Below are 115343 nucleotides of genomic sequence, written 5' to 3' on the forward strand. Positions count from 1 at the left end.
GACTTTATGTCCTCTAAAGAGCCGTTGAAGACTACGACGTTGATAGGTTGGATGTGGAAGCATAGTGATATGTGAAGCTGACCAATACTAATTGCTCGTGAGGCTTGACTATACAACACCCAAACAGTTGGTGTTGTGGTTCAAATCACTGCAAACAACTTGATTTAGTTATAAAGCTAAGTACAATGTGCAAATTAAATTAACTCAGATGTTCTGTTAATAACTCATTTGATGAAAGTTAGGCATACACAATGTGTAAATAAGACCCAACGAATAGTCATAAACAGTTGTGCTGGCGACAATAGCAAGAGTGAACCACCTGATCCCTTCCCGAACTCAGAAGTGAAACCTCTTAGCGCTGATGGTAGTGTGGAGTTATCCATGTGAGAGTAAGTCATCGCCAGCTCATTAATTCAAAATCCCCCTCCGCTAATCGCTGAGGGGGATTTTTTTTTATGCTGAAAATATTAAATAATAAAGAAAAAGAGAAATATTAAGTGGGAAAGAAGATTGGCTAAAAATAGCCTCTAAAATTTAATAGGTTTAGTTTCTCACTTGAATTTGATGGTTTCTTCTTCACTAAAAGAAATTTTAACTAAGTATCTGTATATATTGTAAGCAATTGAGCAGCTATTTCATCTATATCCGTTGGAAAAGAAGGGCTATAGTTAACTCGTGATCATGCAAAATATGCTAAAACAGGTTTTGATTTAGATTTTAATGTGCTTAATAAAAAAGAAACCCCGACATCCTGTCGAGGTTTCTTTGTATTTCAGTGCTTAGATACAACTCCTGTCATATCTCACATCCTGATGCTCAAACTGATTATTGTTGTTTTAAGTTTGGGAAACGTCCTGTCTCCTGATGTATTTAATATATGCTATAAGCTGTTTTTAAGGCTAGTGGTCACTTTCCTCAGTTTTTGTAAGCTTTGGCTTACACAGATTCATCTTGTTACCAAAGCGGATAACCTTGTACTTATGATTTCTCTACAATGAATGGTGATCGTGCATTTAATGGGGGAAGGCAATGCTGAGAAAAAAAGCATTTTGTTTGTTGATGACAGTGAGTGCATTTTTGGGCTTAATGGCATGTCATGCTCAAAGTCAGATAGAGTCAGCAGCACAGGAACAACAGGACAGTTCTGCTTCTTTAGGCACATCTATACACCTGAAACGTATTGCTGAATTTAATGAGCCATGGGCATTAGCGGTATTGCCTGATGGGCGATTATTAATTACTGAAAGATCAGGACAGTTGATTTTATTTAATCCTATAGATCAGACAAAGACTCTCATTAGGAATATACCTAAAGTGGCTTATGGTGGCCAAGGCGGATTAGGTGATATTGTTTTACATCCTGAGTTTGCACAAAACCATCAAATTTATCTTAGCTATGCAGAAGCAGGGCAAGGTGGTTATGGTGCGGTTGTGATTCGTGCTGATTTGAATTTAGATCAGGCGCAGCCACAATTAGACAATCTTAAAACGATATGGAAACAAGTACCCAAGGTGCGCGGACAGGGACATTATGCACATCGGATATTATTGGATGGTGCAGGGAAATTATGGATTAGTTCGGGAGAACGGCAAAAGTTTGAGCCTGCACAAGATTTAACATCGAACCTTGGAAAAATGATTCGCTTGAATGATGATGGTTCGGTTGCTTCAGATAATCCATTTCAGATGCAGGGGGATATCGCAAAACAAATATGGAGTTTGGGGCATCGTAATCCTTTGGGAATGGCTTTGGATGGCAAAAAACAACTTTGGGTGGTGGAGATGGGCCCCAAAGGTGGGGATGAGCTTAATTTAATTCAAAAGGCTAAAAACTATGGTTATCCAATCGTTTCGAATGGTGATCATTATAGTGGTGTGAATATCCCTGACCACGCCACGCGGCCTGAGTTTGAAGCGCCAAAATTAGACTGGACACCCGTAATCTCTCCATCGAGTTTGATTTTTTATACGGGACAGATGTTTCCAAAGTGGCAGGATAAAGCCATCATTGGTGGGCTTTCATCTAAAGTATTAATTATTGTAGACACCACAGCACAGCCAGTAAAAGAAATCCAACGGATAGATATGAAAGAACGTATCCGTGGTTTACAACAAGCGAAAGATGGAAGTATTTGGGTGATTGAGGATGGGAAATATGCAGATTTAATTCAGCTGCTTTCACATTAATCACCTAAACAGAGTGTTGCTAGGAAAGACGGTTTTAAAGCGCAGCATGTTGATCGGCATTGAAGACATTGGCTTGAATCTGCATCAGTTTTCGTTGTCCTTGTTTGCCATTCATCCGCCAATGGGCAATTTTAATATTATCGATCAAGGCGACATCCCCTTTTTGCCACTGGAGCAAGAGTGCATCGTGATATAAGGCTTCAAAGAAGTGCTGTTTTTCCTGATCGGTCCATTCAATTTTTTCACCTTCATGGGTGAAAAGTTCCCATGACAGTTGCATGCAATTAGTCGTGGGGTCTGGTTGAAGCTTTCCTCGCTGCGTAAAGCTTTTTTGTGCAGCTTGATGGGCAAAAGCATTGGTATTGTTTGCAAAAGCCCACGGCTGGATCATCGGCTTTTGCGTGTTCGGGTGTATGACAACGAAAGGTGAGCGTTTTAAGGTAAGTTTGCTTTCTTTATTTGATTTTTTCTGGAAACCAACTGAGCTTTTATTGAAGGCCAAGCGATCAAAAAGATTGAGTTTACGTGTTGAAATATAAGAAAAATGGTTCCATGCACCTAAGTATTTTTGTTGTACGCTAACTGGAAAATGGGCCCAAATTCTTTCGAGGTTATTAAACCCTGTTTCGAGTAAGTGGTCCGCGGTTTCTTGGCAAAACAAGGCAATATAACGCGAGCGAGTCGAGTATAGGCCACCTTCGACATGTGGACCTTGAATTGAGTTTTCAACAGAGCCTAATTGCACCGTATTGTGGTTGAGATAAGGTCTATCATCACCTGCACGATTTTCGCTATATTTACGAATCAAAGAGGCAAACCAACCTGATTTTTTAGGCGTAAATGGATGCCAAGGTTCAAGCTGAAAATGATGTTCGATCAACTCATGAAATTCATAGTGACGTTGTAATTTAAAGCCGCGAAATAATAAGATGCCGTACTGATGCAACTCTTGCATAAGTTCTGTACGATGAACTCTAACGTAGGCGGCTAGAGCATCTACATCTGTATATTCGGGGTCAGCAACATAAATTTTGCAATAATCATTTAAAAGTGTGGTGTTTGGGTGCATGTGAATGGTCTCTATTGTTGTTTTTTTTAATTTATTGTATTGGACTGAAGTATTTGGGTGAAGCAGCAGATGTTCAGTCGGCGAGAGTATAAAGTGTAGTTCGAGCGCCAGATGTAATATTTCGTTGTACAGAAGAACATACCGACAAACGGTGAAAGTCTTAATATTTGATGGATCTATTGTATGGATTAGCGCTTAAATATGTACGTTGTACGGAAATGATGATTTGTTAAATTTTTCATGTTTATACATCTGTTTTATGTGATTATTTTTAGAGAATCTAAGTTGAGATAGACATCCCAGTAGACCAATTTGGTTTGTATTCACGAGCATCTTTCAAAGCATTGAAGCATATAAGAGGTTCGTTAATATCTGATTGTGATTTGGGCTTTTGGAGAAACATTGAGTTAAAAATCAATACAATTAAAAAGCCCCCGACATCCTGTCGAGGGCTTTTTAAATTCTTTCAAGCGGTATAACTCCTGTCCTACCGATCAGCATCCTGCTGTGTATGTTATTATTTTTGTTTTTCATCTGAGACATCCTGTCTCTGTATGATTTAACTATAGCGTCGATGCTGTTTATTGAAAAGCCGACAAATACTTAAGTTACTGTAAGCAATAGCGTACAGAAGAATCTCATGCTTATGCGCTGACATATTTAATGAGTTTATCAATTGCTGTTTTTAGATTCTTCTCATCAAAAGGATTTGGTTCAAAATCTGCGGTTTTATTGCGTGAAAAAATATCTCGAATTTCAATCACCGCATTGGTATCCACCAGACCGAGCTGAGTACCGACTTGGCGAATTTGGTCAATGGAGCGTGAGCCATTGGTACCACCATAACTGATATAGGCTGCAGGTTTACCTTGCCATTCTTTGCCTAAGTAATCCAAGGCATTTTTAAGCGCAGGGCTATAACCATGATTGTATTCGGGGCTAATGAAAATAAAGGCATCACCTTGGGCAATGTGGTCGGCCCATGCTTGTTGTTTGGGTTGATCATAAATGCCCGTCATAGGAGGATTGGCACCTGAAAAAATTGGCAAATCCCACTCTTTTAAGTCGACCAATTCGAGTTGGACCGTATTGAGCCCAAGTTGTTCAAAACCTTGTTGCACCCATCGTGCAACTTTAATGGCTGTTCGGCCTTCGCGAACACTGCCTATAATGACCTGAATTTTCATGAAAAATCCTTGGGAAATAAATGTGATTACGCTACGGTAGTATGAAAATTAGGCTTTGCATAGATTGAATATGTATCTGATTGACCAATGTTTGAGGCATTAAAAAAGCCCCCGAAGGGGCTTTGGCTGACACACAGACAATCGATCTGTGGCTTTACATAATTTTGATGCCTTGTTGGCCAGCAGGCGTCACTTTGAAGATTTCAACTTCAAAGGTAATATCTTTACCTGCCAATGGATGGTTAAAGTCGACTTCGGTGATGTCATCACCTACAGTTTTAACCACACCATAAAGACTTTGTTTAGCTTTGTCTTCAAACTCGATCATGTGCCCTTCAATAGGACGCTGTTCAAATTTGACTGTATCAAACTGTTGTACGTTTTCAGGATTCCAAGGGCCAAAAGCATCTTCTGGTGGTAGGCTTACAGTACGACGGTCGCCAGCACGTAAACCAAACAGTGCTTTTTCAAAACCAGGCAGTAAGCTGCCATCACCCATTACAAGGCTCACAGGTTCTTCACGGCTACGTGTGTTATCAATTTCTACGCCATTTTCAATGCACACAGAAAAATGTAACTCTACTTTTGAACCTTCGCTTACGCGAGTTTCTTCATTGGGATTAATAAAATCAGTCATGGTTTACTTCAGCACGTTGGATACGGTTTTTTTCGAGAAAAAAGGTATCGATCAACAAAAGGATCGTTCCTAGCGTAATCGCACTATCTGCAATATTAAACGCAGGGAAGTGGCTGTTTTGATAGTACACATGAATAAAATCAACCACGTAGCCTAAGGTTACACGGTCAATTAAATTCCCTATAGCACCACCTAAAATAAGGGCAATCGCGATGGGCAGCACTTTCACGGTTTTGGGCATACGCATCAGCCAAAACAGAAAAATGACAGACACAATACCTGCAAGAGAGGTAAAGAAATAGCGTTGCCAGCCGCCCGCATCGGACAAGAAACTAAAGGCTGCGCCATAGTTATGCAATAAAGTCCAATTTAAAAAGGGCAGGACTGGTACTGGATCTGCATAATTCAGATGGGTACTGGCAATCCATTTGGTCCATTGATCTAAGACAATCGCTAGAATAGCCAAACCTACCCACACCAAATTGTGCGGATAGAATTGGAATAAGCCCTTTTTATGTTGTGGGTTAGGCATACTTTCTCTCTTCGCCTTGGCCTGTAGGAAGGTTGATAATACAACGACCACATAGACCTGGATGTGTAACATGTGTATTCACATCTGGCAGAACATGCCAGCAGCGTACACATTTTTCACCATCAGCCGCCGAGACTTGAACATTCAGACCTGCCAGATCAGAGGCTTCACCTTGAGTTGCATCGAATGCATTGACCAAGACTTGTGAAGTGATCATAACAAAACGAAGTTCATCATCTAAACGATCCAGTACGTCTTTGAGTTCTGCATCTGCCCACAGTTCAACTTTGGCAGAGAGATTTGAACCCACGATTTTCGCGGTACGCGCAGTTTCGATGAACTTGTTCACCGCAGACTTCACTGCAATCAGCGTTTGCCAATCGGCTTCAGACAACAAGTTTGCTTTTGAAGCCACAGGAATGTCATACCATTCCGCAGTGAACACATATTTCTCAGTTTGTTCTGGAATCAGTGGCCATGCTTCTTGAGCGGTAAAGCTTAAGATTGGTGACATCCAACGTACAAAGGCTTGCACCAAATGATACAGCGCAGTTTGAGCTGAATGGCGCGCTTGTGAATCGGCTTTGGTGGTGTACTGACGGTCTTTGATGATGTCGAGGTAGAAACCACCCAAATCATTGATACAGAAGTTGGTCAGCGCATTTGCCACGATATGGAAGTTCATATCTTCGTAGGCTTGCTGAATAGTTTTCTGTACGTCCGCTGCACGTTGCAAGATGTATTGATCAAGTGCGATCAATTGATCGACAGGAAGTGCATCCGTCGATGGTGTGAAACCATTCAAGTTTGCCAATAAGAAACGCAAAGTATTACGAATACGGCGGTAGCCATCTGATGCACGGTTAAAGATTTCTTTACCTGCAGTCATTTCATAACGGTAATCGGCCGATGCAATCCAGAAACGTAAGCCGTCTGCACCCATATCTTTAATGATGTCTTGTGGGGTGATGATGTTGCCCAAAGATTTTGACATCTTACGGCCTTTTTCATCCACCACGAAGCCATGAGTCAGTAAGCCTTTGTACGGCGCACGTTCATTGATGGCAATTGAGGTGAGCAATGAAGACTGGAACCAACCACGGTGTTGGTCTGAACCTTCAAGGTATAAATCAGCAGGATCGGTGAGTTCTTCGCGTTCACGCAACACGGCATAGTGCGTTGTGCCTGAGTCGAACCACACGTCTAAAGTGTCACGCACACAGTTGTACTGTTCCGCTTCATCACCAATAAAGTCTTTCGCTTCACGGTTATACCAAGCATCAATCCCTTCTTGCTCGATCAATTTCGCGACTTCTTCGATCAACTCTGCTGTGCGCGGATGGAGTTCGTTAGTGTCTTTATGCACGAAGAATGGGATTGGCACACCCCACGTACGTTGACGCGAAATACACCAGTCTGGACGACCTTCGATCATGGCTTGAATACGATTTTTACCCCAATCAGGCACAAAGCTAATCTCGTTTTCAATCGCATTTAAAGCATTTTGACGCAGGCCTTGTGCATCCATGCTGATAAACCACTGTGGGGTCGCACGGAAGATAATCGGTGTTTTATGGCGCCAGCAGTGTGGGTAGCTGTGTTTGATCGGTTGATGTGCCCATAAGCGACCAACTGCACCCAAAGCTTCAATGATTTTTGGATTGGCTTTGTAGATGTGCTCGCCTGCAAAAACTGGTGAAGTTGGTAAATACACACCATTACCGCCCACTGGGTTTTCAACTTTTAAGTTGTACTGTAAGCCAACTTTATAGTCGTCTACACCATGGCCAGGTGCCGTATGTACCGCCCCCGTACCGCTGGTTGCAATCACGTGTTCACCTAAAATCACAGGCACTTGGCGATCGGTCAGTAACGGGTGTTGTAATAATAGGTTTTCAATTGCTGAGCCGTTAAAATCAGCTAGAACCACAGGGTTTTCAAGCTTATAACGCTCAACTGCTGATTCAACCAAGTCTTTAGCTAAAATAAAGTTTTGCACGCCACGGTCGGTGCTAACTTGAACCAGTTGATAGTCAATTTCAGCATGGACGGCAACCGCTTGGTTTGCAGGCAAAGTCCAAGGCGTGGTGGTCCAAATTACGATATCTGTTGCCGCTTCTACGTTGAGATTTAAACGTGCGCTTAAGTCTTTTAAGTCGACAACCGTAAAACCAACGTCAATCGCGTCAGATTTTTTATCTTCATATTCCACTTCGGCTTCAGCCAAAGCTGAACCACAGTCTAAACACCAGTTCACAGGTTTAAGACCTGGTTCGATATGGCCTGCTTTTGCAATCGCGCCAACAGAGCGCACAATGTCCGCTTCCTGCTTAAAGTTCATGGTCAGGTAAGGATTGTCCCAGTCACCAAACACACCCATACGCACAAAGTCTTTCTTTTGCAGTTCAACTTGGGTGTAAGCATATTCACGGCAGGCTTTACGGAAAGTAGAAGCATCCACCTTCACGCCCACTTTACCGACTTTCTCTTCTACTTTCAGTTCAATCGGAAGGCCGTGACAGTCCCAACCTGGTACATAAGGGGCATCGAAGCCATCGAGAATACGACTTTTAATAATGATATCTTTTAAAACTTTATTGACCGCATGACCCAAGTGAATTTGGCCATTTGCATAAGGAGGGCCGTCATGCAGAACATATTTTTTCTTACCAATACGCGACGCACGAATCTGCTGATAAATGTTGTCGGCATACCACTCTTCTAACCATTTTGCTTCACGCACCGCAAGGTTTGCTTTCATGGCAAATTCGGTACCTGGGAGGTTGAGTGTGGTTTTATAATCCACTGCATTTTCAGTAGTTTGCTTATCGCTCATGCAAGATGTCTTCCAATTTAATCAGCGGCTCGGCTGACGCGTTTTACATAAAATTGATTGGTATTTAAAAGGGAAATGTGGGGGTGTTTTGGCGGAACTCAAGCAGTTTCACCACATCATCATCAATTCCCGCTTTTAGTGCTTCCAGCGAAGGGTAGTTCTTTTCACCATGTAAATAGTTTAAGAAAGTGACCCGCATTAACAAGCCATACAGATTAGCAGAAACATCAGGGAAATGTACTTCTAATCGCCATTCTGGCTGTGCTTGTTGAATGGCTGGACGTGTTCCGACATGACCCGCACCAAAAAGCGCTGAATGGTCATATCCTGCAACCCCTAATCGATCAGGGTGGTCTGCTTTCACTTTGTCGCGTAAAGACGTGGTTTCACATATCACATCTACACCATAAATGCCGTTTAAACAGGGTTTATGACGGTTTAAACGTACGTTAATGGTTGGAAAATCAAGGGTTCGGCCAATTTGGTCGCCATATTGTACGCGACCCGTAATGCTATAAGGGCGCCCTAATAACTGAGCAGCCAACGCCAAGTCCCCTGCAGCCAGTGTTTGGCGAATCCGAGTTGAACTGACGCGTTCACCTTCTGAGAGGATGGTTTCTAGATTGTGGACTTGAAAACCATAGTTTTCTAGAAATTCGCTGTTGCCTTGGCGGTTTTTACCAAAGTGAAAGTCATCGCCTAAAACCAGACTTTGGGCATTGAGTTTTTCTTTTAAAATATCGGCAAATTGTTCTGCACTTAAACTTCGGAAGCTGTTGTAAAATTTCGCGACCGCAATATAGTCCACACCCAGCTCAGTTAAATATTCGACTTTCTCACGCAATGATGAAATACGCGGTGGAGCATCATAACCTTTAAAGAATTCAAGTGGTTGAGGCTCAAAAATCATCACCACTGTTTTTAGATTTTGTTGTTTTGCAACGGCTTTGAGCTGATGAATCATGGCTTGATGACCCAAATGCACCCCGTCAAAATTACCGATGGTGACAGCGGTTTTTTCTAATTGGGTATGTGAAGGCAAAGCATTTAGACGGAGCAGCTTCATGGGCAAATCAAGTGCTTGGAATTAAGAACGGCTTATATATTGCCATATTCTTGGGCATTCGTCTTGTGGTTGTTTTTTGACAACGCAAAATTTAGCGCAAAGTATATTTATATCAGTTTTACTTATTTATTTAATATAAATTAATCAATTTTTCTTATTTATAGATTTGATTAGTATAAATGTAGATTTTAAATGAGGCCGAACTCATGCAAAAACCATTTACACAACTTGGACAGCGCCACAATATCATTCGTCAATTCACCCCCAACTGGTTCACTGTCAGTATGGGAACAGGTGTCGTGGCGTTAATTGTATCAGAGTTTCCGATGTTAAAGGCACTCACATGGCAACTCGGCACAGGGCTGTGGTATTTCAATATTTTATTGTTCGTACTTTTTAGTGTGCTATATGGCTTACGTTGGGCATTTTATCCGCACGAAGCCAAACAGATTTTTCAACATCCAAGCATGAGCCTATTTTTAGGGACGATTCCGATGGCGCTGGCCACCATCCTCAATGGCTTTTTAAAGTATGGTCAGCTTATTTATGGCGACACAGCTGTACAGATTGCGCAAACGCTCTGGTATGCAGATGTAGTCTTGGCGCTCTTGGTGGCGTGGGCAGTTCCTTTTGCCATGTATCGACATCAGGAGCATGCTTTACAGCAGATGACTGCGGTGTGGTTATTGCCGATCGTGGCCTGTGAAGTTGCAGCCAGCAGCGGTGGTTTATTGCTGGGGCATTTGGCAACTGATACTCATGCCGTTGCGATTTTATTGGGCAGTTATGTGTTGTGGGGTGTTTCAGTATTACCCGCCTTTGCTATTTTAACGATTTTAATGTTGCGTTTGGTCTTACATAAACTGCCTGAAAAAGAGTTGGCGGTCAGCAGTTGGTTGGCTTTGGGTCCGATAGGCACTGCTGCTTTGGCATTATTGATTTTAGGGCATCAGGCACCGACGCTGATGGCCAGTTTGGGCTTAGCACAACTGGGGCAGTTATTTCAGCAGGCGGGGATTTTGGCCAGTTTAATTCTGCTGGGTTTTGGACTGTGGTGGTTGGGGATTGCGGTACTGACGACTTTGCACCATGCCAAACAGGACTTACCGTTTAATTTGGGTTGGTGGGGACTGACTTTTCCATTGGGCGTATATACGCTCGCAATCTTAAACTTAGCCCAACAACTCAACTTGGCCTTACTGTATGCCGTTGGCTATGCTTTTGCAGCCATACTAATGTTGTTATGGAGTTTGGTCGCAACCAAAACGGCACAGGGGTTTTATCAAGGTCATTTGTTCTTTTCGCCGTGCTTAAAAACCTATTTAGAACAGCAGTATAAATGAGGTTAGAAATTGTTTCAGTTCAAAGAGCCTCTGGTCTTATACACTTTGGTGTAGCAGAGACTAGCGGCGCTTTTCTTTCGGATCGATTTGTTTTCTAATGGCACGAATGAAGTCTGTTATTTGGGTATTTTATGTCGGATGTTGCACTAATCATGGCTTTGCCGAATGAGTCTAAAGGATTATTTGAGCAAGCAGGGATTGAAGTTCATTACAGCGGTATTGGTAAAGTCAACGCGGCCTATAAAGCATTTGAAGTGATTCAAAAAACAGGCTGTAAAACCCTGATTAATTTAGGTACAGCAGGCAGTACGTATTTTGATAAGCACGAATTGGTCGAAGTCTCTCAATTCGTACAACGCGACATGGATGTCTCTCCACTGGGTTTCGCTGTCGGTTTTACCCCATTTGACACCATGCATCCTGCGGAGATTCATTTAGAACCGTTTTTCCAACAACTCCGTACTGGCATCTGTGGAACAGGGGATAGCTTTGAAACGGGTGAACCCAAAGTACCGTGTCATTTGGTTGATATGGAAGGATATGCGCTGGCAAAGGTCTGTAAGAAACAGGGTGTCCGCCTGATTTCGGTCAAATATATTTCAGATGGTGCCAACGACACCGCGCATTTGGACTGGGAAGACAATTTGTTATTGGGAGCTCAGAAATTATTAGCATTATTTGAAAGTATCTGAGACTTTGATTCTGTCTTTTTCAATTCGGCGACCATAGAGTGCTATGGTCGTATGCCAAAATTACTCAGCTTTGAATAATTCAGACGGTGTTCGCGGGATCACGCCATACAGCATCATATGCACGGTATGTTGAATGACTCGTTGTTGCATACTGCGGTTACGTAGGGTTTTACCTGTTACCATTTCCATTTGCGTGGCAAAATCAGCATAGTTTTGTGTTAATGCCCAAATATTGAGGATTAACAGCTCAGGGTCTATTTCAGTTGAAATTTTACCTTGCTCTTGCCAATTGCTAATGACTTTGGCTTTACGTTTGACCAACTTCTTTAAAGGCCCTTTAAGGATTTCCAAAATATGCGGAGCCCCTTGGATCACTTCTAACGCAAACAAGCGAGACGCTTTCGGTTGAGTCCGAGAAACCTCAATCTTTTGCAATAAGTAGTTGGTGATCGCTTCTTCCGGCTCTAAGTCAGCTTCTAACATCTGTAGTGGGGCTAACCATTTTTGTAAAACCGTCGTTAAAACTTCAACGTACAAAGCTTCTTTATTTTCATAGTAATAGAAAATATTCGATTTGTGCATTTCAGCAATCTGTGCGATTTCATCTAAGCTTGCTCCATTAAATCCATAGAGCGAGAAGACGTCTAGTGCAGCATTCAGCAGCTGGTGGCGTTTTTGAGTACTCTTTTTCTGTTCCATTCTCTAATTTAAAAAACAATAAAAAGGGGGAAGGACAAATTGTACGGCAAATCATCAGATTTGTGCACAAAGTGGAAATTTAATTTTTTGAATAATGATCATTTATTCTGTAGATTGGCTCTTAAATTGCGATAAATTCTAAAAGTTGTCCAATAAAATATAATTATATAAAAACTATTTTGTCTAAACTATATGAAATGATTCAATGTGAAGTGGTATGTTTTGATAAAAATAACGTGAAATTTATTACATTATTTAAAATAAAGTATGCTCAATTCATATGATGGTCTTGTGTTTTTTTACTGAAATTCAGCATAAAAAATCCTTAGCACCCCAAGCTAAGGATTTTTTAGTCTACTTATGTGGCTAAAACTGCATTTAACACCTGCTGTTCAAGGGTATTGAACTGCATATCTTTGACGCGAGGGCGGGGTAGGTCGACTTGAAACTCTTTGGCAATATGGCCACGGTCCAGCAAAATGATTCGATCGGCCAGTTGAACGGCCTCACTGACATCATGGGTGACTAAAATGGCGGTAAAGCCTTGTTCCGTCCATAATTTTTCAATCAAATTCTGCATGTCTAAGCGGGTTAAGGCATCGAGTGCACCCAAAGGTTCATCGAGCAATAAAATCCGCGGCTTATGCGATAAAGCGCGTGCCAAAGCGGTCCGTTGACGCTGTCCCCCAGAGAGCTGTGAAGGCCAAAGACCCGCTTTTTCTTTGAGTCCGACTTTTTCTAGCAGACCCGAGGCAGTGGCATGTTGTTGTTTCGGCAACCCCAGTTGCACATTTTGTTCAATCGAGCGCCATGGCAGCAGTCGTGGATCTTGGAACATGACCCGTATATCGTCTGCGGTAATCCCTTCGCGGAGGTGTCGTGCGGACTTAAATTTAATTTCGCCGTAGCTTTGTTGTTCTAAGTTGGCAATCAGGCGCAGCAGGGTACTTTTACCACAACCACTGCGTCCGACAATGGCTAAAAACTCACCCGGCTGAATATGCAGATCTAAGTCTTCGAGGACTTTAACTGAGCCATAAAACTTATGCAGTTGTTCGATAATAATTTCGGCCCCAAGCACCGCTTGAGGGTTAATGTCTTGATTGTGATTTGGCGGCGACGGAATATTGGCATGGCGACCAAGGCTTAAATCAGTCATCTCAAACTCCTTATTTTTGGTATCCTGCGTGCCAACGCAGCAGGTATTTTTCTAATGTGACGGCCAGTACATCAGCCAATTTTCCAAGTAGGGCATACAGTAAAATCCCTACCAAGACGATGTCGGTCTGTAAAAATTCACGCGCATTCATGGTCATATAGCCGATGCCTGCCTGTGCTGAAATGGTTTCGGCAACGATCAGCAGGACCCACACCAAACCCAGTGAAAAGCGCAGCCCGACCAAAATAGAGGGCATCGCACCCGGTAGAATAATTTCTTTATACAGTTGCCAACGGGTCAAGCCATAGCTTTTCCCCATTTCAATCAGTTGTGGATCGACCGAACGTATGCCGTGATAGGTGTTGATGTAAATGGGGAAAAAGACCCCAACTGCAACCAAGAACAGCTTGGCGGTTTCATCAATCCCGAACCATAAGATCACCAACGGAATAAGTGCCAGTGCGGGAATGTTTCGGATCATCTGTAGGGTGGTGTCGAGCAGGGTTGACGCCGTTTTCGATGAACCATTTAACAAACCCAGAAATAGCCCTAAACCCCCACCCACCAATAGGCCGAGTAAGGCACGGCCTGCACTAACTTGCACATGCTTCCATAGTTCCCCACTCAGTAGCAGGTGCCAAAAAGCAGTAACTACTGCCGTTGGTGCAGGTAAAATCCGACTTTCTAAAAGTCCTGTGCTGGAGGCAATTTGCCAAAGCACAATCAAGCCGATAGGAAAGAGCCAAGGCAGCAATAGCTGCCCCAACTGAGTTCCACGTGAAACCTTTTCCTGCTGGAGGGTTTGCACTGAAACGATTTTGGACATTAGGCAGGCTCCTGAATCACTTTGTTTTTTTTGTTTTCATCGGGTGTGTAGTTGTTTGCCACAATCTCACCAAAGGGGCCTGTTAAATTTGGTTGTGCTAACTTTGCTTGAGTTTCGAGCGGCAGGAGTGGAAACACCAACTCGGCAAAACGAATCGACTCTTCAAGATGTGGATAGCCTGAGAAAATAAAGGTGTTGATGCCCAAGTCGGCATATTCTTGAATACGGGCTGCAACCGTTTCAGGGTCACCGACCAATGCCGTACCTGCACCCCCACGAACCAGACCTACGCCTGCCCAAAGGTTTGGGGACACTTCAAGTTTGCTGCGGTCACCATTGTGTAGTTCAGCCATGCGACGTTGACCGACCGAGTCCATGCTCTTAAATTTGGCTTGTGCTGCAGCAATGGTAGCATCATCGACATATTGAATGAGCTCTTCCGCCGCTTGCCATGCTTGTTCATTGGTTTCACGCACAATCACATGCAGACGAATACCATAGTTGAGCGTACGGCCTTTGGCTTCGGCTTTGGCTCGGACAGTGTCAATTTTGTCTTTAACAGCAGCAGGGGGTTCGCCCCATGTGAGATAAGTATCGACCTGATCAGTGGCTAACTCGATGGCATCATCCGATGAGCCGCCAAACCAAAGTGGAGGGTAGGGTTGTTGCACAGGTGGATATAGTAGTTTGGCATCATCTACCTTTAGACGTTCGCCGTGAAAGGTAAAGCTTTCACCTGTATGGGAGCGGGTTAAAATCTCACGCCAAATTTTGACGTATTCATTGGCAGTTTTATAGCGAGTGGAGTGGTCTTCATAAACGCCATCGCCTTGCAGTTCTTTTTCATCGCCACCTGTCACCAAGTTCAATAAAACCCGACCATTGGAGAGACGGTCAAAGGTGGCTGCCATCCGTGCAGCCAGTGCCGGAGTGGTCACGCCTGGACGCAGTGCAACTAGGAATTTTAATTTTTTTGTGGCATCAATCAGGCTGGCTGCGGTCAACCATGGGTCTTCACATGAACGACCTGTTGGAATCAGCACACCTTCATAGCCCAAATTATCCACGGCAACCGCAATCTGTTTCATATAGGCATGGTCCACTTGACGAGCACCTTTGCTGGTACCTAAGTAGCGACTGTCACCGTGAGTTGGGATAAACCAGAAAATTTTCATTTTAAAAAATCCTTAGATAGAGTCGTTTAAGGTTTGCTCGGTGCAACCCAAACGGTACTTTGAACTTGAATGTGTTTCGGAATGAGCTGGACTTGTTGGAACAAATCCGCAATTTGTTGTTGTGCTTGCACCACTTCAGGCGTCAGGGTTTGAATTGGTGAAGGCTTCAGACGTTTGTCGATGACGCGTTGGGCAATAGAGGGCTGTAAACCCGTACTTTGGGTATAGACCGAAAGTGCCTGCGTTTGGTTTTTTAGCACCCATTGATCGGCCAAATTTAGCCCGTGAATGAACTGAGCGGTGGCCTCAGGATAGGTCTGAATGAACTTGGGGTTACCAATATAAAAAGAATAGGTTTGTGGAAAAGCTGTGCCATCAATTAAGACTTTGGCCTGTGCATCTTGCTCTGCTGCACTGAGGTAGGGTTCCCAAATGGCCCATGCATCGATGGATTGTTTATCAAACGCGGCACGTGCATCCGCAGGCGGCAGCCAAATCGGTTGAATGTCCTGCCAAATGAGCCCTGCTTTTTGTAAGACTTTCGCCAGTAACTCATGTGCGCTTGAGCCGCGTTGTACCGCAATCCGCTTACCTTTTAGGTCTTGAATTGAATCAATGGTACTATTTTTAGCAATCAACAGCGCTTGAGCATTGGCTGGAACTTGCTCATAGCCGACATAACTGAGTTCTTTGTCAGCAGCTTGAGCAAAGATCGGTGGGGTATTGCCCACAGAGCCAAAATCAACTGCACCGACGGCCAAGGCTTCTAGCATTTGTGGGCCAGCAGGGAACTCTTTCCATTCAATTTTGGCTTGAGGAAATTGCTGCTCAAATAATTTTTGCTCACGTGCGACCAACAGGTTCAAAGACGACTTTTGGTAGCCAATCGACAGGGTTTTAACTGGAGCTGCTGTCTGCTTTTCTGGCGTATTTGTTGCTGCCGTGTCTTGCTTTTGGCATGCCCCGAGTCCCAGACTCAAGGTGACGATACCAATACTGGAAACTGTTTTAAGTGTTTTCATAATGATCTCGTTATTTTTGTTTAATAATGGCAGCGTCAATATTCAGCTGGTTTGGAATCAGTTTTTGTTGATAGAAAGCATCCGCAACGTACTGCTGTTTTTTTGCGACTTCGGCTGAAATGGGTTGAACGCCAAAGCCCATACGGCCAATCGAGCTTTGTAAAATGTCTAAAGACAAGCCTGTCGGTTTTTCTAACAATTTGGCTGCTTGTTGTTGATTTTGTTCGACCCATTGTGTGGTGGTATTGAGTTCATTGACGACCGTTTTTAAGATTTCTGGATGCGCTTCGGCAAACTTACGATCGGCCAAATAGAACTGATGATTACTGACTAAGTTTTCTCCCGTAGCAATCACACGTGCTGAGATTTGGTGTTCAGCGGCAGCAAAGAAGGGATCCCAAATGACCCATGCATCGACTGCACCACGTTCAAATGCGGCACGTGCATCCGATGGTGGAAGATACACCGCTTCAATATCAGAAAGTTTCAGGTTATTCGCTTCTAACACTTTGAGTAGCAGGTAATGCACATTTGAACCTTTGTTGAGTGCAATCCGTTTGCCTTTTAAATCTTGAATGCTTCGAATCTTTGAGTCTTTTTGTACGATCAGTGCTTCTGCTTTAGGTGCAGCAGGTTGGTTGGCAATATAAACCAAGTTCGAATTTGCAGCTTGTGCGAAAATCGGAGGGGCTTCACCTGATTCACCAAAGACTACACTGCCGACATTTAAGCCTTCGAGGAGTTGTGGACCTGCAGGAAACTCGACCCATTTCACTTGGACATTTTGTGCTTTAAGCACCGTTTCTAAAGCGCCACGCTCTTTGACGATGGGCAAAATGCCATATTTTTGAAAGCCAATATTGAGTGTGACGGTTTCAGCTTCTTTTTTCCCACATCCAGATAACATCATGGCACCCACGACTGCTGCAGAAAGAACGCTTGTTTTGATCCAGAACTGTGCTCGAGAAGTGCTCATGTGTTTCATAACTCCAAATAAATAAGGTGAGTGAGTTGGTGAACACATACGCTAATGGGCATTTCTTTTCAGAAAAAATAAGAAATCGGGCTTTAGACATGAAAAAAAAAGATAAAAACAAAAGTGCAAAACTTATGTAAAAAACAGCAATATAAAAAACATAAAATATAAAATTTATTGAGATTAACTGATTGATATTTATTATTTAAAGTGTATTTTTATTTTTGGAATAAGCTTAGTGTTTCACGCAATATAGATTTGAGCGATTTTTGCGGTGTTTTCTAGATAAAGATATGAAAAATAAAGATATCCATAATCCTGCAAAAGCCACTTAAAGTGGCTTTTTAAAGACGAGTGAGTTGCGCTGATAGTTGTATAAGGCTTGGCGTGCATTGGGAAGTTCATCGACATTGGCTGTTTCAAAGCCATGTTCTAAGAACCAATGTGCAGTACGTGTGGTCAGTACAAACAACTGTTGAATGCCCATACTGCGGGCTTTACCTTCGAGATAATGCAAAATTTGGCTGCCGCGATTAGATTTGCGATAGCCAGGATCGACTGCGACACAGGCAATTTCGGCACTGCGGATTTCACCCTCTGCCGCTGGCAGTGGGTATAGGGCAGCACAGGCCAAGATCATGCCATCACGTTCAATCACCGCAAATTGCCCAATTTCATTTTCGAGACGTTCACGTGAGCGATAAACCAAAATGCCTTCTTCTTCAAGTGGGCGTAATAGGTTAATCAGCCCGCCGACATCTTGAATGTTGGCCATACGGACTTCTTCATAATGGGCATCGGTAATCATAGTGCCCGAACCATCACGCGTGAAGAGCTCCTCAACCAAGGCACCATCATAAGCATAGGAAATCAGATGGACGCGATGTACGCCGTGCGTCGAGGCTTTTTTGGCACCGCGTAAATGTACCGCAATGTCTGGATTCGAATCTTGGTATTTTTCAATTTGTGCATCGAGCTTGTGGGGAGAAATTTCGCGTTGTAACTGACCATGTTCATTGAGCAGACCATGCTGTTTGCCCAAGAAAATCAGTTTGTCCGCTTTAAGATGAATCGCTGTGCGGGTCGCCACTTCTTCTGCCAGCAGATTGAATACTTCGCCTGTGGTGGAATAGCCAGTTGGCCCGAGCAGCACAATATTGTGATTATCCAAATGGCGTTGAATGGCATCGGTATCGACCGTACGGACTTCGCCAGTTAACTGAAAATCGACCCCACCGCGAATGCCATAGGGCTTGGCTGTGACAAAATTCCCTGAAACCACATCAATGCGTGCGCCATACATCGGCGAGTTGGCCAGTCCCATCGACAGTAAGGCTTCAATTTGCAAACGAATCGAGCCTACCGCATTCATCACACAGCCCAAAGATTCTCGGGTGGTGACGCGACGATACTGATGAAATGGCGTTTGTAGTTGGCTTTGTTTTAAGTTGTAGTTGATTTGCGGACGTGCACCATGCACCAAGATCAGGCGAATCCCGAGTGAATGCAGTAGGGCAATGTCGTGAATAATATGTTGAAAGTTATCATGCTGAACGGCTTCACCATCGAACATAATCACAAAGGTTTTATTACGATGAGCATTGATATAAGGCGCAGAATGTCGAAACCAATGCACATACTGCAAAGTTGTACTGTGATGTGTTTCGATGGAATTCGTTTGCATGCCTATCTCAAAATGAACTGCTTAGCATGATTTTAATCAAAAAATGCAGAAGAGGAAGTCTTAAATAGAAAAACACCTGAAGCAATGTTCAGGTGTTCTATCGGTTTTGCGACACCAGCCAGAATTAACCGATAATACGCAGAATACGGTTATTACGTTCATTGACTAAAACATAGTCACCATTGACCTTATACCACTGTTGGTAGCGCCCAGTGTTGGGTAGGCGACGTGCTTCTCGGTCACTGACATGGTAACGTGATGAGTCATAGCCGCGTGGCAAAGTTTGACCTGAGCGCCAGTCACGGCTTGGGTTAGCACGTTTGTTTTGGTAGCGGTTGTCATTGTCCCAACGGCGGTCATCGCGATGATCCCAACGCGAGTCATGATCATGCGAGCGGTCATAGTACTGCGGTGCTGCCATTGCAGATGTAGCCATGAGCGTGCCTAAAGAGAGTGTGATTGCAGTCAGAATTTTTTTCATTGCTTTCGTCCAGTATTTATCTTGTTTCGATCATTCAAAATTAGCGAATAACTCTAGAGAAAGCGTGAGGGCTATTTAGGTGAATTGTGAAATGTATGAAGAGACTGAGGAGATTGTTGTTTTTCTGCAATGCTTGCAAACAAAAGCTTTGGCACATAAAAAACCTGAAACAATGCCTTCCATACTGTGCCTGACTGGTGGTCTCTTGAGAGGAGTGTGCAGTCGCGCTAAAGCGGGTGAAAGGGTGTTGATTCAGGTTTCAATAATGTCGCTGCTTTGTACAAGATGAAGCGTAGATTAAAGTCCCATAATCCGCAGAATATTGTTGCTGTCTGCGTCGACCAAGATGTAGTCATTATTAATTTTGTACCACTGTTGATTTCGGTTTGGCTTTGGAAGATTATGGTCTTTATATTCGACTTTATAGCCGTTACCACGGTAATGCTGTGGCATGACATAACCTTGTTGCCATTTATGCTGTTGTAAACGTTTGACACCGCGCTCTTCGCGCATACGTCGACGATCTTGCTGATCGTCATCATCTGAATCGCGAAAGTCACGTCCGCGTGGCTCATTGCCATAGCGTGGATGATCGTGGTCAAACTGAGGGGCAGCAGTACTGAGACTGCTTGCCATCAAAGCACTGAAAGAGATTGCCAATACTGTCAAAATCTTTTTCATGTTGAATCCTCATTAAGGTAATTTCATTCTTTCCTATAATGTACGAAAAAAATGCAGAGAAACTGTGAAGATGAATTGGGTATTTATTAACAAATGCAGAGATATTAAGAAGATTATGCCCAATTCTAAGCCTGAATTAAATCATCAATTGCGCCAAAGTCCAAAGCAAACAGTTTGTATCTTCTGATTTTTGACTCATTTTGGCGACACAGATCCCCCTTTGTCAAAGAATGTATAGTGCATTATTTAATTCCATTGCTGCGCCAGATGTTGCAATGAACGGATTGAATGAACCACTGCTTCAGCTTGGCTGGCATCTTCCAAAGCACCAATCAGGCTTTCGGGGAGTTGTAAATGATGGATATCACGAATGGTGTCATGTTTACGTTGTAAATCAGCCATGCTGCATCCTTATTTTCAATTCTTGATCAATCAGAATGATAAATAGGAAATCTTAAGCTGAAAAACCGAATATTTTTATTAAAGTAATTTAAAAATACGATTTAAAATATCGAGCTAGCCAAGCTGAGTTTTCAACTTGGCTGATTCGGCTTAATAGGCGTAGTTGAGGTCGGTATAATCACTCAATGACTTCTGCACATGCGTTTGAATAAATTCACGGACATCGGCTGCGGTCATCGGTTCACCATTTTTACTGATGGCATGCTCAATGTCGGGCTGCCCTTCAATTTTGATGCGATAAACAAAACTTTTCTTGGCTTTGTATTGTTCATCATTCTTGGCAATGACCGTGACGTAGTGATAGCTATGTTCAAAGTTCAAGTCGGTATGGGCAAAAACAAACTGGTCGAAAAGTTTCAGGGTGGCGCCATTTTCCAGCGCTTGAAGTTCCTCTACAATACTGGCTTCAAACTTCATCCCATATTTTTCTGAAATCGGCTGTTGGTCAATCAACAGGCTAACCATACCATCTTCAGTGGGTTGTACAGTGATGTTGCTCAAGTCCGTCATGGCATATGCTTCAAAAATGGAGTTGGACATCAGTATCCGCAAAAATTGAAAAAAGACAACCTTTTCTGAACTTGAGATTATGTTTCAGATGACTAAGCCTCTGTTTGATTGTATAAAAAAAGGAAGCCGAAGCTTCCTTTTGAGTGAATGATTTTAGTCTTGTGCATCAATACTTTGACCATTCATATGTAAACTATCATCGCCCATCAGGTACAGATAGGCAGGCATGATATTTTCAGGTGTTGGTAGTGTTTTTGGATCTTCATCGGGATAGGCTTTGGCACGCATTGCAGTGCGCGTAGCCCCTGGATTGATACAGTTAAAGCGGATATTCGGTGAGGTATTTTCTTTGGCAAATAGTTGGCTGACCGCTTCAATCGCGATCTTAGACACGGAATATGCGCCCCAACGTTCACGCGTTTCACGTCCGACACCTGAGCTGGCAAAAACCACGGAGGCATGCTCAGATTTTTTCAGGAGCGGCATTAACTCTTGAGTCATAACGAATGGCGCACGCAAGTTGACGGCCATGACATCATCCCAGACATCGACAGGATAATTTTCCAGTTCGGTGCGCTCACCCAAAATGCCCGCATTATGCAAAATGCCATCTAGGCGCCCAAATTGGCGTTCTAAGGTGTCGACCAGTAATTCATAATCACGAGGAGAGGCGCTCGACAGCTGCAAGGGTAAAATTGCAGGTTGCGGCGCACCTAAGCCTTCAATTTCATCATAAATGACTTCGAGCTTATTTAAGGTACGCCCATGCAGCACTACAGTTGCGCCGTGTAGGGCATAACTTAATGCAGCAGCACGACCAATACCATCGCCCGCACCTGTAATTAAGATGATGCGATCCTTGAGCAGATCGGGGCGAGGTTGATATTCTGAATATTTCATCATTACCTCCTCGTTATTTTGATTTTTTAATTGTGATCAAGTCAGTGAATTGGACGGTATAGTTTGACTCACAAGAGACTGAATAACATCGTCCAATTCAGCCACAGTCTTCACTATACAATCTGCTTGCCACGCTGTTAAGTCATCTTTGTGCGCGAATGGTAAATAACCATAAGCCGCCAAAATGGTATACATCTGCGCGTTACGACCCGCATCGATATCACGTGGATGATCGCCGACATAGATACAGTCTTTAGGCGCAATCGCGATGTGCTTGGCAGCCAAATACATCGGTTCAGGATCAGGCTTGGTCTGCGAGACATCCTCTGGGCAGACCAAAACCGCACAGCGCTCTGTCAAATTCAGCGCGTCTAATAATGCTTCACTGAGCCAACGCGGTTTATTGGTGACGATGCCCCAAGGAATCTCTTGGCTTTCAAGTTTTTCAATAAGCGGATACATGCCCGAAAACAGGTCAGTATCTACTGCGATATCGGCACCGTAGGTGTCTAAAAAACGCTGACGATGTGCCAGAAAAATCGGGTCTTCGACGGTAAGCTCTGGATAAACCAATTTCACCATCGCCCGTGCACCTTCAGAGACTTGGCTACGGATCAGGTCTGCATCGACCACAGCGACGCCTTTTTCACGGCACATGTCTTGGATAATGCGAACAAAGTCGGCGGCAGTGTCGATCAGTGTGCCATCAAGGTCGAATAAGACGGCTTTCATGCAGCACCTTCTTTGACGGTATAGACCATGTAATTGACATCGACATTCGGCGCTAACCAATAGCGTTTGGTCAAGGGGTTGTAATGTAAACCCGTCATGTCTTTCAGTTTGAGCCCTGCGCCGCGAATATCATGTGCCAGTTCTGATGGCTTAATGAATTTTTGATAATCGTGGGTCCCTTTGGCTAACATGCGCAGTACATATTCAGCACCAATAATGGCAAACAGGTAGGCTTTGGGATTACGGTTAATGGTAGAGAAGAATACATGACCGCCTGGTTTCACCAGTTTATGGCAGGCTTCAATGATTGAGGCTGGATTGGGTACGTGTTCCAACATTTCCATACAAGTCACAATATCGTATTGTCCCGCTTGTTCTTCTGCGAGCTGCTCAACTGGAATTTGGCGATATTCGATATGCTCAACACCTTCTTGTTCTGCATGTAAACGTGCCACATTTAGAGGGGCTTCGCCCATATCAATACCGAGCACATTTGCACCACGACGTGCCATACTTTCAGCTAAAATTCCGCCACCACAGCCGACATCAAGGACTTTTTTCCCACTGAGTCCACCTGCATGTTCATCAATCCAGTTTAAGCGCAGTGGGTTGATCATATGTAAAGGGCGGAACTCCGAGTGCTGATCCCACCATATGGCAGCAAATGCTTCAAATTTGGCAATTTCTTGTGGATCAACATTCAGTTGCGACATCGTCGGCACCTCAATTTAAGTCATGATATTTAAAACGTTCAATAGGGCTTAGTGTAGCGTTTATTCTAGAAAAAGCGATAAAAGCCTGAAAAAAGTTCACAGAATGAAAACGAATTTGGCATATTTGATTTATAGTATTTGCATAAACTTATCATAATGATTTTGAGGACAATAAGTTCAATGAAAAAACTCCTTTTGAGTGGATTAGCAACCGCTGTTTTCGCTATTTCTGGTAGCGCATTGGCTGCAAATTTTGTGGCAGGTCAGGACTATATCGTCGTACCAACACCTGTACAGGTGGAAGTGCCAGGAAAAATTGAAGTCCGCGAATTCTTTTGGTATGGCTGCGGTCACTGTTTTAAACTTGAACCGCATATGCAGACTTGGTTGAAAAAACTACCGAAAGATGTGCGTTTTGTGCGTACGCCAGCAGCCATGAATCCAGTGTGGGAACAAGCGGCGCGAGCTTATTATGTGTCTGAGGCTTTAGGTGTACGTAAAAAGACCCACCTGACGTTATTTCATGCCATTCATGATCAAAATCAACCGATTCTAGAGCAACCTGCTTTAGCCAAGTTCTATACTCAGTTTGGTATTCCAGAAGCGAAATTTAACAGTACTTATAAATCATTTGCGATCACTTCAAAAATTGCACAAGCACAAGACTTAGCTAAGCGTTATCAACTCAGTGGCGTACCTGCGGTGACGGTCAATGGTAAATATATTGTGCAAGGCGAAGATGGCAAAGTTACTCAAGTCGTGGATTACTTGATTGAAAAAGAACGTGCTGCAAAATAAGCTGAATCTGTTTTAAGTCGTTAACCCATAAAAAAGCCTGCTGATGCAGGCTTTTTTATGGGTTAACGATGTTTATTGCGCGGCTGATGCGGGCTGCAATAAATCCTCATAACGTAGCTCAATTTTTCTTAAGGTTTTTAAGCGCCAAAGTTGGTGACGAGCTTCGGCTTCATAGCCATTAAAGGCCAAGAGTTTGGCAAATTTGGTCAAATCATAGGGAATCGGGTAGTTCAGCACCATTTCCTCATAGTCACGAATTTGCTCAGGGCTGACTTTGCTGTATGGATTTAACTGAATCCATTCAATGCGGCGGTTAAACTCAGATAGCAGTAAAATGTGATCTTGATTGGTGAACTTTTCAGGGGTGTGTTCATAACGAGAAGCTTGATTCAGCTTTGGTACCATCAACTCATAGTCACGAATAATCAGTGCGACCAAGACCACACAGACAGTAAATGTGATCGGCATGGCAAAGCTCGGTAAAGTCCACGTTTTCACTTTTTGCTGAGATTGAATAATGCCTAGAATCAATCCGAGTGGCAGCAAGAAATAAGCGTAGAACAATGGAAATTCGAGCATACCGTGAATCAGTAAAGCGCCGACCATCAGAAGTCCAATCACAGATTCGAGCGATGTCGCATGCTTTTGCAGTTGATAGCCCCAATAGCTGAGATAGGCAAAAAATGGAATCGCAATCACTAATCCATTCCACACAATAAAGTCGAGAATGAAGTTGTGTGCACTTTTCACCCAAACGGGGCCTTGGAACTGATCACTGATTAGGGTGTAAGCCACACTGGTTTGATGCCAGCCATAGCCAAACCAAGGTCGCTCAGCAATGGCATGGAGCATCTGTTGCCAAATGGCAAGACGCGACATATCGCCCGTTGCTCGCGCAACCGCATCACGGGTTTGGGTCACTTCGACATTAGACAGCTGAGCCAACAGGTGATTGAGCTGTGGAATAAACGCAGTAAATGCAATGAACAACGCAAACCATGCGAGGGCACTATACCACTTCAGTTGAACCACACCTTTGTACTGTTGATAGAGCAAATACAGTAGTACACAAATGCTTGCGACCCATGATGTGCGGGACTGGCTCAGTGCCACTGCAAATAACATCAATGCAGCACTGACGCACAGCAGAATCGAGTTGAATTTTTTCTTTTCAAATAGATACAGTGTGCCGAGTAAGGATAGAATCAGAAAGCTCGCCATATTGTTCGGCTGAGCAAAGTTGGCATAAGGACGATTGCTTTGTAAAGTGGTCATGCCGGGAATGTACTGTTCAATATTGAGCCATTGGCAAGTGGCGATGAGCGCTGTTACCAGACCGACAGACCAAAATATAGTACACAGACCACTAAATAATTGCTCACGTTCTAATGGTTTTTGGCTCAGGTTAAAACCTAAAACCATACTCAACCAGAATGCAAAGATATATAAGCAACACATCAGTGCTTTACTGAAAAAGAACAGCTCGCCAAAACCGTACTGAATGAAGGGTACGAGGCTCAACAGCAATAGCGGTAGACTCACTTTCGGGAGCAAGAGTTTTTCTTTTAAAAATAGGGCAGAGAGTGCAAATAAAGATAAAAATGCAAACAATTCACCTGTATAGGTGACCCAAGGTCGATAATGAATGGGCAATAGCCATGCCAAGGCAATACAGACACTCGCCGCTAAAAAAAGAAAAAAACGCATAGGAGCTACAGATGAAAAAACTGGCTCTATGATAGTGAAAAAGCATCCAAATTTGAGCAAAGCACATTAAAAATTTTGTAATACAGCAAGAATTACGTCTGCGAGCGTCTTAATGTAAGGTCGGGTTGGCGTGTTTAGTTTGAGCAGATGGTCGTTGCCAATTGGATATTCCGCGGAACATGAGTTGAATCTGCACGATGGTTTGCAGTTTAAATGCAGCCTGCTGCTGTTGGAGTTTATCGAGAGCTACATCTCGACTCAAACCAATCCAGCGCATGGCCCAGTTAAAGGAGGCATCCATTAAAATATTGGCCAAAACTTTGAGGTCTTCGCTGTCATGAATATGTTGCATGCTTTCAATACGGGTTAATTCATGGGCGAAGTCATCGATTAAAAAGGCAATTTCTCGCTCAACGGCTGCACGGATCAAGGCTGACCCACCCCAGCGTTCTCCAATCAAGAAAATCCACTGTTCAGGATGTTGCTCTACAGCATGAAAAAATAAGTCTAGACTATGCTCAATCGTGGCATGTGGACCATAAACATAGCTTTGTCCCAATTGGGTTAACATACTTTTGATGTGGAGCGCCGCTTGGTCGACCAGTTCAAGTCCGAGCTCATCCAAATCATTAAAGTGGCGATAAAACGCGGTCGGTACTAAACCCACTTGGCGAGTGACTTCACGGAGACTAATGCGAGCAAAGGAACGTCCAGAGGTGCTGAGTTGTAATGCAGCATTCAGCAAAGCTTGGCGGCTTTGTTGTTTACGTTCTTCTCGAATCGACATAGATGATTGCCTCAGCCTCTTTTAAGCTTCAGTTTAACAAAGAATATGGATGGGTAGGGAAACAGGCGATCAATTACAAATGCAATGCAGTCAGACAAATGCTTTAGGTCTGCTTCTGCTATACTATGCGCCAACCTATTTAGTCAGATGAAGGGCGTATTATGCGTATCGACCAACGAACATTAGATCAATTACGTGATGTCACCATTACTCGTAACTACACACGTTATGCGGAAGGTTCGGTATTGGTTGAGTTTGGTCATACCAAAGTTCTTTGTACTGCAAGTATTGATAACTCAGTACCACGCTTTTTAAAAGGCAAGGGTCAGGGCTGGGTAACCGCTGAATATGGCATGTTGCCACGTTCGACGCATACCCGTAGTGACCGTGAGGCTGCGCGTGGTAAGCAAAGTGGTCGTACTCAAGAAATCCAACGTTTGATTGGTCGTAGTCTGCGTGCCATGGTGGATTTAAAAAAACTCGGTGAAAACACCATTACCATCGACTGTGATGTGATTCAGGCAGATGGCGGTACACGTACTGCTGCGATCACTGGTGCTGCGGTGGCTCTCATTGATGCGATGAATACGTTGCTTGAGAAAAAGAAAATTAAGCAAGATCCATTAAAAGGCTTAGTGGCTGCAATTTCAGTCGGTATTTTCCAAGACGAAGTGCTTTTAGACTTGTGCTATGAAGAAGACTCAAACTGCCAAACGGATTTAAACGTGGTGATGACCCAAGCTGGCGAATTTATTGAAATTCAAGGCACGGCAGAAGATAAACCATTTACCCGTGTACAGTGCAATGCCATGTTAGAAATGGCGGAAAAGGGCATTCAAGAATTGGTGAAAAAACAGCAGCAAGCACTGGGCTGGTAAGTTTTAACGCAATAAAAAAACGCACTCTAGAGTGCGTTTTTTTATTGTGTGTCGCTTGAATGCAAACTATTGAAATTAAGTATTAAAACGCATAGAAAGGTCGACTGCTTTGACATCTTTGGTCAATACACCCATCTAAATATAATCCACGCCTGTGGTTGCGACTTCGCGTAAGTTGGCAATGGTGATATTCCCTGACGCTTCCAATTTACACCGTCCTGCAACATGCTTGACCGCATCAATCATTTGTTGCTGGCTAAAGTTATCTAACATCACGATATCGGCTTGGGCTTCCAATGCTTGGTCTAATTCAGCCCAAGTTTCAACTTCGACTTCGACAGGTTTGTCTGGGGCAATTTGATGCGCTTTGGCAATGGCTTGGGCGATGCCACCTGCTGCCATGATATGATTTTCTTTGATTAAAAAAGCATCGAATAGACCTAAACGATGATTTTGACCACCGCCGACTGCGACAGCATATTTCTGGGCAATACGCAGACCCGGTAGGGTTTTACGGGTGTCGAGCAATTTGGTGTTTAAGCCATCTAGCTGTTTGACATATTCCGCAGTTTTGCTGGCCACAGCAGATAGCGTTTGTACAAAGTTGAGTGCAGGGCGTTCAACCGTAAGTAAGCTGCGTGCTGAACCCGCCAGTTTAAAAATGGTTTCATTGGCACGAACCAGATCGCCATCATTTTTTAGCCACGTGATTTGTACACTTGGATCAAAAGCTGCAATTAATGCATTGACCCAAGGTTGACCTGCAAGAATCATGTCTTCACGGCTAATAATGGTCGCAGTCGCTTGTTCATCTTCAGGTGTTAAAAGCGCCGTAATGTCACCATCACCGATGTCTTCTTGTAATGCCTGTTGAATATTCAGTTGAATAGATTGTTCAAGCAGTTGCTGCGATATGCTCATCCGATTGTCCGTATCTTTATAGAAGCCATGAAAATTGCGCAATATATTAGCATTTTTCCTGAAAAAGGCGTGAAAATTTCAAAATCAAACGCTGAGCAATTTGAGAAATGACGGGGAAAGATTTAGCATGAGAGACATTAAAAAAGATTGCCCAAAGGGCGCAATGGGTTTGAGGAATAAAAATATGCAGGTCATTCCGTCGTTTCAAGTGCAAGCAGGGCAACTGCTGGGAGCGAGACAAATTCCATCGCCTAATTTTAACGCACGTCCTGTGGATACTGAGATTCAACTGATTGTCATCCATAATATCAGTTTGCCTCCCTCACAGTTTGGTGGCAGCTATATTGAACAATTTTTTCAAAATCAATTGGATTGGTCAGTACATCCATATTTTCAAACCATTCAAGGCATGCAAGTCTCAGCGCATTTACTGATTTTAAGAAGTGGAGAAATCTTACAATTTGTCAATTTTAACGACCGTGCATGGCATGCGGGACGCTCAAGCTATCTGGCTAAAAAGGAGTGCAATGATTATTCGATTGGCATTGAGCTGGAGGGCAGTGATGACTTGCCTTTTGAAGATGCCCAATACGAAACATTGGTACGTGTGACGGCCTGCTTACAACAGACCTATCCTCAAATTCAACAGCATTTGGCAGGACATTCCGATATTGCGCCAGGACGTAAGACCGATCCAGGTACATTTTTTGATTGGTTAGACTATCGAAATCGTTTGCAGCAGTTAAAAAGTCAATGAATTGAGAGTCGACAACAACATTAAACAATCAAATATTCGCTGAAGTTTCATTACAATAGCGGCAAATGAAAAACTAGGTGGATACGATGGCGCTGTGGCGGTCAACCGTAATTGTAAGTGCAATGACCATGCTTTCTCGGGTCTTGGGTTTGGTACGAGACATTGTCTTACTGAATGTCTTTGGTGCGGGGAAAGATTTCGATACCTTTGTGGTGGCCTTTCGTATACCGAACTTCTTCCGTCGGCTATTTGCTGAGGGAGCATTCTCACAGGCGTTTATTCCAGTACTGACCGAATATAAAACTGGGCGTACCCATGCGGAAGTTCAAATTCTGATTAGCCGAGTCTTTGGTTGTTTGATGACCGTTATGACGGCTTTAACCTTCCTCGCTATGGTCGCCGCTCCAGCGGTGCTTTACATCTATGCACCAGGCTTCCATGCCGATCCAGAGAAGTTCGACCTCGCGGTTTCAATGTTCCGCCTTACCATTCCTTATTTATTGTTTATGTCGTTGACGGCATTTGCCAGCAGTATTTTAAACAGTTATGGTTCCTTTGCTTCGCCCGCCTTTTCACCGGTATTACTGAATGTTGCGATGATTGCGGGGGCATGGTGGCTGACGCCGTATATGGCAGAACCGATTATGGCACTCGGTTGGGCGGTGATTGCTGCGGGTGTATTGCAACTGGCGATCCAAATTCCTGAACTTTGGCATAAAAAGTTACTGATTCCGCCGAAAGTTGATTTTAAACATGAAGGGGTGGATCGCATCATGAAATTGATGCTGCCTGCGCTATTTGGTGTTTCTGTCACGCAAATCAACTTACTCCTGAACACCATTTGGGCTTCGTTTATGCAAGACGGTTCAGTGTCATGGTTGTACAGTGCGGAACGTATGACTGAGTTACCTTTGGGCTTGATTGGGGTAGCGATTGGCACGGTGATCTTACCCGCATTGTCGACCCGTCATGCAGAGCAAGATATGTCGAAGTTTCGTGGCATGATGGATTGGGCTGCGAAGGTGATTGTTTTGGTGGGGGTGCCAGCGAGTATCGCGCTGTTTATGTTATCGACCCCCATTATTCAGGCCCTGTTCCAACGCGGTCAATTCACCCTTGAAGATACGCAAATGACGGCTTTGGCGCTGCAATGTATGAGTGCTGGGGTGATTTCATTTATGTTGATTAAGGTCTTTGCACCTGGGTTTTATGCGCAGCAAGACACCAAAACGCCAGTCCGTGTCGGTTTAATGGCCGTTGCCGCAAATGCGATTTTAAACGTGGTGTTTATTGGCTTCTTTAAATTGATTGACTGGCAGGCAGAGCATATGGCTTTGGCTTTAGCTTCTTCGGGCTCTGCTCTGGTGAATGCGGGGATGTTGTATTTCTATCTACACAAGCGCGATATTTTCCGTTTTGGCGCACACTGGAAAAAACTGTTTATCCAGTTTGGTATTTCTAACGCAGTGATGATTGTGGCTTTGTGGTATGCATTGACTTGGTATAATGGTGACGTGTCACAGTGGATTCGCGTTGCCGAAGTGATCGGGCTGTGCGTGGTCGGCGTTGTGGCTTATGCGGTTGGTTTGCTCTTTACCGGGTTTAGACCACGTCACCTCAAACATGAGGCATAAAACAAAGCAGTACTTTATTTTATATTGCAAGCAAAGCGCGTAGCTTAACAAAGCATGGCTTGATTGAAGAATATATTGAAATTAATAAAAAGCCTGATCACGAAGATCAGGCTTTTTATTTTGTATATAGCATTACCTTTGCATTGCTACCTTATTTTGGCAACACTTCAATCAGTTCCACATCAAAAATCAAGGTGCTATTCGGTTCAATCACATCGCCTGAACCAATTTGGCCATAGCCCAGTTTAGCGGGAATAAAGAAGCGATATTTTGCGCCTTCTTTCATTAGCTGTAAGCCTTCAGTCCAACCTTGAATCACTTGGCTGACTTGAAACTCCGCAGGCTGCTGACGTGCAATCGAGCTGTCAAAAACAGTTTGATCAATCAAACGTCCTTCATAATGGACTTTGACTTTGCTGTTGGCCTTAGGTGACTTGCCTTGGCCTTGTTGTAAAACCATATACTGCAAGCCTGAAGCCGTAGTTTTTACATCTGCTTTTTTCGCATTTTCAGCTAAAAAGGCTGCACCAATTTTGGCATTTTTATCAGCCAGTTGCTTAACTTCTAATAACTGTTTTGCCTCGGCTTGGCGTTTATATTGGGTGAGTACACGCGCCATTTCTTCATCGCTTAATGATGCAGCTTGGCCTTTAGAGGCTTCACGTAACCCTTGCACAAAAGCATCGAGATCTAAATCTTGAATTGACTCGGCATTGCTACGACCCATGAGATAGCCAAAGCTATAACCGACTTGTTGGTTGATGCTGCTTTTATTATTAATCGGTGCAGCAAAAACAGGTGTAGAAAGTAACAAGCCACAGAGTAATGTTGTTTGAATTTTCATATTGTATTCTCAATAAAAATAGGAGAGCAAAAGCTCTCCTTTGATTGACTTGTCTTATTTTACTTTGATCAGTTCAACATCAAAAATAAGCGTGCTGTTGGCTGGGATCATGCCGGGTACACCTTGTGGGCCGTAACCTAAGTTCGAAGGGATGTAAAGTGTCGCTTTCCCACCTTCTTTCATGAGTTGTAGACCTTCGGTCCAACCTGGAATTACTTGGTTTAATGGGAACTCAATTGGCTCGCCACGTTCAAGTGAACTATCGAAGACTTTACCATCGACCAGTTGGCCTTTGTAATGCACGGTCACGACAGAGCTGGCAGTGGGTTGCTTGCCTGTACCTTCTTGTGTAATTTTGTACTGTAAACCCGATGCCGTGGTTTTCACCCCAGGTTTTTTCGCATTTTCGGTTAAGAAGCTGTCGCTGGTTGTTTGTGCTTGCTTCGCATCATTAGCCTGTTTTTGCTGCATTTCTTGTTGGAACTGCTCATAGGCTTGTTTTAATTCTTCTTCGCTATAGGCGGGTTGGCTACGGGCATGACCAGCACGGACACCGGTTACAAAACTGTTAATATCGAGTTCTGGTGGAGTTTGATGAGCAACCTCATAACCCAATGCATAGCTAATTTTTTCTACGGCAGATGCATTTTTTGAAACTTGGGCTTCGGCTGAAGCTGGGTGTTGAGATGCATAATAAACGGGAATAAGTGCAGCACCGCCTAGAATAACAGCTACAGCAATGGGTAAGGCTTTACTCATGTGAAATTTTTCCTAATTCTATTACATTCAAAAAGTTTTTTAGCATCTTAGCAGACTTCATGAATGACGTGTTTTGTACCACCAGTACATTTTCAAATTAATATATGCCGAAGTCCTTAAAAAAACTATAAGGATTTGAATATATAAACGTTTGTCATACAAAATAAAAAGCCAGAAATCAAGTTCTGGCTTTTTATCGGTTAGAGGATGTATTTAGTCTGATTCTTTATTGGTTTTATAGGCATAAGCATAATTATAGCCATAACCAGAACCTGCTGAACGTTGAATATCGTTCAGGATAAAGCCATTGACTTTCACGCCTGCTTGTTCGAAGCGATTGAGGGTCAATTCAAGCTCTTTCATCTGCGTTTTCGCATAACGGGCAATCACTAAGTTAACCCCTGTGTATTGAGCAATAATGATGCCATCCGTCACTGCTAAGACTGGTGGAGTATCGATAATGACATGATCAAATTTCTCTGACATTTGTTCTAATAGATTTTTGAACTGGTTAGAGCTTAATAGTTCAGAAGGATTCGCAGGACTTTTCCCGCGAGAAATTACACTTAAGCCTGGTACTTCAGTATGACGAATGACTGTTTCTAAACTTTGTTGACCATTGAGTAACTCTGTTAAGCCAGGTTGTGTGTCGAGATTAAAATACTTGTGTAAATAACCGCGACGTAAGTCTGCGTCTATGATTAATACGCGCTTGTCACTTTGTGCCAAAATTGTGGCTAAATTCGTTGAAATAAAAGACTTTCCAACTTCAGGTGCTGGACCTGAAATCGTAATCAGATTATTCCGGGCAGAGCTTAGAGCGAAATGGATGGCTGTACGCATGCTTCTTAAGCTTTCAATAGCAATATCATCACTATTTTTAACAGCCAAAATAGGAATATTCTTTTTCTTCTTCAAAATATTAATACGGCTTTCTTGTACAGGTGAACGAGGAACCGTTGCATACACGGGCAGATCCAACTCATTTTCAATTTGAGTGGAGTCTTTGATCCCTGAACGCATCATATTACGTAATAATGCCAAGAGTGTACCTAGGAAACCACCTAAGAAAATAGATAGAATTAAAATCTGTAATTTCTTCGGTGCAATTGGCTCAATCGGTTCCACAGCTGTATCGACAATACGAACATTTCCAATCTCGCCCGCTTTTGCAATTCGTAGCTGTTGATAAGAGTTAAGCAGGGCAGTATATAATTGCTGTTTGACTTCAACTTCACGGTAAAGCTGTAAATAACGACGTTGTAAATCTGGCAGTTCTTTTAATGTCGCATTTAATTCCCCGATTTTTTTATTAATAGCTCCTAGTTGCGCATTCATTTGCTGCATGACTGGATGTTCAGAAGTATATTTGGCACCAGCTTCAGCCACTTGTTGTTCAAGTTGTGCTTTTTGTGTCTCTAAGGTTACGCTTTGGGTTAAAAATAACTCAGATTCTTTGGTGACATCTACGGTGTTGTATTGTTGGCGAAATTTATTGAATTCACGCTCTGCTACATCAAGTTGTTGTTTCAGCTCTGGTAGTTGTTCGTCTAAGAATTTAAGTGTTTGCGCTGTTTCAGCTGAACGACGTTCAATGTTTTGTTGGCTATAAGAAACCAGAATAGCATTGAGTACTTGGGTAATATGAGTTTTGTCTGTACCTTGATAATTGAGCCCAAGAATACCTGTTAACTTTCCTTTTTCTGCGACTGAATAATTTGCCAAGATACTATTGACTGCAGCAGGTAGAGATTGTTTTTGAATGAGATAAACATCATTCAGCTGGTCTTGTGTATAAATAGAAATATTCCACAAGCCATCGGCAGTTCGTAGAGTATTAGCTTGGTTCGTTTTGCCTGTTAAAATGACCTGTTCAGTTTGTGTATTCGTTAAACTAAACTGACCATCTTTAAAGCGAAGTTCAAGGTTTTTATCACGGAAGTTTGATGGAACATTAAACTGACGGATGTCAAAAGCTTTTTCATCATCTTTAAACACCACCGATTTCGGCTGGTATTGCGTTTGATAATGGTGTGGAGACAATAGACGATCAGTAAATGAATTTTCCGTACCTGAAATTTTAAGATCTAAGTTCAGATGTTGAATGACATTGCCTAAAACTAAACGCGATTTTAAAATTTCGATTTCTGCTTGAGCAGGTTGTTTTTGCTCAACCATGCTAGAGAGATCACCTAATAGCGCTGCGGATGCGCCTTTATTTTCTTCTACTTGTACCAAGGCGTCCACCGAATAGGTATCCGGAGTTGCTCTTAAGTATAGTAGGGCGCAAATTAGACTCAAAAGGATACACAGCGCAATTAACTTCCATTGTGCGATCAATGAGAAAAATAATTCTTTTAAATCAATAGTATCTTCTGTATTTGTAGTTTGGCTCATAATCGTACATCAAAGTTAAATATGTTTAGTCCAATCTGCTACACAGGCTTGTATAAGCAGGGAAGTTTCATCAAAAAAAGCTTGATCATGTTGATAGGGGTCAGGAATATTTTTTCCTTGCCAATGACCTAAGCGAAATGTTTTTCCTTTGGCAAATGGCCATGTTTGCTCAATATGCTTCTGTTGATTTTGGCTCATGACTAAAATCAGATCTGCTTGCTTAATCAGTTCAGCATTAAGTTTCCTTGCAATATGCGGGCTCATGTCAACCCCTATACGTTGCATGCAAAGCTTTGCTTTGTCATCAGCCGCATATCCAATCATCCCAGAAATGCCTGCAGAGTGAATTGTGAGCTGTGGATGGTTTTGTTTGAGTAGGTACTCCGCCATAGGGCTACGACAGATATTACCTACGCACACTACCAAAATATTTTTGAACTGCATTATTGCCCCACACGGTCAATATTATAAATCACGTTTGAGAACGGAATGACTTGGTTGATGACACGTTGCCAGCGCGTTAACCCTGAGGCATCGATATACACAATATCATTGCTTTGCATTTGAAATTTATTAGCCAGTCCAAAATCACCAATACTGGTTAAATCTAAGTGATAGACATCAGTGATCCCTACATCACGATGGCTACGAACCACATAAATTTTGCTTCGACTGCCTGAAAGTGGATTCAAACCGAGGCTTTCCCCAATGACATCACTTAAGCTAATACCCTGATCTCGCATCGGGATCGGCTTGTTTTGTCCAGATTCACCCATAACATAAATTTTCTGATTTTCTTTTGAGTTTACATAAAGAGTATCGTTAGGTTGAATCAATAAATTGTGTAGTGAATACCCAGCTTTTTCAAGAGAAATACTATTGAGATTATAAGTTCTACCTTGGCGGACAAGTGTAATAGAGGTGTTATCACCTAATTGGGTATTAACACCGCCAGCTAAACCTAATGCAGTATAAACACTTGTAGGTTGGTCAGTTAAAGTAAACTGTCCACCTTTCATGACACTGCCTTGTACAGAGTAACGTTGTCCTTGGTAAGATAGAACGCGAGCAATGACGTCGGGAGTTTTTAAATAACGTGAAAGTTGGCTACGTAATTCTTGGTTCACTTGTGTTAAAGACTTTCCTGCGGCTTTGTAGCGGCCAATAATAGGAAATTGGATATAACCACTTTGATCAATTTGATAACCGTTAGATTTGATAGCTTCTTCATTGCTGATAGTATTTGTTGGAGGTGTAATCTCAGGATAAGCCCATAAATAAATTGAAAGAATATCTCCAGCACTGAGCTTGTAATTTTTTTGAGGAATACTGAACAAATGAGAAAAATATTCTTGATTGTATTGGGCAGGTTGGACCGCCGGTAATGATGTTTGGGTGAGTTTCACAACATTGACTTGTGTGCCTAATTCTGTTTGATACATACCTTCATCAGGTAAATCATAAGTTTGTAGCCCAGATGTCAGAGCGCATCCAGTAGATGTCATGATAAAGGACAATAGAATTATAGATTTAAAATGTCGCACAAAAATTCCTATTTTAGATTTTTTAAAATCATTTCAATTAAACAGCATTTTACCGAACTTAGCTTTTGGGTATATAGCAAATTGTAATCAATTTTTATAGTAAGAATTTTTTGTTGATCGCTATGGATACAAATGTTGTGAATTTTACTGTATTGAGCAAAATAGCAAGGTCTATCTAGTCTCCAAGTATAATCAAACAGGACAGCACTAAGGATTTGGTAAAAAATCATAACAGAAAGTTCATGTTTTTCTGATAGTATTTCTGCCGATTGATTCATGTTCATAACAGAAATAAATTAAGGCGTTAAAATGCTACAACTCTCTGATCTAAAAATAGCAGTGATTGGTTTAGGCTATGTTGGTTTGCCGTTGGCAGTCGAATTTGGTAAAAAAGTACCAGTTGTTGGGTTTGATATTCATACAACACGGATTGAAGAATTAAAAATTGGTCAAGACCATACTTTGGAAGTTTCACCAGAAGAACTAAGTCAAGCAACAAACTTAACTTATAGCGCAAATTTAGAAGACTTAAAAAGTTGTAACTTTTTTATTGTGACTGTCCCGACCCCTGTTGATGAGGTGAATCGTCCAGATTTGACGCCTTTAAAGAAAGCGAGCGAAACATTAGGCAAGGTCATTAAAAAAGGCGATATTGTTGTCTATGAATCAACCGTTTATCCTGGTGCTACAGAAGAAGTATGTATTCCTGTGCTTGAGAAAATATCAGGCCTAAAATTCAATCAGGATTTCTTTGCTGGTTATAGTCCTGAGCGTATTAATCCGGGTGATAAAGTAAATACCTTAACCAAGATTAAGAAAATTACCAGTGGCAGCACGCCTGAAGTTGCAGATAAAGTAGACGCAGTCTATGCCAGCATTATTACTGCGGGTACCCATAAAGCTTCAAGTATCAAAGTTGCAGAAGCAGCTAAGGTAATTGAGAATACACAGCGTGACTTAAATATTGCTTTGGTGAATGAACTCTCAGTGATTTTTGATCGTATAGGTATTGATACCATTGACGTACTTGAGGCCGCTGGCAGTAAGTGGAATTTCCTACCATTCCGCCCTGGTTTGGTTGGTGGGCATTGTATTGGTGTCGATCCTTACTACCTAACCCATAAAGCAGAAGAGGTGGGTTATCACCCACAAGTGATTTTGGCGGGTCGCCGCATCAATGACAATATGGCCCGCTATGTAGCACGTAACACCATCAAACGTATGCTGCAAAATGGTATTGATGTCCCTCGTGCAAAAGTAGGTGTACTCGGCGTTACCTTTAAAGAAAACTGTCCAGATATCCGTAATAGTAAGGTTGCGGACTTAATTAAAGAGTTTGAGGCTTGGGGGGCGCAAGTGGTCGTTGCAGATCCGTGGGCAGATGCTGAAGAAGTGAAACACGAATATGGTATTGAATTGGGGCAGGTCAATGCTGAGTACCCAGTCGATGCACTGGTGATTGCTGTTGGGCATAATGAATTCCGTAGCTTGTCTGCAGTCGAGTTAAAAAGCTATGTGCGTAGTAATAAGCCAGTTCTTGCAGATGTCAAAGGTTTATTCGACCGTACAACTCTGGCTGAACAAGGTTTTACAGTATTCCGTCTCTAATTTAAAAATTGAAAAGAAGTGAAACGATGAAAAAATTTGCTCTTATTGGTGCGGCTGGATATATCGCACCACGCCATCTTAAAGCGATCAAAGAAACGGGTAATACTTTAGCTGTTGCCATGGATGTAAATGACTCTGTGGGGATTATGGACAGTCATTTTCCTGAAGCGGAATTCTTTACTGAGTTTGAAGAATTTGAGGCCTATGTAGAAGACCAAAAATTAAAAGGAGAAAAGTTGGATTACGTTGCAATCTGCTCACCCAACTATTTACATGCGCCGCACATGAAGTATGCGTTGAAAAATGGCATTGAAGTCATTTGTGAAAAACCATTGGTATTGAATTCAGAAGATTTAAACATGCTTTCTGAATATGAAAAACAATATGGTGCGAAGGTAAACTCAATTTTACAATTACGTTTACACCCATCTATTATTGCATTGCGTGATAAAGTTCAGGCTGCCCCGGCAGATAAAGTATTTGATGTTGATCTCACTTATTTAACCTCTCGTGGTAAATGGTATTTAAAATCATGGAAAGGCGTGGACAAAAAATCCGGTGGTGTAGCAACTAATATTGGTGTGCATTTCTATGACATGTTGCATTTTATTTTTGGCAAAATCGTTAAAAATGAAGTGCATTTCCGCGATGAAAAAACTTCTTCTGGTTATTTAGAATATGAGCGTGCACGTGTACGTTGGTTCTTGTCAATTGACGCGAATAACCTACCAGAAAATGCGGTACAAGGTGAAAAACTGACGTATCGTAGTATTACCATTGAAAATGAAGAGCTTGAGTTTTCAGGTGGCTTTACCGATTTGCATACTCAGAGTTATCAGCGTGTATTAGAGGGTAAAGGTTATGGGGTTGAAGAAAACCGAGCAGCGATTGAAACAGTTGAAGTCATTCGAGTTTCACCAATTGTTGAAAACCCGTCAAATCCACATCCGTTATTGGCAAAGGTGAAAAAAGCATGAGTTTTTATCAACATGAGACAGCCATAGTTGATGATGGCGCACAAATTGGTGATGATTCGCGTGTTTGGCATTTTGTGCATGTCTGTGGTGGAGCCAAAATTGGTAAAGGCGTGTCTTTAGGCCAAAACGTATTTGTGGGTAATCGCGTTGTTATTGGAGACCACTGTAAAGTCCAGAACAATGTATCGGTTTACGATAATGTTATTCTGGAAGATGGCGTATTTTGCGGACCAAGCATGGTCTTTACCAATGTATATAATCCACGTTCTCTCATTGAGCGTAAAGACCAATATCTTGACACACTGGTGAAAAAGGGTGCCACATTAGGTGCAAACTGTACCATTGTCTGTGGTGTGACTATTGGAGCATATGCTTTTGTTGGAGCGGGTGCGGTAGTGAATAAAGATATACCTGCATATGCACTGATGGTAGGTGTTCCTGCAAAACAAATCGGCTGGATGAGTGAGTTTGGTGAACAGCTAGATCTTCCTTTGCACGGGCAGGCACAAGTGACCTGTTCGCATACAGGAGCAGTTTATCAACTTGATGGAACGACACTGACAAAGCAAGGTTGATATGATTGACTTTATTGATTTAAAAGCGCAGCAACATCGAATTAAAGATAAAATTGATGCTGGTATTCAAAATGTATTGACACATGGTCAGTACATTTTAGGCCCAGAAGTAATTGAGTTGGAAGAAAAACTTGCTGCCTATGTAGGTGCTAAACATTGTATTACTTGTGCCAATGGGACAGATGCATTGCAAATTGTACAAATGGCATTTGGTATAGGACCAGGTGATGAAGTGATCACGCCAGGCTTTACTTATATTGCAACGGCTGAAACAGTGGCGTTATTAGGCGCAAAGCCTGTCTATGTCGATGTAAATCCGAAGACTTATAATTTAGATGTTGAAAAATTAGAAGCAGCCATTACCCCTCGCACCAAAGCCATCATTCCAGTGAGTTTATATGGTCAGTGTGCTGACTTTGATGCGATTAACGCGATTGCTGCAAAGTATGGTATTCCGGTAATCGAAGATGCTGCACAAAGCTTTGGTGCAACCTATAAAGGGCGTAAAAGCTGTAACCTAAGTACGGTTGCTTGTACCAGCTTTTTCCCAAGTAAGCCATTGGGCTGCTATGGTGATGGTGGGGCTATTTTTACTAGCAATGATGAGTTGGCAAAAGTGATCCGCCAAATTGCACGTCATGGACAAGATAAGCGTTACCATCATATCCGTGTGGGAGTGAATAGCCGTTTAGATACGATTCAGGCTGCGATTTTATTACCAAAATTAGAAATTTTGGATGATGAAATGCAAGCACGTCAAAAAGTAGCTGAGACTTATAATCAGTTATTTAATCGGGCCGGTATTCATACAACGCCGCATCTTGAGCCAGATAATACTAGTGCATGGGCACAATATACGATTCAGGTCGATAATCGTGCGGAAGTCCAAGAGAAATTAAAAGCTCAGGGTATTCCAACAGCTGTGCATTATCCAATTCCTTTAAATAAGCAACCTGCTGTAGCTGATGAAAGTGTAATACTACCCGTCGGTGATGCAATTGCTGAACGAGTGATGAGTTTGCCAATGCATCCGTACTTGACTATTGAAGCTCAAGAGAAAATTGTTCAAGCTTTAGTAGGTTGATTAAACTGTGAAAAGTCTTCTTGTAAAGATTAATAATAAGCTGAATGCTCAAGGAGGCTTTTTAAAAGCTGTATCTGTCTTAGTAGGAGGTACAGCTGTTGCTCAAGGCACAGCAATACTTGCTTTGCCACTTCTAACACGATTATATAGTCCTGAAGAATTTTCGTTATTTGCTATCTATACATCTTTATTATTCACATTGTCTGTAGCGAGCTGTTTGCGTTTGGAGATAGCTATTCCTATACCTGAAAGTGATGTAGAAGCAATCTATTTAGTTGTAATAGCTTTATTAAGTAATTTCATAATTAGTTTACTACTAGTTTTAATTATTTGGATATTTCATTCAGATATTATTTTTCTTCTGAGACAATCGAGTTTCTCAAGTTTAATTTGGTTAGTGCCAGTAGGTGTATTCTTTTCTGGTTTGTATAATACATTACAGTATTGGTCAACTCGGAAAAAAAATTTTTCTTTAATTGCAAAAAACCGAATAGTTCAATCTATAAGTGGTGTTTCTTTACAGGTATTGATGGGTATAATTGGATATTAAACATTAGGTTTAATTATTGGACAGATAGTTAAAGTTTCAGCAGGAATCTGGCGCTTGATGATTTATTTTTGGAATGAGGCCTCAATAGTTATAAAAAATATAAAGGTTAACAAGCTAAAGGAAATATTTAAAAAAAATGATAGCTTTCCAAAATATTCTACACTAGATGCATTGGCAAACACAGCAAGTATACAATTACCAATTATTATAATTGCTGCGTTGACGATTAATGCAGAAGCTGGGTATCTGATCTTTGCGATGCAGCTTCTAGGTATTCCCATGCAATTTATTGGAGGAGCGATTTCGCAAGTGTATTTAGCGCATGCTCCAGAAGCATTTGAGCATGCTGATATACGGATATTTACACGTGAAGTTTTAGATAAATTATTCAAATTTAGTTTTTCTTTACTTGTTTTTATAGGTATTGTAAGTCCTAGTGTTATTGGATATATATTTGGAGATGAATGGAGTAAAGCGGGTATAATTATTAGTTGGATGATTCCTTGGTTTATTTTTCAATTAATATCTTCGCCTATTTCAATGATTATGCATATAGCTAATCAGCAGAAAAAAATGTTATTTTTGACGGTGTTTGGGTTTATATTTAAAGTTGGTTCAATTTATTTTCAATACTATATAGATTCAAATTATTTGCTACAGGCATACGCTATTTCGAGTGCAATATTTTATTTCATTTGTTATTTTGTTTTTTCACAAGTAGCGTTATTGAAAGTCAGTGATCATTTATATTTAGCAAAAAGAACATTGCCATTTTTTTTGCTAACACTAGCATTCAGTTATGTAATGGTTTTCTTATTAAAGTGGGTTGGTCCATGAAAGAAATTGTAAAAAAAATCATATTAATTGTCTCACCATTGATGCTGATTTTATTAAGTGTTTTTTACGAAAAAAAATATTTAAAAGGCCGTCATTTTGATAAGAATATAAGTGGTTATCTGTATTCAATTAGGTCGATTTGGTTGAAAAACATTTTACGATTGGCTAAACCTATGCCTTTTCCTACTGCGTTAACTTGTATCATATCAAATAAAGATAATATTCACTTCCATCCTGATGATATTAATAATTTTCAATCGCCAGGAACATATTTTCAGAACTTTAATGGTCAAATATATATAGGAAAAGGAACTTATATAGCACCTAATGTCGGGATCATCACAGCAAATCATCAGTTTGATAATTTGGACGTACATATGGAGGGTAAAGATGTTGTAATTGGTGAAAAATGTTGGATTGGAATGAATAGTGTAATTCTTCCTGGGATTAATTTGGGTGGGAATACTATAGTTGCTGCAGGAGCTGTTGTAACCAAAAGTTTTCCTCAGGGAAATGTAGTTTTGGCAGGTGTGCCAGCTAAAATTATTAAGGAACTAGAATGAAAATTTTACATTCAGCATGCTTTTTAAGACCATCTTCAGGAATTATTAAGCAAATGACTGAAGAGAAACAAGCCGCAGATGCCTTGAAGCTTAATTGGAATGTGCAGTTTTTTTTACCAAAAGGGCAGCAAATAGAGTCTACTGTAATTAGAGAGGCAGGGTATACGAATAAAGATAAATTGAATAAATTATATTATAAATTCTTTGCATGGTTTTCTATAAGAATTGAATATTATATTTGGTTGTTGAGACAAAAAAATGTAGATATATTTCTAATACGTTATAGTGTACATGATATTTTTCAACTTGTTTTTCTGTTAATTATAAAAAAACCCGTTTTTTTGGTTCACCATACCCTAGAGGAACCAGAGTTAAATATGGATAATACTTTTTTAGGTAGAGTTAGATATTTTTCGGAAAAAATTATTGGTAAACTTTGTATAAAATACTCTTATGGAATTGTGGCGGTCACAAATGAAATTTTAGAGTATGAAAAAAAAAGAATTAATAATATATACAAAAAATCTTTATTATTTCCCAATGGTATTAGTATGGGGAATATTTTGAATACTGGCTATTTCCCAAAAACAGACGTCAAAAAAATATTATTTGTAGCATCCGAGTTTAGTGAATGGCATGGTTTAGACTTAATTTTAAACGATATTAAGAATAATAAAAATAATAACTTTGAACTACATTTAGTTGGTACGGTACTCGCTAAAGATCTAGATATAGCGAAGAGTGACAAGAGGGTTATCTTACACGGGGTCCGAGATAGAAAATTTATTGAAACTTTAGCAAATCAGTGCCATGTTGCTTTAGGATCTTTTGCTCTAGAGCGAAAAAATATGAAAGAGGCTTGTACTCTAAAAGTTAGAGAATATCTTAGTTTAGGATTACCAGTATATTCTGGACATATTGATGTTTTTCCTAGAGATTTTAGATTTTATAAACTCGGTGAACCAAGTATAGAGCAAATTTTAGCCTTTACTAGCTTTAGTAATGCATATGAAAGAAAAGAAATTATTTTAGAGTCAAAAAGATACATTGATAAATCTTTTATTGTTGAAAGATTATACATTGAGTTGAAAGCATTAACCCAGGTTTAATGGAGTGAAAATTTTGACTTTAAAAAAAGTAACTGAAATTTTATTCATGCTAATATTTATCTTAAGTTTTACTAAAGTTTTTCTATTTTCTTTAGTTAAGTTTAATTTTTTAGGTCTGAGTGTAGGTGGAAATAGTGATGCTAACTACTATAATGATTATGCTTTGGGTTATGTAAGCGAGGCTGTTAATATTTGGCCTATTCTCTTAAATAAACTAAATTTTCTTGGTTTTTATGATAGAGATATCATTTCTTTTTTATTATTTTTTTTGTGTAGTGTTTTAATTCCATTTTTAACTTGTTATTTGGCAAATCTGAACTTTAGAAGTAATCAAAAAGAATATTTATTAATGTTTCTCATTAGCTCAATATATCCAACTTTATTTTTTTATAGTCTCGATATCTATCGAGATGTTTTTATGGTTTTTATATTTTTACTGGCTTGCGTTTTTGTCAAATTGTCTTTATCTAGTGATGATATATTAATTAGTTTTTTTTATTTTTCAATTTGTATTTTATTTGGTTTTTTTCTTTATGAATTAAGGGAGTATCTAGGTTATGCTTTCTTATGTGCTCTTTTGTTATTTCGATTAAAGCTAACTAGAATTAGAGTTATAGTTTTTTCTCTGGCTTATGTTTTAATTCTATTTTTATTAAATTACGCTGGATACTTGAAGAGCTTAACAGACTATCGGTTAGGCTTTGAGGATTACTCAGGTGGTTCTACTCTAGGTCTTGACTTTTCTAATCCAGTTATGTTTATTCCAAATTTTCTATTAAGTATTTTTGGTCAATTATTTGGGTTATATTTTACAAATCCAATATCATATTTTTTGTTTGCAGTTGAAACATTGCCTTTTATATATATGTTTGTATATGTTTTAAGAAATATTTCTTATTCAGATAGTTATATCCGTTTTTTATTAATTTTCTTTGTATTATATGCGAGCGTTTGGCTCATTGGAAATGATAATCTGGGCACCGCTGTTAGGTTGCGAATGTATAATTATTTTTCTATTTATATCTGTTTTTTTTGCATAATGGTAGCTAAAAATAAACATGTTTCTCGACTTAAAGAGGTTGTTGAAAAATGAAGATAATCATTATTGGTACAATCGCATCAAGTTTTTATGGTTTTCGATCTGATTTGATTAGGGAATTATGCAAAAAAGGTCATTTGGTTTATGCATTTACATCGGAATACTCAGAAGTTGATTTGTTAAAAATTAAAAAACTGGGGGCGATTCCTATACCCTATGAGCTAAATAGAGGAGGGCTTAACCCTTTAGCTGATTTAATAGCCATTTTTATGCTAGCCAAAAAAATACGTAAAATTTCTCCTGATATAGTTTTTTCTTATTTTACTAAACCCGTTATATTTGGAACGATAGCTGCAAAGTTTGCAGCAGTTCCCCGTCGGATAGGCATGTTGGAAGGTTTGGGTTATACTTTTACTGATCAACCTGAGGGTTTTTCTTCTAAAACTAAATTGATACGAAATATTCAGATTTTTCTATATAGAATTGCATTTCCATATTTAGACCACTTAATTTTTTTAAATCCTGATGATCCAATAGATTTGTTAAAAAAACACTCTTTATCAGTAAAAGAGGTCAGTGTTCTGGGTGGAATAGGTTTGGATTTGAAGTCATATCAATATCAACCGATTACAAGTATCACTCCAATGAAAACAAAATTCTTGTTTATAGGTAGATTATTGAAAGAAAAGGGTATTCATGAGTTTGTAGCTGCAGCTAAATTAGTCAAAGAGAAATACCCAGATTGTAGATTTACTGTATTAGGTGCAATTGATCAAAGTAATCTTGGGGCATTGTCTGAAAGTGAATTATTAGATCTTACAGAATCAGGAATTATTGAATATCCAGGTCATGTGGATAATATTCAAGAATGGATAGCCAATAGCGATGTGTTTGTTTTACCTTCTTATCGGGAGGGTGTTCCTAGAAGTACGCAGGAAGCTATGGCAATTGGTCGGGCTATTATTACAACAGATGTCCCAGGGTGTCGAGAGACCGTAGTAAATGGTATTAATGGTTTCATTGTTCAGAAATGGAATCCTGAAGCACTGGCTGATAAAATGTTTTATTTCTTGGAGAACCCAGACCAAATTAGAGTTATGGGTGATGCCAGTCATCAAATTGCTATAGATAAATTTGACGCTTATAAAGTAAATCACAAACTGATTAATATTTTAGGTCTATAAATGGTTAAACGCTTACTCGATATTATCATCGCCTCTATAGCCCTGATCCTGCTTTCACCGTTATATGCATTCGTTGCTTATAAAGTGAAAAAAAATCTAGGTTCGCCAGTGTTATTTCGTCAAGTTCGCCCGGGTTTAAATGGCAAGCCATTTGAAATGATAAAATTCCGTACGATGAAAGATGCTGTGGATGCAGAAGGCAATCCATTGCCTGATAGCGAGCGTTTGACGCCATTTGGCAAAATGCTGCGTTCCACCAGTTTGGATGAAATGCCAGAGCTATGGAATGTTATTAAGGGTGATATGAGTGTGGTTGGTCCACGTCCATTACTGATGGAATATTTATCTCTATACAATCAAGAACAGGCCAAACGTCACAATGTGCGCCCCGGTATGACAGGATATGCACAGGTCAATGGGCGTAATGCTATTGGCTGGGAACAAAAATTTAAACTTGATACTTGGTATGTGGAAAACAGGTCATTGTGGTTAGATTTTAAAATTATGTTGCAAACAGTGAAGAAGGTCATTGCTAAGGATGATATCAGTGAAGCTGGAGAGGCGACGATGACAAAATTTACAGGCTCAAAGTCGGAAGATAATACATGAGTCGTTTTGTCTATGCGATTTATGGAGCATCGGGTTGTGGTCGTAGTTTAATGCCTGTGGCACGACAACAATTACAGCGTTTAGGTGTTTCGGCCGAAATCTATTTTATTGATGACAGTCTACAAGAACAGCAGATTGTAAATGGACATACTGCATTAAACTACCAGTCTTTTAAAAATTTAAATGCTGCTCAAAAGTTTGTACTGATTGCCATTGCAAATAGTCAAATTCGTGAAAAGCTTGCTAATCAGCTCGTCATGGATGGTCTTCAATTGTGGACTGTCCAAGCTGATAATGTGGTAATGATGGACAATATTGAAATAGCGGAAGGAGCAGCACTAAGCCCTTTTGTTTCAATTACATCAAATATAAAAATCGGTAAATGTTTCCATGCCAATTTATACAGTTATATCGAGCATGATTGTGTGATTGGTGACTACGTTACCTTTGCTCCAGGGGTGAAATGTAATGGCAATATTCATATAGAAGACCATGCCTATATCGGTACTGGCGCTGTGATCAAGCAAGGCACACCAGACAAACCATTGGTGATTGGTAAAGGTGCAATCGTTGGGATGGGGGCGGTAGTCACCAAAAGTGTTCCCGCAGGTGTTACCGTCATAGGTAATCCAGCCCGAGTTTTAGAGAAAAAATAAAGATTTTTGTAAGAATTTAACTAGGAAATAAATATGTTAAACACTGCATTTGAACCATGGCCAAGCTTTACGCAAGAAGAAGCAGATGCTGTATCTAAAGTACTGTTGTCGAATAAGGTAAATTATTGGACGGGTCAAGAATGCCGTGAATTTGAAAAAGAATTCGCAACATTTGCAGGAACACAATATGCAGTGGCTTTAACCAACGGTACCGTTGCCCTAGATGTCGCTTTAAAAGCTCTGGGAATTGGAGTTGGTGATGACGTGATTGTCACTTCACGGACTTTCCTTGCTTCTGCAAGCTCGATTGTGACGGCTGGCGCTAGTCCTATATTCGCAGATGTTGAATTGGATTCACAAAATATTTCGGCTCGCACTATTGACGCGGTACTAACGCCAAATACTAAAGCGATTATTTGTGTTCATTTAGCAGGTTGGATGTGTGATATGGATCCAATCATGCAACTTGCAGCGGAGCGTGGTTTATATGTGATTGAAGATTGTGCGCAAGCACATGGCGCACAATATAAGGGCAAACCTGCGGGTTCTATTGGGCATATTGGTGCATGGTCTTTTTGTCAGGATAAAATCATGACAACGGGTGGTGAAGGCGGCATGGTCACCACCAATGATGAAGCGTTATGGAAAAAAATGTGGTCTTATAAAGATCATGGGAAAAACTTCGACAGTATTTATAACAAACAACATCCGCCAGGGTTTCGTTGGTTACATGATTCGTTTGGCACCAACTGGCGCATGATGGAAATGCAAGCAGTCATTGGGCGTATTCAATTGAAAAAAATGGCTGAATGGACTGAAATTCGTAATCATAATATGCAGCGCATTTATTCAGCATTTGAAAAGACCCCATATATAACCGTTTTTCAGCCTTCGAATGATTATGTACATGCCGCTTATAAGTGTTATGTTCAAGTAAATGTAGATCAATTACCGGAAGGGTGGTCTCGTGATCGTATTATGAATGAAATTGCTGAATTAGGTGTTCCTTGCTTTAGTGGTTCTTGTTCAGAAGTGTATTTAGAGCATGCTTTTGACAATACGCCTTGGCGTCCTGCTCAACGACTTCAGAACGCACAAAAACTAGGTGAAAGTAGTTTAATGTTTTTAGTTCATCCAACTTTGAGTGAAGATAGTATTAATCAAACTATTTCTGCTATTGAACAAGTACTTACTAGAATTTAAATGTTCTGATGTAAAGTGAATGTTTCGGTTTTGCATTCACTTTACATTTTTACATTTGTTTGTGGGTAGCAAATAACTTAAAAACACATTTAGTTTACTTATATAAATAGCATAGAGAAGACTCACCCTGTGAAATCAGTCATTCTGCCTTTGGTTACATCGCCACGATATGCCAAACAATTATTTTTAATCCTTTTGGATTTTTTAGTTTTTCCTGTCTTGATTTGGTTGAGCTACGCATTACGTGAATTTAACCTAGGGGCAGAAGTTGTTCCTAATATCTCATTCGGATCACTCTGGGTAAGTGTTTTAGCAATCACTATGTTATTGATTTGTGGAACATATCATTTTATTGTTCGTACATTCAATGAGGTGTTCTTTACACGCTTAGCGATTGCAACAGGGTTAACCGTCCTTGGACTTTTTGGGCTGGCATATTGTACAGAGGCTTTTATTCCGACATCAATTCCTTTGATGTTTGGTTTCTTTATGTTTTCTTGGGTTTGGTTTAGTCGTGGTGCTATTCGATTTATTGTGCGGGCATGTTTACAAACGGATATTCCAAAAAGAAAAATCGTGATTTATGGGGCTGGATATGCAGGCCAACAAATTGCGGCAATGTTGAATCGTTCTGATGAGCATTTTCCTTTATTTTTTATTGATGATGAACAGTCGTTATCAGGGCAAATTATTGGTGGTTTAAAAGTTTATAATGCTGAACATGCGCTTAAACGTCTGGAAAGAGAAACAGTTGATGAAATTCTCATTGCTTTACCATCTGTAGGGCGTACGCGCAAAAGTGAAATAGTTCAATTTCTTGAACCTGCGCATATTAAAATTACCGAAATTCCTGGCCTTACCAAGCTTGTAGATGGCGACATTAAAGTCTCAGATATCCGAGAAGTAGACATTATTGATTTACTTGGGCGTGATCCTGTTCCGCCGATTCCTGAATTATTGGCCAAAAATATTCAACATAAAGTAGTGATGGTCACAGGGGCAGGTGGTTCTATTGGTTCAGAACTTTGTCGACAAATTATAAAGAATAACCCGCAGAAATTGGTTATTTATGAGCTTAGTGAATTTGCGCTGTATAGTATTGATAAAGAGTTACGTCTTAAGTCACAAGTAGAAATTATTCCGATTTTAGGAACAGTATTGGATGAAGCTAAACTTGAGCGTGTAATTGAGCAGTATAGTGTACAGACTGTATACCATGCAGCGGCTTATAAGCATGTTCCATTGGTCGAGTGTAATCCAATTGCAGGACTAAAAAATAACTCTATTGGTACAGCCTTTAGTGTGAATGCTGCGATTAAAAAAGGTGTAGAGACTTTTGTACTGATTTCAACAGACAAGGCTGTTCGTCCGACCAATGTAATGGGAGCGTCTAAGCGAATGGCTGAGCTTTACTGTCAAGCGATGGCAGAAGCACAGCAGCAAACTCAAATTAGTATTGTCCGTTTTGGGAATGTATTAGGTTCTTCAGGCTCCGTTGTTCCTCTGTTCAAGCAGCAGATAGCAAAAGGTGGCCCAATTACAGTGACTCACCCTGACGTGACGCGTTACTTTATGACGATTCCTGAAGCCTCACAATTAGTTATCCAGGCTGGTGCTTTGGGTACAGGTGGAGACGTTTTCTTGTTGGATATGGGGGAACCTGTTCGCATTCAAGATTTGGCTCGCCAAATGATTGCACTTAGTGGCTTAAAAATGCGTGAAGAAGGGGAGGATATTGGCGACATTGCGATTGAGTATGCTGGACTCCGCCCAGGCGAAAAGTTGTATGAAGAGTTGCTAATTGATCATGAAGATACACAGTTAACTGAACATAGTCGGATTTTACGCTCTTTTGAAAAGCATTTTTCTTTAGATGAATTATTGCCGATTTTCGAACGCATTTATGGCTTAACTGCAATTGATCAAGACATTGACTGGGCATTATCTCAGTTAGAACATTATGTCGATGGTTATCAACGTAGCAGTGAAGTTAAGGTAAACTAGCTTTAATGATTTAATTAACGCAAATGTTTGGATCTGTGATGACAATTAAAAAAGCTATTCTTCCTGTTGCGGGTCTTGGCACCCGTTTTTTACCTGCAAGTAAGTCTATTCCGAAAGAGATGGTGACAGTCGTTGACCGCCCAGCGATTGAGTACGTTGTGAAAGAAGCTGTTGCGGCGGGTATTGAGCAGATCATTTTAGTCACGCATTCATCTAAAGCATCGATTGAGAATTATTTTGATCGTAACTTTTAATTAGAGACGACACTTGAGCAGAAGAAAAAATTTGATTTACTCAAAGAAATTAAGAATGTTTTACCTGAACATGTCAGCGTAGTAAGTGTGCGTCAGCCACAACCCTTAGGACTTGGACACGCAGTTTTATGTGCAAAGTCGATTGTGGGGAACGATGATTTTGCTGTGCTGTTACCTGATGTTCTAGTTAAAGATGCTGATACAACTAATGATTTGAGCTTAATGATTCAGCGTTTCAATGAAACACATGCTTCACAAATTATGGTTGAAGCGGTGCCTGATCATTTGGTCGATCAGTATGGTATTGTTGATGTAGCTTCTGTACCCAATGAAGGTCAAAGTGTAGTGATGCAAGGTATTGTTGAAAAACCAGCAGTGAGTTCAGCACCTTCTAATTTATCTGTGGTCGGACGCTATATTTTGCCCGCTGAGATTATGCAACTTTTGGAACAAACACCGAAAGGTGCTGGCAATGAAATTCAATTAACTGATGCAATTGCCATGCTACAACAGACCAATACAGTTGAAGCCTATCGTATGAAAGGCCAAACCTTTGACTGCGGAAGTAAACTGGGTTATTTAAAAGCCGTTTTGCATTATGGGATCGATCACCCGACGTTGGGTGATGCATTTAAAGCGCTTATTCAAGAGCTTTAATGATCAGCGGGAAACTCTTATGAAAGTTGCAGTATTTGGACAAACCCTGTACTCAGGTGTTATGGCAGCATTGTTGGCTGAGTGTGGACATCAGGTCTTTTGGTGCGATGTTTTAAAAAGGCCTGCCTCAGAGCAAGCCTATACACAAGATGATGCTGTGATCAATCTACTCCATAAACAAGAAAAAAGTGGGTTTCTACAGTACTGCAATTTTAATGCTATTCCTCTCGATATTGATGCTTACTTTTTTAGCCTGAGTCCGACAGAAGAATCACAAGGCATTGAAATTCTAAAAGAGCTCAAACAGCGTCCTATTATTCATCCTAAATTGATGATCAATGCATCGACTTTGGGTTTACATGGCACTGAGAAATTTGAAAAAATCTTAGCGGATGATGATTGGGTGTATTTGCCTGACGTAATCCAAGAAGGTAATGCTTTACAAAGCTTCGTGCAGGCAAAACAACTGACAGTTGGTTGTTCAAGTGCAACGAGTCAAATTAAAATTCGAGAGTTACTTCGTCCTTTATTTCCAAGAGAACAACAATATTTATTTATGCCCGTTTTAGATGCTGAGTTTACTAAGCTCAGTGTTTCAGGCATGTTGGCGACCCGTATTAGTTATATTAACGATTTAGCTGTGGTGGCTGAGAAGCTAGGTATTGATATTGAGCATGTACGTCAAGGTTTGGCGGCGGATAGTCGAATTGGTGCTTCCTATCTCTATCCGGGAGCTGGCTTTGGCGGTGAAAATTTCTCTCACGATGTTTTAACATTAGCAAATACTGTTTCAGGTACTGGAGCGAAGAGCCAGTTATTGGCACAAGTTTGGGATATCAATGAGCAGCAAAAAGAAATTCTATTTCGTAAATTATGTAATTATTATCATGGGGACTTAGCGGGTAAGGTTGTTGCGATTTGGGGGGCATCATTTAAATAAAACACGTCTCGCATTCAGCAGTCTCCAATTCATGCCATGTTAAAAGCGCTTTGGGCACAAAATATGGTGGTCAAATTGCATGATCCTCAGGCATTGGCAGAAATTGAAAAACATTATGGGTATCGAGAAGATTTGATTTACTGTACCGATCAATATGAGGCCGTTGAGGGAGCACATGCTTTGTGCTTATTAACTGCTTGGAAGCAGTACTGGAGTCCTAATTACACAGAATTACTCAAAAAAATGCAGCACCCACTGATTTTAGATGGTCGAAATATTTATGATCCATGCTATGTCAAAGCTCAAGGCTTTGCCTATCAGGGAGTAGGGCGATGAAGAATAAAAAGAAACCATATCCCGTTGAAGATATTAATACAGCAATTGCCCGACTGCAGGGCTTGAAAGCTCATTTTGAACAGCATCATCTGAATGATCTTTTTGCAGATGATTCGACTCGTTTTGAGCAGCTCTCTGTCGTATTAGAGCCGATTATTTTTGATTTTAGTAAACATCGTATTGACCGAACGGCAGTTGATTCTTTAGTGCAGTGGGCGCAGGCACGAGATTTAACCAGTTGGATTAAAACTTTATTCTCAAGTACAGCGATTAACTATACTGAACACCGCTCAGCCATGCATTGGGCTTTACGTTTACCGCAATACGATCAACAGCATCAGGCTATTGCGGATCAGATTCATGAACAACTGCAAAAAATGTATGCATTGGTCAACAAAATTCACGAGGGCCAATACCGGGGGGCGACGGGTGAGGTGATTCAAGATGTGGTCAATATCGGTGTGGGGGGGTCTGACCTAGGGCCGCTGATGGTCAGCCATGCATTATCTGACTTTAAAAAATCGACACAAAAGCCTTTAAATCTACATTTTGTTTCAACAATAGATGGTAGTCAGCTTTCAGAGCTTCTGCATAAGCTGCGTCCAGAAACAACCTTGTTTATTATCTCATCAAAGTCATTTGGTACGATTGATACACTCTCCAATGCTCAAACGGTACGTCTTTGGCTTGAAAAAGCATTAGGCCAAGAGGCTCAAACCTTAAAGCACCATTTTATTGGCGTATCGACCAAGCCCGAAAAAATGACTGCTTGGGGGATCGCGCCTGAGAATCAATTTTTATTGTGGGATTGGGTGGGTGGCCGTTATTCTTTATGGTCGTGTTTTTGACTTCCAATTGCTTTAACTATTGGGGTGGATGGGTTTAATCAGTTTTTATCGGGCGCTTATGCGATTGACCAGCATTTTCAACATGCCCCTTTTCATCAGAACATTCCTGTTTTGATGGGGCTTTTAGGGGCTTGGAATAATAATTTCTTAGACATTCAAACCCATGCTGTTTTACCGTATGATGGTCGCCTCAAGTACTTTGCTTCATATCTACAGCAACTTGAAATGGAATCGAATGGGAAGTCGATCCAACGTAATGGTGAAAAGGTTGAATGGGATACTTGTCCGATTGTGTGGGGCGAGGTGGGACCCAATGCGCAGCATGCATTTTATCAACTGTTGCATCAAGGTACACATTCGGTGAGTTGTGACTTCATTGCACCAATACAACGTTATAACGCAAATCAGTTTACCTATGTGGATAATGCTGAGGCATTAATTGAACAACATCATTTGGCACTTTCAAATTGTTTAGCACAGTCACGTTTATTGGCCTTTGGAAATCAAGCATTGGATCAAAGTGAATTGGCCTCTTTACCAGAATATAAAAAATATGAGGGTAACCAGCCAAGTACAACAATTTTAATGCAGGAGCTCAATCCTTATAGCTTAGGTATGCTCATCGCAATGTATGAACATAAAGTATTTGTACAATCCGTACTTTGGAATATTAACCCTTTCGATCAATGGGGTGTTGAAAAGGGCAAGGAAATTGCCAACCAGTTACTGCCGATTTTAAATGGGCAACAACAAGATTTATCTGCTTTAGATGTTTCGACTCAGGGTTTGTTAAAAATTTTATTAGGAAAATTAGATGGCTAATATTTTAGTGACTGGTGGTGCGGGTTATATCGGGTCACATACTTGTGTTGAGCTTTTAAATGCAGGACATGATGTTATTGTTTTAGACAATTTGTCAAATAGTTCAGAAGAGTCGTTAAGACGCGTTAGAGCATTAACCTCTAAAAAATTGGATTTTGTGGAGGGGGATATTTTAGATCAGCAGATTTTAGATCCTATCTTTAGGACACATAAAATTGATGCGGTCATTCATTTTGCCGGTTTAAAAGCAGTAGGTGAAAGCCAAAAAATCCCATTGAAGTATTTTGAAAATAATATTTCGGGTTCGATTAGCTTGGTCAAAGCAATGGAGCGTGCTCAGGTTTTTAAGTTGGTATTTAGCTCATCTGCTACTGTATATGATGAGATGAATGTTTCACCTCTGAATGAAGACATGCCAACAGGTATGCCGAACAATAATTATGGTTATACCAAGTTAATCGTAGAACAATTATTACAAAAGCTTTCAATTGCGGATGAGCGTTGGTCTATTGCATTATTACGTTATTTTAATCCAGTTGGTGCGCATAAAAGTGGTCAAATTGGGGAAGATCCACTTGGGATTCCAAATAACCTTATGCCTTTTGTCACACAAGTGGCAATAGGGCGCCGTGAGAAATTATCTATTTTTGGTGGTGATTACGATACCGTAGATGGTACTGGTGTTCGTGATTATATTCATGTAGTCGATTTGGCAAATGCACACTTATGCGCTCTTAATAATCGCTTAAACACAATAGGTTGCCGATCTTGGAATATTGGAACAGGTCAGGGTTCATCTGTTTTGGAAGTGGTGAAGACTTTTGAACGAGTGAATCAGAAGCCTGTTGCATATAACATTGAACCCCGTCGTGCAGGGGATGTTGCAACTTCATTTGCAGATAATACTCGAGCAATTGCTGAGTTGGGTTGGCAACCAAAATACAGCCTAGAAGATATGTTAGCAGATAGTTGGAATTGGCAAAAGCAGAATCCAACAGGCTACAAAGCATAGTTTTCTATAATATTTTCCGCAAAATAAAATAGGCACTCAAAGTGCCTATTTTTATATTTAAAATCGGGAAATTAATCTTGAATCAACCGAGTCAATGCATCGACATAGTCTTGCATTGGCTTTGGATGTCGATCTAAACGACTTTCAATATTTAAACGTAATAAAGGCTCTGTGTTTGAAGCACGTACGTTAAAGCGCCAAGCACCAAAATCTAAACTTACGCCATCTGTGTGGTCAATACTTGGATTTTGATTTGCGAAGTGATCAAAAAGCTTTTGAATCGTGACTTGTGTATCCGCAACTTTGAAATTGATTTCCCCTGAGCAAGGAAACTTTTTGATCATTTCTTCAACCAATGAGGACAAAGATTGTCCAGTTTCAGACAGTACAGAAACAACCAGCAACCATGGAATCATTCCACTATCGCAATAAGAAAAATCGCGGAAATAATGGTGTGCAGACATTTCGCCGCCATAAACGGCATTGTGTTCACGCATTTTGTCTTTAATAAAGGAATGTCCTGATTTCGACTGAACAGGGATGCCTTGATATTTCTCTACGACATCAAAGGTGTTCCAAATCAGACGTGGGTCGTGGACAATTTTTTAGCCTGATTGTTTCAGTAAGAAGGCTTGTGCTAAAAGGCCAACAATATAATAACCTTCAATGAACTGTCCTTTTTCATCAAACAGGAAACAGCGGTCGAAGTCACCATCCCATGCAATGCCCATATCTGCGTGATGTTCAAGCACGGCATGACGTGTGCTATCACGGTTCTCAACCAAAATCGGGTTAGGAATGCCATTCGGAAAATGACCATTTGCCTCATGGTGAATTTTAATAAATTCAACAGGGATATTTAGGGCTTTAAATTTTTCTTCGATCGCATCAATGACATGACCTGCTGCACCATTTCCTGCATTCACGACCAATTTTAATGGGCGGATTTTAGCAGGATTAATATACCCCATAAGGTGTTCAATGAACTCAGGCAGAATATTGTAGGCTGTGGTTGAGCCTTTTTGTGCGGCCTCTGTAAATGCCCCAGATTCTGCTAAGGCTTGGATTTCCGCCAGACCGCTATCTGCACCAATAGGGCGCGCTTGTTCACGAACCAATTTCATCCCATTGTAATCCATTGGGTTATGGCTCGCCGTAATCTCAATACCGCCTTGAACATCTAGGTGAAAGGCGCCGAAGTAAACCTCTTCTGTCCCTGTCATACCAAGATCGAGGACATTCACCCCAGCATCATTTAAGCCCTGAATAGTGGCTTGTTTGAGGCTTTCACTGGTCAGACGGATATCGCAACCGATAACCACTGTTTTAGGTTGATAAATTTGCCCATATGCACGGCCAATTTTATAAGCAATTTCTTCATTCAGCTCTGTCCCGAGCTTGCCACGAATATCATAGGCTTTAAAGCAGGTAAGTTGCGACATATGTGATTCTCTATTTAGATAAAGAATAAAGGCTGGATACCCAGCCTTTATTTAAATAATTATTCTACAGTGACCGATTTAGCGAGGTTTCGAGGTTGGTCGACATCTGTACCACGCAGGACTGCAACATGATAAGACAGTAGTTGTACGGGCACGCTATAAACAATGGGAGCCAATATTGGGCTAATGCTTGGTACATAAACCACATGCTGACGGTCTTTGGCTTTAATGCCGCTATTTTCATCGGCAAAGACAAAGAGTTCACCACCACGGGCTTGAACCTCTTCCATATTCGATTTGAGTTTATCGAGCATGTCATCTTTCGGTGCGAGAATGACCACAGGCATGTCATTGTCGACTAAAGCGAGCGGACCATGTTTAAGTTCACCTGCGGCATAGCCTTCAGCATGGATATACGAAATCTCTTTGAGTTTCAACGCCCCTTCAAGTGCGATCGGGAAATTCGTGCCACGACCTAAGAATAAGCAGTGCTGCTTCTCTACGAAAAGTTCAGATAAACGTAAAATTTCAGGGTCATTACGTAAGGTATCTAAAATCACTTTAGGGGTATGCCAAAGTTCAGCCGTAATCTCAGCCACATGTTGTACAGAAATGCTATTTTTGATCGTACCAATTTTTAGGACCAATAACATGAGTGCTGCAAGCTGTGTGGTAAATGCCTTGGTTGATGCTACACCAATCTCAGGACCCGCCAGTGTAAGCAAGCTATGATTGGTCTCACGTACCATAGATGATGTTGCGACATTACAAATAGTCATGGTGGTAATGTCAGCACCTTTTGCTGCAGCACGCTTTTGGGTATCACGCAGTGCGGCTAAAGTGTCAGCGGTTTCACCAGACTGTGAAATGCAAACATAAAGCGTATGATTGACAATGACAGGGCTGCGATAGCGGAATTCGCTCGCAATTTCTACTTGGCACGGTAGATCAATCAGTTGTTCAAACCAATATTTGGCAATCATCCCTGCATGGTAGCTAGTCCCGCAGGCAATGATTTGGATTTGCTTAATTTTTTGAAAATCAGCGACTGCATTGGCAAGAAAATCTTCACGCAGTGCATTGCCATCTAGGGCTTGAGAAATGGTTTGTTGAATTGCTTCAGGTTGCTCATAAATTTCTTTGAGCATGTAGTGCTTATATTCACCTTTAGATGCATTGCTGACGGCAGCATCTAATTCTTTGATTGGACGCTCGACCCGTTGACCAGCGACAAAAACTTCAATGCTATTGCGGGTTAAACGAGCAATATCACCTTCTTCAAGGTAAATAAAACGATTGGTAATAGGCAATAAAGCCAATTGATCTGAACTGATAAAGTTTTCACCAATGCCGACCCCAATCACCAAAGGTGAACCTTCACGCACGGTAATCAGTTCATCGGGATGGTCGGTATGTACAATACCTAGTGCATAAGCCCCTTTAAGCTGAGGCACGACTTGTTGCACAGCTTCCAGCAAGCTTGGAGTTGACTTTAAAGCATCCTTCACCAAGTGAGCGACCACTTCGGTATCGGTCTGTGAGGTAAATACATAGCCTAAAGCTTCAAGATCATCTTTAAGTTCTTGATAGTTTTCAATAATACCGTTATGGACTACAGCAACATCGCCTGAAATGTGCGGATGTGCATTATCTTCAGTGGGTTTACCATGGGTTGCCCAGCGGGTATGCGCAATACCCAGAGAACCGAGAATATTGGATTGATTAACGGCTTCTTCTAAATTTGAAACTTTACCGACACGTCTTTCGCGTAAAACTTGACCTTGATTGACCAGCGCTAAACCCGCAGAGTCATAGCCACGATATTCAAGGCGCTTTAAACCTTCAATTAAAATATTGGTAATACTACGTTCTGCAACGCCACCGACAATACCGCACATAATCTAATCCTCTTATTTCTTCATCTTTTGTGGACGTTGATAGTTTTCTTTTTCAACTTGCTTAGAGCGTTCTACCGCTAAACTATTCTCTGCAACATCACGGGTAATGGTTGAACCTGCACCGACGGTTGCCCCATTGCCAATCGTGACAGGTGCAACCAATGAACTGTTGGAGCCAATAAATGCAGCATCACCAATGATGGTTTTAAATTTATTTGCACCATCATAATTACAGGTAATGGTACCTGCACCAATGTTCGAGCCTGTACCAATTTCAGCATCACCTAAATAGGTAAAGTGATTGGCTTTTGAGCCAAGGCCAATGCTGGTGTTTTTAACTTCAACGAAGTTACCAATATGCACTTCAGCAGCCAGTTTTGCACCTGGACGTAAACGAGCAAAAGGACCAATCTGTGCATCTTCACCGACCATAGCATTATCAAAGAGGCTATACGGCTGAACTTTTGTACCTGCTGCGATCTTGGTGTTTTTGATGATACAACCTGCACCAATTTCTACATGGTCGCCGAATTCACATTCGCCTTCAATAATCACATTGATGTCGATGCGTACGTCTTGCCCAACGGTTAAATTTCCACGAAGGTCAAAGCGACTAGGATCAATTAAATGCACACCTTGCTGCATCAACTTTTTGGCTTGATCAGTTTGGAATTGGCGTTCTAATGCGGCGAGCTGAATACGATCATTCACTCCTTCAACTTCGAAGGCTTGTTCAGGCTCAACCGATGCGACTTGCATCCCATCAGCTAAGGCCATTGCTACAATATCAGTCAGGTAATATTCACCTTGCACATTGTTATTGCTGAGTTTAGGTAACCATTCGTGCAATTTGGCATTGCTGACACAGTAAATACCTGTATTAATTTCTTTAATCTGGTGCTGCTCTGTGGTCGCATCCTTATGTTCAACAATCGCCTGAATCTGACCATTCTCACGCACGATACGCCCATAACCGGTTGCATCGGCTAAAGTTAAAGTCACTAGACCAATGCCTGTCTCGGCAGTTGCATTGAGTAATTTTTGTAGCGTGTTTTGAGAGATGCAAGGTACATCGCCTGATAAAATCAGTGAGCTGCCTTCCTGCGGAAGGACTGGGAGTGTCATTTGCACTGCATGACCTGTTCCGAGTTGCTCAGCTTGTTCCACCCATTCAATCTTTTCATGAGTAAACGTTTCTTGAACTCGTGCACCGCCGTGGCCATAAATTGTAATAATATTGGCTGCATTTAATTTTTTTGCAGTGTCGATGACATGACCAAGTAAAGGACGTCCTGCAAGTGGTTGTAGTACTTTGGGTAAAGAAGAACGCATACGTGTTCCTTTACCTGCAGCAAGAATAATAACAGTCGTTGACATGTTGTAATCCTAAAAATGGCCTAAGCCACAGTGAAATAAAAATAAATCCAAATACAAAGTGCAGCCCATAGTCCTGCAATTAGGTCGTCGAGCATAATGCCAAAACCACCTTCGACTTTTTGGTCAATGACACGAATCGGCCACGGTTTCCACACATCAAAAATACGAAATAAAATAAAACCCAGCAGCAGCCAGAGCCAATTCATTTGCCCTAAATATAGAACAGGTAAAAAGGTGATGGACTGGCCAGCAAACTCATCCCATACAATACGCCCATCATCATGTACGCCCATCACTTTGGCAGTATGCCCACAGATATAAATGCCAATCAGAGACATGAGGATGATGGCAATAATGGTGTTGGATAAGCCAATTGCAAGCCAAATCGGGACAAACAGCAGCGCGAAGGCAGAACCAAACGTTCCTGGTGCTTTAGGTGCTAGTCCTGAGCCAAACCCTACACCGCAAAACACGATGAAACGGTCATACCAAGACATCTGACGAAAGAGGATAGGGGGCTTATGCAAAGTGTTGATATCCATTAAATTGCAAGGAATGGTCTAAGCCATTTTGTTGAAAACGCAGACCACTTTCGGCATCAATTTTTCCAATGATACTGATGCTGCTATGGTTTTGTTGTTGCAAAAGTTTTTCATAATTCTGCGGGCTTATTGTAAAGCATAATTCATAGTCATCGCCACCCGCCAAAGCATATTGCCATTGTTGTTCTCGTGTTACATCTTGTAGAGCGGTATTGATTGGCAATTGATCAAGTTGTAGGGTCGCGCCCACATGGGACGCTTTTAAGATATGACCGAGATCTTGTGCTAAGCCATCCGACACATCAATCATACTGTGCGCCAAGCCTTTGAGCGCCTGACCCAGTTCACATCGTGGGGTGGGGTAGTCCAAACGTTGTTGGAGAGGGTGGCCTAAGTGTTGCAAGGCAAAAGCAGCATCGCCGACCGTACCACTGACACAAATCAAATCACCCACTTGAGCTGCAGAGCGAGTGACGGCTTGACCGATATCGACCCAGCCCAGTGCAGTCACGGAAATAGTGAGATGTGGGCTTTGGGTGGTGTCTCCACCAATTAAACTCACGCCAAATTGATCACAGCAATCATATAAACCCTGACTAAAGCCTTTGAGCCAGTCATGATCAATTTGGGGTAAGCTCAAGGCCAACAAAATACTCTGAGGTTTCGCGCCCATTGCGGCGATATCAGATAAATTGACTGCGGCAGATTTCCAGCCAATCGCATGGGGGCTGGTATCAAGCGGAAAGTGACGTCCAGCAACCAAGGTATCGGCACAAATGACCAATTGTTGCTGTGGTGGTGGGGTGAGCAAGGCTGAGTCGTCACCGACGCCTAAATCGACAGAATGAGGACTCTTACGATTAAAATAGGTATCAATGATCGAAAACTCAGCCATACAACAAATCTACTACTGTGAGTTCGCTTGTTGCTTTTCTGCTGCACGTAAAGTTGTTGCTAAACGATCTAATACACCATTGATGTATTTATGGCTGTCTGCACCGCCAAAATGTTTAGCAAGCTCGATCGCTTCGTCTAAAACCACGCGATATGGAATTTCAAGGTGTTCCTTGAGTTCATATGCGCCTAAACGAAGGGTCGCAAGTTCAACGCCGTCAAGCGCAGAAACTTCGCGATCAAGCACAGGGATTAAGAGCGCATCCAATGCTTCATGATTGGCAACCACTTGGGTTAACAATTCATGATAATAGCTCAGATCCACTTTGTGCATGGCATTTTCCACACGCGTACGTGCTTCGATCTCATGGACTGGATTGTGGCTCATTTGCCATTCGTAAATTCCTTGTACAGCAAAGCGACGTGCTTTACGTTTTGCTGCATAAGTTGCTTGCAATGTTTGCGACATAGCGTTAAATAGCCTTTAACAAGTTAACCATTTCAATTGCAGTAAGAGCAGCTTCGCCGCCTTTATTACCTGCTTTTGTACCCGAGCGTTCAATCGCTTGTTCAATACTATCCGTAGTCAATACACCATTAATCACTGGAAGACCAGATTCTAGGCCAACCACGCCTAAACCTTTGGCACATTCACCTGCAACAAAGTCGAAGTGAGGTGTGCTACCACGAATCACAGCACCCAGTGCAATGATGGCATCGAAGCGTTCAGACGCCACTAATTTTTTAGCCACGACAGGAAGTTCCCACGCGCCTGGTGCATGAACAACAGTGATATTATCCTCTGATACACCATGACGTTTCAATGTATCAATTGCACCTTCTAATAGATGTTCGACAACAAAACTATTAAAACGACCCACTAAAATCGCATAACGGCCTTCGCTAGCGAGATGTAACATACCTTCAATACGGCGAATTGCCATAGCAACCTCGATGATTTTTTAAGTTGTTTGATGTGCGGTGATATATTCCACCACTTCTAAATTAAACCCAGAGAGTGCATTAAAGCGTAAAGGTGAGCTCAAAAGCTTCATCTTTTCTACGCCTAAATCACGTAAAATTTGTGCGCCCACCCCAATGGTTTGGTACTGCTGAGATAAAGCAGCATTGGATTTGGTTGGTTTTGGTGCTGTAAGGCTGTCTAGGGCTGGGCCTAAGTCTTGTAAATGACGCTGCCCAATCCAAACCAAAACCCCACGATCGCTGCTTGCGATTTCTTGCAGGGCCTTGTCGAGATTCCATGCTGGCTCACCGTCTTTTTTGTTGAGCTTGAGCAGGTCACGAACAGGGTTGAAACCATGGACACGAACGGTTGTTACTCCTTCTTTCGGTTCACCTTTCACCAAAGCCAAGTGTATATCTGGATTACCTAATTCGCGGTAACGATATAAGTCAAACGTGCCATATTCGGTATCAATGCTTTGCTGATCAATCCGTTCAACGGTTTGTTCATTGGTCATACGGTAGTGAATCAGATCCGCGATGGTGCCAATTTTTAAACCATGCTTTTCAGCAAAAATTTCAAGATCGGCACGGCGCGCCATTGTGCCATCTTCATTGATGATTTCACAGATGACCGATGCCGGCTCTAGACCCGCTAGGCGAGATAAATCACAACCTGCTTCGGTATGACCTGCGCGGTGTAGAACGCCACCAGGCTGCGCCATCAATGGAAAAATATGTCCTGGTTGAACGATATCTGATGGTTTGGCATGTGCCGCTACTGCCGTTTGAATGGTATGCGCACGTTCTGCAGGTGAAATCCCTGTAGAAATACCTTCCGCCGCTTCAATGGAGAGCGTGAAGTTGGTGCCATGTTGTGCGCCATTGGCATCGACCATCAATGGAAGATTCAATTGTTTACAGCGATCACGGCTGAGCGTTAAGCACACCAAACCACGTGCGTGGGTGATCATAAAGTTGATGTCTTCTGCGCGAACATGGGTCGCTGCGATAACTAAATCACCTTCATTTTCACGATCTTCGTCATCCATCAGGATGACCATTTTACCTGCACGGATATCTGCAACTAGCTCTTCAACGGTATTGAGCGGCATCAACCTTCACCTTCATCGTTGTCGCCATGGACGACATATCATTTGTTTTCATTGGCACATAGTTTAAGCTTTTTTCAGGCTTTTGCCTATGTGCGAATCATTTCCTTGAGTCGTCCATTGTTATACACAGTCAGTCCCAGCTTGAAAAGATGCCTTTATTTTAAAAAGCTGAAATGTGCTTAGTCTTTAAGCGATTGAAAAGCATAAAAAAGAACAATCTTATCGAAAATAAATCAATCAGCGTAGTAAATAAGGGGTCTAGACAAATGTTGTGCTATGGGCGGCGTGTGGTTGAGCGTTGGAGTACCTTCTTTTTTGAATTTGACCATTAGGTTCAGTTTTAGCAGGGTACTGCAACTAATGAATCAGACCGGGGTGGATATTTGCGTTCACTCATCGGGTGGAGGATGAGTCAAAAAATATTGAATATGCCGTCGCGAAAAACCATACGATTCGTCATCTATTTTTGATTTGTACTATAATTCTTCTTTTTTAATCCTCTGGATTATTTCTTCTGTGATGTCCTTACTTGCTCAATATTTTGCACAGCAACAATTTTGCGTATTGGTTGAATACTTAAGCGCACACCAAGCCCAGTGGTCTGTCAAAACTGAATTTGCAGGCTTTCCTGCGGCTATGGCGCTGGCCGATCGGGTACATGCAGATGATGATGAAGCACCTTTGCAAGTCGCCAAACAGTATCCACAAGAGATTGAAAAAGTCATTCACTTTTCGGGGAAGGCACGGGATATACAAGACTTGGAGCAGTTTTTGAAGAATGCAAAAACACAGGATCAAAAGAACTTGTTGCTCTTAACTGGCGATAAATTAAAACAGCACTGCTATAGCCACGACCTAGAACCCCGAACACGTTATTTGGAGTCGGTGAATGCTGTCATGGAAGCCAAACGCCAAGGCGGTTTTCATATTGGTGTGGCGTTTAATCCGTTTAAATATGCTGAAGCGGAAAAAGAGGCGCAATATCTGAAACTGCATAAAAAGATGAAAGCAGGGGCTGATTATGTGATTACCCAATTGGGCTATGACATGGCTGCTTTACAGGATGCGCATGCATTTTTAGTGCAGCATCAGTATGCTCAGAAAATGTTAGCCTGCGTCATGCCACTGACCTTGGCACGGGCTAAGTTTATGCTGAAACATAAAGTGGCCGGCATTGTGATCACCCCGCATATGTTGCAGGTGTTGCAACAGGAAAAAGAACAGGGTTTAAGTGATCGCGTCTATGTGCGCTGCGCATTACAGATTCTAATGTGTCGACATTTGGGTTTTGCGGGGGTGCATTTATCAGCTTGCCATCAGCCTGAAGAACAAAGCTTACTGGAGTGTTATATTGAAGAATATCGGCACTTGAGTTTTGCTGAGTGTGAACGACTTTGGAATACGCTTTGGCAGGTGCAAACTGGTACAGAGTTTCATCCGAAGCTGGCTTATTATTCACGGCCTGCGACCTCAAGTCAGATTATTAAATACCAACATCTGCATTTGATGCATGATGCTTTATTTGAATCTAAACTGGCCAAAGGCGTGGGGCGGTTTATTTTTAATTTCAATGTTTGGGATCGATCACGTGCTAAACAAGCGTTACTGAAAACAGAACATTTGAGTAAGCATGCAGTGGTGGGCTGTGAAAGTTGCGGTCAATGCCGTTTAGGTGAGACTCTGTATATTTGCCCAGAAACTTGCCCCAAAGGCTTGGCCAATGGGCCCTGTGGTGGAACCAGTTTAGACCGCTGTGAATTTGGTGATCGTGAATGCATTCATTCAGTCAAAGCACGCTTAGCCAAAGCCGTTGGACAAACCAAGATCTTAAAAGAAAAGCTGATTCCGACCGTGTCGATTGCGGTGCGTGGAACCAGCTCTTGGAAAAATTGGTATGTGGAGGCTGCTGGCTGAAATCAGCTGTCCTGATCCATGGCATTGGAATAGAACTTTTGTCCGAGTTTGATCCGTTCACGGCCTTGGCTCATGCGCCAGCGGTTGCTATCCCGCAGTGAATACACACAGCCGCAATACTCTTGTTGATAAAACTCTTCACGTTTGCTGATGTCCAGCATGCGTACCGCACCGCCATGTTTGCGCCAGTTGTAGTCCCAGTAGTGAATGCCTGCATAATGTGAAGCAGAACGGTGGCCACACTCATTAATCTGCTGCATATTCTTCCAACGGGAAATACCGAGAGAGCTGCTGATCAGGCTAAAGCCATGTTCTGCCGCATATAACGCTGTCCGTTCAAACCGCATATCAAAACACATGGTGCAACGGATCCCTTTCTCTGGCTCATTTTCCATACCTTTGGCACGTGCAAACCAGTTGTCTGTGTCGTAATCACAGTCAATAAATGGAATGTGATGTTTTTCTGCAAAGCGAATATTTTCTTCTTTACGAATCAAGTACTCCTTTACAGGGTGAATGTTGGGGTTATAGAAAAAGATAGAAAAATCGATACCTGATTCAATCAGGGTTTCCATGACTTCACCTGAGCAAGGCGCGCAGCAGGAATGCAAGAGCAGTTTGTCATGACCTGTGGGGAGGGTAAGTTTCTGACGTTCGAGCTTCGACATATTGAATGGTTTTTATCTATTTAAACCAGACAGTTTAAAACGTCTAACGAGCGGATCAACGGCGATTGGATGAAGAATTCTCAGGATGAGCTGATGAATTTTCATGATTAAAATCGACGTTGGCCGATGATGAAGACCTGTATTGAGCGCTGAAGATGAGTAGAGAGAGAACATTTGAGAGGCCCAAACTTGCATAATTGAGCGAGATTCGTCATCATTTATCCAAAGGGTGTTTAACAGTTGTGTTAGATAGGTATTCGTTGAAGGCGGGCCACTTCAACAGCAAGAAAGAGAGTATCTAGCTGTGCTTCATTTTTTTACTACGCCTTCCAATAAGGAATTGGAGTGTCGTCATAACTTTCAGTATGAGACCGATATGCGTTTGATCCAACGCTGTAAATTCCTTGAAGATCAAGATGAGAAAAAAGCCATTCAACATCTTTTAAAAGAACGGGGTTATACCAAAGCTGAGATTTTAAAGCTCACCATTGATGGTTAAATCTAAGATTTAAAAAAAGCTTCCTATTTTGGAAGCTTTTTTGTTTTTACATGTTCTGTTTGGCTTCTCACCAGTTTGAGAGACAAGCGACTTTCTATTTGATATTTACATAATGCTTCACGTGGAACATAAAAAAGCCCCAAGACTAGGGCTATACGAAGTTTTACTCGCCAGTGCTTTATGTTTTTTCAGCGCTTTAGCCTGCTCAATTTGGATAGAAGATCAGAATCATCAGTTCTCAATATTTGAACTGAATTTAACTCAGGTACAAGAGCATGCTGCTTGCTGTCAAATGATTTCGCTATATCAAAGTAGAGATATCACAAGAGTTCGATGCATAGCCACGAGTTAAATAGGACAGTTGGTGGGCTGAATTCGGTCGTTGTACCTCTCAAAAACTGAAGGAATCACGCTTCAACCTAGGAATGACCAAGAGATAGTCTTAAAAGTCATCCACAGTTATAAAAGAAAGCCTTACTTCTCGATTGGCGCTCATGCACGGATCATGAAGATTGTGAATTTGAATGCTTAAATTTTTTCACTCTCTGTAAATGGGGCGAGTGTTTTTGTTGCAGATCATAGATATTGAGATGAAATAAACTAATTAAAAATATATTAAGGTGAAAAAAAATAAGTAAATCTCGCTTTTATAGGGTAAGCTATACCGTATTCATCAAGATTAAAAAATTGGGCCGCGCCAGATGTTAGAACTCCGCCATTTAAAAACCTTAACCGCTTTAAGAGAGCATGGCTCATTGGTGGCTGCTGCGGGAGACCTATGCTTAACGCCTTCAGCTTTGTCGCACCAGTTGCGTGAGTTAGACCAGTGGTTTGGGGTGGAGGTGGTGAACCGTCGTAGCCGTCCCGTTAGCTTTTCTAATGTTGGACAGCGTTTATTAAAACTGGCTGATGAAGTATTGCCGCAGGTACAAATTGCACAAAGCGACATCACCCGTATTGTGCATGGTCAAACTGGACGTATTACTTTTTCCTCAGAGTGTCATAGCTGTTTCGATTGGTTAATGCCGTTGTTAAATCAATATCGCCAACAGTATCCCGATGTTGATCTGGACTTCGCTTCAGGTTTTGAGGCCAATCCGCATGAGTTATTGCAGACAGGTGAATTTGATTTATTGATTACGGCCGACCCGATTGCGTTAAAAGGGGTGGAATATTTCCCGATTTTTGAGTACGAATCGCGTTTGGTTTTATCCAACACCCATCCTTTGGTTCGTGCTAAAGATATTACCGTGCAAGAACTTGCAGAAGAAACCTTGGTGACCTATCCAGTGGATAAGCACCGTTTAGATATTATGTCGCGTCTTTTTATTCCGGCCAATATCCTGCCGAAACAGATCCGCACCACCGACCTCACCCAAATGTTGATTCAGCTGGTGGCCAGTGGGCGTGGCATTGGGGCATTACCTGATTGGGTGGTGAATGAATATGAACAAAAGGGTTGGGTGACTTCGCGTCGTTTAGACTGCGTAGCGCCTGAAGGTTTACGTCGTACCCTCTATGCAGGCTATCGTACTGAGGAAAAAGAGAAGGATTATTTCGAAGGCTTTTTAAAACAACTGGATAAATTTGCCAAGAAAAGAACGCAATATTACATCTAGTCGCTCTTGTTTTAAGGGGGAGGATCAGGGTTGCTGTATCCTCCTTTTTTGAACCCGTCAGCGCTTGTTATTTTTTGTGAAAAATGTGGCTCAGTGCTATAATTGTGCGCCTGATAATTTGTCAACTTTTAAACACTGATCATGATGATGCAACTCCACGTATCCCGCTTGAATATGAGCTTGGTTGATCAAGAATTATCAGCTATAGAAAAAATTCCTGCGATGCAACGCCGACGCTTATCGCGTCTTGCAAAGCTGGCTTTGAATAGCGCAATGCAGACTTTAGACGCCCATACGGTCGATTATATTGTTTGGGTGTCGCAATATGGCGATGAAGCAAAAACACTGAATATTTTAGAAGATGTGTTAAGCGAGCAAACTCCTTCACCGACTCAATTTTCAACCTCGGTACATAATGCAATTTCAGGCTTATATTCCATTTTATGTCAGGATGAGACACCTGCGACCAGTGTGGCGGGTTCGTGGAATGATGGGTTGATTGAAGCCTATGCGTGGTTAAAAACAAGGCCAGAAGCCCGTCAGGTTTTGCTGGTGTATTATGATGAAGCCTTGCCAGATATTTATATCGAGCATCAACCATTTGCTGCTTTTGCGATGGCCGCGATGATTTCATTAACGCCTGCCAATTTGATGTTGACGCCAAAGCATACGAATTCAACGCCAGCCTATCAGCAGGCTTTAGCATTTAACACGTTTTGGACTAATCCTGAGCAAACTGAATCTGAAGCGTGGACGAAATGCTGAAATTAAATCGGATTAAGCAAAAAGCCAATTATGCATGGCGCGTTGGGGCGACAGGGTTTAGCTTTGCCAGCTTTGGTTTAGGTGGCGTGGCGATTGGTGGTTTGATTGCACCACTGGTCAAGCTGAGTTCAGCAGACCTTGAGCTTCGAAAGCAGCGCACTCAGAAGGTGATTAAGCACAGTTTTAAAGGTTTCACCGAAATGATGGTGAAACTGGGCATCATGACCTATACAGTTGAAGGCTTAGACAAACTACAGCACAGCCAGCAGGAGTTGGTCATTGCCAATCATCCGACACTGATTGACGTGGTGGTTTTAATTGGTTTAATGGAACAAGCAAACTGCGTGGTTAAGCAGGCGCTGTGGTCAAATCCATTTACCAAAGGCCCTGTGCAAAGCGCAGGCTATATTTTAAATGCAGGTTCTGAACAATTTATTCAGGACTGCGTACAAAAATTACAGCAAGATCATGCGGCGTCCTTATTGATCTTTCCTGAAGGGACGCGAACAGCAAAAGGTGAGCAGCTAAACGACTTTCAGCGTGGTGCGGCCAATATTGCCCTGCGTGCCGGTGTGCCGATTCGCCCTGTACTGATTAGCTGCACGCCATCGACCCTGACCAAAAATGAAAAGTGGTATCACATTCCAGAACAGCCTTTTCATATCCATGTGAAAGTGTTGGATGCGATCCGAGTGGAAGACGTATTGGATGATGTAACGGTCAATCCCAAAAATGTGCGTCAATTAAATCAACAATTACAGTGGTTTTTTAACCAAGAGTTATCCCTAAATGAGCAATCTTGCTGATGAATTAAAGCAAATGATTATTGATGTCCTCGCCCTTGAAGACATCCGTATTGAAGATATTGATACAGACGCACCTTTGTTTGGTGATGGTCTGGGTTTGGACTCGATTGATGCTTTAGAATTGGGTTTGGCATTGAAAAAGCGTTATGGCATTCATCTAAATGCAGAGTCTGCAGAAACCAAAGAACATTTTAAATCAATTCAAAGCTTAGTGGCTTTGGTTGAAGCACAGAAAACAGCATAAGAGGTTGCTATGCTTGCACAAGAAACCGTGTTAGAAAAATTACGTGAGTGGATGGAAGAGCTGTTTGAAATTGCGCCTGAAGATGTGCAGTTAGAATCAAACTTAGCTTCAGACCTCGATGTCGACAGTATTGATGCCATTGATTTGGTCGTAAAAATTAAAGAGCTGACAGGCAAGCAAGTTAATCCTGAAGACTTTAAAAATGTACGTACCGTTCAAGATGTGGTGCTCGTGATTCAGAATATGTCGGCTGAATGAACAACATTTTAAAAGGGATAGCAGGGGTCGGATTGCTTCTCTATCCTTTTTTTGTGGCTTATGCTTTGGCGCACGGACAGTATGTCTGGGTCAGTGCGGTATTGATTGCACTGGGCATCCTGCGTCTATTGAGTAAGGGCAATGCCTTGCTGTGGCCCTTGATGGGTTTTGCCATTTTATGTGGCGGGCTGAGTTTGATTTTAAAAGATCATGCATGGCTTAAGCTCTATCCTGTCTTTATGAGTCTCGGGGCGCTGTTTATTTTTGCCAGCACCTTGATTCGACCGCCTTCGATGATTGAACGTTTTGCACGTTTGGCAGAGCCTAATTTGCCCGAAGAGGGGGTAGAATGGACCCGTCAAGTGACCAAAGTTTGGTGTGGGTTTTTCTGCATCAATGCGGTCATTGCCCTGATCACTGTTTTCTTTGCACCGATGAAGATTTGGGTGCTGTATAACGGCTTGATCTCTTATGTCTTGATGGGTGGGTTGTTACTGGGAGAGTTTGTGTTACGCAAACGTCAACAACGGTTGCATCAGGCACAGAAATAACAGCATTTCCGTCAGGGCAGCTGAAACAGTGGCCTCGAACTATAGCGATTAGAAATACGGTTTTAAAAACAAATTTTATGTCTTGTCATTTTCAACACCATCTCCATTCATCGCGTCCCTTGTGTATTCAGGCGGACTCAAGTTTTGTGTCCTTTCATACTTTTTGGTTGGATGTGGCTGAACAGGCTGCGCAAATTCAGCCGTTGGAACAGCCTGTATGGGCGCTTTGGCAACAAGACAGTTATGAGTTTTTAGTGTTGCTGTTTGCGGCCTTGCAAGCAGGTAAGCAAGTGTTATTGCCCCCGCATCGGGTCAGCGACTTAGAAAAAGAACTGGCTGAACAGCAGATTTATTTTTTAAAACGGTTGCCATCGACAGCAGCGCTAACCTTCGAGCTTCAATTTGATGCTGCTTTTCTCAATCGGGCTCAGCTGTATTTTTATACTTCGGGCTCAACTGGGCAGCCGAAAAAGATTCCGCGTACCCTGCAACAACTGTTCAATGAAGTCTGTGGTTTAGAAGCCAGTTTTGATTTACCTGAGCTGGCGGTTGCGATTGCCACGGTGAGCCATCAGCATATTTATGGTTTGTTGTTTAAGCTGTTATGGCCCTTAGCCAGTGGACGTAGTTTCTATCAAATACAACTGGCTTTTCCTGAGGAAGTGGTTGATCTTCAAAAGAAGATTGCCCGTTTACAGTTGCCCAATTATCTGATTTCCAGTCCTGCTTTGCTGAAGCGTTGGACTACAGATGTGGTATTGCAAGACTGTCAGATGGTCTATTCCTCTGGTGGAAAGTTGGATGCAGGCGTGCGTCCTTTGCTGAACTGTCCGATTACGGAAGTGTTTGGTAGTTCTGAAACAGGCGGGATCGCTCACCGTCAGGCAGATGATGTGTTATGGACACCCTTTGCCAATGTCGAAATTAACTGCGCCGAGCAGCAAGAGTTAGCCGTTAAAGCCAACCATGCCTTTAGCGCGGATTGGATTTTGACCGGAGATAAAGTGCGGGTCGTAGATGCATATAATCCCAAAAGTCCATTTCAGTTATTGGGGCGTTTGGACCGCATTGTCAAACTCGAAGAAAAGCGTTTAAGTCTCGATGCCATTGAAGCAAAAATCGCTGAATTGGTCGAAATAGAACAATGTCATGTCCTAATTCATGAAAAAGAACAGCGCCAGATTTTAGCGGTGGTGGCAGTGTTGACTGAGGATGCTCGTGTACTGCTCATTGAAAAGGGCAAAGCCGCCTTTACCGCACAACTGAAAAAACAATTACAACAAAAACTGGAAAGTATTGCGATTCCGCGGCAGTGGCGGTTCTTAACGCAAATGCCACAAAATGCTCAATCCAAGTTGAACAAACAGTATTTAAAATCGCTCTTTCAACCGATGACCTTGCCTGTGGTATTGGCGCAGCAATCTCACGATATGCAGATCAGTTATGCTTTGGAGTTTGTGCCAGAGCTGGAGTGCTTTAAAGGGCATTTCCCGAACTTCCCGATTTATCCAGGTGTAGGACAAATAGGATTTATTCAGCATTTTGCCAAACAAAACTGGGCGGATTTACTGTGGTGTAACGGTTTTGAACAGTTAAAATTTCAGGGACTGATCCAGCCCTATCATACGGTGGAACTGGTGCTCAGCCGAAAAGCAAATAAGGTCAGTTTTGAGCTGAAAAATCATGACAAAATATTGGCATCCGGACGTTTGCTGTTTGCTGTCCCGTCAGACGTTTAAGCCGAGAGACTAAAATGAAACACTGCTTTGTGATTCCTGTGTATAACCATCCGCATTATTTGGCTGCGTTACTGTCACATTTAAGCGCTTTCGAGTTACCGATTATTATGGTGAATGATGGCAGTGATACTGCTTGTACGGCAGTGTTACATCAGCTCGCGCAGGACTGCCCTAGGGTCGATTTGGTTGAACATACCCACAATCAAGGTAAGGGACAGGCGGTGATTACGGGGCTCAAGCATGCCCTTCAATGTGGTTATAGTCATGCCTTGCAACTGGATGCCGATGGACAACATGACTGGCAGGATGTGCAACGCTTTTTAGACACCTCTATCCAGCACCCCGAAGCCATGATTATTGGTCAGCCGATATTTGATGCGACTGTCCCAAAAAAACGTCTCTATGGCCGTTATGCAACGCATATTTGGGTGTGGATTAACAGCCTGTCTTTTGACATTAAGGACAGCATGTGTGGCTTTCGCGTTTATCCTTTGGCGCAGACGGTAAACATTTTAAATACAGCCAAGTTTCAACCGCGGATGGGTTTTGACTCGGAAATTTTGGTGCGTTTGAAATGGGACAATGTACCGTTTATCAATCTGCCCACGCATGTGATTTACCCCGAAGGCGGCATTTCACATTTTGATGTTTGGCGGGACAATCTGGGCATGGCACGCGCGCATAGCCGCTTATTGGGTGGCATGCTGCTGCGTTTCCCCAAGCTGATTTATCAGAAAGTCAAAGGCTAAGGCGGTCAGAGAAGCATATGCAGAAATGGAGCGCCGTGAAAGAGCGGGGCGGGATGTTACCGCTAATGCTGATGCTGGGTTTCTACCGTTTGGGTGGGCGCTGGCTGTGCCGGGTCATCTTGTACTTTGTGATTTTATGGTACTGGCTCTTTTCCAATACCGCGCGTCAGGTTTCGCTATTGTACTTAAAAAAACTGCATCATTTCGCAGGTGCACAGTCACCGTTTCAGGCTGAGCCACAGCTTTGGCACAGCTATACGCATTTGATGCAATTTGGCGAATGTATTTTAGATAAAATTGAAGGTTGGCTCGGGCATATTCCTGAGCAAAACTTAAAGCTACATGGTCATGCGCACTTTCGGTCGCACTATCAAAAAGGTGCGGTGATAGTGGTGTCACACTTTGGCAATATTGAATTGCTGCGCGCCGTCAAAGCAGAGCATCCGCAGAAAATTAATGTGTTGGTCTATCAAAAACATGCCACCAAGTTCAATGCGTTTTTAAAAAAACTGAATGAACATGCCGATGTTAATTTGGTTTCGGTGGATGAGCTAGGAATAGAAACAGCACTGATTTTGCAGGATAAATTGGATCAGGGTGAATGGGTGATTGTGGCAGCAGACCGCGTACCCGTGCAGTCAGATCGGGTACAATCAGTTGCTTTTTTAGGTGAGCAGGCGCTGTGGCCGCAAGGCGCTTGGATCTTGGCCAGTTTATTGAAAGCTCCTGTACTGGCGGTGTTTTGCTATCGAGTTAATACACATTTTGAAGTGCATATTCATCAAATAGCGGAGCAGTTAAATTGGCCACGTAAACAGCGTTTACAGGCCATGCAACAGACCACCCGCCAGTATGTGCAACTGTTGGAACAGCATTGCATACGCGCGCCCTATCAATGGTTTAATTTTTATAATTTTTGGAATAAAGGATAAGTCTTGTGTTAATTGTTGGGGAAACTCCGCTCAGTATTGAAGATGTTGTGGCTGTAGCGCGTAAAGAAAAACAGGTGGCATTGCCTACCTCTGCTGAATGGACAGCATTGATTCAACGCGGCGCAGATTTCCTCGATCAGCTGTTGCAAGACGAAGGCGTCATTTATGGCGTGACCACGGGTTATGGCGACTCGTGCTTGGTTGAAATTCCAGCCCATCAAGTGCATGAGTTGCCGCTACATTTGTCGCGTTTTCATGGCTGCGGCATGGGACAAAACTTAGACCTAATTACGGCGCGTGCTGTGGTGGTGGTGCGTTTATGTTCTTTGGCACGCGGCTATTCGGGTGTTTCGCATGCCTTGTTGCAGCGTTTGGTCTGGATGCTGAATGAAGATGTGATTCCTGTGATTCCCTCGGAGGGTTCGGTGGGTGCCAGCGGTGACTTGACACCTTTGTCTTATATCGCTGGGGCCTTGGTCGGTGAGCGCGATGTGTACTATCAAGGCCAGATTGTACCGATTACACAAGTGTATGCCGAAAAAGGTGTACAGCCTTTGGTGATGCGTCCTAAAGAAGGTTTGGCCCTGATGAATGGTACAGCAGTCATGACCGCGATTGCCTGCCTGAACTATAAAAAAGCCGAACAGATTTCTTTTGCCAGTACTTTGATTACCGCATTGAATGTTTTGGCATTAGAGGGCAATCCAAGCCATTTTGATGAAGTCCTATTTGCGCAAAAACCACATCTGGGACAGCAGCATATTGCAGCGCAGTTACGCGACTGGTTAAACAGTGAAGTACAAACTGAACACCAAAGTTCACGCCTGCAAGACCGTTATTCACTGCGCTGTGCACCGCATGTGATTGGGGTGTTTGAGGATTCTAAACTGTGGCTGCGTCAGTTTATTGAAAATGAGCTGAACTCAAGCAATGATAACCCATTGATTGATCCAGTGAACCTGCGGGTACTGCATGGTGGACATTTCTATGGTGGACATATTGCCCAAGCTATGGACAGCTTGAAAATCATGATCGCGAATATTGCTGACTTGATGGATCGTCAGTTGGCGCAGTTGGTGGACTATAAAATGAACAATGGTTTGCCGCGCAATTTAACCGGTTCAAGTCCTGAGCGTTTACCACTGAATCATGGTTTTAAAGCGGTGCAAATCGGGGTTTCGGCATGGACAGCAGAAGCGTTGAAACAAACACTCGCGGCGTCAATTTTCTCACGCTCAACCGAATGTCATAATCAAGACAAAGTCAGCATGGGCACTATTGCCGCGCGTGATGCCAGCCGTGTGATTACCCTGACCGAGCAAGTGATTGCGGCACTCAGCTGTGCAGCGGTTCAGGCGGTCAAACTCAAAGGTGTAGATACAGAACTCAGCCCTGTTTTAACAGCATTTCAACACTGGGTGCTTCAGAGCTTCACCTATATAGTGGAAGATCGTCCTTTGCAACAAGAGCTTCAGGCGCTGGTTCATCGCTTTGAGCATTTAGAACTGTTAGACAGCATTGCTGTTCAATATTCATAGGAAATGAGCATGCATGCTGATGTAATCATTGAAGTGCCTTTTCATGATGTTGACACCATGCATGTGGTGTGGCACGGGCATTATTTAAAATATTTTGAAATTGCACGCTGCAAACTGCTGGATCAATTTCACTATAACTATAACCAAATGCGCGACTCGGGCTATGCATGGCCTGTGATTGAAAGCTATGTGCGTTATGTGCAAGGCATCGAGTTTGAGCAAAAAATTCGTGTACGTGCTGTTTTAAAAGAGTGGGAAAATCGTTTGAAAATTGAATATCTAATTTTTGATGCGGTTTCGGGCAGAAAGCTGACCAAGGGTTTTACTTCACAAGTGGCAGTTGATATTGAAAAACGTGAAATGTGTTTTCAATCCCCACAAGTGTTGTTGGACTGTTTAAATGCATGGCCTGAGTTTAAAGCGGAGTAATGCAAGTATGATTCGATACAAATTTCCTAAGCCGATTTTGGTTGCGTGTACAGCCAGTGTCATGACTTTGCTTGCTTCCACAGTGAATGCACAAAATACTGAATTGAAGCAGGTGTTTGCTCAGCTCGGTGCAACGCCTGTGGTGCGTGCCCAATTTGAGCAGCAGAAAAAACTAGCAGCTTTAAATAAAACCTATGTGTCCAAAGGCACGGTGCTGTTCAGTAAAAACCAAGGCGTATTGTGGCAGATTCAGAGCCCAGTCAAAGCCGATTTGGTGGTGACACCACGTAAGTTGGTACAAAAGACACAGCGTACTTCTAATCAAATTGAAGTTGACAAAACCCCGTATGGCTCTGTGGCAACGATGTTTTTACAGTTGATGTCGGGCAATGAAGCGGCACTCGCTAAAAACTTTAATGTGGTGTCTGCCAATTACAGTCCGACGCAGTGGAATGTCAGCTTAACGCCGAAAAGCAGTCTATTTAAAAAGCTTTTTGTCCAAGTCGATGCGCAAGGTCAGCGTTATGTGGACCGTATTACGATTTTGGAACAAGCCAATAACCGCACCATCATTCGTTTTAGCCAGCAAACGGCTCAACCTCAAACTTTAACGGCTGCGGAAAATGCGCTTTTCCAATTGGCAAAATAAGTTTAGCGTCCTGTGGCTGTTGGTGCTGTGTGTCATCGCTTTGGCACTGGGCGTGGCTTGGCTGAATAAAGGCATTAAGATTGAGACTAATATTTTTGCTTTGCTGCCTGAGGCCCATCAAGATGCGCATCTGGAACAAGCACAGCAATATGTCAGTCAGCAGTTAAATGACAAAGTTTTTGTGGTGCTGGATGCCAAAACGGATCAGCAACTTGAACAGGCAACGCAAGCACTCAAAACCCAAGCCGACCAAAGTCAGCTGTTTTTACCGGTTCGTCCGCAGCTGGATCCTGATCAATTTGCCCAAGCGCTGTATCAACACAAAGCAGGGCTATTATCCAAGACCGATCAGCAGATTGTGCAGGAGCAGGATGATGCCGCACTGATAGAGCAAGGCTTATTGCAACTGATGAGTCCCGGCATGCCGATCACGGCTGAAATGCTCAAGCAAGATCCCTTGCTGCTGTTCCCGCGTTATGCAGTGGGTTTAAGCGCTTTACAAAGCAATGCCGATATCAATTTAGAGCAGGGCTTTGCCACAATTCGTGATGAGCAGGGCATCTCGCGCCTAATGGTGCTTCAGCTCAATAACAGTCCTTATAACATTGCCTACCAAGAGCAGACCGCTGCATTTATCCAAAATATCAATCAGCAGTTTAGCCAGTTGCAGGTCAAACTACATTGGACGGGCACACTGCTATTTGCACAGTTCGGTACCAACTCTGCCAAAGAGGAAATTTCCACTATTGGCGTGGGTTCGACCATCGGGATTTTGCTTTTGGTCTGGTTTGGCTTCCGTTCAATACGACCGATGCTGACGGAAATGGTTGCGGTGGGCACAGGCAGCTTGGTGGCCTTTGCCGTGACGTATTGGGTTTTCGGCGAAATTCACCTGATGACACTGGTCTTTGGCGCCAGTTTGATTGGGGTCTGTGTCGATTTTTCATTTTACTTTATGGCCATGCAATCTCAGCACCGACAGATCGATGGATTTACTGTTTTAAAACCATTATTGCCGAGTCTATTTGTGGGGCTAATGACCACACTACTGGCCTATGTAGTGCTGAGCTTTACCCCATTTCCAGGCTTTAAACAGATTGCGGTCTTTTCCATGGTTGGGCTGAGTGCCGCATGGGTGACCAGTATTTTATTGTTGCCACGTCTGCCTGCACTGAATGCGGAACCTGCGATACGTGCTTTGGGCTTTATTGGCAAAGCACGCAGTTATGTGCAGAGCCGAAATACGCTGCGTTATGGCATGATTTCACTGATTTTACTGGTGATGGGTAGTAGTCTCTTCTTCCTGAAAAGCAATGATGACATCCGCAATTTGCAAAGTATGGATGCCACCTTAAAGCAGGAAGATCAATATATTCGTTCGCGTTTTATGCAACAGCAAAGCAGCGAATATTTTGTGGTACAGGGCAGAACCCCAGCAGAGTTAGAACAGCATGAACAGCAACTGTTGGCAAGGCTTGCACCCTTGCAGCAGGCTGGCAAGTTAGATGCTGTGCAAGCCTTAGGGCAGTGGATTCCCTCGCTTGAGCAGCAAAAACACAATATCGCGATGTTACAGGCGATTCCTCAGCCCGCTTTGGTGGAATATGCGCAAGCACTACAGCTCAATACCGCCGATGTTTTAAACTGGCAAGCGCATTTAAAAGACCAACCGTTGCTGACCGAAGCCGTCTTTAAAGATCATCCTCTGCATTTTCTGCAGATGAGTCCGACGCAACGTTTGGTGATGCTGCAAAATGTGCATGACGTCAAAGCCATGCAACAGCTTGAAAATGCGGATGTACAACTGTTACGTCCAGTTCATCAACTGTCTGAATTGTTTAAGCAACATCGTGAGCAGGCACAGTGGCTATTGCTCAGCGCTTTGCTGATTTTAGCCATTGGCTTAGGGGCACTTTATGGCAAAAAATCCATTCTGCCTTTGGTGTTGCCTGTCAGCATGGCCTTAATGACCACTTTTGCGATTCAAGCCTGGTTGGGTGTCGAGATTAATTTATTCAGCATTATGGGTACTTTCTTGATCATTGGGATTGGGGTGGACTATGCGATTTTCTACCGTCACGGACATGATCACCCGCAGGTGGTGGGTATGGCTCTGTTCCTGTGCATGATGTCGACGTTCTTTGGCTTTGGTTTGCTGTCCTTTAGTCATACCTACGCCATTCACAGTTTCGGCTTAACGGTGTTGCTGGGCGTTATTTTTTCATTTATTTATGCCACACTTTTTACATCCTCCGATGCAAAACATGGGGTGGTTCAACAATATCAGCCAAAGAGCTGAGTCAAAGGGTACAGTGCAATGAGCACCATGCAACAGACAGATGTTTTAATTATTGGGGCGGGACCATCAGGTAGTTCGGCAGCAGCTTTGCTACGCCAAAAAGGCCATCAAGTCACGGTCATCGAAAAGCAATATTTTCCGCGTTTTTCCATCGGTGAGTCTTTATTGCCGCAGTGTATGGTGTTTTTAGAAGAAGCGGGGTTGTTGGAGACGGTGCGTGCCCATGCTGACGAATATGCCTTTCAGTTTAAAAATGGCGCGGCTTTTTTAAGAGGCACACAGCGCAGTTTTTATGATTTTACCCAAAAGTTTAGTGAAGGGCCGGGGACCACATGGCAGGTACGGCGTGCCAACTTTGACCAGCTTTTGGCACAGCAAGCCGAAAAAATGGGCGCGGACATCCGTTTTGGCCATGAAGTCTTGGCGGTCGATGTGACGTCTACACAGCCGATTTTGACGGTCAAAGATGCGCAAGGCGACAGCTATCAAATTCAAGGCAAGTTCCTCTTGGATGCCAGTGGTTTTGGCCGCATTTTGCCAAAGTTTCTCGACTTAGAAAGTCCGTCGGACTTTCCTGTGCGCCGTGCAGTCTTTACCCATATTGAAGATGGTTTGTTGGATGACCCTGAGTTTGACCGTGAGAAAATCTTAATTACCGTGCATGAAAAAGACCACCGCGCATGGTATTGGCTGATTCCTTTTGCCGATGGGCGCTCTTCATTTGGCATCGTGGCGGAGCAGGGTTTCTTTGAAAAATACGGTTATGACGGCAGTGCGGACTATGACTTAGAAGTCTTGCAGAAACGTATTTTGGCCGATGATGTCAGCTTGTCGCATGTGCTGCGTCATGCCAAACATGATACTCCTGTGCGTACTTTGGTGGGCTATTCTGCCGATGTGAAACATTTGGCATCTGAAAACTATGCACTGCTGGGTAATGCGGGCGAGTTCCTCGATCCTGTCTTTTCTTCAGGGGTCACCATTGCCTTAAAATCTTCCAGTCTAGCAGTGCCTTTGGTCGAGCAAGTGTTGCAAGGTCAGGTGGTCGATTGGATGCAGCAATATGAAAAGCCGTTGCGTAAAGGTATTCAAGTGTTCCGTGCCTATGTCGAATCATGGTATTCAGGTGAGTTTCAGGATGTAGTGTTCTCTACCCATCAGGATGAAAAAATTCGCCGTATGATTGCTTCTTTACTGGCAGGTTATGCATGGGATACGACTAACCCGATTCATCGTAATGCCAAGCAACGCTTGAGTACCTTGGCCGAATATTGCCGAGAAGAACAACCCCAAAAAGAGTCGCTGACCGATGAAACTTAAGCTGCGTTTAAAGACCGTCAGTTGGGTTTTAGCCAGTGCGCTGCTATGTAGTGCCTGTCAAAGTTGGATTCCCAAAGCGCAGGGACTCGCGACTCCGCAGTGGGCTGCGCAGAATTACCAGCGTCAAGACCAAATTGAAGTGCAGTGGAAAACCCAGAGTTTCAGCTTTTTACTGTACCAACAACAGCGGGGACAGTCGCTTGATATGCTGGCACTTAGCCTTACGGGACAGCAGTTATTCAAGCTCAGTTTTGATGGTCAAAAGGTAGACGTTGAACAGCGGATTGAGCCGATGAAACTATTGCCTTTTGATTATGTAGTACGCGATATTTTGTATGCAACCTATCCAAATTTTACTGCGTTACATGCTGCTCAAAGTAATGTATTACAGAAAGCCGATACCATTTATATGCAGCAACAGCCCGTGTTGAAAATTCAGCAAAATGATGGGGTAATTGAACTGGATAATCTGCAAGTGCCTTATCAAATGGTCATCAGTGCGGTGAGCAATACTTTAGAAGATGATCAAGGTGACCATCATGACTAAAAATCTACAACATGTTTCAGCTGTTGGCATTCAGTTCAGTGCTGCACTGTCGGCTTTGGGACAAAATGCCGCCGAGCTTCAACATGCCTTAACAAGCACCGAAAATACCTTATCCCAACGAGAGGATCTGATCGCGGGGCGTACAGTATGGGTAGGTGCATCTGACCAAGCCTTGCTTCAAGCAGTTCCTGCAAGCTTGAGCGGTGCAGATTCACGGAATTTACGCTTTGCCCTGACGGCTCTGGCACAAATTGAAACCGAGATTCATGCTTATACTGCACAGTTTCCTAGACAACGTCTCGCAGTGATTATCGGCACGTCAACCTCAGGAATCGCGGATAATGAGCCTGTATTGAAAGCTCAGTTTCAACAGCCAGCACCACAGTCCGTACAGCACCAAAAACAAGAAATGGGCAGTTTAGCGAAAGCCTTACAACAGTACTTGGGTTGGGAAGGGCCTGCCTATACTATTTCTACTGCCTGTTCCTCTGCGGCTAAAGCGATGGCTGCGGGGCAACGTTTGCTGAATGCTAATTTGGCCGATGCGGTCTTAGTCGGAGGAGTCGACACCCTAGGCAAGCTGACCTTAAATGGTTTTGATAGTTTAGAAAGCTTATCGAACGGAATTTGTCAGCCCTGTGGTGCCAACCGTGATGGGATCAATATTGGTGAAGCTGCAGGACTGTTTTTACTCTCCAAAGCGCCTGCCCCTGTGATGTTACTCTCGAGTGGCGAGTCAATGGATGCATGGCATATTTCAGCACCACATCCAGAAGGGAAAGGGGCTGCGGAGGCGATGCAAAAAGCATTAGACGCTGCACAGCTTCAAGCAAGCGATATTGATTATTTAAATTTGCATGGCACATCCACACCGCAAAATGATGCGATGGAAATGAAGGCGGTACAGACTGTTTTCTCTGATGCAGCTGTGGCCTTGAGCAGCACCAAACATAAAACGGGACATTGTCTGGGGGCAGCGGGTGCAATTGAAGCCTTTATTTGCCAGCAGGTTTTATTAGATCAATCTTGGCTGCCGCTGCATCATACAGGCGAATTGGACGATGCTTTGGCTGAGCAAAATTATGTGCTTACACCGCATTTGAATACGCCAATTCGCTATGCAATGAGTAATTCTTTTGCTTTTGGCGGCAGCAATATCAGTTTAATTTTCGGGACAGCTTTGCCATGATGGATGCAGTACGGTTTATTCCGCATGTGAAACCGATGGTTTTCGTAAGCCATTTGATTGAAGCCAATGATCAGTTTGCGATTGCAGAACTTCACATCACACCTGATTTGATGTTTTGTGAGCCAGAAGGCTTGCCCACATGGAGCAGCATTGAGTTGATGGCGCAGACCATTAGTGCCTATGCCGGTTATAAAGGACAAACTCAGGGCTTGCCACCGAAAATTGGCTTTTTATTGGGAACGCGTAAAATGCAGTTGCCTTGTGCTTATTTTAGTTTGGGCACAACCGTGCGGATTCGAGTAGAACAAAGTTATCTGCACGAAGGTTTGGGGCAGTTTAATTGTGAAATTGAATATCAAGAACATCGGTTCAGCGCCATGTTGAGCGTATTTGAGCCTGAAAATATGAATGAAATCATTGGAAAATTAGTGTGAACAGAAGAGTTTTAGTCACGGGTTCGAGTCGTGGAATAGGTAAAGCGATCGCTTTGGAGTTGGCAAAGGCAGGCTTTGATGTCACGGTACATGCTCGTTCAAGACAGTCTGAGGCCGAAGCGGTGGCTCAGGAAATTCAAGCGCTTGGACAGGCCAGCCATGTACTGATGTTCGATGTGAATGAGCGTGAAAAGATTGCCGCTATTTTAGAGCAAGATATAGCACAGCATGGTGCTTTTTACGGCGCTGTGTTGAATGCAGGCTTAACCCGTGATGGTGCTTTCCCCGCACTGACTGATGAAGACTGGGATGACGTGGTCTCGACCTCTCTGAACGGGTTTTATAATGTGCTGAAACCCTTGATGATGCCAATGATTCGCTTGAAAAAGGGCGGACGTATTGTGACTTTGTCTTCGGTGTCTGGAATCATGGGGAATCGAGGTCAGGTGAACTATAGTGCTGCCAAAGCAGGCTTGATTGGTGCGACCAAAGCATTGGCACTGGAATTGGCCAAACGCAAAATCACGGTGAATTGTGTGGCTCCGGGCTTGATTGAAACAGAAATGGTCACCGAAGAAGTGAAAGAACACGCCTTGAAAATGATCCCGATGCAACGCATGGGGCAGGTGGAAGAAGTCGCAAAAGCGGTGAAGTTTTTATGCAGTGATGATGCCAGTTATATCACCCGCCAAGTGATTTCAGTCAATGGAGGCTTGATCTAATGAAACGTGTTGTTGTGACAGGCATGTCTGGGATTACCTCTTTGGGTGAAACTGCAGAACAAATTTTTGAGCAATTTGCACTAGGCAAAAGCGGCATTCGCTATATGCCCGACTGGGAGATTTATTCCGATTTACGCAGTAAATTGGCCGGCCCTGTTGAGTCTTTTACCGTACCCAAGCATTTTAACCGCAAGGTTACTCGAGGTATGGGACGTGTTGCCTTAATGTCTGCAGTATGTGCTGAAAAAGCATTGGAAGATGCAGGTTTACTGCATGCGGATATCTTAAAAAGTGGCGATGCAGGTGTGGCTTTTGGTTCCTCTGCAGGTAGTGTCGATGCCGTACGTGAGTTTGGCACGATGTTGATTGAGCACAATATGAGTCAACTGAATGCCACAACCTATATCCGTATGATGTCACATACAAGTGCAGTCAATATGACCGTGTATTTCGGCCTAAAAGGTTTAACGCTGCCGACCTCAAGTGCCTGTACTTCGGGTTCCATGGCAATTGGTCAGGCTTATGAAGCGATCAAATATGGTAAACAAACCGTGATGATTGCAGGTGGGGCAGAAGAGCTCAGTGCAGCAGGTTCAGCCGTGTTCGATGTGCTGTTGGCGACCAGTGTGCAAAATGACCATCCAGAGACAACCCCGCGTCCGTTTGATGCAAACCGGGATGGTTTGGTGGTCGGTGAAGGCGCAGGCTGTTTGATTTTAGAAGAATATGAACATGCTCAAGCGCGCGGGGCGACCATTTATGCCGAGATTGTTGGTTATGGCAGCAATACCGATGGTCAGCATGTAACTCGACCTGATTCTGAAATGATGGGCCGTTGTATGCAGTTGGCATTGAAAGATGCACAGCTTACTGCCGCGGATATTGATTATGTCAATGCGCATGGCACTTCGACCGATCAGGGTGATATTGCCGAATCACAAGCCACTGCACGGATCTTGGGTAAAAAACCGATCAGCTCATTAAAAAGTTATTTTGGGCATACGCTCGGGGCATGTGGAGCAATTGAGGCATGGTTGAGTATCGAAATGATGCGACGTAATCAGTTGGTGCCGACACTGAATTTAGATCAGATTGACAGTGTTTGTGGCGATCTGGATTATATTGTTTCAGACATGCGTTCAGCAGAAACGCAAATGGTGATGAGCAATAATTTTGCTTTTGGGGGAATTAATACCTCCTTGATTTTTAAACATATCTAATTAGATAAGGGTAGAACGATGTTATTCAAAAATATTGGTGCAGTCGTTGCGTTGTCTTTCGGTGCAATCGCATCGGCTCAAGCGGCTGACAAAATGTATGATTTTAAATTTCAAGAAGCTGTAAACCGTGCTGTTGCAGATGGCGTGCTAGATGGCTCGGTAAAATTTTATTTGGCAGGCACCAAGTCGGGAGGCAAGGTGATTGAAAAGGGCTTAGTGACCAATAAAAAGACCAATGGTTTTGCCAAATCTGCGGAAACTTCATGTGATCATGTACTTCGTTCAGCATTGATTCAATTCCAAAATACTGCCAAAGCCAATGGTGCAAATGCTGTGACTAATCTGGTGAGTTTCTATAAGTCGAATGAAACACGTAGTACCACCACCTACCAATGCGCGAAAGGTACGGCACTCGCGGGTGTGGCGTTGAAAGGTGACTTGGTGAAGTTTTAATTTGTTTGGAGGCGTGAGATGAGTTTCCAAATAAGAACAATCTAATTCCAAGTTCATTGTATAGCAGCAGTATTAGGATGGATTCTTACAACGAGGGATGCTCTATTTTTAGACATCCCTCGTTGGCTCGATGTCTCAATTCAGCATTTTTGATTGTCGGAGTTAGTATTGGTAATTTGAGTAATATTCAGAAATGTATAAAAAAGCCCCCATCTTTCGATGAGGGCTTTTTTGAATTTGGAGCGGGAAACGAGACTCGAACTCGCGACCCCAACCTTGGCAAGGTTGTGCTCTACCAACTGAGCTATTCCCGCGTATTGAGCAGTTTTTATAAAAACTTACACTAAAAAATGGAGCGGGAAACGAGACTCGAACTCGCGACCCCAACCTTGGCAAGGTTGTGCTCTACCAACTGAGCTATTCCCGCGTATTGAGCAGTTTTTGCTAAAACTTACACTGAAAAAAATTTGGAGCGGGAAACGAGACTCGAACTCGCGACCCCAACCTTGGCAAGGTTGTGCTCTACCAACTGAGCTATTCCCGCATAGCGCTGTATGATACAGCAAGCAAGTTCAGGGTCAATAGCTTTATGAAAAAGCTGAGTTTAATTGCATAAAATAAAGCCAGTTTTAGACGATGCCTTGAGATTTTTTAACTTTTACTCGCGAAAAGTTGTGCCTCATGCTAGCTGAAAGAGTTTTACGCATTCAACATCCCGAAGGAACAGGTATACTTTGAACGAATCATCATTTTTGGAGACAGGTATGAGCTTGGAGCAGCAACTGATTGAACGCTTACAACAGCTTTCCCCATCATATTTAGAAGTCGTGAATGAATCTTCTGGTCATGGTGGCTATTTTCCGGGTAAAGAGTCACATTTTAAAGTAATCGTGGAGAGTGAGAGTTTTGAGGGATTGCGTTTAGTTCAGCGTCATCAAAAAATTTATGCGGTAGCAGGAGACTTACTCAGTCCAGGTAAAATTCATGCTTTGGCTATTCATGCCTTTCTACCTGAAGAATGGCAAGGACAAGACACTTCTAGTCCAAATTGCGCGCACGCCCCGAAAAGCTAAGCAGAGATTCAGTCATGGAAACACAATTATTGATTAAGATCGTGCATATGAGTGCGGTCAGCTTGGCATGTGTCGTGATTTTGGCGCGTGCCATGACGCTATTTAAAGGCGTCCAAGGCAATCAGCCCAATCCAGCAGGTCGAACAGCTTTTGTAGCCCTTCAGCACTTAAGCATGCTGGTGATTGTACTGACGGGGATTGCCCTTTTGGTCATGAAAAACTTTGATGTGCAAACATGGTTTTATGCCAAAGTGGTTTTATTTTTAGTGATGTTATCTTCTTTGTCGAAAGCTTATAAAAAAGAAGACAGCATTTTACTTACACAGCGCCGAGCGGGGTTATTCTTGGCGGTGGTTGCGATGATATCCATTTTAGGTTTAGTCATGATTAAACCAAACTTTGGCTAATTGTTAGACATAATCATCGGCACGGCGGTTGTTCTGCGCTACACTGCTATCTATAGCGGAAAAATAACAAGAGGGAGGGGATTTCATGCATACACGTGTGGTATTTAATCAAAAAGGTGGTGTAGGCAAATCCAGTATTGCAGTGAATTTGGCAGCAATTAGTGCACATCAAGGCTTAAAAACCTTATTGATTGATCTCGATCCGCAAGCGAATTCGAGTCAGTATGTGCTGGGCGATGACGCAACGTATTCGGCAGACAAACCAGCTTTAGAACCCAATATTGAAAACTATTTTGAAGAAGTGCTTGGAACGACTCAAAATAAAAGTCTATTGGGCAGTGCCATTGGTTCGATCCTCAAAGGACGAGCTAAAGGCTTAGAAAGTTATGTACACCAATCCCCTTTTAAAAATTTGGATGTGATTCCAGCCAGCCCAAGCCTCGGGGCATTGGCTTATGCTTTAGAGTCAAAACATAAAATTTATAAACTGCGTGATGCGTTACAACAGCTTGCTGGAAAATATGATCGTGTTTATATCGATACACCACCAGCCTTTAACTTCTTTACTTTGTCGGCACTGATTGCAGCCAATAAAGTCCTGATTCCGTTTGATTGTGATGTCTTTTCTAAACGTGCATTGCAAACTTTGATCGAAAATGTGCTCGAAACTCAAGACGATCATAATGATCATTTGGAAATTGAAGGCATTGTGGTGAATCAGTTCCAAGCGCAGGCCAAACTTCCGCGTGAAGTGGTGCAACAGCTGAAGGATGAAGGTCTTCCTGTACTAGAAAGTATGTTGCCCCCATCGGTGCTGATGAAAGAATCGCATCACAAAAATTTACCCTTAATTCATTTGGCACACGATCATAAATTGACGCAGGCCTATCAATCATTGTTCAATGAGATTGAGAATAATAAATTGCGAGATTCAGCATGAAAAAGATCACAATTGCTTTTTTAATGGGCAGTACGCTGTTATTGAGCGCCTGTGCCACAACGGTTAAACCGACTTATGTCTCTCCTACACAGTATCAAGCTTTGAACTGCCAACAGTTACAAGCAGAATATAATCGGATTCAGCAACATTTAGATGAAGGTGTACCTACTGCAAAACGTACGGGTGTTGGCGTGGGTCTAGGTCTGGGTGGTGGATGGAGTCATGGTGGCGGTTGGGGCTTTGGTCCAAGCGTTTCAGTCAATATGGGACAATCATCGAATACCAAAAAAACTGAAATTTCACGACTTTTGGGTCAGCAAGAGGCGATTGTACAGGCTGCAAAATTCAAAGGCTGTGCAATTACCGTGCAAAATAAGACGAATTAATGCCGCATTTATTCATTCTGCTGAAGGGTTCAACCTTTCAGCAGTCATTAAAATCTTAGCAAAATGTTTCGAAAATAATCTCAATAAAACAATGGACTATCGTTTTACCATGCACTTTTCTACCTCATGGGTTCTGTGTTTTTTTCGGCTTTGACTTGAGGAAACAGCTCTTTTTCGGCTAAATTGCGCATCTTTAATGCTGTTGTTGGATGTCTATGATTGAGAGTTGGCTGTTTGTATTGGCAATGATTGCTGTCTTGATGATTCCGGGACCAACCAATGCTTTACTCGCAAGCTCTGCACATCAGCAAGGTCTGGCGAAGACCAGCTTACTTGTACCCGCAGAACTGTTTGGGTATTTCTATGCCATCAATTTATGGGCACTCCTGATTCATCTTAGTACACCGACTTGGCCTTATCTGATAGATCTTTTACATGCACTCAGTGCAGTCTATGTGTTCTGGCTGGCTTTTCATTTGTGGAAAAGCTCGCACTTAGAAAAACATAATCAACGTTTTACCTCGATTCGACCGAAACAATTGTTTTTTTCTACTTTGAAAAATCCGAAAGCGGTCTTATTTGCTGCGGGTATTTTTCCCTATGAAGCTTGGGATAATCCCACCAATTTCTTTTTGGTGTTTGCGGTGTTTAGTCTGGTGTTATTGCCAACGGCACTGTTCTGGATGTCTTTTGGCCGTGCCATTTTATCGGGTGAGTCCAAACAAATAAAAGCCGATCTCTTATATAAAGGATCGGCCATGTTGTTGGTGGTGTGTATGTTTCCCGTGATTCTACGTTTTTTTGCTTAAGCTTCAGTGGTTGATTTTTTCTTTAATTTGGCACGAATAAAACCAATGATTCCCGGCAAGACGCTAATAATAATAATGCCGAAAATCAGATGCGTGAAATTGTCTTTGACCACAGGCACATTACCAAAAATATAGCCTAAAGTAATGAATGAACCAATCCAGCAGAATGCGCCAATTAGGTTATAAGACAGGAAAAATTTGTAATCCATTTTTCCTGCACCTGCTACAAAAGGTGCAAAAGTCCGCGCAAAAGGGATAAAACGCGCAAAAATAATAGTTTTACCACCATGTTTTTCAAATAATTTTTGTGTATTAATCAGGTGTTGTTTATTGATGAAACGGGACTCGATTTCAAAAACACGCGGTCCAATATAACGGCCAATGTGATAATTCAGCGTATCGCCCAGTACGGCTGCGACAAAAAGTAAAACACCAAGAGTCCATGGATTCATTGCACCAGTGGATGCTGCTAAGGCACCTGCGGCAAACAATAAACTGTCGCCGGGTAGGAACGGCATGACCACCAAACCTGTTTCCACAAAGATGATGAGAAACAAAATTGCATAAATCCAAACCCCATAGTTGGTGATAAACTCAAGCAGATGGTCATCGACATGTAATATAAAATCAATCAGTTCCATGGGGCACAAATAAGCAAAAGAGTGCGGAAATCCTAGCAGTCTCGTTATCAGAAGTCAGTATTAAAACGTAAATAAATTTAGCTATTGGTGTTCTTATTTTGAAACGATGCGTGATGAAAATGGATATTTATTCTAAAAATAGAGAAGATTAAGATAGCTACAACTTCAAATAAAACGTATTTAAAGGTGTAAAAATGTTTAATCCAAATGTTGTGGTCAAAAATATTGTCAATCAACCCAATACCGATGCAGTTTTAGCTTTAATTGCCCGTGTACTTATGGCTTATATTTTCCTTATTGCAGGCTGGGGAAAAATTTCAGCTTATAGCGCAACTGTAGGGTATATGGAGTCTATGGGTGTTCCCGGAGCGCTATTACCTTTAACCATTTTAGTTGAGTTTGGTGGTGGCTTAGCGCTGTTATTTGGTTTTCAAGCCCGTTTTGCTGCGTTTGGTTTAGGTCTATTTAGTATGATTACCGCGTTTATTTTTCACGATGGCGCGCAAGACAGCATTAACTTTATGAAAAACTTTGCCATGGCGGGTGGTTTATTTTTTCTAATGCTGCATGGTGCTGGAAAAATGAGTCTAGATCATCTGATTGAAAAATAATTCAAAATGAAAAGCAGCATTCATGACGCTGCTTTTTCTATTTACAAAAAAGTACGGTGTAGATGTCTTTTTTTTGTTTTGATCAAGATCAATAAAACATGAGGAAAATAAGATGAAAAATCTTTTTAAAATAGGGTTATGTATTACAAGTCTAAGTCTTGCCGCTGGGGCATGGGCTAAGGATGACCATATCATTTTACAAGAAGCTGCAAAGAACCATGTCTCTGTGTCAGCCATTGCAAAGCTCAAAGATGAAACGGCGGTCACTTTAAAAGGGACACTGCTGAAACATCTCAATGAAGACCACTACGAGTTCAGCGATGGTACAGGGGTTATTTTGCTGGATATTGATGACGATTTATGGAAAGCATCCAATATTAAAGCAGGCGATAAAGTGCAGGTTGTGGGTGAGGTGGATACACATCGTTATAAACCAACCGATATTGAAGTCGTTAAAATAGAAAAAGTTTTGAAATAAACATCAGGCACGCGAAAGCGTGCTTTTTGATATAAAAACCATTGGGTTTTAAGTGTTGTATAAAGCTTGTCCGAATTATGTGCGTTATGCGCGGAAAAATGCTAGAATACGGCGCTTATATTCGTTTGCCTTTCATAGTTGTTTGTCATGACTACCAATACTCAAATTACTGAAGATCGTATCCTTATTTTGGATTTCGGTTCTCAATATAGCCAGCTTATTGCACGCCGCGTACGTGAAGCTGGCGTATATTCTGAAATGTATGCCTATGACATGTCTGAAGAAGACATTCGTGCATTTAATCCAAACGGTATCATCTTATCAGGTGGTCCTGAGAGCGTACACGAAGAAGGCAGCCCACGTGCGCCAGAAGTTGTGTTCAACTTAGGTGTACCAGTTTTGGGTATTTGCTATGGCTTACAAACCATGTCTGCACAGCTTGGCGGTAAAGTTGAGCCGGGTACTGTACATGAGTTCGGTTATGCCGAAGTAAACATCCAAGTTCGTGACAAGTTGATTGGTGATCTTGAAGACACCAAAGACCAACTTAAAGTCTGGATGAGCCATGGTGACAAAGTGACAGCGATTCCTGAAGGTTTCCAAATCACTGCAAGCACACCAAGCTGTCCAGTTGCGATGGTTTCTGATGAAACGCGTCGTTTTTACGGGATTCAGTTCCACCCAGAAGTAACGCACACTGCAAAAGGTGCAGAGTTATTATCGAACTTTGTACACAGCATTTGTGGCTGTCGTAGCCTGTGGAACTCTGAAAACATCATTGACCTACGCGTTGAACAATTACGTCAACAAATTGGCGATCAAAAAGTTCTTCTTGGTCTGTCGGGTGGTGTTGATTCATCAGTAGTTGCTGCGCTTTTACACCGTGCGATTGGCGATCAATTGACTTGTGTATTCGTTGATAATGGCCTACTTCGTTTGAATGAAGGCGAGCAAGTGATGGACATGTTTGCGAAAAACATGGGTATCCGAGTGATTCGTGCTGATGCTGAAGAGCGTTTCTTGACTGCACTTGCAGGTGAAGTTGATCCTGAGAAAAAACGTAAAATCATTGGTCGTGAATTCATTGAAGTTTTTGCTGAAGAAGCGCGTAAGCTTGATGGCGTAAACTTCCTTGCTCAAGGGACGATTTACCCAGACGTGATCGAATCTGCTGCAACCAAAAATGGTAAAGCGCATGTGATTAAATCTCACCACAATGTGGGCGGTTTACCAGATGACTTAGCTTTTGAATTGGTTGAGCCAATCCGTGATTTGTTTAAAGATGAAGTGCGTCGTTTAGGCACAACTTTAGGTTTACCGTTTGAAATGTTATATCGTCATCCATTCCCAGGTCCAGGTTTGGGCGTGCGTATTTTGGGTGAAGTGAAGAAAGAATATGCAGACATTTTACGTCTTGCAGATGATATCTTTATGCAAGAGCTTCGTGCTAGCGGTTGGTATGATAAAACTGCACAAGCCTTTGCTGTATTCCAACCGGTGAAATCTGTTGGCGTCGTCGGTGATGGTCGTCGTTATGCATGGGTGATTGCACTTCGTGCTGTTGAAACGGTTGACTTCATGACAGCGCGTTTCGCACATCTTCCTTATGATCTTGTAGATAAAATCTCTACACGCATCATGAATGAAATTAAAGATGTTTCTCGTGTGGTCTACGATGTGTCGTCTAAGCCACCAGCAACGATTGAATGGGAGTAAAACTGGGCTTTCATGAAGCAATGCTTCATGCCAGTTTTACGCCAAAGGCTGCGTCTGCGGCAGAAAGGCTTTCAAGAAGCGAAGCTTCTTGCCTAAATTGCGCCAAGAGCTATGCTCGCGGCAGTTGACGAAAATTACTTTTTGAAAAAGGACGCTTAGGCGTCCTTTTTTATGGTGTTTGATTATTGGGATGAAGTGAGTCATTCGGGATCGTAATGTCTATACTTTCTAATAATGCATTGTATTGAGCTATATCTTCTTGTTGAAATTTACTAATAATAGCTTTAGCTGATTTTTGCATTTCAGGTTGTTCAGAAATGGTTTCACCACGTTCAAGTACACCTGTCATATGAGAATATTCATTATGAATTCTATCTGTCAAAGTCTTGTGAATTTGCTCTCCCCAAAAAGTCTTAAGTTGGGCATCTAGTTGGTACGTAGGAGATGGAAACTTATAAAAAGTATAAATTTCTAAAAATTTTCGTGCATTATTCCCAAAATTGTAGAAAAGATGGAAATTTGAATCATCAATCTGATTTACTGTTGCGCACTTATAAATTTGGTCAAATAAGAAATTGAATTCGGTTAAAAACTTACTTAAATAAAGAGGCATTTGTCGAATAGTTGAAAAGTTATCGTGTCGTTGAATTAAGAAATAACCTGCTTTTCTTTTTTGTTCTCCAACTTGTCCAATAGAATTGTCGGTTTCAACACCTTTAATACGACGTAAATATTTTAAAAACTCTATATTATGAGTGGAAATAAAAAGCTGTAAAAATTTCTGATCTTTGCATATTTTTTCTTCAATTAAGGAGTATATAAAGAAAATATGGTTACTATCTAAACTGCTAATAGGATCATCAATCCAAATAATAGGTTTTTTATCTTGTTCCAAATCATCTTGAATTTTAGCTAGGAAATAGCAAAATGAAATTAAGCTTTGCTCACCTTCACTCAAATTATGGGCTTTTATTCCATTACGTTGGATTTCAAATTTAATCTCTTTTCCATTTGTTGTATTGGCTTCGATTGGTTCTAGGCTTAAGGCTTGATGTCCGAAATCATGATTTAGAATATTCTTAATGCGTCGACAAGCTTCACCCTCAGATTTTAATTTGTCTTCTTCACTTTTTATTTCAGTAGTAATTGTAGTTTTTCGAGTTTGTAGTGTTGCAAGTTCAATTTCTAATGGAGCAATGGCTTCAAAAGCTAGGTCTATATCTGAAGTTAACTGAGTGTAGTTAATAGATTGTAAGAAGAGATAAATATGATCTAAACGTAATGCATTTTTAGCTTCGTTTTGCAAAGAATAAAGTTGATCATTTTTCTGAATGCATTCAGTTCGAATCTGAGAAATTCTTTCAAGGATAGTTTTGATTTCTGTAGAATGATCTTGAGGATGTTCGATTGATAACTCTGAAAATAGTTTTTTATCTTTATCCTCAAGTGATTTTTTTAGCAGTTCGATAGATGATTTCTGCTTGGCAAAAGCATTTTGCAGATTGGTTTGTAGTTGAGAAAGTTCAGGATGGTACTGTTGGTAATAGTTCGTCATATCAAAGCTGATATTTAATGGACTATTACTTAGTAACTTATCTAAATATTGTATTCCTTTGGAAATTCTATCGCGGAGCTTATCTGTTTCTTCATCAAAATGATTGGCTAATTCTTTGCGTCTTTGATCGCTAATTTCATTATTACAGAATGCACAAGTAGTACGATCATTATGTAGGGGATGTCCTATTTGCGCCCATGAATTTAGAGAGGGATTATTTTTTAGTTCATCAATTTTCTCTGAGCTACCAACAACTGATTTTAGTATGTCATTCGTAGAAGTGATGAGAGATGAGAAATTTAAAGTATAAGGTGAGAGCTCAGGGGGAGCAGATAGCTTACGTTGTCGAACAGTATTTTCAAATAATTCTATTTGCGTCAGGTTTAGTTGTTGATAGTTATTGTGTAGTACTTCAAAAATATCTGCTTCTAAACTTCTTTTGTCATAGCGAATATTCCCAAAACGTTCATGTTGATTCTTAATTGAATCAGAGTTTCGAGTTGCTTTATCTGATAATTTTTTGTCTAAGTCACGTACTTTATTTTGATGATTGGTTTTGGCATTTTGAACTTCATTAGCTTTATTGTGAATATCAAGATATAGGGCTGATTTACAGATTTCTTCATTAGAGCCTAGTTCATTTTTTAACTGTTGAATACGATCTAGAACTTGCTGATTTTCACCGCCCAAAGTTACTGAGAATGATTCAATATTTGCATTCTCATCATGAATAAATTTCATGTTTTCTCTAATGAAATCAGAGTTATATACGTGAATTGGGTGAGCAAATGCCGATAGATTATTCTGAGAAATGATAGAACTATCTGAAAGCTCAATGCTAAAATTTGGATTTTCGTATTTGGGTGAAAGTGTTTTAGTTTCTAACGCTCGGATAATTTTAGAAAGGCTAGTTTTTCCAGAGTAGTTTCGACCATAAAAAATATTGATATCTTTAAAGTCATAAGTTTGATTCTGTTGAGCCGGATTGGAGGATAGATGAGTATTCCAATCAAAGTTTTGAAAAATCCCAAAATTATCAATTTTTGCAATGCTCTTGATTTTCACTTAATTTTCAGCCTATTTTTATTGAATAATAAAGTTTTTATTGCTTGGTAAATAATATCTAAATTTTTTCAGAATTGAATGCTATTCAATCAAATTCTATAATTTTTTATCAGTTCTAGTTTTTTTGAGTGGTTTATACATTTACAGAGCTTTGAGCAGATGCGTATGAACTCCTAAGACATATAGGGAGAAAGATGTAACAATATTTTTACATCCACTCATTGCCTTGTAGTTAGGTTTTGAAAACACAAGATATTGTCCCAAGTTTAAGAATCAGCATTCTATTTTTAGGGATGTGCAGTTGGGAATCTGCTTGTTATGATCTAGGACATATGGATCTGTAATGAGTAAGCACATGACGAATAATAACTATACTGAACTTTCACATTCGGATGACTGTGAAAAATACGTAAATCAATTCATTCAAGAGTTTCCACTGAGAAGTGCTGAAATCGGCCAAGGGACGGTCATCAAACGCGCGCTGCCAAGTCGCCATAAACGAATGATTGGTGCATGGTGTTTCTTAGATCACGCAGGCCCTGTAACCTTCCCACAAGGGGATGGTTTAGATGTTGGCCCACATCCGCATATCGGTTTGCAAACCTTTACATGGATGATTGAAGGTACCATGATGCATACCGACAGTTTGGGCAGCAAACAGTTGATTCGTCCAAAACAGGTCAACCTAATGACCGCAGGACATGGAATTTCTCATACAGAAGTCGCACCAGATACAGAAACTAAAATGCATGCGGCACAATTGTGGATTGCATTGCCTGATGCACAAATTGCTGTTGAACCCCGTTTCGATCACTATCCAGAACTGCCAGTGGTGGAAAAAGATGGGGTGGAGTTTACTGTTTTGGTCGGAGAGTTTTTAAATACTACCTCACCTGTGAGTGTTTATACCGAGCTGTTAGGAGTGGACTTAAGCGCAACAGAAAGCACCAAAACCCGTTTAACACTCAATCCAAACTTTGAATATGGCTTTATGGCTTTAGAAGGAACGGCCACGGTCAATGGGCACGAACTGACAGAAGACAATATGGTGGTACTCGAGCAGGGTGTAAGTGCGATTGAAATTGAAATCCATGCTGGCAGCCGCTTGTTACTGTTAGGTGGTGAACCCTTTGAAAGTCCAATTCTACTGTGGTGGAACTTTGTTGGTCGTACTCAAGAAGAATTGAAAATTGCGCGTGATCAGTGGATTGCACAAGATGAACGTTTTGGTTCCATTCCTGACTATGAAGGTCCGCGCTTGGAAGCACCAGCATTTCCAGACCAAATGCGCGCTTCAAAATAAAGGGAATACTGCGAAAAATCGTTCAACAACAGAATAGGTGGGCAGTTTCAATACTTGAAACCTATTCAAAATAATATCAATGAAAAATAGGATAATAAAAATATGGCAATAATTGCGAATGCGGAAGTCAAAACATGCGTTGAAGCATGGTCTGGTGAAGTGAGTAGTGGGCGACATCAATTCATTACCGATAAACCAGCGTCTTTTGGCGGTCAGGACAAAGGCCCAGCACCTTATGACTTTATTTGTACAGGTTTGATTTCCTGCACCATGATTACCCTACGGATGTATGCGCAGCACAAAGGTATCGAGTGGGGGGCTTTTAGTGTGGAAGCAGATTTTAATGCCAATAAAGAAGGCCGAGAATGGATTAGTCGTCGTTTGTCGTTTGAGCAAACATTGACAGAAGAAGCACGCCAAAAAATCTTGGATATCTGTCAAAAAACACCAGTCACTAAAACTTTATTACGTTCCGTCGAGATTGAAACCTCAATTGTTTAACTCGTTTGACGGTTTTTTATAGGCGGTAAAGGATTTTGTGCGACTGGATATTCATGTGTATCGACAGGTGCAAAATCCAAATTTTAGCGTAAAGTGAGTGCTAGATTTCAATTAAAACAAAAGGTAAAACAATGATCACCCTGCACCATTTGGAACATTCACGCTCTTTACGCATTTTATGGGCTTTGGAAGAGTTAGGGTTGGAGTATGAGGTGAAGTTTTATAAACGCCTACCGACCTATGCTGCGCCACCTGAGTTAAAAAACATTCATCCCTTAGGTAAAGCCCCCGTTTTGACCGATGGTGATTTGGTCATAGCAGAATCTGCAGTGATTTTGGAATACCTGCAAGCTACCTACGATACGGAGCACAAGTTTAAACCGCAAAATCCAAAGGACTTAATGCAATACAACTACTGGATGCATTATGCCGAAGGCTCGTTGATGCCATATTTGGTTATGACCTTGGTGATGAGTAATGTACCCAAGCATGTTCCATTTCTAATTAAACCGTTTGCCAATAAAATTTGTGATGGGGTGAAAGGCGGTTTTATTAATCCACGCTTGAAAGAGCACAGTGCATATTTGGAAAATTATTTATCTCAACACGACTATTTTGCAGGTGATTTTTCCTTTGCCGATATTCAAATGAGCTTTCCTGTGGTGGCGATGCAAGAGCGGGTAAAAGCCCATAATCCTCAAATGGTTGCTTATGCACAGCGTATTCAGCAGCGCCCAGCCTTTAAAAAAGCCAAAGAGCTCAGTGGGTTCTAGTGGGTGGTGATGATTTGAACCTGATTTTTTTGCCCGGTGCATCGGGAAATACGACATTCTGGCAACCTGTTATCCAACGCCTACAGGACGATTCAAGCATGGTCGTCGCTTATCCGAGCTTTGGTGACTATCCTGATGATGTGGATGTGCAGAATTTTGAGGACTTACAAGACGATGTATTGAATCAAATTCAACAGCCTTCTGTGGTCGTTGCACAATCGATGGGTGGCATTTTTGCAGTACAAGCTGCCCTAAAAAAACCTGAGCAGGTGCAGGCTTTGGTACTTGTGGCAACCTCAGGCGGTATTGATTTAAGTTCTTTTCAGGTGGCGGACTGGAGAGAGGATTATCAACAGAGCTTTACGGTTCCAGATTGGTTTGTTCAGCATCAGTCTGATTTGACGGATAGTCTGGAGCGTATCCAGTGTCCAGTTTTGTTGATTTGGGGCGATGTAGATCCGATTAGCCCTGTTGCAGTGGGGCAGTTCTTACACCGTCAAATACCACATGCTGAATTGCACATCGTGTCACAGGGTCAACATGATTTGGCTTATGTGCATGCGGAACATGTTACGCAATTGATTCAAAATTTTCTTGCCAAACTCAGAGTATAAAAAAGGATGCCGAGGCATCCTTTTATTTTTAGCGTTTGACCACAATTGAGTCAATGCCACTATGTTGTAGGGTTTGTTGCGCAATCACTGCAGCTTCTTGTGAGTCATATGGCCCTGAAATCACGCGATACCATGTTTGGCCGCCTTCAACGGTTTTGACGACATCGGCAGAGAGACCATTTAAGATAATTTCTGCACGACGTGCATCGGCACTGTCTGGGTCAGGATAACTACGCACTTGTAATATAAAACTTGGCGCTTGCGGTGTTGGTGCTGCTTCGGTTAAACCTGGTTCAGCAGGGGTGCTTTCTTCGGCAGCAGGTGCTTCAACAATCACCACGGTGCTTGGATTATCTTTGGTTTCAGGAATGGCTTGATCAGGAATTGGCGTCACTTGCTGCTGTGGCAGTAAGTCGTAGAAACGGTAGTCTTTATTGGTTTCTTCTTGATAATGTTCCGAAGTGATTTGACCTTTCGGCTTCACTGGTGCCCAAGGCTTCCACAGTAACAGTGCTACAGCAAAACAGAGCACGATTAAAATGACCACAAGTGTACCGAGCCAAGCTGGAATCAGTGGCTTTTTGGGTTTGTTCGGTCTTTCAGATACACCGCGCTGCGTTTTTCCAAACACGTGGAAACCTCTTTTCTTCTAATCAATATGAGGGACTGGCCCATTCTTTTCTTTATTTTAGTACTTGGCCTCAAGGAATTAAAAGAGGCGTCATCGTAAAATAAAGAATCGCTTTGCAAAATTCAAGTTTCACAAAGCGAGCAATACATTAGGGTTTATATGGCTACTTCGGGCAAAGCCCTTCATCTTGCGATGATGTGCAAAGCGTTGCTTTTTACATCGTTACCTCAAGCAGCCATGTGTGAAGCTTTGCTTCACTTATTACATGGCTTCAGGTGCAGACACACCTAGTAACTCTAAACCATTACGCAAAACTTGTTGTACGTTTATTGAAAGTAATAAACGGGCTTGCGAAAGGGCAATATTTTGTTCGTCGATAATTCTTGTATTATCCAAGTTATACCAACCATGGAATAAGGCCGCGAGCTCTTTCAAATAGTTACCCACTTGGTGTGGTTCATAGCTATTTGCAGCACGAAGCACAATTTCTGGATAGGCTGCAAGTTTGGCAAGAATTTCAGTTTCAGCGTCAAGAATTAATAAGGTCGCATCGTAATCAGCTGCTTTGCTACGATCAAAACTAATACCTTTTTCAGGTGCTTTCACATCGACCATACGATTGACACGTGCATGCGCATATTGGATGTAGTACACCGCATTGTCTTTGCTTTGTGAAACTGCAAGGTCTAAGTCAAAGTCAATGTGTTGCTCAGACTTACGCATCACGTAGTAGAAACGTGCAGCATCGTTGCCCACTTCTTTACGCAGGTCACGTAAAGTCACGAACTGACCAGAACGAGATGACATTTGTACCATCTCACCACCACGCCATAGGCTGACGAACTGAACCAATAGAACGGTGAGTTTTTTCGAGTCATAACCCAAGGCATCAATCGCGGCTTTGACCCGTGAAATATAACCATGGTGGTCTGAGCCCCAGATATCAATGATATCGGTATAGCCACGTTGTAATTTGTTCAGGTGATAAGCAATGTCAGAAGCAAAATAAGTGGTTTGTCCATTACGACGCTTCACAACACGGTCTTTTTCATCGCCAAATTCAGTCGATTTGAACCAAATGTTGCCGTCTTTTTCGTATAAGAAACCACGTTGTTCTAAAGTTTCTAAAGCTTCATCAATTTTGTCTGTCAATGAGGCTTCGCTGAACCATTGGTTAAAGGTTACACCAAACTCGCCCAAGTCATCTTTGATGTCATCTAAGATCGCATTCAGCGCTGCTTGGTGGAATACGCGGTAAGCTTCACCGATTAAGCTTTGTGAATTATGGATTAAACCATCAATGTGCTTTTCTTTATCGCCTGAAAGGACAACTTTATTGCCTTCGGCATCGAGTTCTTCTGCATATTGTACATCTTCAGGAACATCTTTATAGACGTCTGCTACAGGGCGGACGTAGGCATCGCCATCAGCATCGATAATGCTTTGCGCGATTTCTTTAACGTAATCGCCTTGATAAGCATTTTTAGGGAAAACCAGTTCTTGGCCTGTTAATTCGAGGTAGCGTAAATAGGTAGATGTTGCAAGGATGTCCATTTGACGGCCTGCATCATTCACATAATATTCACGGTCTACTGTTGCACCTGTTGCTTCAAGCAACGTTGCAACCGTCATCCCATAGGCAGCGCCACGACCATGACCAACGTGCAAGCTCGATGTTGGGTTGGCAGAAACGAATTCCACTTGGATTTTTTTCGCAGCATTGGCTTGAGTACGACCAAATTGCTTGCCTTGCGCTTGAATTTGATCAAGTACAGCAAAACGTTGGTCAGCATTTAAAAAGAAGTTAATAAAGCCTGGCCCTGCGATTTCTGCTTTGCTGATGTCCGCCACTTCAGGCAGCGCAGCAAGAATTTTTTCGGCTAAATCACGAGGCTTCATACCCGCAGCTTTAGAGGCAATCATCGCGATATTGGACGCGAAATCCCCGTGGCTTCGGTCTTTGGTACGCGTCAAAGTACTGCTGTTGTTCCAGTCTGCTGGAAGGATACCTTCAGCTTGAAGGTTTTGTACTGCGTGCTCGAGAGCTGCTTGGATTGCCGTGTTCATATTCAGTCGAAAATTTGATGTCGCAGAAAAACGCTAAATATAGCAAATTTCCACGTCTTTAGGTGAATCCATTTTCATAGAATAAAAAATGTTCGAAAACTGCTAACGATTGCGCTGCAATAAACATGAAAAGCGCAGTATGATGAAAACCAAAACGCATACTTTTAAGGATAAAACGTGTCTGAACAGCGGCCTATGATCATTGGGAATATTCCCAAGTTACCAGCAAAATACGCCATGTTTATTTTGCCGTTTTTTATCTCATTTTTTATGAGTGGCATTATCTCGATGATCAATCTTTGGCGCAATTTGGGCTGGGTGGACAATTTCCTACAGGTTTGGCTGTCCGCATGGATGATGTCTTGGGTGGTGGCCTATCCTGTAGTGCTCATTGTACTGCCGATTGTGCGCCGTTTGACTGGTGTATTTGTCGATATGTCACATTTGAACCCACCCAAATAACCTCCATTTTAGCTATTTTCACGGCATGAGACAGGTTTGCTTAGGAGTTCCGCATTTTGGTTTTGAAAACGATACAGTTTGCTGGCATGAAAGAGCTTAATTACTTTGGCACTGGCAAGCTGTTGTTGAAAAAGACTCAGGCTCTGGCGTTGAAATGGATCAAAGGGATTGCCATAGTTTTTGTTGTCGAGTAAAAACTGAATCTGTCCTGCTTCTTTATCATAGCCATATAAGATACGTTTGCCTTGCGCATCTTGAAGCTCAAATGTAGGCGGATGACTGCTGATTTTACAATTCAGACGTAGTGAGAGCACAAAGCCTTCGGTCGATTTGTTTTGTAGCTGATAAATTCCTTGTTTTTCATTCTCCAAATAGACCCATTGGTTCAAGGGTAAATTTGCACTGAGTTGCTCATATTGCTCGATGGTAGCTTTACTGATATCGACAATGCCTTTGGGATCGATTTCAGGCAGTTTTTCGTTATGACCAAATAGTCCTGTAATTTTATCACTCACTGTAGTTTGTGCCGTAGAAATGGATTGGCATGCTGTCATTTGTGTGAGGTAAAGAAACGTAAGGCTCAACAACATCAATTTTTTGATGATCATTTTTAATATAAAGAAGAAATAAAAGCGCTAGCTTAGCTTGAGCTTTATACAAGTTCAAATTTTATCCATGCGCTATTTGACCGAAAGGCTGTCGTAAAGTCATTTTTGCGTTGAGTCGGTTTGATTTTTATTTTCAGACTAAATCGCTTTGATAATTGCATCACGCTTATAAATATCAAAAGACGAGCAAATGGCGCTAAGCTAGTAGCCGAATTAGATGCATAGATTCTCCCCATAGGTTCATCTAAATCTATGTATAACGAGATAGGTAATGACGACAGAATATTTAAAGACAAAACAACCCTTATACATCCCTTATGCGGGCAATACCTTACTTGAGTTGCCGCTGTTAAATAAAGGATCGGCATTTACGGAAGAAGAGCGCACTCGCTTCAACTTGCATGGTTTAATTCCGCATGTTGAAGAAAGTATTGAAGAACAAAGTCAGCGTTCTTATCAACAGTACTGTGCTTTTAATGATGCGATCAATAAGCACATTTATTTGCGTAACATTCAAGACACCAACGAAACCTTGTTCTATCACCTCATTGAAAACCATTTAAGTGAGATGATGCCGATCATCTATACTCCAACGGTGGGTGAGGCTTGTCAGCGTTTCTCGGATATCTATCGTCGCCATCGTGGCACATTTATTTCTTATCCAGACCGTGCGCATATTGATGACATCTTGCATAACATCAACAAGAAAAATGTCAAAGTCATTGTGATTACCGACGGCGAGCGTATTTTAGGCTTGGGTGACCAAGGCATTGGTGGTATGGGTATTCCGATTGGAAAATTGTCGCTATATACCGCGTGTGGTGGTATTAGCCCAGCTTACACTTTACCAATTACCCTCGATGTCGGCACTAATAATCAGCAGTTACTGAATGACCCAATTTATATGGGTTGGAATCAACCGCGTATCAGTGGTGATGAGTACTATGCTTTTGTTGATGAAGTGATTGCCGCGATCAAGCGTCGTTGGCCGAAAGCCTTAATTCAATTTGAAGATTTTGCGCAAAATAATGCAATGCCGTTATTGAATAAGTACCGTGATGAAATCTGTTGTTTTAATGATGATATTCAAGGTACCGCAGCCGTTTCTGTGGGTAGTTTGATCGCTGCATCACGTGCGGCAGGTAAACAGCTCAAAGATCAAACCGTTGCCTTCTTAGGTGCGGGTTCAGCAGGTTGTGGGATTGCTGAGCAAATTGTTGCGCAGATGAAAGTTGAAGGTTTAACTGATGCCGAAGCGCGTGCACGCGTGTATATGGTCGACCGTTTTGGTTTAATCACTGAAAATCAGCCGAATCTACTCGATTTCCAACGTAAATTGGCACAAAAACCAGACGTGATAGCGCAATGGGGCAATGCTGAAGAGGTGATTTCACTGCTCGATGTCGTGAAAAATGCCAAACCTACCGTGTTGATTGGGGTATCGGGTCAGCCGGGCTTATTCACTGAAGAAGTGATTCGTACTTTGGCTTCGAACTGTGATCGTCCGATTGTATTGCCACTGTCTAATCCAACGTCGCGTGTTGAAGCAGTGCCAGCAGATATTATTCACTGGACGGATGGCAAGGCTTTGATTGCGACAGGCAGTCCTTTTGCTCCTGTCAACTATCAAGGCAAAATTTATAATATTTCGCAGTGCAATAACTCGTATATCTTCCCAGGCATCGGGTTAGGTGTGATTGCGGCCAATGCAACCCGTGTGACCGATTCGATGTTAATTGCATCGAGTAATGCTTTGGCAGATTGCTCACCGATGTTGACCAACCCTACAGCAGATTTATTGCCTGAGATTGATGAAATTCAGAAAGTCTCTAAGCTGATAGCCTTCAAAGTGGCCAAAGCAGCAATGGATGCAGGTGTAGCCCCGATTATTAGTGATGAGCAATTGCAACACGCGATTGAGAAAAACTTCTGGAAGCCAGAGTATCGTCACTATAAACGTGTCGCTTTCTAAAGCTGAAATGAGATCGAACAAAAAGGAGCATGATGCTCCTTTTTGTTTTTGAGAGCTACGTCTTCATTAACATTATTTTACTAGATTAAAAAAAAGACATTTTGTACACTCCGCGCACAAGTATAAAAACCAATAACTTAACAATGATCATGTTCAATTCTATTTATAAAATGCTGGAATCCTTTGGGTTTGGCTCGCAAAAACGTGCTGTGCATATTCATTTTTCTAATCTGGCCTTGAACACACAGGTGTTTATTCAGCGCATTGAGGGCGAGCACCGAATCAATCAAGGCTTAAAAGCTGAAATTCTATGTCTATCGACCAATGCTTATTTGCCTTTAAAACAGTTCATTGGTGGGCGAGTCGCGGTTGATCAGGTCACGGATGTGGGACAGCTTTCTCGTCTGACGGGGGTGATTACCAGTGCCAGTCAGGGGCAAAGCGATGGCGCGTTAACTGTTTATAAACTGACGATTGAAGATGCAACAGCGCTGTGGCATAAGCGCAGAAACAGTCGTGTGTTTATGAGCAAAAGTGTTCGTGAAATCACTGAAACTCTGTTTAGCGAATGGCAAAGTCACAGCACGTTATTTGCAGCCAGCTTAAGCCTGAACTTAGAGGGTTTGAGCCGTGATTATGATGTACGACCCTTTGTCATGCAGTCTAATGAAACCGACGCTGAATTTCTCACTCGACTATGGCGGAGTGAAGGGATTAATTGGTTGATTGATGAACAAGCTCCGATGGTGCTCAGTTCGTCGGAACCGATTCAGGCACAGCAACTTCGTTTGGTGGATGATAATCAAGCTTTTACAGCACTGGGTCGTCGTACGATTCGTTTCCACCGCAGCCATGCCACTGAGCCTTTTGATAGCATCACCAGTTTTATTGCTGAACGTCACTTACAATCCACCACGGTACAGACGCAGCGTTGGCAAGCGCAACATTTAGCTCAAGATCAGAGTCAGGCTGTATTGAGTGCGCATCAGCACAGTGATCAACAAGACAATGAAAGTTTGGGTTTGGAACAAGTCTGGTGTGTCAGTCCAGCATGGGCAGGTGATTTACAGGGTGAGGATCAGGTCACACCTGCCAATAGCAGTCAACTAGATCGTCTCAACCAACAACTGAACCAATATCACGAGCTTCAGGCCAAATATTTCACAGCAAAAAGTAGCGTTCGAGATGCACAAGTGGGTTATTGGTTTGAAATGGTGGATCATCCTGAAATAGACCAGCATGTGTCCGTAGAGCGTGAATTTCTCATTTTAGGCAAAGTCTTTTATAACCAAAATAATTTACCCAAAGAGTTGCTACAGCAAATCAATCTGTTACTAAAAGGAAGTCGCTGGCAAGGTCTGAGTGAGGAACGACAAGCCAATGAACTCTTTGTCGTACGCCGTGAGGTCAAAATTGTTCCTGAATATCAAGCGTGGATACACCGTCCAGCAGCTTATCCTTTACGCGCCAAAGTCGTCGGGCCTGAAGGGGAAGAAATTTATGTGGATGCATGGGGGCGGATTAAAGTTCGCTTTATGTTTACGCGTAGTGATGACCATGCTCATGATGGTGGTGCGGGTGCAAATGATAATGACACGGACTCGGCTTGGGTCGATGTATTGACCCCATGGGCGGGTGAAGGATATGGCGCACGTTTTCATCCGCGTGTCGGAGAAATTGTGGTCATCGACTTCTTTGAGGGGGATGTCGATCGACCTTTTGTGGTGGGACGTATTCATGAAGCGGAGCGCCACCAAACCATGTTTGATGTGAAAGGGACATTGCCTGCGACGAAAAAACTCAGCGGGATTCGTTCACAAGAAGTTGCAGGGCAAGGCTTTAACCAACTGCGTTTTGATGATACGACAGGGCAAATTAGTGTGCAGCTACACAGCAGTCATGGAGCGAGTCAGCTCAACCTTGGCAACCTGAGTCATCCAAAAGCAACTGAAAACAGTGATGGGCGTGGTGAGGGGTTTGAGCTAAGAACGGATCAATGGGGAGCCATGCGTGCAGGCAAAGGCCTCTTGATTAGTACCTATGCACAGGATCAAGCGGTTGCGGATCATTTGGCTGCATCAGAAGCCCAGTCCATCTTGCAGCAAGGTCATGACAGTATGCACATGTTGAGTACTCTGGCTGTTAAACAACAGACTGATGCATTGAATGTGGTTAATCGTCTGCCTAAATTGATTCAGTCTGTAGAGTTAAAAGGCGCCAATCAAGCACTCCAAGCAACTGTTGGTTTATTTAAAACCGCAGTTAGTCAGGATCCGATTTCGGCATTAAAAACATGTGGTGGTTTTATTGAGGATATTCAAAAATTTGGTCAAGACACAGACAATTTGATCAATGAATTTAAAGATTATTTTCGGGATGCAGAGGCTTCAATAGGCAATTTAAAAGCCTTTATCGATAACCTCGAAGAACATGGTTCAGATGCTTTGAAAAGTCAGTTGCAAGGTGTGAAAGAAAAATTGAATGCGGATCCATTCGCCGCTTTAAAAGATGTAGGCAAAGTGATTGCCAATGTTGATATGAAAGACTTTGACTTGACCAGTGCTTGCGGAAGCTTTAATAAAGGCAGCAAACTGAATGTTAATCCCATGCAGGCATTGGGCTCCATGCAAGGTTTTATGGAGACATACGCTCAAGAGGCAGAGCAAACGCAGGATACTCAGAATCAAGCTCAAGCGAAGATCTTTCGTCAGGCTTTAATGCTGTTGGCTTCCCCTAATGGTATTGCCTTAACAACGCCTGAAGATATTGTTTTACAAGCTACCCAAGACATCGCTGAAAGCGCACAGGGGTCCATTAACTTAAGTGCCCAGAAGAATATTATTGCGCATGCACAGGATAAGGTGAGCTTATTTGCTGCACAAAAAGGGCTAAAGGCATTTGCTGCAAAAGGAAAAGTTGAATTACAGGCACAAGATGATGCGATAGAGGCGATTGCGCGTAAGGTGATTAAGCTAATTTCAACTGAAGATAAAATAGAAATAACCAGTCCGAAAGAAATTGTGCTCACTGCTGGTGGTTCACAGCTCAAAATCAATGGGGATGGAATTTGTACGACAACAGGTGGAAAGTTTGAAAGTAAGGCGGGGCAGCATAGTTTTGTGGGTGGGGCCACAGTAAATGCTGAATTACCTAAAATGCCTGAGAGTGGAATGTATAGTATGAGATTTGATCTGAGCCAAATTTTTGATCCGAATATATTGAAAAATATGAAATATAAATTAATAAATCATTCTAAAAAAATTGAAGCTGAATATGAGTTTGAGCAGCAAAGCAGTGCACGTGTTTATAGTGACGCTGTTGATAATGTAGAACTCTCATTAGTACCAGGCGCATATTTGACAGAAATTAAAGACTTACCCCCTGAACAAGAGACAGAGTCTTTGGATGAAGATGAAGTTACAGGATGTGGTTGTGGAGAGGAGCATGAACATATACGTAATAATGCAAGGGAGGTTGAATAATGCTTAATAAAAAAAATATTGCTTGTTTAATTTTTGTTTTTATATCACTAAAAATTTATGCAGAAGATGATTTTAATGTTATTTCGCAATGTACTGATGAATATGAAACAAGTTGTGATTTAGTATTGATAAATGGTAGTGAAAAAAATATTTTCTTACGTAATATAAAATCACCAAGTATTAAAGAAATTGGTAAAGATGTTTTCCATGTGGTGAGTTCATGTGGTTCGCCTTGTGTAGGGAATTATTTTATTGGTAAGCATGCAAAAGATTATACTGAGGAGTTGATTAAGGTTGATTTTAAATCAAAATGCATTATAGAGAGTGATAGTAATGAAAAGAAAATATATGCAAAAAAAATATTTTCTAATACTAGAAAAATTTTAATAAATTTAAATGAAAAAAAATTTGATATTCTTCCATCAAAATTTAATTATTATAGTGATTTTAATGAGATGTCGTATTTTGATAAATTTGGTAATCTAAATTTGATTGCAAATGATTTTGGTGAGATTTTATTTAAAAAGAAAATAAAAAACCCATGTGGAAATTATGAAAAATGAGCTATTCAGAAGAGTTTATTAAATATGTTGGAACTGTAGCGGGTGAAGCAGGAGGATGTAGTGTAAATACCTGGAAAGCTGTTGCCCATTGTATAAAGAATAGAATAGGTTTTGCAGAGTGGGTCAATGCGAGAGATGTTAGTGATATTTTAAAAAAGAATTTTGATGCAATTACCGATAAAAATGGACCTTTTACAAAAGCTGTGACAGAAATGCGTTTAGGAAATATATCGGATCATACACAAGATATTATTGATGCGATATCTCCAATTTATCAAGGATTAGAAGAGGATATAACAAACGGAGTTGTTTTATATTTTAGTCCTAAAGCCCAAGCCGCTTTACATAGCAAAAACCCTAGTAAATATACTTCTTTAATCCCTGATTTTGCTAAAAGCTCTTTAACTGAAGAAGTGAAAATAAAAGGAACAGAAAATGATGATATGCAATGGTACAAATATAAAGGTACATCTCGTTTCTATGTTCAATTTGTGGATAGAAGTGCTAATGTCCTTGTTAAATCTAAAGTAAGTATTGGGTACAAAAAAACGAAAGAGGTTCCATCACTTACTAACTTAATAACCAATAATCAGGGTAAAATCAGATCATTTTTAGTAAAAGATGGTTGGGGGGCAAGATTTACTGTTGATGGTGTTCAACTTCTTGATAAGAATAAAAAAGAAATAATGCTAATTGCAGATGGAAAAAATCATTCATCAGTGTTAGTGGTTGAAAATGGTAGTAGTGGAATAAAATCTCAAACGGATATTCATATCCAACAACCGAGGTCTTCACAAAAGAAAGAGCCTGCGAAAGAGGATGAAAACGCGAGCATTGAGCAAACGTCGAAAGTAGATGAGAATGATGTTCAGCAAAAAAATATTAATTTTAGTATTAAGGTTATAGATAGTGAAAATAAGACGATTCCCAATTTTTCTTACTTTTTAAAATATAAAAATATTGAAAAGAAACACCGTGCAGGTGCTGATGGTATTGAAAATGGTTTAATAGGATTAAGTGGTGAGGAAATTGTAGTTTTAATTAGTGGACGAGACACAAAGCAAGAGATTAATCGTTTTACAGTACAAGATGGTATGGGATTAAAAACTGTAAAACTTAACTTACATACTTTTGATATACTTTTTAGGCATGGAAGTACTAAAAAACCTATAACAAATTTAAATTTAATTCAAAAATATAGAAATATCTCAAAGCCAAAAAAAACCAATAGTAGTGGAAAAATAACGGTTAGTGCGATGCCAGGATTTGAACTTAATTATAAATTGAGAGATGAGCGGAACTTACTTACAATCAAAGTTGATAAAAATAAAGCACTTCGTATTATAGATGTTGATTCTTCTGCAATAGAACAAGCATCAAAAAATATCAAGGTGGGTAGCAAAGTTTATGAAACGCAACAACCGATTGCTATTCCTTCCGAATCAAAACGTAAACAACCAATTCAAAAGCCTGTTGAATCTCAGGATTCTACTCCTAAGAGAGATGAAAAAGTAAAAACCAGCACTGAAGGACATCCTAAAACAATTGTTACAGATAATAGTGATATAGAATTTAAAGTCTTAACTTATGACAAAGTATCTCATCAATTGGCTAGTGATTGTGAATATGTACTTGAGTATAAAGGAAATAAAAAATCTCATATAAGTGGCGTTAGTGGTGTAGGGGCAAAAAATCATAAGGGACAATCTGGGCAAACAATTAAAATTTTTGAAAATAATAACTTGTTGACTCAGATCGTATTACAAAAAGATATGCAACCTATATCTATTCATGTTACTAAACCAGATTTCTCACAACTAAGAGTTAGTGGTGCTGATTGGTGTGGTTTATTTCTACAAAGTAGTAGTTTAAATGACTTGGCTGAACCTTTTAAAACGAACGCAACAAAATTTATTAATGGTATGAAAAATGCCGGTATTAATGTTGTAATTAACACAACTTGGCGCCCTGATAAAAGAAGTTATTTAATGTACTATTCTACAGCAATAGCAAGAGGGAAAATAGCTGTAGATAAAGTACCTCCTTTCCCAGGAGTAAGTATTGATTGGACACATAAAGGAAAGAAAGCTGAAGCAGTAAAAGCTGCTAAAGCAATGCATCAAAAATATGGTATAGGGGATAACCCAGTGGGTAAGCCAGGATCCTCAAACCATAATAGAAAAATGGCAGTAGATATGAAAATATCTAATTATATTGGAAAAGTTGTGACTATTGATGGTGAAAGCACAAAAATTACCAGTTGGTCTACATTAACGCAATTAGGGAAAAAACATAGTGTAATTTGGTATGGTAGTAAAGATGCACCTCATTGGTCACACACAGGTAGGTAAAAGTGATTTATAAAACATTGATTATTATGTGCTTATTGAGCTTAAGTGCTTGCGAAACTAAATATTTAGGTGAGACTGCTCATGCTAAATCGATTGAACAACAGAAAATAGAGACGCCACAATCAGATTTATCACCTGGGAAGATTTTGCACAGTAGTAAAGATATAAAGAAAGCCTTAGATAATAAAATTTATGTATTATTAAACTCTAAAGAAGGATGTATTGTAAGTGAAAAACCAATTAATAATGATGTTATTATTATATATAAGGAAGATGAAAAATTTAAATATGATATGGTGAAGCCAGTAACTAAAAAGGATGATACTGATTGTGTTTCAAACTTAACGTTTGTAACTGATGAACCTAACTATTTTTATAATATTGGTAAAAGAACTCGAACCTCTATTCGAGGTTATGGTTTTCAGTTAAGTCAAAGCCAAATTATGTATAATAATGGAAAAATTAGAGGAGTAGATCTAATTGGAAATAGTATTCCAAATGTTATAACTGAATGTTTTTCACAGGAAGGTTCACATTTTAATATTTGGGGAGGGCACAATAATGAGGAAAAACTATTGCACCGTTATACTTTTTTAGATATGGATATACAGCCATCATGTACTGAAAATGATAAAATAGTTAGCTCAGGCTTGTTGGATTTAAAAAAATAAGAATAAAAAGAAAGGTAATTATATACCTTTCTTTTTAATATTTTTTAGTAAAGAAAATTTATATTCAACTTTTGAAGTATAGAGATATGGATTTTTATCACCCTTCCAACACTTCTTCCAACAACTCCTCACTCGGCGCAAAATAATAAGCACCGTCCACAGGAGTCACAAAATGAAGCATACGATCATGAATTCCATCACCACTGGTGCCAAACATTCGCAGTAACATCGCATCAATAATGCTTAAATCTTTCGTATAGGCAATAAAAAATAAACCTTGCTCACCTTTACCATCGCCATATGGAAGAGAGTGACGTAGGATTTCCATTTCCTCGCCTTCATCATCTTCAACCACGACACGTGCAACGTGAGAATTTTCAGGTTTAACGTCATCATCTAGTTCAATGCTTTCAAGTTTTGTCCGTCCAAAGACTTGCTCTTGAGCATCAACTTTTAATTTTTTCCACTTTTCCAAATCATGGCAATAGCGCTGTGCAAAGATAAAAGAACCATCTGCGAATACTCCTGCATCTTCACTTAATAAGGTCGTTGCAGCACGATCATCGGGAAACTGTGGGTTTTCAGTACCATCAATAAAACCAGTCAAATCTCGACCATCAAAATTGCGGAAACAGACCCGTTCATCTAAAACATCAACTTTATCTTGGATGCCTTCGAAGAACGATTGACTAAGGGCAAAACAAATATCGGTACGCTGAGCCGCAATATGAATTAAAACATCCGCAGGTGAAACAGGCATATTGAAAGAGCCATAAATTGGCTCTAGCTGTTTAAACCCTGCAGGCGCTGTAGGATGAAGTTGTGCCCAAAGTTCAGGGCCAAAAGCAACAGCCGTTTTAATTTGCGCATGTGGATGTTGGGTAATAAGACGATCACGGGTGGAAAATAAATCTTCTAATTTTTCTTTAAGTTCTTCAATACTTAAATCTTTTAAACGTAAAACAATAAAACGGGCATGATCTGAAGGTAATGGTAGAATTACAGATTGGGCGGTCATTCATGGCTCCTAAAAAAATTGTTATTTCTATTGGCTGTACTTATTGTGCCTTATGCAGTTTCAGCTTCATAGCCTTAAGTGATAAATTCATTGATGAATAATAAACCCTAAAAGCATGAAAGATCATATAATCTAAAGGTCATTTTTTTCTCAATACCACTATGTCATTTCAAATTTGGCTGGGCTTTGTACTCGCATGTTGGATCATTAGTATTTCTCCAGGGGCAGGGGCCATTGCGTCAATGTCGAGTGGCCTTAACTACGGTTTTCGGCATGGCTATTGGAATGCGCTGGGTTTACAACTCGCCTTGTTGGTACAAATCGGTATTGTGGCGGCTGGGGTAGGGGTACTTTTTGCCACAACGCCGTGGGCATTTTGGGCCGTGAAGTGGTTTGGTGTGGCTTATTTATTGTATTTGGCTTATTTACAATGGATGGCACCCATCCAATCGATTGAAATTCAACAAGAACAACCGACTAAGTCACGCTCCAAATTGGTGATGTATGGCTTTTTGATCAATATGAGCAATCCCAAAGCAATCGTATTTTTATTGGCAGTTTTACCGCAATTTTTGGATTTGTCTAAACCGCAGTGGAGTCAATATGCGGTGATGGCCGTCACGATGGTCACGATTGATTTGATTGTGATGGCAGGATATACGGGGTTAGCAGCGAAAGTTTTAAAACTCTTAACATCACCGCGACAGCAAAAATATCTCAATCGTACTTTCGCAGTATTGTTCAGTTGTGCGGCGGGACTGCTTAGTTTGGTTCATCAGTAAGTTTAGTCTGCGTCAATTCTACTAAAAACTGTTGTTCGGTAACCACATGTATACCGTGCTGACGAAATAGGGCGGCAGTGATTCCTTCCCCTACAATTTTTTGCCCAGTAAATGAGCCATCATAGATGCCATCACTGCCACAGGATGGGCTATTGGCTTTGAGCACAGCATGGGTAACGTGATTGGCTTGCGCTAATGCTAAAGCTTTGTAAGCACCTTGAATAAAGACATCGCTAATCTGATGACCATCTGAGGAAAAAATCTGTGCGCGGCCTAATAAAACATCAGCACCTGACCCGTGGCGAATTTCTGCTGCGGGACGCGGGGTTGGAAGTCCTGCACTGACTTCAGGACATAAGCTGACATAATTTTTATCCAGCAAAGCTTGAACTAACTGAGAGACTAAGCAGTCTTTGCCGTCATAACGGACTTTTTGTCCGAGTAGACATGCGCTGATAAAATAACGTTTATGGCTCATTTATTTATGTCAGTTTTTTAAACTTCTGCGCGATAAAAATCAACGCAAACAAAATCGACATGGTTAAAACAATGCTGAGCCCTGTAGAGGTATTCAGTCCTGCACTGGACCATAAACCAACCGTCACCCCAATTTGCGCAATCACAAAGGCCCAAATCACCATTTGTTTTGGAGAGTGGGCAAGCAGTCGAGCGGTGAGTGCTGGAATGACAAGCAAGGCACCCATCAGTAAAGAACCCACTGCACGAAGCGCTAAAATGGTAAATAAAGCCAGTAGCAACATAAAAATCAAACGTTGCCATTTCGCACTGACGCCTTCACTAACAGCCATATCAGGATCGATCGCGATTTGAATTTGAGCCTGCCAACTTTTATAAAGCACTGCGAGTGCAACAACAATAACAGTGGCAAAAACGGGTAGGTCTGTCCATGTGATCGTGAGCAAATCACCAAATAAATAGCTGAGTAGCTCAGGTCTTAAGCTTGGAATATGTTGAATAAACATCAGACCCGAGCAGAGCAAGGTCGCAGAACAGAGTGCGAGTAATGCATCATTTGGTAAACGTGGATCATGCAAAACCCAAAGGATCGCCACCAACAGCCCCGCAATAAAAGCCACACCCATCCACAGGGGCAACGCCATTGCTCCTGCAATCGCGACACCCAGTAATGTGCCATGTGCCATGGTGTCGGCAAAGAAAGACATGCGGCGCCATAGCATCAAACAGCCTAGTGGCGCAGTTAAAAAGACCAGAAGCGTGCCCATAATCCATGCAGGCAACAGCAGTTGTAACCATTCCATCATGACTTAAGCTTCCGGTTCGGGGTGAATGTGTGGGCGAGCGTCATGCTGACAAGGCGTTGCACTATCACCATGTGCACAGTGATCATGATGATGTTGATAGAACACGCGGTTGGTACCAAAAATAGCTTGATACTCAGGGTGTTGTTGCACACTTTCAGGCAGGCCACTACAACAAATGTGTTTATTCAAACACACCACACGATGAGTTCCTTGCATGACCCACTGCAAATCATGTGAAACCATGAGCACAGCACAACCATATTTGGCGGGTAAACTGCGCACATAGTCGTACAGCTCAGCCTCAGACTGAATGTCTAAGCCCTGCATCGGTTCATCGAGAACCAAAATATCGGGTTGACGTAACAGTGCACGAGCCAGTAAAACGCGTTGTCGTTCCCCACCTGAAAGCTGCTGTACTTTGGAATTTTCAAGTTTGCTGATCCCAGTATCGTGGATAATTTCTTGCTTAATTACAGGATCACATTTTTCCAAAGCTAATAGGTCTTTCACCCTAAGCGGTAGGCTATGTGAGGGATTAAATTTTTGTGGTACATAAGAAAACTTGAGTGGCTTTGTTGTTTTAATGTCGCCAATATTAGGGTGAACAATACCCAATAGCACTTTAATGAGCGTGGATTTTCCCGCGCCATTTGGACCGATCAGGGTCACAATTTCCCGTTCATGTAAGACAAAATCGACATGCTTTAAAATGTCGCGTTCATCGATACGAACACTAATTTGGGAGAGTTCGACCAGAACAGGATCGAGGCTTATTTGTGGCGACACTGCTGACAAATTCCTGAAATTTCGATAATGCTATGTTGTGCCGTAAAACCATCGGCTGCGGAAAGTGCATCGAGTTGTTGTAATAATCCTTGTGCAGAGGCCTCGGTCACTGATTTGCAATCAGTACAAATGAGAAAGGCTGCTTGATGGCCTTCACGGGGATGGCAACACGGAATATAGGCATTAATCGAGGTGAGTCGGTGAATGAGGCCCTTTTCTAATAAAAAGTCTAAGGTGCGGTACACCGTTGGTGGGGCAGCAGGTCGGTCGGCATTACTTTTAATTTTAGCCAATAAGTCATAGGCACCCATCGGGCCTGTCGCATTCAGGATCAATGCCAAGACTTCTTTTCTTAAGGGGGTTAGGCGCGCACCAGTTGCTGCGCACAAGACTTCTGCTTCAGCCAAACGCGTCTCAACGTTGTGATGACCATGCACATCATGTAAAGCATGGTGGTGTTCGTGAGAACAAGCGCTCATAACAAACCTCAAGTGAAAAATTTATAAAACAAAAACGACATTAAATCTTAACATGAAGCGCAGAGAGTTTCGATTAGGC

The 115343-nt window shown here is 41.8% G+C and carries 107 protein-coding genes, 3 tRNA genes, 2 rRNA genes and 5 pseudogenes; 67 read left to right on the forward strand and 50 right to left on the reverse strand.

The genetic code is table 11. The features are described 5' to 3' along the window. The 3 genes from WH214_RS05410 to WH214_RS05420 all read left to right on the forward strand — a co-directional run. Positions 1–112, forward strand: a 23S ribosomal RNA gene (locus WH214_RS05410); the annotation flags it as partial. A 179-nt stretch (positions 113–291) separates the two neighbouring features. Further along, positions 292–406, forward strand: a 5S ribosomal RNA gene (rrf, locus tag WH214_RS05415). Positions 407–1029: 623 nt separating this feature from the next. Next, on the forward strand, positions 1030–2187 hold the full coding sequence (locus WH214_RS05420) for a PQQ-dependent sugar dehydrogenase (RefSeq protein WP_339421937.1): 1158 nt from the start codon (positions 1030–1032) through the stop codon (positions 2185–2187). Between the two features lie 34 nt (positions 2188–2221). On the opposite strand, the gene WH214_RS05425 is transcribed toward WH214_RS05420, so the two are convergent. From WH214_RS05425 to ribF, 6 genes are all read right to left on the reverse strand, one after another. Further along, positions 2222–3256 (reverse strand): TauD/TfdA family dioxygenase, encoded by a 1035-nt coding sequence (locus WH214_RS05425; protein ID WP_339421936.1) that lies wholly within the window; start codon positions 3254–3256, stop codon positions 2222–2224. A 644-nt stretch (positions 3257–3900) separates the two neighbouring features. After that, on the reverse strand, positions 3901–4443 hold the full coding sequence (locus WH214_RS05430; RefSeq protein ID WP_339421935.1) for an NADPH-dependent FMN reductase: 543 nt from the start codon (positions 4441–4443) through the stop codon (positions 3901–3903). A gap of 154 nt (positions 4444–4597) precedes the next feature. Then, positions 4598–5080 carry an FKBP-type peptidyl-prolyl cis-trans isomerase gene (locus WH214_RS05435; RefSeq protein WP_004684162.1) on the reverse strand — a complete coding sequence of 161 codons (483 nt, stop codon included), beginning with the start codon at positions 5078–5080 and terminating at the stop codon, positions 4598–4600. Then, entirely contained in the window at positions 5073–5612 is a 540-nt protein-coding gene (gene lspA / locus WH214_RS05440; protein ID WP_010325539.1) for a signal peptidase II, read from the reverse strand. Before lspA ends, WH214_RS05435 begins: the two co-directional genes overlap by 8 nt. Beyond that, positions 5605–8448 carry an isoleucine--tRNA ligase gene (gene ileS, locus WH214_RS05445; protein WP_339421934.1) on the reverse strand — a complete coding sequence of 948 codons (2844 nt, stop codon included), beginning with the start codon at positions 8446–8448 and terminating at the stop codon, positions 5605–5607. Before ileS ends, lspA begins: the two co-directional genes overlap by 8 nt. A gap of 64 nt (positions 8449–8512) precedes the next feature. Further along, complete coding sequence (gene ribF, locus WH214_RS05450) at positions 8513–9514, reverse strand: bifunctional riboflavin kinase/FAD synthetase (RefSeq protein ID WP_339992998.1); 1002 nt, start codon at positions 9512–9514, stop codon at positions 8513–8515. A gap of 206 nt (positions 9515–9720) precedes the next feature. On the opposite strand from ribF, the gene WH214_RS05455 reads away from it, so the two are divergent. Together WH214_RS05455 and WH214_RS05460 are read left to right on the forward strand one after the other, a co-directional pair. Beyond that, positions 9721–10857: a TDT family transporter gene (locus WH214_RS05455; RefSeq protein WP_339421933.1), complete on the forward strand. Its 1137-nt coding sequence runs from the start codon at positions 9721–9723 to the stop codon at positions 10855–10857. A gap of 131 nt (positions 10858–10988) precedes the next feature. After that, on the forward strand, positions 10989–11549 hold the full coding sequence (locus WH214_RS05460; protein ID WP_004684171.1) for a phosphorylase family protein: 561 nt from the start codon (positions 10989–10991) through the stop codon (positions 11547–11549). 60 nt (positions 11550–11609) lie between these two features. On the opposite strand, the gene WH214_RS05465 is transcribed toward WH214_RS05460, so the two are convergent. The 14 genes from WH214_RS05465 to ubiG form a co-directional block, all read right to left on the reverse strand. Further along, positions 11610–12248, reverse strand: coding sequence for a TetR/AcrR family transcriptional regulator (locus WH214_RS05465; protein WP_004684172.1), 639 nt, complete (start codon positions 12246–12248; stop codon positions 11610–11612). Between the two features lie 358 nt (positions 12249–12606). Continuing rightward, the gene (locus tag WH214_RS05470) at positions 12607–13407 is read right to left on the reverse strand and encodes an ABC transporter ATP-binding protein (RefSeq protein WP_004684173.1); all 801 of its coding nucleotides are present in this window, start codon (positions 13405–13407) and stop codon (positions 12607–12609) included. A gap of 10 nt (positions 13408–13417) precedes the next feature. Further along, positions 13418–14233 (reverse strand): aliphatic sulfonate ABC transporter permease SsuC, encoded by an 816-nt coding sequence (gene ssuC / locus WH214_RS05475; protein WP_063454421.1) that lies wholly within the window; start codon positions 14231–14233, stop codon positions 13418–13420. Beyond that, a complete protein-coding gene (ssuD, locus tag WH214_RS05480; RefSeq protein ID WP_339421931.1) occupies positions 14233–15408 on the reverse strand; it encodes an FMNH2-dependent alkanesulfonate monooxygenase in 1176 nt (391 codons plus the stop codon). The genes ssuC and ssuD overlap by 1 nt, the downstream gene beginning before the upstream one ends. A gap of 26 nt (positions 15409–15434) precedes the next feature. After that, positions 15435–16430, reverse strand: coding sequence for an aliphatic sulfonate ABC transporter substrate-binding protein (locus WH214_RS05485; protein WP_339421930.1), 996 nt, complete (start codon positions 16428–16430; stop codon positions 15435–15437). Between the two features lie 10 nt (positions 16431–16440). Next, positions 16441–17406, reverse strand: a complete 966-nt coding sequence (locus WH214_RS05490; RefSeq protein ID WP_339421929.1) for a sulfonate ABC transporter substrate-binding protein — start codon at positions 17404–17406, stop codon at positions 16441–16443. A 331-nt stretch (positions 17407–17737) separates the two neighbouring features. Then, a complete protein-coding gene (gene argA, locus WH214_RS05495) occupies positions 17738–19090 on the reverse strand; it encodes an amino-acid N-acetyltransferase (protein WP_339421928.1) in 1353 nt (450 codons plus the stop codon). A gap of 124 nt (positions 19091–19214) precedes the next feature. Continuing rightward, the gene (locus WH214_RS05500; RefSeq protein ID WP_339421927.1) at positions 19215–19571 is read right to left on the reverse strand and encodes an RcnB family protein; all 357 of its coding nucleotides are present in this window, start codon (positions 19569–19571) and stop codon (positions 19215–19217) included. A 297-nt stretch (positions 19572–19868) separates the two neighbouring features. After that, positions 19869–20252, reverse strand: a complete 384-nt coding sequence (locus WH214_RS05505; protein ID WP_004983820.1) for an RcnB family protein — start codon at positions 20250–20252, stop codon at positions 19869–19871. A 246-nt stretch (positions 20253–20498) separates the two neighbouring features. Further along, entirely contained in the window at positions 20499–20654 is a 156-nt protein-coding gene (locus WH214_RS05510; protein WP_279679069.1) for a hypothetical protein, read from the reverse strand. A 150-nt stretch (positions 20655–20804) separates the two neighbouring features. Beyond that, entirely contained in the window at positions 20805–21224 is a 420-nt protein-coding gene (locus WH214_RS05515) for a hypothetical protein (RefSeq protein WP_287166126.1), read from the reverse strand. A 153-nt stretch (positions 21225–21377) separates the two neighbouring features. Beyond that, a complete protein-coding gene (locus WH214_RS05520) occupies positions 21378–22124 on the reverse strand; it encodes a YciK family oxidoreductase (RefSeq protein WP_005401600.1) in 747 nt (248 codons plus the stop codon). Positions 22125–22160: 36 nt separating this feature from the next. Continuing rightward, positions 22161–22856 (reverse strand): HAD family hydrolase, encoded by a 696-nt coding sequence (locus tag WH214_RS05525; protein WP_339421926.1) that lies wholly within the window; start codon positions 22854–22856, stop codon positions 22161–22163. Next, a complete protein-coding gene (gene ubiG / locus WH214_RS05530) occupies positions 22853–23569 on the reverse strand; it encodes a bifunctional 2-polyprenyl-6-hydroxyphenol methylase/3-demethylubiquinol 3-O-methyltransferase UbiG (RefSeq protein ID WP_159151682.1) in 717 nt (238 codons plus the stop codon). The genes WH214_RS05525 and ubiG overlap by 4 nt, the downstream gene beginning before the upstream one ends. Positions 23570–23749: 180 nt before the next feature. On the opposite strand from ubiG, the gene WH214_RS05535 reads away from it, so the two are divergent. Continuing rightward, a complete protein-coding gene (locus tag WH214_RS05535; RefSeq protein WP_270428592.1) occupies positions 23750–24367 on the forward strand; it encodes a thiol:disulfide interchange protein DsbA/DsbL in 618 nt (205 codons plus the stop codon). 72 nt (positions 24368–24439) lie between these two features. Here the strand turns inward: WH214_RS05535 and WH214_RS05540 are convergent, their stop codons facing one another. Together WH214_RS05540 and WH214_RS05545 are read right to left on the reverse strand one after the other, a co-directional pair. After that, positions 24440–26074, reverse strand: a complete 1635-nt coding sequence (locus WH214_RS05540) for an O-antigen ligase family protein (protein ID WP_339421925.1) — start codon at positions 26072–26074, stop codon at positions 24440–24442. A gap of 109 nt (positions 26075–26183) precedes the next feature. Then, entirely contained in the window at positions 26184–26861 is a 678-nt protein-coding gene (locus WH214_RS05545; protein WP_004684197.1) for a TetR family transcriptional regulator, read from the reverse strand. Between the two features lie 161 nt (positions 26862–27022). On the opposite strand from WH214_RS05545, the gene rph reads away from it, so the two are divergent. Further along, positions 27023–27739, forward strand: a complete 717-nt coding sequence (gene rph / locus WH214_RS05550) for a ribonuclease PH (protein WP_004684198.1) — start codon at positions 27023–27025, stop codon at positions 27737–27739. 135 nt (positions 27740–27874) lie between these two features. Here rph and nadC read toward each other — a convergent pair whose 3' ends face one another. After that, positions 27875–28660, reverse strand: a complete 786-nt coding sequence (gene nadC, locus WH214_RS05555; RefSeq protein WP_339993006.1) for a carboxylating nicotinate-nucleotide diphosphorylase — start codon at positions 28658–28660, stop codon at positions 27875–27877. A gap of 184 nt (positions 28661–28844) precedes the next feature. On the opposite strand from nadC, the gene ampD reads away from it, so the two are divergent. Then, positions 28845–29417 carry a 1,6-anhydro-N-acetylmuramyl-L-alanine amidase AmpD gene (gene ampD, locus WH214_RS05560; protein ID WP_339422961.1) on the forward strand — a complete coding sequence of 191 codons (573 nt, stop codon included), beginning with the start codon at positions 28845–28847 and terminating at the stop codon, positions 29415–29417. 77 nt (positions 29418–29494) lie between these two features. Further along, a complete protein-coding gene (gene murJ / locus WH214_RS05565) occupies positions 29495–31051 on the forward strand; it encodes a murein biosynthesis integral membrane protein MurJ (RefSeq protein WP_178904559.1) in 1557 nt (518 codons plus the stop codon). A 151-nt stretch (positions 31052–31202) separates the two neighbouring features. On the opposite strand, the gene WH214_RS05570 is transcribed toward murJ, so the two are convergent. From WH214_RS05570 to WH214_RS05590, 5 genes are all read right to left on the reverse strand, one after another. After that, a complete protein-coding gene (locus WH214_RS05570) occupies positions 31203–31895 on the reverse strand; it encodes an FKBP-type peptidyl-prolyl cis-trans isomerase (RefSeq protein WP_234963247.1) in 693 nt (230 codons plus the stop codon). Between the two features lie 54 nt (positions 31896–31949). Next, positions 31950–32654, reverse strand: coding sequence for an FKBP-type peptidyl-prolyl cis-trans isomerase (locus WH214_RS05575; RefSeq protein WP_339421923.1), 705 nt, complete (start codon positions 32652–32654; stop codon positions 31950–31952). 213 nt (positions 32655–32867) lie between these two features. Then, positions 32868–35051 carry a polysaccharide biosynthesis tyrosine autokinase gene (locus WH214_RS05580; protein WP_339421922.1) on the reverse strand — a complete coding sequence of 728 codons (2184 nt, stop codon included), beginning with the start codon at positions 35049–35051 and terminating at the stop codon, positions 32868–32870. Between the two features lie 15 nt (positions 35052–35066). After that, a complete protein-coding gene (locus WH214_RS05585) occupies positions 35067–35495 on the reverse strand; it encodes a low molecular weight protein-tyrosine-phosphatase (RefSeq protein WP_131229764.1) in 429 nt (142 codons plus the stop codon). Then, on the reverse strand, positions 35495–36595 hold the full coding sequence (locus WH214_RS05590) for a polysaccharide biosynthesis/export family protein (RefSeq protein ID WP_339421921.1): 1101 nt from the start codon (positions 36593–36595) through the stop codon (positions 35495–35497). Before WH214_RS05590 ends, WH214_RS05585 begins: the two co-directional genes overlap by 1 nt. A 309-nt stretch (positions 36596–36904) precedes the next feature. Here WH214_RS05590 and WH214_RS05595 point away from each other — a divergent pair, with 309 nt between their 5' ends. From WH214_RS05595 to galE, 17 genes and pseudogenes are all read left to right on the forward strand, one after another. Further along, on the forward strand, positions 36905–38203 hold the full coding sequence (locus WH214_RS05595; RefSeq protein WP_339421920.1) for a nucleotide sugar dehydrogenase: 1299 nt from the start codon (positions 36905–36907) through the stop codon (positions 38201–38203). A gap of 26 nt (positions 38204–38229) precedes the next feature. Continuing rightward, entirely contained in the window at positions 38230–39180 is a 951-nt protein-coding gene (locus WH214_RS05600) for a Gfo/Idh/MocA family protein (protein ID WP_339421919.1), read from the forward strand. Beyond that, positions 39177–39755, forward strand: a complete 579-nt coding sequence (wbpD, locus tag WH214_RS05605; RefSeq protein WP_336957148.1) for a UDP-2-acetamido-3-amino-2,3-dideoxy-D-glucuronate N-acetyltransferase — start codon at positions 39177–39179, stop codon at positions 39753–39755. The genes WH214_RS05600 and wbpD overlap by 4 nt, the downstream gene beginning before the upstream one ends. A gap of 1 nt (position 39756) precedes the next feature. Continuing rightward, positions 39757–40839, forward strand: coding sequence for a DegT/DnrJ/EryC1/StrS family aminotransferase (locus tag WH214_RS05610; RefSeq protein WP_339421918.1), 1083 nt, complete (start codon positions 39757–39759; stop codon positions 40837–40839). Between the two features lie 7 nt (positions 40840–40846). Then, positions 40847–42226, forward strand: a pseudogene (locus tag WH214_RS05615) (oligosaccharide flippase family protein). Then, a complete protein-coding gene (locus WH214_RS05620) occupies positions 42223–42789 on the forward strand; it encodes a DapH/DapD/GlmU-related protein (protein WP_339421916.1) in 567 nt (188 codons plus the stop codon). Before WH214_RS05615 ends, WH214_RS05620 begins: the two are co-directional and overlap by 4 nt. Next, on the forward strand, positions 42786–43898 hold the full coding sequence (locus WH214_RS05625) for a glycosyltransferase family 1 protein (protein ID WP_339421915.1): 1113 nt from the start codon (positions 42786–42788) through the stop codon (positions 43896–43898). Before WH214_RS05620 ends, WH214_RS05625 begins: the two co-directional genes overlap by 4 nt. Before the next feature lie 13 nt (positions 43899–43911). Further along, the gene (locus WH214_RS05630; protein ID WP_445206353.1) at positions 43912–44991 is read left to right on the forward strand and encodes a hypothetical protein; all 1080 of its coding nucleotides are present in this window, start codon (positions 43912–43914) and stop codon (positions 44989–44991) included. After that, on the forward strand, positions 44988–46121 hold the full coding sequence (locus WH214_RS05635; RefSeq protein WP_339421913.1) for a glycosyltransferase family 4 protein: 1134 nt from the start codon (positions 44988–44990) through the stop codon (positions 46119–46121). Before WH214_RS05630 ends, WH214_RS05635 begins: the two co-directional genes overlap by 4 nt. Further along, positions 46122–46730: a sugar transferase gene (locus WH214_RS05640; protein ID WP_339421912.1), complete on the forward strand. Its 609-nt coding sequence runs from the start codon at positions 46122–46124 to the stop codon at positions 46728–46730. Next, a complete protein-coding gene (locus WH214_RS05645) occupies positions 46727–47386 on the forward strand; it encodes an acetyltransferase (protein WP_339421911.1) in 660 nt (219 codons plus the stop codon). Before WH214_RS05640 ends, WH214_RS05645 begins: the two co-directional genes overlap by 4 nt. A gap of 33 nt (positions 47387–47419) precedes the next feature. Next, positions 47420–48589 (forward strand): DegT/DnrJ/EryC1/StrS family aminotransferase, encoded by a 1170-nt coding sequence (locus WH214_RS05650; RefSeq protein WP_339421910.1) that lies wholly within the window; start codon positions 47420–47422, stop codon positions 48587–48589. Positions 48590–48718: 129 nt separating this feature from the next. Beyond that, entirely contained in the window at positions 48719–50593 is a 1875-nt protein-coding gene (locus tag WH214_RS05655) for a polysaccharide biosynthesis protein (protein WP_339421909.1), read from the forward strand. 38 nt (positions 50594–50631) lie between these two features. Beyond that, positions 50632–51504, forward strand: a pseudogene (gene galU, locus WH214_RS05660) (UTP--glucose-1-phosphate uridylyltransferase GalU). A 19-nt stretch (positions 51505–51523) separates the two neighbouring features. Further along, a pseudogene (locus WH214_RS05665) lies at positions 51524–52780 on the forward strand (UDP binding domain-containing protein). After that, a pseudogene (gene pgi, locus WH214_RS05670) lies at positions 52777–54450 on the forward strand (glucose-6-phosphate isomerase). Before WH214_RS05665 ends, pgi begins: the two co-directional pseudogenes overlap by 4 nt. Next, the gene (gene galE, locus WH214_RS05675) at positions 54443–55462 is read left to right on the forward strand and encodes a UDP-glucose 4-epimerase GalE (protein ID WP_339421905.1); all 1020 of its coding nucleotides are present in this window, start codon (positions 54443–54445) and stop codon (positions 55460–55462) included. Before pgi ends, galE begins: the two are co-directional and overlap by 8 nt. 71 nt (positions 55463–55533) lie before the next feature. Here the strand turns inward: galE and WH214_RS05680 are convergent. From WH214_RS05680 to ribBA, 8 genes and pseudogenes are all read right to left on the reverse strand, one after another. Further along, positions 55534–56904: pseudogene (locus WH214_RS05680) on the reverse strand (phosphomannomutase CpsG). A 59-nt stretch (positions 56905–56963) separates the two neighbouring features. Continuing rightward, on the reverse strand, positions 56964–58802 hold the full coding sequence (glmS, locus tag WH214_RS05685; RefSeq protein ID WP_339993011.1) for a glutamine--fructose-6-phosphate transaminase (isomerizing): 1839 nt from the start codon (positions 58800–58802) through the stop codon (positions 56964–56966). Between the two features lie 12 nt (positions 58803–58814). Next, positions 58815–60179 (reverse strand): bifunctional UDP-N-acetylglucosamine diphosphorylase/glucosamine-1-phosphate N-acetyltransferase GlmU, encoded by a 1365-nt coding sequence (gene glmU, locus WH214_RS05690; RefSeq protein ID WP_339421903.1) that lies wholly within the window; start codon positions 60177–60179, stop codon positions 58815–58817. 20 nt (positions 60180–60199) lie between these two features. Next, complete coding sequence (locus tag WH214_RS05695; protein WP_004983912.1) at positions 60200–60721, reverse strand: phosphatidylglycerophosphatase A family protein; 522 nt, start codon at positions 60719–60721, stop codon at positions 60200–60202. Continuing rightward, positions 60699–61616 (reverse strand): thiamine-phosphate kinase, encoded by a 918-nt coding sequence (gene thiL / locus WH214_RS05700; protein ID WP_339421902.1) that lies wholly within the window; start codon positions 61614–61616, stop codon positions 60699–60701. The genes WH214_RS05695 and thiL overlap by 23 nt, the downstream gene beginning before the upstream one ends. 12 nt (positions 61617–61628) lie before the next feature. Next, positions 61629–62084, reverse strand: a complete 456-nt coding sequence (gene nusB, locus WH214_RS05705) for a transcription antitermination factor NusB (RefSeq protein WP_004983920.1) — start codon at positions 62082–62084, stop codon at positions 61629–61631. A gap of 4 nt (positions 62085–62088) precedes the next feature. Beyond that, entirely contained in the window at positions 62089–62559 is a 471-nt protein-coding gene (ribH, locus tag WH214_RS05710) for a 6,7-dimethyl-8-ribityllumazine synthase (RefSeq protein ID WP_004684294.1), read from the reverse strand. Between the two features lie 18 nt (positions 62560–62577). Beyond that, entirely contained in the window at positions 62578–63693 is a 1116-nt protein-coding gene (ribBA, locus tag WH214_RS05715) for a bifunctional 3,4-dihydroxy-2-butanone-4-phosphate synthase/GTP cyclohydrolase II (protein ID WP_004983924.1), read from the reverse strand. 519 nt (positions 63694–64212) lie between these two features. Here ribBA and WH214_RS05720 point away from each other — a divergent pair. Further along, on the forward strand, positions 64213–65607 hold the full coding sequence (locus WH214_RS05720) for a methylenetetrahydrofolate reductase C-terminal domain-containing protein (RefSeq protein WP_339421901.1): 1395 nt from the start codon (positions 64213–64215) through the stop codon (positions 65605–65607). Between the two features lie 2 nt (positions 65608–65609). Here WH214_RS05720 and WH214_RS05725 read toward each other — a convergent pair whose 3' ends face one another. Then, positions 65610–66275, reverse strand: a complete 666-nt coding sequence (locus tag WH214_RS05725; RefSeq protein WP_159126969.1) for an epoxyqueuosine reductase QueH — start codon at positions 66273–66275, stop codon at positions 65610–65612. Between the two features lie 376 nt (positions 66276–66651). On the opposite strand from WH214_RS05725, the gene WH214_RS05730 reads away from it, so the two are divergent. From WH214_RS05730 to WH214_RS05830, 21 genes are all read left to right on the forward strand, one after another. Next, on the forward strand, positions 66652–66774 hold the full coding sequence (locus tag WH214_RS05730) for a hypothetical protein (RefSeq protein ID WP_004684300.1): 123 nt from the start codon (positions 66652–66654) through the stop codon (positions 66772–66774). A 701-nt stretch (positions 66775–67475) separates the two neighbouring features. Continuing rightward, positions 67476–68393, forward strand: coding sequence for a LysR family transcriptional regulator (locus tag WH214_RS05735; protein WP_004684302.1), 918 nt, complete (start codon positions 67476–67478; stop codon positions 68391–68393). Between the two features lie 144 nt (positions 68394–68537). Beyond that, entirely contained in the window at positions 68538–69158 is a 621-nt protein-coding gene (locus WH214_RS05740) for a beta-ketoacyl synthase chain length factor (protein WP_339422960.1), read from the forward strand. Further along, on the forward strand, positions 69152–69964 hold the full coding sequence (locus tag WH214_RS05745; RefSeq protein WP_005012583.1) for a lysophospholipid acyltransferase family protein: 813 nt from the start codon (positions 69152–69154) through the stop codon (positions 69962–69964). Before WH214_RS05740 ends, WH214_RS05745 begins: the two co-directional genes overlap by 7 nt. Then, entirely contained in the window at positions 69948–70208 is a 261-nt protein-coding gene (locus WH214_RS05750; RefSeq protein WP_005012584.1) for a phosphopantetheine-binding protein, read from the forward strand. The genes WH214_RS05745 and WH214_RS05750 overlap by 17 nt, the downstream gene beginning before the upstream one ends. Before the next feature lie 9 nt (positions 70209–70217). Continuing rightward, the gene (locus WH214_RS05755; RefSeq protein WP_339421900.1) at positions 70218–70466 is read left to right on the forward strand and encodes an acyl carrier protein; all 249 of its coding nucleotides are present in this window, start codon (positions 70218–70220) and stop codon (positions 70464–70466) included. Next, positions 70463–71017 carry a septation protein IspZ gene (locus WH214_RS05760; RefSeq protein WP_339421899.1) on the forward strand — a complete coding sequence of 185 codons (555 nt, stop codon included), beginning with the start codon at positions 70463–70465 and terminating at the stop codon, positions 71015–71017. Before WH214_RS05755 ends, WH214_RS05760 begins: the two co-directional genes overlap by 4 nt. A 77-nt stretch (positions 71018–71094) precedes the next feature. Beyond that, on the forward strand, positions 71095–72756 hold the full coding sequence (locus WH214_RS05765) for an AMP-binding protein (RefSeq protein WP_339421898.1): 1662 nt from the start codon (positions 71095–71097) through the stop codon (positions 72754–72756). A 14-nt stretch (positions 72757–72770) separates the two neighbouring features. Continuing rightward, complete coding sequence (locus tag WH214_RS05770) at positions 72771–73505, forward strand: glycosyltransferase family 2 protein (protein WP_339421897.1); 735 nt, start codon at positions 72771–72773, stop codon at positions 73503–73505. Positions 73506–73522: 17 nt separating this feature from the next. Further along, a complete protein-coding gene (locus WH214_RS05775) occupies positions 73523–74437 on the forward strand; it encodes an LpxL/LpxP family acyltransferase (protein WP_339421896.1) in 915 nt (304 codons plus the stop codon). Positions 74438–74442: 5 nt separating this feature from the next. After that, the gene (locus WH214_RS05780; RefSeq protein WP_339421895.1) at positions 74443–75975 is read left to right on the forward strand and encodes an HAL/PAL/TAL family ammonia-lyase; all 1533 of its coding nucleotides are present in this window, start codon (positions 74443–74445) and stop codon (positions 75973–75975) included. 9 nt (positions 75976–75984) lie between these two features. Beyond that, positions 75985–76404 carry an acyl-CoA thioesterase gene (locus WH214_RS05785; protein ID WP_339421894.1) on the forward strand — a complete coding sequence of 140 codons (420 nt, stop codon included), beginning with the start codon at positions 75985–75987 and terminating at the stop codon, positions 76402–76404. A gap of 61 nt (positions 76405–76465) precedes the next feature. Next, the gene (locus WH214_RS05790) at positions 76466–77053 is read left to right on the forward strand and encodes an outer membrane lipoprotein carrier protein LolA (protein ID WP_339422959.1); all 588 of its coding nucleotides are present in this window, start codon (positions 76466–76468) and stop codon (positions 77051–77053) included. Further along, entirely contained in the window at positions 77028–79352 is a 2325-nt protein-coding gene (locus WH214_RS05795; protein ID WP_339421893.1) for an MMPL family transporter, read from the forward strand. Before WH214_RS05790 ends, WH214_RS05795 begins: the two co-directional genes overlap by 26 nt. Before the next feature lie 18 nt (positions 79353–79370). Beyond that, positions 79371–80672, forward strand: a complete 1302-nt coding sequence (locus WH214_RS05800; protein ID WP_339421892.1) for an NAD(P)/FAD-dependent oxidoreductase — start codon at positions 79371–79373, stop codon at positions 80670–80672. Then, positions 80662–81219 (forward strand): DUF3261 domain-containing protein, encoded by a 558-nt coding sequence (locus WH214_RS05805; RefSeq protein ID WP_087013767.1) that lies wholly within the window; start codon positions 80662–80664, stop codon positions 81217–81219. Before WH214_RS05800 ends, WH214_RS05805 begins: the two co-directional genes overlap by 11 nt. Then, the gene (locus tag WH214_RS05810; RefSeq protein ID WP_339421891.1) at positions 81212–82408 is read left to right on the forward strand and encodes a beta-ketoacyl-[acyl-carrier-protein] synthase family protein; all 1197 of its coding nucleotides are present in this window, start codon (positions 81212–81214) and stop codon (positions 82406–82408) included. Before WH214_RS05805 ends, WH214_RS05810 begins: the two co-directional genes overlap by 8 nt. Beyond that, positions 82405–82842 carry an ApeP family dehydratase gene (locus tag WH214_RS05815; RefSeq protein WP_339421890.1) on the forward strand — a complete coding sequence of 146 codons (438 nt, stop codon included), beginning with the start codon at positions 82405–82407 and terminating at the stop codon, positions 82840–82842. Before WH214_RS05810 ends, WH214_RS05815 begins: the two co-directional genes overlap by 4 nt. After that, positions 82839–83564: a 3-ketoacyl-ACP reductase FabG2 gene (locus tag WH214_RS05820; RefSeq protein ID WP_265465014.1), complete on the forward strand. Its 726-nt coding sequence runs from the start codon at positions 82839–82841 to the stop codon at positions 83562–83564. Before WH214_RS05815 ends, WH214_RS05820 begins: the two co-directional genes overlap by 4 nt. Continuing rightward, a complete protein-coding gene (locus WH214_RS05825) occupies positions 83564–84784 on the forward strand; it encodes a beta-ketoacyl-ACP synthase (protein ID WP_339421889.1) in 1221 nt (406 codons plus the stop codon). The genes WH214_RS05820 and WH214_RS05825 overlap by 1 nt, the downstream gene beginning before the upstream one ends. Before the next feature lie 18 nt (positions 84785–84802). After that, on the forward strand, positions 84803–85237 hold the full coding sequence (locus tag WH214_RS05830) for an excinuclease (RefSeq protein WP_339421888.1): 435 nt from the start codon (positions 84803–84805) through the stop codon (positions 85235–85237). Positions 85238–85475: 238 nt separating this feature from the next. On the opposite strand, the gene WH214_RS05835 is transcribed toward WH214_RS05830, so the two are convergent. The 3 genes from WH214_RS05835 to WH214_RS05845 form a co-directional block, all read right to left on the reverse strand. Then, positions 85476–85551 (reverse strand) — tRNA-Gly (locus WH214_RS05835). Positions 85552–85588: 37 nt separating this feature from the next. After that, positions 85589–85664: transfer RNA gene (locus WH214_RS05840), tRNA-Gly, on the reverse strand. A 41-nt stretch (positions 85665–85705) separates the two neighbouring features. Beyond that, positions 85706–85781 (reverse strand) — tRNA-Gly (locus tag WH214_RS05845). Positions 85782–86001: 220 nt separating this feature from the next. Between WH214_RS05845 and WH214_RS05850 the strand changes: the two genes are divergently transcribed. From WH214_RS05850 to WH214_RS05870, 5 genes are all read left to right on the forward strand, one after another. Then, a complete protein-coding gene (locus tag WH214_RS05850; RefSeq protein WP_339421887.1) occupies positions 86002–86310 on the forward strand; it encodes a BolA family protein in 309 nt (102 codons plus the stop codon). Positions 86311–86324: 14 nt separating this feature from the next. Next, the gene (locus WH214_RS05855) at positions 86325–86717 is read left to right on the forward strand and encodes a SirB2 family protein (RefSeq protein WP_005401912.1); all 393 of its coding nucleotides are present in this window, start codon (positions 86325–86327) and stop codon (positions 86715–86717) included. 85 nt (positions 86718–86802) lie between these two features. After that, positions 86803–87657, forward strand: coding sequence for a ParA family protein (locus WH214_RS05860; protein WP_004684373.1), 855 nt, complete (start codon positions 86803–86805; stop codon positions 87655–87657). Beyond that, on the forward strand, positions 87654–88043 hold the full coding sequence (locus WH214_RS05865; protein ID WP_183173756.1) for a hypothetical protein: 390 nt from the start codon (positions 87654–87656) through the stop codon (positions 88041–88043). The genes WH214_RS05860 and WH214_RS05865 overlap by 4 nt, the downstream gene beginning before the upstream one ends. 215 nt (positions 88044–88258) lie before the next feature. Then, on the forward strand, positions 88259–88852 hold the full coding sequence (locus WH214_RS05870; protein ID WP_005401909.1) for a LysE family translocator: 594 nt from the start codon (positions 88259–88261) through the stop codon (positions 88850–88852). Here the strand turns inward: WH214_RS05870 and WH214_RS05875 are convergent. Continuing rightward, positions 88849–89493 (reverse strand): DedA family protein, encoded by a 645-nt coding sequence (locus WH214_RS05875; RefSeq protein WP_339993019.1) that lies wholly within the window; start codon positions 89491–89493, stop codon positions 88849–88851. The two genes, WH214_RS05870 and WH214_RS05875, sit on opposite strands and share 4 nt — an antisense overlap. Before the next feature lie 194 nt (positions 89494–89687). Between WH214_RS05875 and WH214_RS05880 the strand changes: the two genes are divergently transcribed. The 3 genes from WH214_RS05880 (at position 89688) to guaA (ending at position 92298) form a co-directional block, all read left to right on the forward strand. Continuing rightward, entirely contained in the window at positions 89688–90104 is a 417-nt protein-coding gene (locus tag WH214_RS05880; protein ID WP_339421886.1) for a DoxX family protein, read from the forward strand. Between the two features lie 112 nt (positions 90105–90216). Next, entirely contained in the window at positions 90217–90582 is a 366-nt protein-coding gene (locus WH214_RS05885; RefSeq protein ID WP_159126986.1) for a NirD/YgiW/YdeI family stress tolerance protein, read from the forward strand. A 147-nt stretch (positions 90583–90729) separates the two neighbouring features. After that, complete coding sequence (gene guaA / locus WH214_RS05890) at positions 90730–92298, forward strand: glutamine-hydrolyzing GMP synthase (protein ID WP_004684379.1); 1569 nt, start codon at positions 90730–90732, stop codon at positions 92296–92298. Positions 92299–92467: 169 nt separating this feature from the next. Here guaA and WH214_RS05895 read toward each other — a convergent pair whose 3' ends face one another. Then, entirely contained in the window at positions 92468–94918 is a 2451-nt protein-coding gene (locus tag WH214_RS05895; RefSeq protein ID WP_339421885.1) for an AAA family ATPase, read from the reverse strand. A 355-nt stretch (positions 94919–95273) separates the two neighbouring features. Between WH214_RS05895 and WH214_RS05900 the strand changes: the two genes are divergently transcribed. The 4 genes from WH214_RS05900 to WH214_RS05915 all read left to right on the forward strand — a co-directional run bounded on the left by WH214_RS05900 (position 95274) and on the right by WH214_RS05915 (position 98109). Next, positions 95274–96221, forward strand: coding sequence for a pirin family protein (locus WH214_RS05900; protein ID WP_004984002.1), 948 nt, complete (start codon positions 95274–95276; stop codon positions 96219–96221). Between the two features lie 102 nt (positions 96222–96323). Beyond that, positions 96324–96722, forward strand: coding sequence for an OsmC family protein (locus WH214_RS05905; RefSeq protein WP_086210829.1), 399 nt, complete (start codon positions 96324–96326; stop codon positions 96720–96722). Positions 96723–96853: 131 nt separating this feature from the next. Continuing rightward, positions 96854–97495, forward strand: coding sequence for a glutathione S-transferase family protein (locus WH214_RS05910; RefSeq protein ID WP_339421884.1), 642 nt, complete (start codon positions 96854–96856; stop codon positions 97493–97495). A 14-nt stretch (positions 97496–97509) separates the two neighbouring features. Then, positions 97510–98109, forward strand: a complete 600-nt coding sequence (locus WH214_RS05915) for an alpha/beta fold hydrolase (protein WP_339421883.1) — start codon at positions 97510–97512, stop codon at positions 98107–98109. A 28-nt stretch (positions 98110–98137) separates the two neighbouring features. Here the strand turns inward: WH214_RS05915 and WH214_RS05920 are convergent, their stop codons facing one another. Together WH214_RS05920 and argS are read right to left on the reverse strand one after the other, a co-directional pair. Continuing rightward, entirely contained in the window at positions 98138–98740 is a 603-nt protein-coding gene (locus WH214_RS05920) for an SPOR domain-containing protein (RefSeq protein WP_004684390.1), read from the reverse strand. A gap of 261 nt (positions 98741–99001) precedes the next feature. Next, positions 99002–100807 (reverse strand): arginine--tRNA ligase, encoded by a 1806-nt coding sequence (gene argS / locus WH214_RS05925; protein WP_339421882.1) that lies wholly within the window; start codon positions 100805–100807, stop codon positions 99002–99004. Positions 100808–100984: 177 nt separating this feature from the next. Between argS and WH214_RS05930 the strand changes: the two genes are divergently transcribed. Continuing rightward, entirely contained in the window at positions 100985–101269 is a 285-nt protein-coding gene (locus tag WH214_RS05930; protein ID WP_004684392.1) for a DUF2798 domain-containing protein, read from the forward strand. Between the two features lie 8 nt (positions 101270–101277). On the opposite strand, the gene WH214_RS05935 is transcribed toward WH214_RS05930, so the two are convergent. Beyond that, positions 101278–101877, reverse strand: a complete 600-nt coding sequence (locus WH214_RS05935) for a hypothetical protein (protein ID WP_339421881.1) — start codon at positions 101875–101877, stop codon at positions 101278–101280. Positions 101878–102148: 271 nt separating this feature from the next. Between WH214_RS05935 and WH214_RS05940 the strand changes: the two genes are divergently transcribed. The 5 genes from WH214_RS05940 (at position 102149) to WH214_RS05960 (ending at position 110916) form a co-directional block, all read left to right on the forward strand. Next, entirely contained in the window at positions 102149–103849 is a 1701-nt protein-coding gene (locus tag WH214_RS05940; RefSeq protein WP_087013913.1) for an NAD-dependent malic enzyme, read from the forward strand. Positions 103850–103998: 149 nt separating this feature from the next. Further along, positions 103999–107331 (forward strand): type VI secretion system Vgr family protein, encoded by a 3333-nt coding sequence (locus WH214_RS05945; protein WP_339421880.1) that lies wholly within the window; start codon positions 103999–104001, stop codon positions 107329–107331. Next, positions 107331–107894 (forward strand): hypothetical protein, encoded by a 564-nt coding sequence (locus tag WH214_RS05950; protein ID WP_339421879.1) that lies wholly within the window; start codon positions 107331–107333, stop codon positions 107892–107894. The genes WH214_RS05945 and WH214_RS05950 overlap by 1 nt, the downstream gene beginning before the upstream one ends. Beyond that, positions 107891–110245 (forward strand): hypothetical protein, encoded by a 2355-nt coding sequence (locus WH214_RS05955; protein WP_339421878.1) that lies wholly within the window; start codon positions 107891–107893, stop codon positions 110243–110245. Before WH214_RS05950 ends, WH214_RS05955 begins: the two co-directional genes overlap by 4 nt. Positions 110246–110247: 2 nt before the next feature. Beyond that, on the forward strand, positions 110248–110916 hold the full coding sequence (locus WH214_RS05960) for a hypothetical protein (protein ID WP_339421877.1): 669 nt from the start codon (positions 110248–110250) through the stop codon (positions 110914–110916). A 97-nt stretch (positions 110917–111013) separates the two neighbouring features. On the opposite strand, the gene WH214_RS05965 is transcribed toward WH214_RS05960, so the two are convergent. After that, positions 111014–111934, reverse strand: coding sequence for a Dyp-type peroxidase (locus tag WH214_RS05965; protein ID WP_339421876.1), 921 nt, complete (start codon positions 111932–111934; stop codon positions 111014–111016). Positions 111935–112095: 161 nt separating this feature from the next. On the opposite strand from WH214_RS05965, the gene WH214_RS05970 reads away from it, so the two are divergent. Then, positions 112096–112716, forward strand: coding sequence for a LysE family transporter (locus WH214_RS05970; protein ID WP_078426296.1), 621 nt, complete (start codon positions 112096–112098; stop codon positions 112714–112716). Here the strand turns inward: WH214_RS05970 and WH214_RS05975 are convergent. From WH214_RS05975 to WH214_RS05990, 4 genes are read right to left on the reverse strand one after another with little or no spacing between them, the layout of a single operon-like run. Then, positions 112697–113194 (reverse strand): DUF523 domain-containing protein, encoded by a 498-nt coding sequence (locus tag WH214_RS05975; RefSeq protein ID WP_339421875.1) that lies wholly within the window; start codon positions 113192–113194, stop codon positions 112697–112699. The two genes, WH214_RS05970 and WH214_RS05975, sit on opposite strands and share 20 nt — an antisense overlap. A 4-nt stretch (positions 113195–113198) precedes the next feature. Then, complete coding sequence (gene znuB / locus WH214_RS05980; protein WP_010325641.1) at positions 113199–113999, reverse strand: zinc ABC transporter permease subunit ZnuB; 801 nt, start codon at positions 113997–113999, stop codon at positions 113199–113201. A 3-nt stretch (positions 114000–114002) separates the two neighbouring features. Continuing rightward, a complete protein-coding gene (gene znuC, locus WH214_RS05985) occupies positions 114003–114785 on the reverse strand; it encodes a zinc ABC transporter ATP-binding protein ZnuC (protein ID WP_339421874.1) in 783 nt (260 codons plus the stop codon). Continuing rightward, entirely contained in the window at positions 114770–115264 is a 495-nt protein-coding gene (locus tag WH214_RS05990) for a transcriptional repressor (RefSeq protein ID WP_058868677.1), read from the reverse strand. Before WH214_RS05990 ends, znuC begins: the two co-directional genes overlap by 16 nt. Positions 115265–115343: the final 79 nt, after the last annotated feature.

This window comes from Acinetobacter sp. MYb191, assembly GCF_037572605.1.
Classification (GTDB): domain Bacteria; phylum Pseudomonadota; class Gammaproteobacteria; order Pseudomonadales; family Moraxellaceae; genus Acinetobacter; species Acinetobacter johnsonii.

Bases quoted from the DNA above. Each gene is read 5' to 3' on its own strand.
- WH214_RS05420 (WP_339421937.1), top strand. From the start codon at position 1,030: ATGCTGAGAAAAAAAGCATTTTGTTTGTTGATGACAGTGAGTGCATTT.
- WH214_RS05425 (WP_339421936.1), bottom strand. From the start codon at position 3,256: ATGCACCCAAACACCACACTTTTAAATGATTATTGCAAAATTTATGTT.
- WH214_RS05430 (WP_339421935.1), bottom strand. From the start codon at position 4,443: ATGAAAATTCAGGTCATTATAGGCAGTGTTCGCGAAGGCCGAACAGCC.
- WH214_RS05435 (WP_004684162.1), bottom strand. From the start codon at position 5,080: ATGACTGATTTTATTAATCCCAATGAAGAAACTCGCGTAAGCGAAGGT.
- lspA (WP_010325539.1), bottom strand. From the start codon at position 5,612: ATGCCTAACCCACAACATAAAAAGGGCTTATTCCAATTCTATCCGCAC.
- ileS (WP_339421934.1), bottom strand. From the start codon at position 8,448: ATGAGCGATAAGCAAACTACTGAAAATGCAGTGGATTATAAAACCACA.
- ribF (WP_339992998.1), bottom strand. From the start codon at position 9,514: ATGAAGCTGCTCCGTCTAAATGCTTTGCCTTCACATACCCAATTAGAA.
- WH214_RS05455 (WP_339421933.1), top strand. From the start codon at position 9,721: ATGCAAAAACCATTTACACAACTTGGACAGCGCCACAATATCATTCGT.
- WH214_RS05460 (WP_004684171.1), top strand. From the start codon at position 10,989: ATGTCGGATGTTGCACTAATCATGGCTTTGCCGAATGAGTCTAAAGGA.
- WH214_RS05465 (WP_004684172.1), bottom strand. From the start codon at position 12,248: ATGGAACAGAAAAAGAGTACTCAAAAACGCCACCAGCTGCTGAATGCT.
- WH214_RS05470 (WP_004684173.1), bottom strand. From the start codon at position 13,407: ATGACTGATTTAAGCCTTGGTCGCCATGCCAATATTCCGTCGCCGCCA.
- ssuC (WP_063454421.1), bottom strand. From the start codon at position 14,233: ATGTCCAAAATCGTTTCAGTGCAAACCCTCCAGCAGGAAAAGGTTTCA.
- ssuD (WP_339421931.1), bottom strand. From the start codon at position 15,408: ATGAAAATTTTCTGGTTTATCCCAACTCACGGTGACAGTCGCTACTTA.
- WH214_RS05485 (WP_339421930.1), bottom strand. From the start codon at position 16,430: ATGAAAACACTTAAAACAGTTTCCAGTATTGGTATCGTCACCTTGAGT.
- WH214_RS05490 (WP_339421929.1), bottom strand. From the start codon at position 17,406: ATGAGCACTTCTCGAGCACAGTTCTGGATCAAAACAAGCGTTCTTTCT.
- argA (WP_339421928.1), bottom strand. From the start codon at position 19,090: ATGCAAACGAATTCCATCGAAACACATCACAGTACAACTTTGCAGTAT.
- WH214_RS05500 (WP_339421927.1), bottom strand. From the start codon at position 19,571: ATGAAAAAAATTCTGACTGCAATCACACTCTCTTTAGGCACGCTCATG.
- WH214_RS05505 (WP_004983820.1), bottom strand. From the start codon at position 20,252: ATGAAAAAGATTTTGACAGTATTGGCAATCTCTTTCAGTGCTTTGATG.
- WH214_RS05510 (WP_279679069.1), bottom strand. From the start codon at position 20,654: ATGGCTGATTTACAACGTAAACATGACACCATTCGTGATATCCATCAT.
- WH214_RS05515 (WP_287166126.1), bottom strand. From the start codon at position 21,224: ATGACGGACTTGAGCAACATCACTGTACAACCCACTGAAGATGGTATG.
- WH214_RS05520 (WP_005401600.1), bottom strand. From the start codon at position 22,124: ATGAAATATTCAGAATATCAACCTCGCCCCGATCTGCTCAAGGATCGC.
- WH214_RS05525 (WP_339421926.1), bottom strand. From the start codon at position 22,856: ATGAAAGCCGTCTTATTCGACCTTGATGGCACACTGATCGACACTGCC.
- ubiG (WP_159151682.1), bottom strand. From the start codon at position 23,569: ATGTCGCAACTGAATGTTGATCCACAAGAAATTGCCAAATTTGAAGCA.
- WH214_RS05535 (WP_270428592.1), top strand. From the start codon at position 23,750: ATGAAAAAACTCCTTTTGAGTGGATTAGCAACCGCTGTTTTCGCTATT.
- WH214_RS05540 (WP_339421925.1), bottom strand. From the start codon at position 26,074: ATGCGTTTTTTTCTTTTTTTAGCGGCGAGTGTCTGTATTGCCTTGGCA.
- WH214_RS05545 (WP_004684197.1), bottom strand. From the start codon at position 26,861: ATGTCGATTCGAGAAGAACGTAAACAACAAAGCCGCCAAGCTTTGCTG.
- rph (WP_004684198.1), top strand. From the start codon at position 27,023: ATGCGTATCGACCAACGAACATTAGATCAATTACGTGATGTCACCATT.
- nadC (WP_339993006.1), bottom strand. From the start codon at position 28,660: ATGAGCATATCGCAGCAACTGCTTGAACAATCTATTCAACTGAATATT.
- ampD (WP_339422961.1), top strand. From the start codon at position 28,845: ATGCAGGTCATTCCGTCGTTTCAAGTGCAAGCAGGGCAACTGCTGGGA.
- WH214_RS05570 (WP_234963247.1), bottom strand. From the start codon at position 31,895: ATGAAAATTCAAACAACATTACTCTGTGGCTTGTTACTTTCTACACCT.
- WH214_RS05575 (WP_339421923.1), bottom strand. From the start codon at position 32,654: ATGAGTAAAGCCTTACCCATTGCTGTAGCTGTTATTCTAGGCGGTGCT.
- WH214_RS05580 (WP_339421922.1), bottom strand. From the start codon at position 35,051: ATGAGCCAAACTACAAATACAGAAGATACTATTGATTTAAAAGAATTA.
- WH214_RS05585 (WP_131229764.1), bottom strand. From the start codon at position 35,495: ATGCAGTTCAAAAATATTTTGGTAGTGTGCGTAGGTAATATCTGTCGT.
- WH214_RS05595 (WP_339421920.1), top strand. From the start codon at position 36,905: ATGCTACAACTCTCTGATCTAAAAATAGCAGTGATTGGTTTAGGCTAT.
- WH214_RS05600 (WP_339421919.1), top strand. From the start codon at position 38,230: ATGAAAAAATTTGCTCTTATTGGTGCGGCTGGATATATCGCACCACGC.
- wbpD (WP_336957148.1), top strand. From the start codon at position 39,177: ATGAGTTTTTATCAACATGAGACAGCCATAGTTGATGATGGCGCACAA.
- WH214_RS05610 (WP_339421918.1), top strand. From the start codon at position 39,757: ATGATTGACTTTATTGATTTAAAAGCGCAGCAACATCGAATTAAAGAT.
- WH214_RS05620 (WP_339421916.1), top strand. From the start codon at position 42,223: ATGAAAGAAATTGTAAAAAAAATCATATTAATTGTCTCACCATTGATG.
- WH214_RS05625 (WP_339421915.1), top strand. From the start codon at position 42,786: ATGAAAATTTTACATTCAGCATGCTTTTTAAGACCATCTTCAGGAATT.
- WH214_RS05635 (WP_339421913.1), top strand. From the start codon at position 44,988: ATGAAGATAATCATTATTGGTACAATCGCATCAAGTTTTTATGGTTTT.
- WH214_RS05640 (WP_339421912.1), top strand. From the start codon at position 46,122: ATGGTTAAACGCTTACTCGATATTATCATCGCCTCTATAGCCCTGATC.
- WH214_RS05645 (WP_339421911.1), top strand. From the start codon at position 46,727: ATGAGTCGTTTTGTCTATGCGATTTATGGAGCATCGGGTTGTGGTCGT.
- WH214_RS05650 (WP_339421910.1), top strand. From the start codon at position 47,420: ATGTTAAACACTGCATTTGAACCATGGCCAAGCTTTACGCAAGAAGAA.
- galE (WP_339421905.1), top strand. From the start codon at position 54,443: ATGGCTAATATTTTAGTGACTGGTGGTGCGGGTTATATCGGGTCACAT.
- glmS (WP_339993011.1), bottom strand. From the start codon at position 58,802: ATGTGCGGTATTGTCGGTGGCGTTGCAGAACGTAGTATTACCAATATT.
- glmU (WP_339421903.1), bottom strand. From the start codon at position 60,179: ATGTCAACGACTGTTATTATTCTTGCTGCAGGTAAAGGAACACGTATG.
- WH214_RS05695 (WP_004983912.1), bottom strand. From the start codon at position 60,721: ATGGATATCAACACTTTGCATAAGCCCCCTATCCTCTTTCGTCAGATG.
- thiL (WP_339421902.1), bottom strand. From the start codon at position 61,616: ATGGCTGAGTTTTCGATCATTGATACCTATTTTAATCGTAAGAGTCCT.
- nusB (WP_004983920.1), bottom strand. From the start codon at position 62,084: ATGTCGCAAACATTGCAAGCAACTTATGCAGCAAAACGTAAAGCACGT.
- ribH (WP_004684294.1), bottom strand. From the start codon at position 62,559: ATGGCAATTCGCCGTATTGAAGGTATGTTACATCTCGCTAGCGAAGGC.
- ribBA (WP_004983924.1), bottom strand. From the start codon at position 63,693: ATGCCGCTCAATACCGTTGAAGAGCTAGTTGCAGATATCCGTGCAGGT.
- WH214_RS05720 (WP_339421901.1), top strand. From the start codon at position 64,213: ATGTCCTTACTTGCTCAATATTTTGCACAGCAACAATTTTGCGTATTG.
- WH214_RS05725 (WP_159126969.1), bottom strand. From the start codon at position 66,275: ATGTCGAAGCTCGAACGTCAGAAACTTACCCTCCCCACAGGTCATGAC.
- WH214_RS05730 (WP_004684300.1), top strand. From the start codon at position 66,652: ATGCGTTTGATCCAACGCTGTAAATTCCTTGAAGATCAAGATGAGAAA.
- WH214_RS05735 (WP_004684302.1), top strand. From the start codon at position 67,476: ATGTTAGAACTCCGCCATTTAAAAACCTTAACCGCTTTAAGAGAGCAT.
- WH214_RS05740 (WP_339422960.1), top strand. From the start codon at position 68,538: ATGATGCAACTCCACGTATCCCGCTTGAATATGAGCTTGGTTGATCAA.
- WH214_RS05745 (WP_005012583.1), top strand. From the start codon at position 69,152: ATGCTGAAATTAAATCGGATTAAGCAAAAAGCCAATTATGCATGGCGC.
- WH214_RS05750 (WP_005012584.1), top strand. From the start codon at position 69,948: ATGAGCAATCTTGCTGATGAATTAAAGCAAATGATTATTGATGTCCTC.
- WH214_RS05755 (WP_339421900.1), top strand. From the start codon at position 70,218: ATGCTTGCACAAGAAACCGTGTTAGAAAAATTACGTGAGTGGATGGAA.
- WH214_RS05760 (WP_339421899.1), top strand. From the start codon at position 70,463: ATGAACAACATTTTAAAAGGGATAGCAGGGGTCGGATTGCTTCTCTAT.
- WH214_RS05765 (WP_339421898.1), top strand. From the start codon at position 71,095: ATGTCTTGTCATTTTCAACACCATCTCCATTCATCGCGTCCCTTGTGT.
- WH214_RS05770 (WP_339421897.1), top strand. From the start codon at position 72,771: ATGAAACACTGCTTTGTGATTCCTGTGTATAACCATCCGCATTATTTG.
- WH214_RS05775 (WP_339421896.1), top strand. From the start codon at position 73,523: ATGCAGAAATGGAGCGCCGTGAAAGAGCGGGGCGGGATGTTACCGCTA.
- WH214_RS05785 (WP_339421894.1), top strand. From the start codon at position 75,985: ATGCATGCTGATGTAATCATTGAAGTGCCTTTTCATGATGTTGACACC.
- WH214_RS05790 (WP_339422959.1), top strand. From the start codon at position 76,466: ATGACTTTGCTTGCTTCCACAGTGAATGCACAAAATACTGAATTGAAG.
- WH214_RS05795 (WP_339421893.1), top strand. From the start codon at position 77,028: ATGCGCTTTTCCAATTGGCAAAATAAGTTTAGCGTCCTGTGGCTGTTG.
- WH214_RS05800 (WP_339421892.1), top strand. From the start codon at position 79,371: ATGAGCACCATGCAACAGACAGATGTTTTAATTATTGGGGCGGGACCA.
- WH214_RS05805 (WP_087013767.1), top strand. From the start codon at position 80,662: ATGAAACTTAAGCTGCGTTTAAAGACCGTCAGTTGGGTTTTAGCCAGT.
- WH214_RS05810 (WP_339421891.1), top strand. From the start codon at position 81,212: ATGACTAAAAATCTACAACATGTTTCAGCTGTTGGCATTCAGTTCAGT.
- WH214_RS05815 (WP_339421890.1), top strand. From the start codon at position 82,405: ATGATGGATGCAGTACGGTTTATTCCGCATGTGAAACCGATGGTTTTC.
- WH214_RS05825 (WP_339421889.1), top strand. From the start codon at position 83,564: ATGAAACGTGTTGTTGTGACAGGCATGTCTGGGATTACCTCTTTGGGT.
- WH214_RS05830 (WP_339421888.1), top strand. From the start codon at position 84,803: ATGTTATTCAAAAATATTGGTGCAGTCGTTGCGTTGTCTTTCGGTGCA.
- WH214_RS05850 (WP_339421887.1), top strand. From the start codon at position 86,002: ATGAGCTTGGAGCAGCAACTGATTGAACGCTTACAACAGCTTTCCCCA.
- WH214_RS05855 (WP_005401912.1), top strand. From the start codon at position 86,325: ATGGAAACACAATTATTGATTAAGATCGTGCATATGAGTGCGGTCAGC.
- WH214_RS05860 (WP_004684373.1), top strand. From the start codon at position 86,803: ATGCATACACGTGTGGTATTTAATCAAAAAGGTGGTGTAGGCAAATCC.
- WH214_RS05865 (WP_183173756.1), top strand. From the start codon at position 87,654: ATGAAAAAGATCACAATTGCTTTTTTAATGGGCAGTACGCTGTTATTG.
- WH214_RS05870 (WP_005401909.1), top strand. From the start codon at position 88,259: ATGATTGAGAGTTGGCTGTTTGTATTGGCAATGATTGCTGTCTTGATG.
- WH214_RS05875 (WP_339993019.1), bottom strand. From the start codon at position 89,493: ATGGAACTGATTGATTTTATATTACATGTCGATGACCATCTGCTTGAG.
- WH214_RS05880 (WP_339421886.1), top strand. From the start codon at position 89,688: ATGTTTAATCCAAATGTTGTGGTCAAAAATATTGTCAATCAACCCAAT.
- WH214_RS05885 (WP_159126986.1), top strand. From the start codon at position 90,217: ATGAAAAATCTTTTTAAAATAGGGTTATGTATTACAAGTCTAAGTCTT.
- guaA (WP_004684379.1), top strand. From the start codon at position 90,730: ATGACTACCAATACTCAAATTACTGAAGATCGTATCCTTATTTTGGAT.
- WH214_RS05900 (WP_004984002.1), top strand. From the start codon at position 95,274: ATGACGAATAATAACTATACTGAACTTTCACATTCGGATGACTGTGAA.
- WH214_RS05905 (WP_086210829.1), top strand. From the start codon at position 96,324: ATGGCAATAATTGCGAATGCGGAAGTCAAAACATGCGTTGAAGCATGG.
- WH214_RS05910 (WP_339421884.1), top strand. From the start codon at position 96,854: ATGATCACCCTGCACCATTTGGAACATTCACGCTCTTTACGCATTTTA.
- argS (WP_339421882.1), bottom strand. From the start codon at position 100,807: ATGAACACGGCAATCCAAGCAGCTCTCGAGCACGCAGTACAAAACCTT.
- WH214_RS05935 (WP_339421881.1), bottom strand. From the start codon at position 101,877: ATGATCATCAAAAAATTGATGTTGTTGAGCCTTACGTTTCTTTACCTC.
- WH214_RS05940 (WP_087013913.1), top strand. From the start codon at position 102,149: ATGACGACAGAATATTTAAAGACAAAACAACCCTTATACATCCCTTAT.
- WH214_RS05945 (WP_339421880.1), top strand. From the start codon at position 103,999: ATGTTCAATTCTATTTATAAAATGCTGGAATCCTTTGGGTTTGGCTCG.
- WH214_RS05950 (WP_339421879.1), top strand. From the start codon at position 107,331: ATGCTTAATAAAAAAAATATTGCTTGTTTAATTTTTGTTTTTATATCA.
- WH214_RS05955 (WP_339421878.1), top strand. From the start codon at position 107,891: ATGAGCTATTCAGAAGAGTTTATTAAATATGTTGGAACTGTAGCGGGT.
- WH214_RS05965 (WP_339421876.1), bottom strand. From the start codon at position 111,934: ATGACCGCCCAATCTGTAATTCTACCATTACCTTCAGATCATGCCCGT.
- WH214_RS05970 (WP_078426296.1), top strand. From the start codon at position 112,096: ATGTCATTTCAAATTTGGCTGGGCTTTGTACTCGCATGTTGGATCATT.
- WH214_RS05975 (WP_339421875.1), bottom strand. From the start codon at position 113,194: ATGAGCCATAAACGTTATTTTATCAGCGCATGTCTACTCGGACAAAAA.
- znuB (WP_010325641.1), bottom strand. From the start codon at position 113,999: ATGATGGAATGGTTACAACTGCTGTTGCCTGCATGGATTATGGGCACG.
- WH214_RS05990 (WP_058868677.1), bottom strand. From the start codon at position 115,264: ATGAGCGCTTGTTCTCACGAACACCACCATGCTTTACATGATGTGCAT.